The organism is Oceanobacillus sp. FSL W7-1309, assembly GCF_038002145.1.
Taxonomy (GTDB): domain Bacteria; phylum Bacillota; class Bacilli; order Bacillales; family Amphibacillaceae; genus Oceanobacillus; species Oceanobacillus profundus.
On record NZ_JBBOBX010000002.1, the window covers coordinates 1,095,755 to 1,211,097 of the forward strand.

The following is a 115,343-nucleotide window of genomic DNA, read 5'->3' on the forward strand; positions in this document are numbered from 1 at the left end:
AGCTTCCAGCTGCTCCAGCACGTCCGAAATTCTTTCCTGATATGTATAGATTTCTTTTTCTAAGGAAAGATGCTCGACTCGATAACCGTCTTCTTTCATTTCCTTAATCCCTGCAAGTAAATTATCGAATTGAGAAGGAAGATCGTGTTTACATTTTTTGTAGATTGCTGGAAATTCATTCAGAATCCCTTCTAATTCGGTTAGTTCAACTTTTACATGTTGAACAATTTGGCTCGCTTCCATATAGTCACCAGCCTCAACCAATTCATGATAAGAAGCTAATTTGTCTTCCAGCTCATCCAGCTTATTATCAAACTGAAGTTCTGCTTTTCCATAGAGATAGCGACTTTGTGAAAGTTTCTTCCGTAACGCCTTCAACACTGGTGTTAAATCAGCAACTTCCTGCCTGCTTAATTCCTCGGTTTTAAGCCATTCATCCAACTCACCTAAAATACTTTCAATGCTTTTTTCTATTCCTTGAAGTGTCCCTTCCAATTTACTCAAGACCGCATTTGCCTTCTTGATAAGGAATCGATCAGCCGCTTCTTCCGCATCAAATAAATGTTCTTCTATGTTTGGAAGTTCTTTTGTAATGATGTATTCCCAACGCTCTTTCCATGATTCGAATTTCTCTTGCGTTTCTCCGGATAAATTAAGCTTCTTAATTTTACTCAGCTGGGATGCGACATTTCTCTCCATAATATCCATCTTCCAGCTCTCTAATTGATCCACCCTGTCATAAATTCGTTTCCGGTAAATAAGTCCAATGATAATTAATACGATGATTGCTAAAATCGCTCCGATGATGTACCCCATACTATGCCTCCCAACCAGTTTCAATAAGAGGTTTCCCTGTCAAAAGTTCTATTTCTATAAAAAAATCACTTATAAATGGTCTTATTTTTTTATTGGAATATTCATTTCGTAAATATATTACATATGATACCATGGAATGAGCATTTTTGGCTAAAAAAATACAAATTAATTGCAGATTCGCCACGTTTTTTCATTTTATCACAATATGATAAAAAAACTGGAGCGGTTCAGTTCTGTTTTTTTCCACACATCATCGTGCTGTAATACCCTCATATCTAAAAGTGCGGGAACTAAAGCCATTGAATATGGAGGGTCCCAATGAATAAAGCTTCATTTTATAAATTGATTCCGTTTCGTGGAAGCTCCCTCAATTATAAAATCAAGCCAATTTTGCATTGTTTTAACATATTTCCTTACAAAAGCTTGATGTGAATACGCCCCGACAACTTGTTCCTTCCAATCGTTGTGTAAAATGTAAGGCGTTATTAAGAGTCCTTTCAATTGCATTAGCATATACTCACGTGTATCTCCTTTTACTCTACCATTTAACGCTTCAAAGAACGTTTGCTTAATATAAAAGTTTTCCTTTGCCAAATACGTAACAGCCATCTCTCGAACGAATACAGAATCTAAAGATAGCTCGCGTTGAATGAAACATGTCAATTGATGATTAGTTTGTTTATACTGTATAATAGTAAAAATTAGTCCATTCAGCTTTTCTAATGGAGATAGATTAGCAGCATTTTCCAATGATTCTTCAACTGTTTTCAGGTATTCTTCATAATAATTCGTAACGGCATATTCCAAAAGACCTTGCTTGCTTTTGAAATAATAGCTGATCAATGACACGTTAACACTTGCTTTATCTGCTATATCACGTACGGAAGTTCCATGAAAACCTTTTTGGAAAAACAGGGAAGACGCTGCCTCAATTACTTTTTGTTTGGTTGGGTTCTTTTTCATTAATTCTCATCTCCTTACATCAGTAATACGACAAAGAACCTTGTCTTTCCTGCAATTTTCGCTCGACAAAAATTGTATGCATGTCGAAATTGCACAAAAGCAGAAGCGCCTGGTTAGCGACGTACGGACTGCGCCCCGTACTTTGGGGTGGTTCGACTTGTCGAACATTCTTACGCAGGAGATAAAGGAAACACGGCGACCGTAGGAAGCCGATGTTGACTTTCACCACAAGGGTATAAGTGCGACTAAGCCTCTGGCACAGCCAGTCGGCAAGTCTTCTTTATCGTACGGAGGTGAGGGAAGTCTCGCTAGTCGCTGGGCGCTGGAGCTGGACGTAAGAACTTGTATTTTTTAAATTTAGAAAGGGGGAATTTATTTTGTTTCAGGCTACAACTTATTCAGACGACAGAGTAAAAAGTTACGAACTATTAATTAAACAATTAGATGCTTTAACAGATGGTGAGAAGGATGAGGTTGCTATTTTATCCAATGCATCAGCACTATTAAATCAATTCTTAAAAGAGGTAAACTGGGTTGGTTTTTACGTTTGGAAGGATAATGAACTTGTACTCGGCCCATTCCAAGGACTCCCAGCTTGTATTCGCATCGGCTTCGGTAAAGGTGTCTGTGGTACTGCTGTAAAAGAAAAACAAACACAACGCATTGCCGATGTCCATCAATTCCCAGGGCATATCGCATGTGACAGTGCGAGCCAATCGGAAATTGTAGTACCAATCATAATCAATGATAAAGTATACGGTGTACTTGATATTGACAGCCCTATTAAGAATCGATTTGATGAAATCGATCAAACTTACTTAGAAAAATTTGTTACTACTTTAGAAAAGCATTTACAATAACCTTAGTATAACAAAACTAGCAGCAAATCCAAGCTGCTAGTTTTGTTTTTACTAAAAGGATCGACTCAGTGCTGGGACAATTTATTGTACGGCTAATTGTGAACATCAGTGAACATCAGTCTTTATTACCTGAATATCAGCTTTTCTCTCTTGATTATCAGCCAATTTTGCTTGAATATCAGCTTTTTTACCAGAAACAGCATTCATAGCCTGATTTACTCCCTGCCTTCATTTATTTTGCAATTTCTCCTTGACTTTCATCTCTAATAATTATATACTATCCTTTGTGTAAAATAATTAAGTAGCCTAAGTGAACCGACGCTTGCACTCATTTTGTTCCTTCGCGGTGGCACTAGCCTCCCAAGGTGTATCGTGTAACTCTCTGCTGCTGGAGCGATGGTACATGAAAACAAAATGAACAACGACCCGGACACGCTCGTTTTATTTTATGCAAATAAAACATAAAGGAGATATGTCCTATGTCACGTTATACTGGATCTATCTGGAAAAAATCACGCCGTCTTGGCATTTCATTAACTGGTACTGGTAAGGAATTAGATAAACGCCCTTACGCACCTGGTCAACACGGACCAACTCAACGCAAAAAAATGTCTGAATATGGCTTGCAAATGCAAGAGAAGCAAAAACTTCGCTTCATGTACGGGTTAAACGAACGTCAATTCCGCAACCTATTCAACAAAGCTGGTAAAATGAAAGGTATCCATGGTGAAAACTTCATGATCTTACTTGAATCTCGCCTAGATAACTTAGTTTTCCGTCTTGGTCTTGCTCGCACACGCAGACAAGCACGTCAGCTAGTTAACCACGGTCACGTGTTAGTTGATGGCAAGCGCGTAGATATTCCGTCATACTCTGTAAAAACAGGTCAAACAATCAGCTTACGTGAAAAATCACAAAAGCTTGATATCGTTAAAGAAGCAATTGAAGTGAACAGCTTCGTACCTGAATACACTACATTTGACGCTGAGAAAATGGAAGGAACTTACTCTCGTTTACCTGAGCGTTCTGAACTTCCAGCTGAAATCAACGAACAACTTATCGTTGAGTTCTACTCTCGTTAAGCGGATTGTATTTTATAACGTAGTATTTAAAGCCTTAGAAACCTTGTTAAATCAAGGTTTTGGGGCTTTTTTTATTTTATTCAGCTTTGTAAAGAAATGTATATAAATGTATCTGTTTGGGGCTAGATTGGGGCTAAATATTAATATGAAATGTGGACAGGCGTTCGTCTCATAAGCCAAGATTAAAGCAGAGATACAACTCTCTGCTATTTCTTTTTCCTTTGTTCTTCTTTCCAAACATTTATCATTACATCAGCAACTGTTCTATAGACATTATCAATTTCCTCTTGAGTTGCTTCCCACTTTGGAACCATTAAATTTATCAAACCGTGCTTTCCTTTAAGTTCAACCAATTCATAATCATCTTTAGATCTTCCTTCTGGTAATGGCAAATATATCCCCCCTTTCTTATCTATTCTCCGCTTTTGGCGAATGTCCTACAATAAAACCTAATAATTGGTATAATTAAGTTAAAATTGATTTGGGGGAATATCTATGACCGAAGAAAGTATGATTCAACATCTATATGACCAGATTGACAGATTAATATCAATGCAAAGCACTATGCTTACAATAGTTGGTGTTTTGTTTACATTAATTATAGCCGTTTTTGCATTTTTCCAATGGAGAATAAACAACCGAGATCAAGAAGTAATAATTAAATCTGCAAAAGAAGAATTATTATCAAATTTAATTCAAAATTATAACTTATTAGGTATAAATGAAAACCAACATAAGCTTGAACAAAATATTGAAGAGAATGAAAAAGAATTTAAAAATATTAAAGATACACTACATAATTTGAACAATAAACAACGAGAGCTTGAGCTACGTATAAAAGTAAACGAACTATCAATTAAACAATATTTAGTTATTGAAAAAGACATAATGGATAATGCTGAGCATTTCAAGGAAGTAAACAACAAGAAAAGGGAGACTCTGCTATCAATTATTTTCGACTTTGGAGAAGATGAACTACTAGGTGAATTAAAGAAACCTTTGGCGGAAAAGTTATTTCATATAGTAATGGTTCATTCAAAAGAAAAGATGAGTTATAGAGATTTTATAAAAAAATATTCTAATGAACAAGAAAAAGAGAGATCGTTTTAACTTGATCTCTGGGTTTGTCAAATAAAGTGTGTAAGTTCTAAACTTACTCAAGATATTTTAAAGCCCTCTCTTTTAGATTTCCATGGAGAAGTAGTTGGTTCATAACCATTGCCCAGTTTTGGATATGGCCACCTTCCCATTTGGTTTCGAGTTCTTTGACTCGTAAAAATAATACTTTTAGTAGAGCGTTCTCGTTAGGGAATGCTCCTTTTTTGGTTACTTTTCTGAAGCTGGAATGGATGCTTTCAACTGCGTTGGTGGTGTACATAACTTTACGAATGGCACTTCCATAATCATAAAGCTGCTCGACATGGTGGAAGTTTCTTGTCCAAACATCAATTGCCCCTGGATAAGCAGCCCATTGCTGTTGAAAGGATTCAAAGGCACTTAGGCAAGCCTTGTGGCTTGGCGCACCATAAACTTTCTTTAAGGCTTTGGTGAATGTTTTATAATCCTTGCTGGGAACATATTTGACGGAGTTACGAATCAAATGAACCATGCATCGTTGAACGATTACGTCAGGGAAAATCGCACGTGCTCCTTCTTCCAAACCACTCACACCATCCATGGATATAAAGAAAATGTCTTCGACACCTCTCGCCTTGATTTCATCGAAAATCTGCATCCATTTGTGTTTGCTTTCCGTTTCATTTAACCATAAGCCAAGGATTTCTTTATTCCCTTCCATTGTGTAACCCAGAATCGTATAGACAGCATATTTCTTCGCCTCATATTGATTGCGGATGGTTGTATACATGCAATCTACGAAAACAAATGCATAACAGTCACTTAACGGTCTGGTTTGCCAATCCTCCAGTTCAGGAAGCACTTGATCCGTAATATCGGATATCATTTCATGAGATACTGAAAAACCATAAATATCTTCAATCGTTGATGAAATATCACGCTGCGACATCCCACGTGCATACATGGAGATCACTTTACCCTCAATGGCAGAAACATCCTTCTTACGCTTCGGTATCAGTTCAGAATTAAAGGAACCGTCACGGTCACGGGGCATATTAATATCTACTTCTCCTGAAGCTGTTTTGATCGTTTTCTTTCCATACCCATTGCGTCTGTTTTCGGTTTCTTTTTCTCCTTTATCATTCGAATCGTATCCTAAGTGGTTATTCATCTCGCCCTTTAACATTGTTTCAAACATAGGACCAAATATATCTTTGAGTGCATTTTGCATATCTTCAACTGACTCTGGTTGATAGTCTTCAATAATTTTATTTGCCAACTTAACTGATTTCGGGTCTCGCTTTGACTTCGTCATTACATAACCTCCTATCAATTTAATTCCATTCTATCAAAATTAAAAAAATGTGTAAGCAAGAACCGTACGCATTCTTACTTACACAGTTAATATTACACTCCCACATTACGTATGCATTTTCTAAATAGGATCTGACATTACGCTTCAAATCTAATCCCTTTTATTATATTAATCACCTCATTTATCAATATACTTCTTTCCAAACTTAATAAGATAATCTGACCTTTTTTCGTCACATAATTTAAGAAGTGAATATCCGTCTATCATTACTTGGTTTAATGAATTCTCGATTCTAGAACCAAGTTCCTTCCCGAGTTCTTCGCGATTTTTAACAGGCTCACCTATATTTTTAAAGTGTTTATCAAACGTTTCAATAAATAACACTGTTTTATTGTATACATCTTCATCAACATAAATTGCATAAAACACAGATTCGACCATGTAATCATATAATTTTTCATTAAAAAACAAACGGGCACTTTCTGCATCTTCAAATTTTTCTAATATTAAACTGAAACAATATTTCACTTGATTGCAAGCAGAGAGAATTAGTTAATTTCATCAATTTATTTAAATTACTTAGTCTTTCTTCAGCTTTTTTCTTCGCTTCAGATTTTTTAAAAATCCAAACAGTTATCCAGCTACCAATTAAAACACCTAAAATAGGGATTGCAAGATCTGTAATATACTCCATTCATATCTTCCCCTTTACTACAACTTTTACAGATATCATTGGGTAACGTCTTGTATTTCTTCATAAAATCTTACGCTCTCTTTAGTAATAACCAGAATATTAACTTGTCCACCACAGTTTGAATAAGAGTTACTGAATGATAAACTTTTTATCGTTGCTTCAATACTAAATTCAACGTACTCTATAGCCCTAGCTAATGACATCTTATTAAATTTAGGTCTAATTTTTTCCCATAAACCAAAAGCGATTTTTGTATTTCCTCCGAAATGTGTTTCATAAGATATTTTCCCATTTTCAATGTTTCTCCTACAATTTTCATCCTTATGAATATAAATAACATAAGGTTCATCTTCCTCATAACCAGCTAACCAAAATTGAGTCTCTAATGTGGGATAATACTTTCGCAAAAACCCATAAAACCTATATGCAACTAAATATACTTGATCATCTTCTTTAACGTTGCTTTCTATAAATTCATCAATAATCACATTTAAATCTTTTCCCATATAATCAAACGTATTATGTGCCGTTAGACCTACATTTTTATTTATCATCCAGATTTTTTGGTGTGTATCTGATAATATTTTTTGACTTAATCGACCATCGGGGTACGTTATATTCTCAGTTAGTCTACTGTCTATCCCCATAACTATTCCATCAGGAACACAGGTAATAACACAAATAGTCATTCTGTTCCACCTCCCATTTACCTAATAATTCGACAGAGAATTACAGTAATCCTTTTTTTCTGTAAAAAAGAACCCTATTCGGATTCTCTAAGAGTTTTAGCTTCTTCAACTAAGCCCGGCACTTGATAATATTCCCCTTCTACCAATGATTGTCTGACTTCATTCATCTTATCAAAATACTCCTGGTTATCAACGAAAAGACCACCTAATGACAAAGAAAGATAAGCAATTAATTAGATCCTACTTGGATGCTCTCTTTTTATCTCGTGAAGAAGAACTATAACACAATCTTAGGGAGCCTTTATAAATATTTAAGGAGGTGGTGTAAAAACATTGTATTCCCGATAACGCCTGTCCGCGTAAAGAAGGGTGATACAAATGAAATTAATTAAATCAAAGAAGGATCCTGAAGTATATTATTACTTCAATAAAGATAAAGAAAAATTATGGATGTATCGTCATAAATATTATGATGACTTAGGTAAGAGAAAAGAGAAAAAGAAAAGCAGCTTTAGAGCCGAAAAGGATGCACTAAAAGCATTAATTGAAGTGAAAGCGGCTATTTTAAATGGACAATCAAAACAAGTCGAGCATGATCAAATGACTGTCTCACAATGGTTGGATATATGGTATGAAACTTATAATCGAGGTTGGGGTGTCACATCTCAACTCCAAAGGAAAAATGCTATTCAGTATCAAATGAAACCTCTTCTAGGCAAATATAAATTATGTAAATTAGATAGGACAACTTATGTAAGAGAGTATATTAATGAGCTGTCGAAGAAATACAAACCTAATACTGTAGCTTTATTTCACCGTCTGTTTAAGATCGCAATCAATGCAGCTGTGGAAGATGAAATAATTCCACGTAATAGGTTTAATAAAATTGCTATTGAACAGGACGATGAACTTGAAAACTTCCTTACCCCTGAAGAGTTGAGTATTTTCTTGAATGTGGCCAAAAAGCATGAGAACATTACAAATTACACATTCATTTTGCTGCTAGCCTACACTGGGTTAAGGAAAGGAGAGGTTCTAGGGTTAAAGTGGAAAAACATTAATCTAAAAGAAAAAACTGTAACAGTTGATTGTACAAGGGATAGATACGGAGACCGCCCACCTAAGACAAAAAACAGTTACAGGACCATAGGTATAGATGATATTGTAGTTAACCAATTACAAGTTTATCAAAAATGGTGTATTGAAACAAAATTTTCTTATGGTATGAAACTCGATAAGAAAAACGAGTATGTGTTAATTTCACATCAGGGTGGGACACCAATGGGAGCTAATACTTCAAAATATTTATTTGGACGCATATATAAACAACTGGAAAAAGATGAAATAAATATCAAGGAGATTATTCCACACGGCTTACGTCATACACATGCTACCATGTTAATAAATATAGGTACACCTGCTAAAACTGTTGCTGACAGATTAGGGAACACACCTGAAATGATCTACAATGTGTACTCCCATTCCTTTAAAGAATTAGAGGATAAAGCAGTAGCTGCATTTAGTGAAGCTCTCTTAAATGGGGCTAAAAGTGGGGCTAATTAGGATAAAACACCTCACAAACGTTGATATATAAGGCTTTAAAATACAATAGAGTTCTACTCTCGTTAAGCCAAGTGCTAATATTCAATAGTATTTCAACCCCTAGAAACCTTGTTTTATCAAGTGTTCTAGGGGTTTTCTTTTTTTTATAGTGTAGATTAATGTATTTAAAGTTGGTGATTTTTGGGCGTTTTTTCCCTATATTTTGTAGAAAGGCGCCAATCAATAACATGAGACGATACATGTGAGCAATTTTAAAACGTTCACCTCTTTTTAAGGTGTCTTAAGTTATCCTATTTGAAAGATTCCTAATACTTCTGTGCTTTGATGTTGTAATACTGTATTTATCCAATCACCTAGTAAATATAATTCTGGAATATCTGAAACAAAAACAAATTCATATTCATACTTTCCCACTTTGTTGTATAGGATGTTTTCACCTTTAAAATGTTTAGCAATAACTTTACTTATGAATTCCATTGTTTCTTCACTATTCTCTACTCGAATTTTAAATTGGTATTTATATTTGCGGTTACTCTCACCTAATGTACTAAATTCCAGAAACTTGTTGTATAATTTTATCTTCTCCTCTTCCTCTTTTGATGTTTTTGTTTTTTCTCCTTGCACTACGTTTTCTTGTTTATCTTGTTCGTGTTGTTTTTCCTTACCACCACCATCGTTCATTTTTTTATCCAGAATTTGGACCAAATCTGTTATATCGGTCATCGATATTTTATCTACTTTTATACCTACATCTTTTATATGATTTATTACTTCATTTCTCATATCAGCTACAGATGTTAAGGTACGCTGGTTATCTTTACTTTGTTGCATGGACATTGATATAGCAACTATAGCTAAAGCTATAGACACGGAACTGGAAATTATATTAAAATTAATACTGTAATCACTTAGCCAAAAAGAAATAGATAGTATTATAACTGCAACGAGAATACTTGTTAGCCATTTCCAATCTTTATTTGTCCACCCGGAATTCATATACACTTCCTCCTCAACTATTAAATTTCGACAAACAATCTTAGAATTACCAGTTTGCTTTTATTTCAACTATTCTTTGGTAACAATGTTTCTCTTTTCCTGCTGAATCCTTTAAAATTGAAGGTTATTCAGATGCTTATGCTATTTTTCTGCTATTATCCCTCATATCTTCAAGCAATGTTACCTAATGTAGTTAAGACAGTGCCTATTGAAATATTAATTATTAATGTTGCTAATCCTGGTATCCAGATTGAGATTAAATCATCTTTCACTATTACAAAATGAACTAAAATTTTAATGACAAACGAAAGTGTTCTTTGTAACCATTTTTCATTTACAAATAAAAATGTCCTTGAGCTACAACCAGAAAACAGGATCGTTCACCATCAGTAGAACGACCCTGTTTTAACAACCATCTATAGCTTAAACTGCCCTACCAACCCATTCAATTCCTCTGCTAACTTAGCTAATTCATCTGCACTTCCTGCAACTTCCTCCATTGAACTGCTTGTTTGTTGTGAAGATGCTGATGTTTGCTCAATACCTGCTGCTGATTCTTCAGATACAGCAGCGATTTCTTGAATGGCATGATTCATTTTCTGACTGTTTGATGCTATTTCAGAAACATTTGCAGTAATGTTATTTATATTGTCTATCATTTCACTTACCGATTTTTGAATTCCTGTAAATTTTTCTCCTGTTAATCGTATTTGCTGTGTTCCATGTTTAACTTCTTCGTATCCACTATTTAGTGAAGTCGTAACGATACTAAATTCATTTTGGATATTATCCACGATACCGGAAATATCTGTTACGGAATGCGCGACTTGTTCTGCAAGTTTTCGGACTTCATCTGCAACAACAGCAAAGCCCCTCCCATGTTCACCAGCTCTCGCCGCTTCAATAGCTGCATTCAAAGCTAATAAATTTGTTTGATCGGCAATATCCCGAATCACAACTACTAGCTTCGAAATTTCTTGAGATTGAACGTCTAAACCTTGTACTTTTTGTACTGCATCTTGCACAATGGTATCAATACTTTCCATTTGATTCATGGATGAGTCCATTAAAGTAGAACCTTCACTAGTCATCTGTATTACTTGGCTAGACTCCCCTTGTACTTGGTCTGCATTTTCATTTACTTCCTCTAGTTGCTTTGTATAGATTGCCATCATGCTAGATATTTCGCCTGACTGATTTGCTTGCGTTTCTGAACCGGATGCCAATTCCTCCATCGTAGTGGATATTTGCTCTGTTCCTGAACGTACTTCATTCGCTGATTGTGTAAGCTCCTCACTGTGGGCAGTTACAGTGGTAGATACATCATTGATCTTAACCATAATGTTTCGCATGCTTTCACTCATATCATTGGTAGCTGTTACAAGCTGACCAATCTCATCAGTAGTTTTTGCCTGAAGCGGCTCTTGATTCAGGTTACCATTAGCAACTAATTGCATGCGATTCATTACCATCCGTAAAGGTCTAGTAATGGATGCAGCTGTAGCGATGGCAACGATAATGCCTAAAACGATAACTAACGCGGAAATAACAATCCCAAGGATCATGATGAAATCTCCGTTTGCTTTTACCGTATCTCCTAATTCTTGTATAATGACTTCTCTTTCGCTCGCCAATTCATTAAAACCAGCAATTAATTCATTACCGAGTGGCTGTACGGAATTTTCCATGATTTCTGTTGCGCTTTCCTCATTCCCATTTTCGAATTCAGCAAAAACCTCATCTGTTAACGTTCCCCACTCTATTTTTTTATCGATTAATACTTGCAGCTCATCTGAATCACTTAACTCCAATGCACGATTCTCTAAAGCAATGCTTGCTTCAATTCCATTTTGAAAATCATCCTTATATTGTTGGCTATCAAATAATAAATACCCACGAATCAAACTCTCACGCTCGACCATATCATATGCTAGCCCTTCGTCTACAATTAACAGCTCAAGCTCCGTATCGATTATCCCCTCTAAATCACTGTTTATTTCATTAATCGAATAAATGGTAAAGCCACTTAAAAGGATAGTTAAAACAATAACAACAGAAAAGCAAAATAATATTTTAGCTCGTAAGGTTTTAAAACTAAATAGGTTTGAAAACTTCTTCATGCTGTGATACCCCATTCTATATAATAGTAGTCTACTATATTTCTTCTATTGACTCCTTTTCCGAAATCAACTTGATAAATATATAGCTCTTTCTATTCTATATCGTATTACTTCAAAAATAGTTTAAGTGGTTATCCTAATTTTACAGAGAATTAACCATTCTAATTATTATGATAACTGTTTATTTCCTTATAATAATAGACCTCAAATCCTTGTCTCTCAAGAATTTGAGGTCTATTTATAACGAGGTTCATGTTTTTTCCATACATTGACTCACATTAATCATTTAACCCATTTTCTATATATTGTTTCAACGCATCCAAATCTTTCGCACAAGCTTTTTTAAACGTACCACCCATCATTTTACCGAAGAATTTCGCCATGCCAGTTAGTTCATTAATTTCTCCAGATAACGTAACATCCGTATCCATATCGTTTTCCGAAAAGAGATTATACGTGTAAATAAACTCTCCCTTCCCTGTTGTTCCTTTTGTGCCATCACAGCGAAGAACGATTTTCTCTGGATGTACTAGCTGAACAACTTCAAAGTGCTCTGTCGCTTTTTGTCCGAATATTTTTCTTGTTTCCAGCCACTGACTCCCCTCTTGAACTGGGCCCTCATCTAATCGCTCAATTCCTCCAAAGCCCTGCATCCACTCTTTTGCATCATCTAGATCGATCAGGCTTTCATAAACTTTTTCTTGTGATGCATGAATGGTCCGATGCACTTGAAATCGAATACTCAAATGAACTTCCTCCCTCGAATCGTTTCATAAACTAATTCATTTCTATTAATTCAAATTCTTCCTTCAAAATCGAATACAGCTTTAAGTCTTCATGTTCTCCCTTTACTAGCATCCCTTTACGGATAATCCCTTCAAACGTCATTCCGAGCTTTTCCATTACGTGCTCGGAACCGATATTTGCGACAAAGCACCTTGCTTGAATTCGGATTAAATCCATATTGGAAAATCCAAATGCTATGACTGACTTAGCCGCTTCTGTCGTTAAACCACATCCCCAGTAGTCTTGGTGGATACAATATGCAATTTCTGCACTTTGATGAGTTGGGTTCCAAGATGCAAGGTCAACCGTTCCTATAATCTTTCCTGTCTTTTTATATTCCATCCCCCATGGTGCTAAACTTTTCTTTTTATAATTGTTTAAGATGAATTCGACGAACGCTTCTGTATCTGCTAGCGATTGATGCGGGTTCCACGTAACAAATCTTGTTACCTCTGGATCTGAACAGTATGCATACATATCTGGTACATCTAGTTTCGTTATTTTTCTAAGTATGAGACGTTCTGTTTCAATTTTTGGCAAATCACTATAAGTGTCTTCTTTAATCATCGAAACCCTCCATTCGTTCTACTCATTATAAAGGATTTTTTCGAATATTAAAGCAGCTAAATTAAATAAGGCACGAATGTCATTACATCCGTGCCAAGTATTCGTTCTCTTTAAAATTGCACAAGAAAATATTTCTTCTTTCCACGGCGAATGATTGTAAACTGGTCTTCAATACGATCAGCCGCTGTTACCACATAATTAACATCTTGTTGTCGTTCGCCATTAATAGATACAGCTCCATTGCCAATATCTTCTCTTGCTTGGCGTTTCGATGAAGAAATGGAAGCTTGCACTAATAGGTCCACCAAGTTAATATCCTCTTTTTCCGCTTCGTATGTTGGTACATCCTTAAAGCCTTGCTCAATATCACTTGCGGATAACTCCTTCAAGTCACCGCTAAATAATGCTGCTGATATCTTAATGGCCTGATTCAGCGCTGCTTCGCCATGAATCGATCTTGTCATTTCTTCTGCAAGACGTTTTTGAGCAACACGATTTTCCGGATGCTGTTCTACTTCTTGCTCAAGGACTGCAATTTCTTCCTCAGGTAAAAATGTGAAATAACGTAAGAATTTAGCAACATCACGATCATCTGTATTAATCCAGAACTGGTAAAATTCATATGGTGTCGTTTTTTCTGGGTCTAACCATACCGCGTTTCCAGCTGTTTTGCCGAATTTTGTACCATCTGCTTTTGTAATGAGTGGTACTGTTAGTCCGAATACTTTTATTTGTTCGTCTTCATCTTCTCTGGAACGGCGGATAAGTTCCATCCCTGCAGTGATATTTCCCCATTGGTCACTACCGCCAATTTGTAAAGTACAATTTTCCTGTTCGTACAATTTAAGGTAGTCAAGCGACTGCAAAATCATATAGCTGAATTCGGTAAATGTAATTCCTTGTTCAATTCGGGCAGAAACAGATTCCTTTGCAAGCATGTAGTTGATTCCAAAATGTTTTCCTGCATCCCGCAGAAAATCAATAATTGTCATATTGCCAAGCCAGTCATGGTTATTTCTTGACTGTACCGGATTATCACCTTGATCAGTATCAACCAGTTTGCTAATTTGCTCTCTGATTTTCTCTGTAAACCCGTGGACAACCTCGCTCGTGTTCAAGGAACGTTCACTGGATCTTCCGCTTGGATCGCCAATCATTCCTGTTCCTCCACCTACAAGCGCAATCGGCTTATGTCCAGCTTGTTGGAATCTTTTTAACATGGTTAATGGCACTAAATGGCCAATATGCAGACTATCGGCTGTTGGGTCAAAGCCACAGTATAATGTAATTTGGTTTTCTTTCAAATGCTTTTCTAGCCCTTCTCGGTCCGTTACTTGATGGACCAGCCCTCGGTTTTCAAGATCTTGTAAAATGTCCATTCTCCACACTCCATTACTTTTTTATTAAAAAACCTGGCATTTGCAATCCTTTTAGCAAATACCTTAGTTCACTTATGCAGATAAGGCAGTTTCACACTTTCTTATCTGCAAACCAAAAAACTCGCCCCTAAAAAAAGGGACGAGCTGAACACGCGGTACCACCCTTGTTGCTAAAAAAATAGCCACTTGGGATTGTTAACGATGTCTCCACCGTTCTTTCCGTATAGAAGTACAAAGTCAGGTAAAATGACACTTCGAATTTCTTCGTTGGGCCTTTTTATCCTTCTTTAAAAGATGCACTGCTCCTACCGAAAGAAATGCTCCAGATTGTAATTCACTTGCAAATGTATACTGGCTTGCACCTTCCGCCAGCTCTCTTTAATAGGGATTTGCTAAGCTACTGCGATCTTTCATCACATCATATCAAAAGATGCTCAACAAGCAGCTAAATAGAATTGAGAAATTCATATTTATCCTTGTTCTTGAACATGCAATATGTATTATATACATTCATAACACATCTGTAATGCAATTGCAATATTTAATTTCTAAATACGATACAACAAAAAACACTCATATGCTATAATAAATATGAAATTTAGGGGGTTCACAAATGGAATTTAAAGAAAAAATGCTCGAATATAAGAAGAAGCTGTCGACCCTATGGAAAACAGGGAAAATCCAGCGTTCATCACGCGTTACCTACGATGTGGTGTGGAATGTTATTTTATTCGTTCTTGTTATAGGTTTTATTGGATTTATTTTTGCAGGAGCTGTTGGAGCGGGCTATTTCGCATCGCTTGTAAAGGATGAACCAATTCGTAGCTATGAGACGATGGCTCAGGATATTTATGATTACTCAGAAACATCGAAACTATACTTTGCTGATGATGTTTACTTTGGTGATATAAACTCCGATATACATCGTGAAGAAACAACATTAGAGAATATTTCACCAATTTTAACGCAGGCCGTTATTGCTACAGAAGATGAATATTTTAATGAGCATAAAGGAATTGTACCAAAGGCAATTCTTCGTGCAATGGTTCAGGAAGTTACCAATTCTTCTATCCAAACTGGTGGGAGTACATTAACACAGCAATTGATTAAAAACCAAATTCTTACTGATGAGGTTTCTTTTGAAAGAAAAGCAGTTGAAATGTTGCTCGCGCTGCGCTTAGAAAGATTTTTTGAAAAAGAGGAGATTCTGGAAGCCTACTTAAACATTGTGCCGTATGGCAGGGATGCTTCAGGCAGAAATATTGCTGGTGTTCAAACAGCTTCAAAGGGGATTTTTGGTATTGATGCTGATGAAGTTAATCTTCCTCAGGCCGCATATCTCGCTGGACTACCCCAAAGCCCTTCATCCTACACACCGTTTGTCAATAGTGGTGGTCTAAAGGATGAAGCAGGTATCCAACCAGGAATAAACCGAATGAAAACAGTACTTAATCGCATGTATGATATGGAGTACATTACAAAGGAAGAATACGAAGAAGCATTAGAATATGATATTGTCGCAGATTTCTCTGAAAAAAGTCCATCTCCAAGGGAAACATATCCAGTATTAACCTTTGAAATTGAGGAAAGAGCGACCAAGCTCATTAAAAAAATTCTCGCTGAAGAAGATGGGTATACATCAGGGGATCTTAATAAAAATGAAGCTTTAAACAAGGAATATGAAGAGCTTGCATCACGTGCGCTAAGAAATAACGGTTATGAAATTCATTCCACAATTGACAAAGAAATTTACGATGCTTTCCAGGAAATCGGTAAAAATTATGAGCACTATGGGCGCGATCATACGTTTACAGTAACGGATGATGAAACGGGTGAAACAACGAGCTGGACAGAGGAAGTACAGGCTGCCGGAATGATGATTGAAAACAATTCAGGCAGAATTATTAGCTTCTTTGGTAATCGTGCTCCAAGCTTAGATAATCATTATAACTATGCTACTCGTGCAGTCCGTTCGAACGGAAGTACGATCAAGCCTATACTGGATTATGCACCAGCACTTGAAAAAGGTGCCGTCCAACCTGGAACTCCGATAGCGGATTACCCAAGAACATTCCCAAACCCTGGAGGCGCACCGTATGAAGTAAGCAACTATGGTAACGCCAGCTATGGAATGGTTTCTGCACGGAGAGCATTAGCTGGTTCTTACAACATCCCAGCAGTGGATACGTATATGAAAATAATTCAGGACAATCCTGCTAAAGAATATTTAGAGAAAATGGGGATCACTACATTAACATCCGGTGATTACGTCCAACCTTCCCTTTCCTTAGGAGGAATGGATCGAGGTGTAACCGTAGAAGAAAATATCAATGCATTTAGTACACTTGGTAATAACGGTAATTTTTCGGACGGTTATATGATCGAAAAAATCGTATCAAAAGATGGAGATATCCTATATGAACATAAATCCGATCCGGTAGAAGTGTTTACGCCTCAAACAAGTTATTTAACACTTGATATGATGCGCGATGTCATTACATCAGGTACCGGGGCATACCTGAACTCACAATTAAAACATGGTGGAGTTGATTGGGCAGGTAAAACCGGAACATCGAACGATTATAAGGATGCCTGGTTTGTTGCCATCAACCCTAACGTTACCTTTGGTACTTGGATTGGGTATAAGACTCCAGCATCCGTTTATGATCCAAGCTATCCACTTAACTATAGCCAGCGTAATATGAAGCTTTGGTCCGAATTTATTAATGCAGCATCAGATATCAAACCAGAGCTTGTTGCACCGAAGGATAAATTCGAACGTCCTGGTGGAATCGTCGAGCGTAGCTACTGTTCTATTTCCGGAATGCTTCCATCGGAATTATGTGAAAAAGCTGGATTAGTAAAAACTGATTTATTTAATGAAAAATTCGTACCTACCGAAAAGGATGATAGTCTTATTTCTGGAAACCAAGTGCTTGTCGATGGAAAATCAGTAAAAGCTGGTTCCAATACACCTAGTGAATTTACGAATGGCAATGGAGTTACCTTTAATCCTGAATGGTTAAAACGAAATGGATTTGATAAACTCAGTGATCTTTCTGTCCTGTACCCTAGAGGTGAGGATGGAGAGAAGTGGAGGAAAATTGGCATTCCTAGTGGGTCTGCGGGGAGCTCGATCGAAGATGATGGCAAAGCACCTGGGGCACCAACATCAGTTAAAAAGTCAGGTAATAAGCTAACTTGGAGTAAGCCTGATAATAACGATATTGTTGGTTACCGTATTTATCGCGCAAACTCATCCGGCGGAGATTTTAAACTGGTCGGCAACTCCAGTCAAACCGAATATAATATTGGCGATGAAAATGCTGTATATACGATAAAAGCAATCGACTACTCTGGAAATGAATCCAAAGCATCGTCTGAATTTACGGTTGGTGACAAACCAAAGGATGATAATACATCCAATAAGGATAAAGACGATGATAACAAGGATGAAAAAGCAACGGATAATAAAGATAAAAAAAATGACAGCAATAATAAAAACAAATCAGATGATGATTAATGGATGATATATTTTTGAGGGAGCTTTTTAGCTCTCTCTTTTTTTATCACTCCACCTCCCCTACTATGCCTCTAAATGCCAGCCTATTCTTTTCGATAAACTTTCACAAAATACTAAAAATAGTAATTGAAATGCTGTATAATAGATGTATGAAAGCGGATTAAATACAGGTGGTGAACAAATGGAGCATGTAAAGACTTTTCACAGTATTTCTTACGAGACCGCTCAAGGAACCATCATTATTGAAGGACCATTATCTGCAACCGAGTTAAGCCAGTACTATTTCCATGAACAACTGACCGCTTTCCGGCCTGCAGCAAAACAATTCGAAGCCCTCCTTGAGATAGCTGAATTTCCAGAGGGAAGAATTATAGTTGCCAGAACAACAGATACAATTGTCGGCTATGTCACATACTTACATCCCGATCCCCTTGAAAGATGGTCAACGTTTAATATGGAAGATTTGATAGAATTAGGTGCAATTGAAATGATTCCTGCGTATCGCGGGGAGAGGGTTGCCTCAAACCTTTTAAAGGTTTCCATGATGGACGAGTATATGGAAAACTATATCATTATCTCTACTGAATATTATTGGCACTGGGATTTAGAAGGAACGAAATTAAGCATTTGGAATTACCGCAAAATCATGGAGAAAATGATGGCTGCAGGCGGATTGCTTCCTGCACCGACAGACGATCCTGAAATAATTTCTCACCCAGCAAACTGTTTAATGGTTCGAATCGGGAAAAATGTTCACGAGGAGTCCATTCAACAATTCGATAAACTTCGCTTTTTAGCACGAAATAAATATCGGGACATGAGAGAAGGTTTATAATATGCATGTTGAAGAGGTTATGAAAAAGGAAGTCGTAACACTCAAGCCTGGAGCAACAATTTCAAACGCATTAGAGCTACTGGAAAAGCATCGCATCCGTCATATTACCATCGTGGATGATGCTAACCAGGTGATTGGAATTGTTTCCGACCGCGATGTACGTGATGCTAGTCCATCAACATTTATTAAAGATGCAGATAACAGTGAATTGCAAAATGAAATCCAAACAATTATGAGTCATCCCGTGATTACGATTCATCCAATGGATTTTGTCGAAGAAATTGCTTCGATTTTTTATGATAAAGAAATTGCTTGTCTTCCAGTTGTCCGTAATAATCGTTTAGTTGGGGTTGTTACAGAAAAAGACATGCTTTATACATTGATCCAATTAACAGGCACCCATGTTCAAAGTTCCTTAATTGAAGTAAAGGTTCCTGACAGACCTGGAATTCTGCCTGAAGTTACAGCTATTTTCGGAAAAAGAAAAACGAATATTGCCTCGGTCTTAGTTTATCCGTATAAAAGTGATTTAGATTATAAAGTTCTCGTATTCCGTATCCAGACAATGAATCCAATGCCTATTATCCAAGACTTGCGCAATGCTGGCTATGAATTGCTGTGGCCAAACGATGGGCTTGGGCTGACATAATGCGAAACAATTCGGCCTTTGTCTTTTCCAATGATTATCTTACCTATCATTTTCATAAAGATCACCCCTTTAACCACAAAAGGGTGCAATTAGCGAAGGAATTATTGGAATTGAGTGGTGCTTTAACAAATCAGGATATTATTCCTGCAAGGATGGCAACGGATGAAGAGCTTGCACTATTTCATGATTATGATTATATCGATGCGGTGAAACGAGCTGGGCGAGGCGGGTTAAACGAAAAAGCAGGACAGGAGTATGGTTTAGGAACGGAAGACACACCGATTTTTAAAAATATGCATGAGGCAAGTAGCTTTTTAGTTGGCGGTACATTAACCGCTGTTGATGAAGTGATTAGCGGCAACAAAGATCATGTGCTTAATCTTGGAGGTGGGTTACATCATGGTTTTGAGCGAAAGGCTTCTGGATTTTGCATTTACAACGATAGTGCAGTTGCAATCAAATATATTCGTGAAAAATACAAATTAAGAGTGTTATATATTGATACCGATGCCCACCATGGTGATGGCGTACAATGGGCGTTCTATGATGATCCAAATGTATGTACCTTCTCGATTCATGAAACAGGAAGATACCTTTTCCCTGGAACAGGAAATGTGAATGAGCGTGGTATTAAGGAAGGGCATGGGTATTCCTTTAACCTTCCAATTGATGCCTTTACACAGGATGAATCCTTTCTGCATGTCTATGAAACTGCAGTAAGAGAAATTGCAGCATTTTTCAAGCCGGATGTCATTGTGACCCAGAATGGGGCTGATGCGCATTGTTTTGATCCTTTAACACACCTTTGTGGCACAATGGCAATTTATGATCGAATACCGTTCGTGGCACATGAATTGGCACACGAGTACTGTAATGGAAAATGGATTGCAATTGGTGGTGGAGGGTATGATATGTGGCGTGTTGTTCCGCGTGCCTGGGCACAAATATGGAATGTGATGAAGCATGGCAAACCAGCAGCAGGAGCTATTCCAGTTCAATGGATAGAGAAGTGGCAAAACGAATCTCCTGTCAGGCTACCAGCCAACTGGCATGATAGTGAAGAAGCTATTCCAGAGATTCCTAGAAAGGCTGAGATCTCAGAGAAAAATGAACAATTATTAAAAAGTCTATTAAAGTATACGAAACCAATTCGGTAGACATCGAAAATTAGATTCCTATAAGTAAGGCAAGAAGCTGTCCATTATAGACAGCTTCTTGCCTCGTGAATCGATATCAGATTCTGTTTTTCAATTCTTTACGCTTCATTTATACGCTCTCCAACGAAGCTTTCGTTACGCCCAACATCTTTTCTTTCTTTTGCTTCATTTGAAAGAAAGGCACTAAGCTTCTCTTCTAAAATTCGCGGATTTTGTCCCGATTGAACACCAATAATACCTTCAATAATAATTTGCTTTGTAAAAACCTCTTCCTCTGTCTTTGCTTCAAGCTTGCTAGCCATAGGATGGAAAAACAGATTAGCCAGTACAGTTCCATAAAGGGTCGTAAGGAGCGCTACTGCCATACTCGGACCTAACGTTCCAGGATCCTCTAACGTATTCAGCATGAGAACAAGACCGATTAATGTTCCAATCATTCCCCATGCAGGTGCATAATCCCCTGCCTTTTCAAAAAGTACTCTCCCTTTGTAATGTCGGTCTTCCAAAGCTGTAATTTCAGCATTCATAATATCAGTAACAACCTCTGGATCAATACCATCTACCGCAAGCAGTATACCCTTTTTAATAAATGGGTCTTCAACTTCCTCGAGCTCATTTTCCAATGCGAGAATGCCTTCCCTTCTCGCCCGCTCTGAAAGACGCACGAATAGTTTAATTAGTTCAGGAAGCTGCATATCATTTTTATGAAATGCCTCCTTCATGATCTTACCTGTTAATTTAATTTGGTCCATTTTGAATGTGACCAGCATGGAAGCAACTAAGCCACCGAGTACAATAAATACGGAAGGTATGTCAGCAAACGATGCAACCCCCTCCGTACCACTATTCGTCATAATTGCTAACATAAGCATAATAAAACCTAGAGTAATACCAATTGGAGTTAGGAAATCGCGTTTTCTCATATTCATTTAGCTCCCTATGTTACTTTACTAAAACAAGAAGAGTTCAAAAGGTTACCTATTTCCGCAGCATAAGCTCTTCAAATTGGTTGGTAACATTTTGAACATCTATCTAATTTACTATTTATATCGGTATTATTTTTCTAATGTTGAGTTTCTTAATTCAAGTCGATGTGGTAATACAACATTATTATCTTCTACTTCTTCTTTATTCATATATTTTGTAAGCAGACGCATTGCTACTGCACCAATATCATAGGTTGGTTGTACAACTGTAGTCAATGTAGGTCGCACCATTGTTGCAAGTCTTGTGTTATCAAAGCCAAATACTTCGAGATCATTTGGTACATCTAATCCCCTGTCCTGTGCTCCATGAATAACACCTAGTGCAAGCTCATCATAAGTTACAAATATAGCAGTCGGTTTTTCATCCAAGTTTGCGAAATATTCTACTGCATCTAATCCCGTTTGATAAGCATAAACGCCTCTGTAAATGAATTCTTCATTAATTTCAATAGAAGCTTCCTTGAGCGCACGAACGTATCCATTATATTTTAATGTATTAACACCAAAATCTAAATTACTTGCAACTAATGCAGGGTGTTTGTGTCCTTTATCGATCAAATGTTTAGTCGCTTCATATGCCGCGAGTTCATAATCGATATTTACTGAAGGAATCTGATCTGCGGGATCATACGTAGCTGCAAGTACAACTGGTACAGAAGACGTTTTGAATTGTTGGATATGATCCTCGTCGATGCTGCCTCCCATAAATAAAATTCCGTCCACTTGTTTTTCTAGCATCGTATTGATGAGTTGCAGTTCTTTATCTTTGTTCTGATCCGAACTACTCAAAATAATATTATATTTATACATCGTTGCAATGTCTTCAATTCCTCGGGCAAGTTCGGAAAAGAAGATATTCGAGATATCTGGAATAATCGCTCCTACAGTAGTTGTTTTTTTACTTGCCAATCCTCTAGCCACTGCATTTGGACGATAGCCTAATCGTTCAATCGTTGCTAATACTTTTTTACGTGTTGTTGGTTTTACATTCGGGTTTCCGTTAACAACACGAGACACTGTAGCCATTGAAACATTCGCCTCACGAGCTACATCATATATCGTTATGTTCATCTAAAGTCTACCTCCTAATATTACAAATCGACTTCTATTCTTTATATAATACTCTAGGATGAAAAAAATTACAAAAAAAATCTTAAAAACCAAGAAATTGTCCTAAAATGTACACAAATGCGAGTTCATCCACTATTAGTTTTAACAAAAAACAATACTAGCATACTTTTATTACTTACTGAAGTGAAAGTTATGAAAATGAATTTCCCAAAATGCTATACGATCATACGGCTTCATAAGCATATCATTATATAAGCGTCAGTGATAGTCGACAATGTTAATGGCACTCATTATTATAACGAAAGGAGGATTTTCATTACCTCCTCCAAAAAAAAAGAAAGGCTGCATAATTGCAGCCTTTCTTCTACTATTATCTATTTCAATCGATTTTCGATACCTTTAAGCTCTTCAAAGAATATATCGAATGTTGGAATGTCCATTTGCTGTGCAGAGTCGGATAACGCCACCGCAGGATCTGGATGTACTTCAGCCATAACACCATCAGCTCCAATTGCAAGTGCTGCCTTCGCAGTCGGTAGTAGTAAGTCACGTCTTCCTGTCGAATGTGTAACATCAACCATTACCGGAAGATGTGTTTCTTGTTTCAAAATTGGAACTGCTGAAATATCTAATGTGTTACGTGTTGCTTTTTCGTATGTTCGGATACCACGTTCACATAAAATAATATTCCCATTACCACGGGAAATAATGTACTCTGCTGCATTGATGAATTCAGAAATCGTTGCCGATAAACCACGTTTTAATAGTACTGGTTTATTTGTATCCCCTGCGGCCTTCAATAATTCAAAGTTTTGCATGTTTCTTGCACCAATTTGAATCACATCAATGTAATCAACAGCTTCTTCAATATGTGCTGGGTTTACAATCTCACTAATTACCGCTAAATCATATTCATCAGCAACTCGTTTTAAAATTTGGAGTCCTTCTACGCCAAGTCCTTGGAAATCGTAAGGTGAAGTTCTAGGCTTAAACGCTCCCCCACGCAGTAATTTAAGTCCTTTACTTTTTACAGATTCCGCAACTGCAGCCACCTGCTCATAGCTTTCAACTGCACACGGTCCAAAAACATAGCTAGTGTTACCATTTCCTACTTTAGCACCTTTAATGTCAATCACTGTATTTTCAGGTTTCTTTTTTCGAGAAACGAGTAATGCTTTACTATGATCATCTTCCTGCAATTCCAAACTCGCTTTAAAAATTTCTTTAAAAATATGCTCCAGTGTTGAATTTTGAAAAGGACCATTATTGTTATCCTTAATTTTATCCAACATTTCTCTTTCACGTACTGGATCAAATCGTTTGATACTTTGCTTTGTTTTCAACTGACCGATTTGCTGAACAATCTCTGCACGACGGTTTATTAATTCCAAAATTTCTAAATTCACATCATCCATCTGAACTCTAAGCTGTTCCATTTCATTACTCATTTCCAGTCCCCCTGAAGTCATTTTTTAATAATTAGAGACAATTATAGCTAAAATTCTTTTATTTGTCACCAATAAGTTTATAATATAATAGATATCTTTTTACTATTCTCTTTTTTGAGACCCGTTTTGGAGAGACTGAGATCAGGCACTAAGAAGCACAACTGCCTGGCATGACACCGGACGGATAAGATTGTAAAAAACTATCATACTATTAAAAGGAAGGAGTTTAAGCGATGGGAGAACCTATTTTTGCCCTCGATATTGGCACTCGTTCCGTTACTGGCATTATATTGGAGAGTCTCGATAACAAATTCAAAGTTATTGATTATTATATGAAAGAACATACAGAACGCTCAATGCGTGATGGACAAATACATAATGTAGTAGCGGTTGCTCAAGTCATTCAAGAGGTCAAAGAAAAACTTGAAGAAAGAGCAGGTAGCCCGTTTACCAAAACCTGTGTTGCCGCAGCCGGAAGATCATTAAAAACAGTGGAAGCAAGTGCTTCCATTTCATTGCATCATCACCCAATTACAGATTTAGATGTTATCAAGCATTTAGAGCTCACTGCTGTTCAACACGCACAGCAAACACTAGCGAAAAAAGATAAAAATAATGATTACAATAACTATTACTGTGTTGGGTATTCTGTTCTAAATTATAAGTTAGATCAAGAACAAATCGGCTCGCTCATTGACCAGAGCGGTGAAGAAGCTACAGTTGAAATAATTGCTACGTTTCTTCCTAAAATAGTTGTCGAATCATTGCTAGCGGCCCTTCGACGTGCAGATCTGGATATGGAGGCTCTAACACTAGAGCCAATAGCAGCGATCCATGTGTTAATACCCGAGTCGATGCGCAGACTGAATGTAGCGCTTGTTGATATTGGTGCAGGAACGAGTGATATTGCAATCACGGATAGAGGTACTGTTGTAGCCTATGGAATGGTACCTATCGCTGGTGATGAAGTGACTGAAGCGATAAGTGATCATTACTTACTTGATTTTCCTAAGGCTGAGGAAACGAAACGAGCAATCGTGAATAACGGGGAATACACGGTTGCAGATATACTAGGTTTTGAATCTGTCATCACCTATGAGACACTTGCCAAAGATATTGCAGCATCTGTCGAGCGTCTGGCTGAAGCAATAGCTACTGAAATTCTTCAGTTAAATGCAAAAGCTCCGCGTGCAATCATGCTTGTTGGTGGAGGAAGCTTAACACCAAACTTAACAACAAATCTTGCAGATAAAATGGATCTTCCGCATAATCGGGTTGCTATTCGTGGAAGCGACGCAATCCAAAATTTACGTCATGAAGGTGTCCCAACGGGTCCTGACTTTGTTACGCCAATTGGTATTGCAATTGCCGCCAGACAAAATCCTGTGCACTATGTGAGTGTAACAGTGAACAAGCAAGTCATTCGACTATTTGAGATGAAGCAACTTACTATTGGCGATTGCTTGATTCAAGCTGGGATCAAATTGAATAAGCTTTATGGAAAACCAGGGTTAGCCTCTATTGTTACTGTAAATGGTAAAGAAATAACACTACCTGGCAGCTTTGGCAAAGCACCGCAAATCTATTTAAACAATAACGCCGCCCACGTTGATGACTTAATTATAGATGGAGATGATATTGAATTTGTTGCTGGTGCCGATGGAAAGCCAGTACAGACGACCTTAAAGGAACTTATAGGTGAAGCTCCATCTATGACTATCTTCTATAACAAAAAGCCTTATAAGCTGCAAACAGATTTTTATGTAAATGGCAGTATTAAAAACTCAAATTATAGTATAAAAGATGGCGACAAAGTCACCTGGAAACAAACAAGAACAATCCGTGCATTTTTACAAGAGCGAAATTTGGTTCCGAGTATCACTACAAAACCATTTACAATACGACTCAATAACCATTCTATCACGCTAACTACTGGGACAACTAGAATTTTGGTCAACAATGAAGAATCAGCGTTAGATGACACCTTAAAACAAAATGATCGAATAGAAGTCATACTAGCAAAGCAACCGACCGTCCATGATCTGTTACAGCAGCTTGATAAAAAAGCTTTAAATAAGGTCACTGTCACGTTTAATGATGAAAAGGTTATATTGACACAACCTCTTGTTAGAATCAAGCGAGATGAGGATTTATTAAGTATAGAGGACCCTATTCAGCCACACGATGTACTTACGCTGAAAGAAAGAAAAATAGAGCCATTCATTTTTCAGGATGTTTTTCGTTATGTACACATCGATTTAACCAAGGCAAACGGAAAGTTTAAATTGTTGAAGAATAATCTCCCCACCTCGTTTGATGAGAAAATTATCACTGGAGATAAGCTAGAGATTCGCTGGGAAGACTAAATAAAAAAGGTTTTAAAAAGGCTGTCACTTTTTTGTGACAGCCTTTTTATCTTATTTTGTTGCTGCTTTTGCAGTTTTTTTAACCTCTTCTTTTTTGCTCGATGCATCTGCCTTTACTTCTTCTGCCTTCTGCTCGGCATCTGCTTTTACTTCCTCAGCCTTTTCTGCAGCATCTTTTTTCACTTCATTCGCTTTTTGAGAAGCATTTTCTTTTAATTCTTGTGATTTTTGAGCAACATTCTCTCTTAATTCCTGAGACTTTTGTGCAACATTTTTAGTAAGTTGTGATGTCGTATCAACAGCTTTCTTAGTCAGGTCAGCACTTGTAGCGAATGCTTTATCTTTCAATTCCATTCCTTTTTCTTGGGCTGCATCCTTGAATCCGCTGGCACGATCCTTAACTTGTGTTGCACCTTGGTTAATATCACTTCTTAACTCTCTTCCTGATTTTGGGGCAAACAGCAATGCTGTTGATCCACCAATAATTGCCCCTACTAATGATCCGATAATAAAATCTTTCGTATTAATATTGTTTTCTGGCATCCTTATTCCTCCTAGAGTTAATTATTTTCTTTTTCTTTTATTCCAATATTCCAATATGGAAGCTCCCCATTTCACTGCTTGTGCAGCCTTTTCCTGATCTTCTTTAGAATATCGGGAAACTGTATTGGAAAGTTGTCGCAATGTTTGGTTGAAATCTTTGACTGTATCACCAATACCACTAGCACCTTCAAATAGACCATCTAACTTTGCAGATTTATGATTGATATCGTCAGCTAAACGATTAGTTTTATTCAAAAGCTGCGTTGTTTCCGTTGTAACACCTTGTATTTGTTTTTCTAGTCCTTGCATTGTATTTGATACGTTGTTTAGCGTTTCTTTTGTTGCTTTTAATGTGATAACTACATATACTACCAGCACGATAAATGCGATAACTGCAAGAAGTGCGGCAATATATAATATAACTTCCATTTCTAAAATCAGCTCCTTTTTCGTGTAGTATTGCTATTGTGTTGGTTCTAATAAGAGCATTTCTTTATTAATACAATCATACACTTTTTAAAATAATACCCCAAATTATGAAGGGTAAACCTATGTATGAGCGAAGAAACGCGCTGAATAAGTACAATAAAGCACAAAACCTTCTATTCCATAGCGGCTTGCCACTTCATTCCTTTGCCCTTATAGTATAACCCTTTCCTTTAACAATTTCGACAAATATGATAGAATTCCTGCCTACTCATATGAAAAATATATCTTACTTGTATAGCTTATTTTCCCATATAATTTATTCCGTAAACATAAACAGCAAATTTCTATCATTTTATCTCAACCGTATAAACGTGGTCTAATTAAAATACTTTGATTTTATTACAAGTAAAAAATAAACCACCAATTACTAGAATTGATGGTTTACGGCATTAGTTTTTTATTGAGTTTTTTAGCGTCTCTTCATACGCCTTTTGGAATTTTTGAATATCTCCAGCACCCATGAAAATTAGAACACTGTCTTTAAACTGCTGTAACACTTCTGTTTGATTTAATTCGAGGATTTCACTTCCTGAAATTAATTGCTGTAAGTCATTAATTGACAGCTGACCCGATTCTTCTCGAGCAGAGCCGAAGATATCACATAAATAAACGTGATCTGCTTCATTTAGGCTATCAGCAAACTCTTGCAGGAATGTTTTTGTTCTTGTAAATGTATGTGGTTGAAAAACAGCTGCAATTTGCTTATTCGGGTATTTCTTTCTCGCAGACTCAATTGTAGCCGTAATTTCCCTTGGATGATGTGCGTAATCATCAATAATTACTTGACCAGCAATTTCTTTTTCACTAAAACGGCGCTTAACCCCTTTAAATGTAGATAGATTTTTAATATCTGCTGCTTGAATACCTTCATAATGGCAAATCGCAATGACAGATAGCGCATTTAGAATATGATGATTTCCATACATCGGAATCGTAAACGTTTCATAGTACGTATTTCTTACAAACACGTCAAACTGCGTTCCATTTTCTGTTTCCTGCACATTCTGAGCTTGGAAGTCATTTGTTGCAGCAAACCCATAATAAATTACCGGAACCTTCGTATGAATCTTTTGCAGTTCTTCATCATCACCACATGCAATAATACATTTTTTTACTCGGTCTGCCATGGATTGAAACGCATCGACTACGTCATCAAGACTCGTAAAGTAATCTGGATGGTCAAAATCAATATTTGTCATGATCGCATAATCAGGCTCATAGCTTAAGAAATGACGACGGTACTCACAAGCTTCAAAAACAAAATACTGGCTGTCAACATGACCATTGCCTGTACCATCACCTATTAAATAAGAAATAGGGAATGTTTCATCTAACACATGGGCTAATAACCCAGTTGTTGATGTTTTCCCATGTGCACCTGTGACGGCAATGCTTGTATACTGCTTCAACCATTCGCCAAGGAATTCATGATATCTGTAAAATGTACAGCCTAATCTTTTCGCTTCCTGAATTTCTATATGCTCATCTGAAAATGCATTTCCGGCAATAACGGTAAACTCTTTTTTAATATTACTTTCAGAAAAAGCAAGAATTGGAATCTGCTTTTCTTCAAGTGCTTCCTGCGTAAAAAAATTTTTCTCATAATCAGACCCTTGCACCTTTTCACCCGAATCATGAAGGATCTGCGCAAGAGCACTCATTCCTGTCCCTTTAATACCAATAAAATGGTAAGTTGTCATAAACGAACCTCCAACTTGTTCATACAAACGTTACATCTGCAAATAATTGTATGAAAGGATATTCACACCGATTCATTATAGCAAAAATTGATATAGATTCAAATACTTTTCTCTTATTTTCAAAAGCACGGCTGTATCATGCGTTTGGAGCGTTATAGTCAACCTTTTCCAATCGTGGATTTGGTCTATATCTGCGTCCTTCTTTCGCTTCCGGACTTCCATTAAGCAGTACTAAATCTCCTGTAAACCCAACATTTAAGCGTAGTAAACTTCTTCCAACACCATACATATCTACAGGTACTCCAGCTTTTTCAAATTCGGTAATCCGTTCTTCTGTGAATCCGCCAGTAACCATTATTTTAACATGCTGGAAGCCGTCATCATCCAATGCTTCTCTTAATGCAAAAAGTAATTCGGGATTCACACCTCTTGGATCAAAAGTTCCCATTAAATGATGGTTTCTTAAAAAGTACTTATCCACTAATGTACGGGATGTATCGAGACGAACGGATTTAAGAGCATCTCCAAATTCTCTGGCAACCTTTAATGAATCTGTTATCACATCGTTATTGTAATCAACAAGCGCAGCCAAATCATCTTCAGGAAATAGTTCATGATAGGCTTTAGCAGCTGCTACGGTATCTCCACGGAACATTTGAATCAATGCATGCGGCATTGTTCCCATTCCTTCTTTACCCCACCATTCATTCATGGCGTGCGTAGCTTGTGCAGTGGACCCACCGATAAATGCAGCATATCCGTCCCCTGCCTGAGTCGTGTAGTGGTCATCACGATCTCCCATAAAAACAACTGGTTTTTGCTCCCCGGAGGTTCGTGCAGCTTTTACCACATTGTATACATTTGTCGCGACAGATGTTCTTCTTGCAAGGATTCCATCAATAATTCCTTCTAAAAAGCCAAATTGCTGATAAGACCCAGAAATTGTGAGAACTGTTTCGTACGGACTGATTCTATCTCCATCTTTTAGCGAGTGGATTTTCAGCGTTTCTGGACGGTCTGCAAATGTATGTAACAATGCAATTACCTCATCAGTTCCACATAATACAGCATGCTCCTTTTGAAAAAATTGCATCGTTACATAATTATTTGCTAATTTTTCCTCTGCAATTTTTTTCGTTTTAAGAAAATAAACGGCTGAAAACCATCCCTCACGGATTCTTTCGTCAAATTTAAAGGTTCTGTTCGTTAATCGTTTAATTTTACCTTCTAGCTTTTGTTCAATTTCTTTCATAATAGGCTCTCCTTATCAGTAACAATTCGTTCTTTTATCATATAGAAAATTCCCCAACTAGACAAATAAAGTGAAATTTCATTTTGTGGGGGTCCTTTCTCCACTAAATGGTAGCACCACAAGGGAGACCCGCAGGCCTTTGAATAGAATCAGGAATTTACGGGATGTTAACCCCACTTTCACGTTTTTGCTTTTCTCACACTTAAGGTGGAGGTGTTAAGCTCGCAAATGCATGGTAAATTACATTTCATCTAGTTGGGATGGACTAATTAATACTTCTCTCGGTTTACTTCCATTTTGTCCAGAAATAATACCTCGTTCCTCTAGTGCATCAATCAAGCGCGCTGCCCGGTTGTAGCCAATTTTAAAATGACGCTGCAAGAGCGATGTGCTTGCACTTTGGTGATTCATAACAAATTGAATTGCTTCATCCATTAATTCATCCGCATCCTCATCTACGGTAATTTGCTCCAGCAATTGTTCCTGTTCAAATAGATAGTTCGGCTCAGCTAAGCTTCTAGCATAACTTGTTACCCGTTCGATTTCCTCGTCGGATACATACGGACCTTGTAGACGGACACTTTGACCAGCACCATTCTCTACAAATAACATGTCGCCCCTTCCAAGAAGCTTTTCCGCCCCGCTAGAATCAATAATAGTCCGCGAGTCAATTTGGGACGATACACTAAATGCAATCCGTGTTGGGATATTTGCTTTAATTAGTCCTGTAATAACATCAACAGATGGACGCTGTGTGGCCAATAATAAATGTATCCCGCATGCTCTCGCTTTTTGGGCGATTCGGCTAATTGAATCCTCCACATCCTGCGGCGACATCATCATTAAGTCAGCAAGCTCATCAATAACAATTACGATGAACGGCATTTTTACACTGCTACGACCTTTTTTGATTACCTTCTGGTTGTAGCGTTCAATGTCTCGCACACCTTCCTTAACGAATTTCTCGTAACGGTCTTCCATTTCATTCACTGCCCACTTCAAACTTTGTGTTGCAGCTTTCACATCTGTTATAACTGGTGCAACTAGATGTGGAATGCCATTGTAAGGTGCTAGCTCGACCATTTTCGGGTCAATGAGCAAAAATTTAACATCCTCATGATTTGCTTTGTAGATGAGACTAATTAAAATCGTGTTAATACAAACACTCTTCCCGGAACCTGTTGCACCTGCAATCAAACCATGTGGCATCTTTTGGATATTTGTGATCTTTGGATTTCCTTCAATCGTTAAGCCGAGTGCAATGCTAAGCGGTGATTTACTTTCTTTAAATTCTTCCGTTTCAAAAATACCTTGCAAGCCTACCATCTCTGCTTTCAGATTCGGCACCTCAATTCCAACTGTATTTTTCCCCGGAATCGGGGCTTCGATACGGATATCTCTTGCAGACATGTTCAACTTCAAATCATCGGAAAGATTTTTAATCTTGCTTACCTTAACGCCTAACTCTGGATGAACTTCAAATCTTGTAACAGATGGTCCTTGTGTCGCTTTTACGACACGTGCACGTACATTAAAATATTTTAGCGTTTGTTCTAGCAACTGTTGTTGTTCTGTTACCCAAAGCTTGTCGTCATTGTTTTTTTCTACCGGATCATTGAGTAAGTGAACAGGGACTTCCCGTACAAGCTCTTGTTGCTGTACGATATCAATAACTTCCTGCTCCACTGCTCCTTGTTGAGTTACAGGTTCTTCTTCCTGCTGCGTTTCCTTTGTTTCCATCTTTTCTATTGTCGCTGCCTGTTGCTTCCATACTTCATTACGTTTTCGGTCATAAAGTCGTTTTTTATCACGAGGTGTCATGATAACATTAAATGGTTCCGACTTTCTTTCACTTCTTCTTTCCGATACTCGCTGATTCTGTTGTGTGCTAATCGGATTAATTTTTTCTTTTCGATTTCTTTCCTGCACTTCGGAACTCGTATCTTCTGTTTTTATTACATTTTCTAGAGGAGCTTCTGTAGCTGCAGCCTCTTTCTCTGCCTCGATTACAGGGCTTGTCTCCTCTTTATTAAGAGAAGATTCCTTTGTAATACTTTCAACTGCCTTGTTTTGCACTTCTATTGGCGACGCAGATTTTTGTTTGCGTTCCTCTATCTTTGAGAAGATAGGAATCTGTTCTTCATTACGTTTTTCTTCCTGTATTTGATCCTTCCGTTTATATGCAGGAACATTTTCTATTTCCTTCTCTTTCTGCCTCTTTTGATAGCCATAAATTGGCGATGGTACGTCTGTCGGCTCGAATGGAATGTCAGGATTCTTTTTGTATACTTTCCTGTCATGTCTTATCGGTTCTTCAAACTTTCTTTCTTCCCGCTTCTTCTCCTTTTTAAATGTGGGCGCAGACGTTTCATAATCAACTTTACTTTCAGCTGGCCGGTTTACCGTTTTTTTTGTTGGCACATCAGGTATAACAGGAAAACGAAATGAATTTTTCTCAGGATACTGATACATCATTCTCGCTTCAACTTGTTTATTTTCTTTATTATGAAGGCTAGGGTTTGCCTTAATCTCCACAATTTCTTCAACTTCCACTTCTACTTCTTCTGTAAATATATTTTTTAATTTTTTCTTCCATTGTTCAAACATATCTATCACTCTTTCTTTTCTTTAGCGGACAGGAAAATAGAAACCTTTCCTGCCTATCCCCATACAATAATGGTATAACATTATAGTTAATCATTTTCTATTCTAGCAGTTTTTAGGTTTTTTTGAAACGTATGTAAGAAAACATAAGTTGAATTACCTGGTTTACCATCATCTTCTCTGGGTCTCAAGCAATGTCGATTATCTATGTAACTTGATGAAGATGAAAAAACTTAATTAAAAGCAGGCAGGTAAACGAAAAAAACAACCTCGCACTCATGTGAAAGGTTGTCCTTTTGCCTTATTTAAACGATAAAGTGAAACTTCATTCAGTAAAGGAGGTTCTTTTCCTCCCTTACTGAATGTTAGTTGAACAGAATCTGGAGTTACGGGATATTTATCTCCCTCCCACCTTCACATTTTTGTATTTCTTACGCAAAGAGGGTGGGTATCACAACGCACAGGACGTCGCGATCTAAGTCGACCAGCCCGTTAATGCGTGATAAATTCTTCTCCTACTGAATAAGAATCATCCAATACATAAATTCCTTTTTCCGCTGGCGCATTCGGGAGCCCTAATTCTTTTTGTGAACAAATCATACCATTTGATGGTACTCCTCGTAATTCAGAAGGTTTGATTTTCAAACCACTTGGCATTGTTGCGCCAACTTTAGCCACGACTACTTTTTGACCTGCATCCACATTTGGTGCTCCACATACAATTTGTAATGTTTCGGTACCCACGTCAACTTGGCAAACACTCAATTTATCGGCATTTTCATGGCTATCCTTACTTGTTACATAGCCAACTACAAATTTTGGACTCAAGTCAAAATCAAGCTGATCACTAAGTTGATTTACCGCGAATAATTGCTTAATCTCTTGTAAGAAGGATTCCGTCAACTTTATCTTTCCCTTTTCTGCTAAATCAAAATGCTTCGAAGCTTCAAATATATTGTAGCCAAGCACCTCACCTTTTTTTGAAGTGATTTTTGTAATTGGACCGAATCTTTCGTGTTCGATTTCATAGCGGTCTCCATCCTTGATTGGAATTAGTAACACGTCACCAATACCATCTGGATTGTAAAAAACATCCATTACATTCATCCTTTCTAGCTTTTTTCAGGTCTATTTTTTGCAAGTATAAAGATTGGTTCTAACTTCTTATTTTCATAAATAAATGGAAGAGAGGTAATTGGTATACGTCCTTCCGCGAAGAACTTCATTGTCATCTGCGCTAAAATATCATACCCCATTTTATTTTGAATGTCAGCTATGATTAACACATCTTGGTGGGGAACGGCTACAGTTAAATCACCTTTGGCATTCGCCTTCATCTCTTCTAAGAAAGCTTCATTTAATATTCTGCTTGCATCATAGCCATCCTGTGTTGCAACAAAATAAAAATCATTATCTGCTACTTGGTCGTGCTTATAATCAAGACTCAAGGAACGTACATTAAATGTTGCTATTTCATCAATGCGTGAAGCAGTCCAACCTTCTTGTTCAAGAAGCTTTTCATCTATCAGCCGATAGGATTTACCTAAATCTAGCGCATAGAAAACACGCGTTTCTGCTGTATGATCCTTATAGACAAGCTTTGTACCGGCTTTGGTTTCCGTTGGAAAGGACGGTGAACGCATAACAGGGTATATATGTTTCTCCATTCCCGCAAGCTGATGCTCCTCATTCATAATTCGGAGCGCCTCTCTCACATGCTCCTCCAGCTCATCAATAGCCACTTCTCCACGCTGATTGTATTTTACGATTACATTTGGTAATGTAATTGTAATTCCTTGGTTCGATTCCTTCCATTCTACTCTGAATGTATCTTTATCACGATTAAACGAAGTCTTAAAATATTTATTCGCAAAACGTTCTTCCAATACTTTTTTCATTTTAAAGCTCGTCATTTTCATGCAATCGTCACCTCCTGTACCACTTGAGCTTATACTGATAGTCCTTTAATAAATTGCTCAATCTCTTCTTTTGTTTTCCGGTCCTTACTAACAAAGCGACCAGCTTCCTTGCCGTTTATGAAAGCTAAGAAGCTTGGAATGCCGTATATATCGTAGTCCTGACAAAGTTCAATAAAATTATCTCGATTTACTTCGACAAATTGATACTGTGAATAGGCTTGTTCAATTTCAGGTAATATCGGCTCAATAACACGACAATCTGGGCACCAGCCAGCGGAAAATATAAAAATAACACGTTCATTATCTTTTAAATCATTAAATTGCTCAACTGTTTCTAACTGTTTCATTTCGTCTCAACTCCCTTTCCTTTACTATCATAGCTTTGTTTCAAGTATGATTCAATTATCAAGGATTGAACATGTGTTTACTCTATGCTCTCCTGCTCGATAGCAATTGATTTTGCAATGTTCATTAACTCACTTGCATCATTCTTGATTCTAGACTTTTGGGTATATGTGGTGATTTTAGCGCCTCCAATGCCAATTTGTAATTCGTAGCCCTCTCCATCGTCAGGCAGAATTCGTATATACCCAAATTTATCACCATCACTGTACGAATCCAGCACCAGTGCTTGATCTGACTGAGCAGCCTCGTAATTCAACTCACTTGAAGCGGGTTCAAATTCGTTATAAAAAACGATGTATGTTTGCTTCCCATCAACAAGAATCAAATTACTTTCATCTTTGCTCTCTACTTCTAAACGATCAGGTATATAAATAGAATTACTTTCCATTTCATAATTTGTTTCAACCGGTGTATCACTATAAAATACCGCTTCAGCCGCTTCTTTTGCATCAGCTACTGCTTCTTCCTCTGATTTAAATCCACACCCAGCAAGCAATATAATAGCTAAAGCTGTTACAGATAGCGTAACGATTAAATTTATCACGACGCTTCCTCCTAGTACGTACTTTTTAGCCATTGTTCATGATACTATGAAATGATTTATTTTTAAAGAACAAAAGCGGCTGTGCCCAGTTAGCAACGTACGAACTTCATCCATATTTTTTGGGGTTCGATAAATCGAACATTTTTGAAAGGTGATAAAACTGGAGGCAGTCGATGAAAACAGCTAAAGAACCAATAACACTTTAGAGTCTATTTGGTTATACTCAGTTCACCCAAAATAAACGTGAGCAGTAGAGGACCACCGCTCACGTTTTATAATTTATAAAAACAATTTGTATGCTATTATAGGTTATCCTTTTCCAAAGCTTTTGACTTCTACATAACATCGTTACATAAGTGGTGAAAACTTATCTGATCCGGATATTTACAAAAGTTATATTCACTTGCACCATGTGCACATACAGCAAGATTGTAGTCTTTTGCAATTGTAAATTGCTTTAGCATGAAGCCCTTAATCTCTTCATTTCTATCCATATCTATAATAACAGCCTGGTCCATCTTTGTTTTTTTCACCCGAAAAGAATCAAGAGGAATAGCCAACCCTTTTCCTAATGCCTTCACATAGCTTTCTTTCATTGTCCAAATATCAAAGCATGCAAGGCTTTTATTCTCTGCTGCAAGTATTTCCCAATATTCAAACTCGGTAAAAAGCTGCTTAGCCATACATAAATCAAATACCCTTACCTCTTCTACATCAATGCCCACCTGCTGATCGTGCACCGCACAGACAACAAAATCACCAGAATGTGAAATATTGAATTGTATAGAAGGATAATCTGGAAAATATGGCTTACCATATGCATTTTTTTCTATTGTAATATCCTTCGCTCGCTTCCCTGACTGTTTATAAAGCACATGCTTAATCAACAGTTCACCGACCAGTGTACGGTAAGCATCTGCGAGGTGGAAGAATTGCATTATTCGTTTTTGCCTTTCGCCAGATACATATGCCAGCATGGATGTTAGCTCTGATTGGCTTTTTTCTTCGGGTAATTGACAAATATAAACTTCAACCACTCTGTTTGCCCCTCTCGACTTCATCCAAATGTATCCGCGGATTTAGCTTATCTGCTGTTTCTTTAAACCTGATTGCAATAACCCATGCGATAATTAGAAATAGAGCAGCTCCGAACAATGCATACTGGTAGTTCAATAATCCAATATGTTCAGCCCCTGCTGCATCCGATGCACCGAGTACACTGGACAATATAGCTACACCAAGTACAGAGCCTAGTCTGTTCTGCATATTAAATAATGTTGTTGCTCTGCTCATAGAAGCAGAATCGATATGTTTAAATGCAGAAATTTGTGCAGCTCCTACGGTCTGGCCCAGGAAAAAGCCAATACCAAACATCAATACTCTGAGCAACCATGGATTAGATGATGCCGATAGTGCAATGAGTATAAATACAATAATGGTTCCTAATAGTGAAAAGACTAGCAGACGCTGCAATCCAAGTCTTTTCAGGGTCCAAGGCATGATTTGAGAAGCTGCCATTAATCCAAGCGCTTCTAGAAATGTTGTTAGTCCTGTGTGTAAAGCACTTACATTTAATGCGTTTTGGTACATGAGCGGAAATACGTAAAGCATCCCCAATAAACCAGCCGCTGAACAGAGACTGATTAGACTCATTATGCGAAACATCGGATCTTTCAAGAGGCTTAAATTGATCATCGGTTTGTCGATACGAAGTTCTACAAGAACGAGCGCAATCATGAAAGAAATACCGACAAGACCAGTAATTAGAATTTCCGGAGTAGTCCAACCTTTGATTGCACCTTGTGTGAGTGCATAAATTGACATCGAAAAACCTGATAGCGACAGTAAAAAACCTTTATAATCAAATTTCCCTACCGCTTCCTCCAGATGTTCCTGCAAGTATACCTTCCCAATTACTAAGGCTAGTATGCCAACTGGAATATTTATATAAAATATCCATCGCCAGGAAAGAACATCTACAAGCAATCCGCCAATTACCGGGCCAAGTGCAGGTGCAAGTGCGATTGGTATAATTAGTATACGTGAAAGCTTTGGCCGTTCTTCATGGGTAAATGTCCTGAATAAAATCGCCATACCAACAGGGGTAAGAAAACCTGCCCCTATGCCCTGCAAAATTCGAAACAGGTTCAATGTAAACATATTGTGAGCTATTCCGCATAATGCTGATGCAATCGTAAATAGTGCAAGCGCGGCTAGAAATACACGTTTCGTTCCAAAACGGTCACCAAACCAACCAGCTGCTGGAAGAAACATTGCTAAGCTAACGAGATAGCCGATGTTGATTGTTCCAGTAGCAGAAGGGGGAACGTCGAACGCTTCCCCAATTGCCGGTAATGCTCCATTAACGATGGTACTATCAAGAGCAGACATAAACATAGCAAGTACATAAACAATGACAACTGCTACTCTAGCATTAAAATATTGCTTCATTCCTAAGCCCTGGAACCAATGCTTTCAGATACTCTCAAACTATTTGGCATCTGATTATGCCAATGTGATTTAATATAATCCAGGCACTTTTCGTGATTGTCTGCTCCGTAAACATGTTCCCATCCTGATGGTATATCCAGAAAGTCGGGCCAGAGTGAATACTGGCCTTCCTCATTGATTAAGACTACATAAATTCCATCCGGGTTTTCGAAAGGATTGCTCATCATCTATCTCTCCTCTATGAATCTATTAAGATACGTCGATACATACTGTTTAGCTTTTCAGAAATAATTTCTCCGATTTCCGCCAACGGTTCCGGCTGACACATATCCTTATGACGGCAATGAATATCATACGCTTCAAGGGTCCCATGAACATAAGATTCCCATGCGTTGACATGTATCGGCTCAAACCACTCTGGAATAATAGTCGATCGGAAAAAGAGAATATCACCAACAAATAGTTCCGGTTCTGATTGGCTCAAAATATGTACAGACTGTACATATGTTTTCTTCAAGTTCATAATCACAGCATCATCAAGGCTTGCTAATGCACTACCGTCTTTCTTAAGCAACTCAATTACATGCTCCAATTCCAATGGCTTCTCCCCAAAACTTTCAGGATCATATCCTCCCAAGGCAAGTAAAGCAATCTGTGCTTCTGATTCGTCAGGCATATTGTTTATCGGCAGAAAATGATTTGGATATGCATCCAGCATAGCGACAAGTGCAACCTCCTCCCCTTGTTGTTGAAGTTTTGTGGCCATTGCTTGAACAACATTTCCACCTAATGACCATCCAATCAAATGATAAGGACCCTCAGGCTGAACACGTTGTATCTGCTCAATATAATCTGCAGCCATTTCATCCAATGACTTCGGATAGTTGCCTGGCTCCGAAATTCCTCGTGCCTGTAAGCCGTATATCGGAAAATCCTTCTTTAATGCTTTGATCAGCCCCGCATAGCACCAACTAAGCCCTCCTGCAGGATGTACGCAGAATATCGGTGGAAGACTTCCGCTTCTACGCAGTGGCAGCAACACGTTAAGTGCATTATGATCATCACCAATTTCCAATCGTTCAGCAAGCCCTGCAACAGTCGGAGATTCAAAGAGATTACCGATACTAAGCTCTATGCCGAACGTTTCTTTAATTCGCGTCATCAACTGTACAGCAAGCAGAGAATGACCACCAAGATGGAAAAACTCATCATCGATCCCTACATATGGCACTTCAAGTACTTCCATAAATAGGTTACAAAGGACTTCTTCTTGCGGTGTTCTTGGCCCACGTCCGTTCATTTCTGCTGTATAGTCAGGTTGAGGCAATGCCTTGTAATCGAGTTTGCCATTAGGTGTTAATGGAAATTCGCCGATCACTGCAAACGCTGATGGAACCATATAATCAGGCAAATGTTTCGCAACCCAATGCCGTAAATCAACATGCTCTCCATTTTCGTTTCTCTTTAAGACAACATAAGCTATAAGCCGTTGATCACCCGGTTGATCTTCCCTGCTTATCACGGTTGCTTGCTCTACTTGAGGATGTTCAGAAAGCACATGTTCAATCTCTCCTAATTCAATTCTGAATCCTCTTATTTTAACCTGCTGGTCGGCTCTGCCTAAATAATCCAGGACCCCGTAGTCTTTCCAACAAGCTAAATCCCCGGTGCGATACATTCTTGCACCTCTTTCCCCATAGGGATTAGCGACAAAGCGACCTGCAGTTAATTCAGGACGCCCAAAATAACCTCTAGCTAATCCAGGACCGGATACATATAATTCCCCTACGACACCTAATGGAACCGGCTGGAGAAAATTATCCAATACAAATACATCAAGATCCGGTATACCTTGGCCAATGATACTAGCTGCTCGTGCTGAAAGTGTTCTCTTGCTAAGCTCCATGTACGTAACATGAACAGTCGTTTCTGTAATACCATACATATTGATTAGTTTCGGTGCATCATCAGCATGTCTTTCATACCAATCGTCCAATCGACTTAGTTCGAGTGCTTCCCCTCCAAAAATGACATACCTTAATACTAGATTCTGCCCGATTACTTCCTGTTCACGATCTGCCTGCATTAACTGATAAAATGCGGAAGGTGTCTGATTTAATACGGTAACTCCTTCTTGAACAAGCAACCGCAGAAAGTCAGCAGGTGAACGGCTAATCGTATGCGGTACAATGACAAGACGACCGCCATACAATAGAGCACCCCACATTTCCCAAACAGAAAAGTCGAATGCATAAGAGTGAAACAGCGTCCATACATCATCTGCTCTAAATTGGAACCATTGATCAGTTGCTTTAAGCAAACGATGAACATTTTGGTGAGGAATAACAACCCCTTTTGGAAGACCCGTTGAACCGGAAGTATAAATAATGTAAGCTGGATGAAGCGGCTTCAACGGCTGGACTCGTTGTTGATCTGTCGGATTTGTAACCTTATTTTCATTTAACTTTTCTACAATTTCTTTTTTGTCCAAGACAATACTTGGAGTCACATCCGTTTCCGGAAGTTTGGCAGCATATGCTTCATTTGTAATAATAAACTTCGGCTTTACATCTTCCAGCATAAATGCGATACGTTCACTTGGATAATTCGGATCGAGTGGTACATATCCTGCTCCAGCCTTCAATATCCCTAATAAACCGATTATCATTTCAAATGACCTTGGTAGAGCAAGTGCGACAAACTGCTCCGGGCCAACACCTTCAGCTATTAATAAATGTGCAAGCTGATTCGCTTTCTGATTCAATGTTTGGTAACTCATTTTTTCGTTTTCAATTACGAGTGCAATGTTTTCTGGATGAAGCATCGCTTGCTTTTCAAATAGTGATGGCAAGGACAGCTCTTGCATATCTTCCTTCACACTTCCAAGTGTAAGCAACTTTTGCTTTTCTTCCTGTTCTAATATTTCAAGACGCCCAATCGGTTGCCCCTGATCCTTCACAGCTGATTCCAATAACAGGATAAGCCGTCTTACCATCAATACGATCCTTTCTTCCGTAAAAAGATCCGTACTAAATTCCAGGAAACCATCTAAACCATCTGCATTTCCAATGTCATTAAAACGTTCACGAAACTCTAACGTAAAATCAAACTTAGCTGCCCCTACACTATAAATCGATAGATCACTCTCTAGATCAGGTAAATTCAGGTCTGGAGCAGTTGTATTTTGTAGTGCGAGCATAATTTGAAATAATGGATGCTTTGATCTCGAACGAACTGGATTTAGTACCTCTACTAATCTTTCAAACGGTAGATCTTGGTTTTCATAAGCATTGATATTGACCGTTCTCACTCTGTCGAGCAATTCCCGGAAACTTGGATTACCGGATGTGTCTGTACGCAATACCAATGTGTTTATAAATAAACCAACAAGGTCGGTTAGCGTATCATCATTTCTTCCCGCTACAGGGCTCCCTAAAGGTATATCCGTTCCTGCTCCCAGTCTTGTCAGCAATGCTGTCAGCCCTGCTTGTAATGTCATAAATAAACTGACCCCGTTTTGTGCAGCGATATCCAGCAACTGCTGATGCAGTTCCGGACGAATCGTAAATTGGTATGTCTCTCCCTGATAGCTAGACTCCAATGGGCGGGAATAGTCTGTCGGTAATTCTAGGTAGTCAGGCAAGTCTGCTAATGTTTCTTGCCAGTAAGCGAGCTGTTCATCAGCTAAAGTTTTGGTATCCTGTTTGTTATCTAGCAGTTTTTCTTGCCAAAGCGCATAGTCTGTATACTGCACGGGTAATGCTGTCCATTTTGGGGCTTCTTCTTGACAACGACTGACATATGCCCGCTTTAGATCCTCTGTTAATGGTGTGAGCGACCATCCGTCACCCACAATGTGATGCAGTAATAGGAGAAGCACATACTTATCCGCTTCTACTTCAAAAAGTTCAACCCGAAATGCTGGCTCCTCTGCCAAGTTAAAGCAATACCTTACAGCTTTGTTCAATTGATCATTTAATTTCACTTCTTCAATTTGATGCACATGCAGTACAGGTTTGGCCGCCTCTGTATCCAATATCAGTTGCTGGGAGGCCCCTGCTTGTTCCGGAAAAATTGTTCTTAAGGATTGATGTCGCTCAACCACATCCACCAGCGCATCCCGTAATGCATCGTAATTTAATGTTCCTTTTAAATGAACGACAACTGGGATATTATAAGTTGGACTAGGACCTTCCAGCTGGTATAGGAACCATAAACGTCGTTGCGCGAATGATAATGGAATCATTTCTTGAGCTTCTGCCTTCTCAATAGGTGGTCTTACTTGCTTACCCTTGTCCAGCTGCTTAACAAGAGTTGCAACAGTCGGAGTCTCAAAAATTTTTCCAATGCCGATCTCAACCTCAAACACTTCACGAATTCGATTAACTAACTGGGCAGCGAGCAGCGAATGTCCACCAAGATCAAAGAAACTATCATCAATGCCTATTTGCGAAACACCTAGAACTTGTTTATAAAGATCACATAATATTTCTTCTTGTGGGGTTCTTGGTTCTCGGCTTTGATCGCCTTTCATGATATCCGGTTCCGGTAAAGCTTTTCGATCAATTTTCTTATTAGGCGTTAATGGCAAGGCATCTAATATAACAAATGCGGAAGGAACCATATGGGCAGGCAGCTTATTTCGTGCAGATTGGCGAAGTTCAGTTAGATCAATTTCTTCCCCTGTTTCTGGTACAAGATAAGCAATTAAGCGTTTATCCCCTAACTGATCCTCCCGAACGACAGCTACTACCTGATTAACAGTGCAGTCTTTTGCAAGAAAAGCCTCAATTTCCCCAAGCTCTATTCTAAAACCTCTGATTTTAATCTGATGATCTGATCTACCTATATATTCAAGCCTGCCATCTGCTCCCCAACGGACAACATCGCCAGTCCGATACATTCGATCTCCTGGTGACCCATATGGGTTGGCAATGAAGCTTATCGAAGTTAAATCAGGTCTGTTAAAATATCCTCGTGCCAGTCCTTTTCCAGCTATATATAAATCTCCGCTCATTCCAGGGGGCACAGGCTGCAAGCTGGAATCCAGCACAAATACCTGAGTATTTCCAATCGGGCACCCGATGGAAGGAATACCTGTTTGCTTCTGATTAAGGGTCATCGCTGTAGACCATATTGTTGTTTCTGTCGGTCCATAAAGGTTTGTTACTTCACAATCAAGTTCATAGAGTGCTTCTGCTAGATTAGCTGTAAGCGCCTCTCCACCGACAAGCACCCGTAGTCCCCGTAATTTTTGCGGGAATGACGAGACGAGGGCATGCCAATGAGTTGGTGTTGCCTGCATGACAGAAATACTGTTTTCTTCAATCAGATGCGCTAATAAAACGGGATCTTTAACTACGTCCTTTTCTGCAATAACACAACTTGATCCGCTAATAAGCGGGAGAAACATTTCCAGTGCCGATATATCAAAAGCGATTGTTGTAACAGCTAAAAGTCGATCCTCCTCCCCTAATTTAAATCTGTTTTGCATCGAATGAAGGAAATTCATCAAGGCTTCCGCGGTCACAACAACCCCTTTCGGACGACCAGTCGAACCAGATGTATAGATCATATATGCTGGCCGATGAGGTGCTATTGGTACGCAAGGAAAATCGATATTAGCATAGGCAGCTAACCTTTCCTGAACAACTAAATCATCTAACACGAGATTCGGAACTTCGCTTTCTGGCAAACCATACTGTATTGACTGATGTGTCAGTATACACATAGGCTTGGCATCATCCAGCATATAAGCAATACGATCAGATGGGTAATCCGGATCAATCGGTAAATAGGCTGCTCCCGTTTTTAGAACAGCTAAGATGGCAATAACCATATCTTCTGATCGCGGCAGTGCTAATACAGCAAATTTCTCAGGTCCCAGCCCATGTTCTTTTAGTAAGTGGGCAAGACAATTAACTTTCTCATTCAATGCAGAATACGTAAGCGTCTTTTCATTAAATATCAACGCTTGAGACTTCGGTGTAGATATCGCCTGTCTTACGAACATTTCCTGTACAGTTACTTGCTCTTGCTCTAACGAAGTACGATTCCATCTGTATAAGACATTATCTTTTTCCTCTGGTAAAAGGACATTCATTTTCGAAACGTTCACATCTGCTTCTGTCATTGCAATATTTTCTATTACATGTAAAAGACGCCTGAGATGAAGTTCTATTTCCTGTTCACTATAAATATCTGCATTCGCGTTAAGATCGACTCTTAGCCCTTTGCCATCACGCTGATCATAAATATTTAGAGAAAGATCATCGACTGGTCCTGTATGAAGCTTATGCGTTTTCCCTATACTTCCAGCAAAATTTAATTCATAATCAAACGGCATCATATTAATTTGCGGACCGAATAATCGCTGATTTCCACCCACCAATTTCAGGTCTCGCCGTAATGTTTCATGTCGGTAATTCTGATGCAAACGAACTTCATGCATTTCTCGCTGCACGTGCTGCATTAATTCTGAAAAAGTCATACCTGGACGCACCGCAAGACGTAATGGCAGCAAATTCATTACCATTGCAGGTACCTTTACCGATGATGTGCCCATACGGCACATCATCGGTAAACAGAGAACAACATCTTCAGCACTCGTTAAACGCTGCATATAAACAGCTACAGCCGCAACAATTACTTCATACAAACTTCCTCTATTGGCCATTTGTTTCAATTGATCCACTGTATCAGTTGGTACATAGCCTGTCTGATAGATGATCTGGTTTGATAATCGCGACGAAGTATCTGCGAAACTTACTACGTCGGGTTGATCGCTAAAACGGTTCATCCAGAAAGTGCGATCATGCATGTATTTCTCTGAAGTTAGATATGCCTCATTTTCCTCTAACACATCTTGATATGACCCCAGCTTGTCTACAGCAGGATGGCGATATACAAGTGATGTATAAATATCTGCCACTCGCTGTGCGATGAGCGCAAACCCATATGCATCCGCAGCAATATGGTGAATACGCTGATACCAGAAATACTGATCCGAACTCACCTTAAATAAGGCTTGCTTAAACAGCAAATCTTGCGTCAGATCAATTGCTTCAGCAAGGTCGACCTTCATCCAACTTTCAGCAGCTTGTCGCGGATTTTTCTCCCCACTTACATCTATAAAATGAAAGGAAAAATCTCTCTGTTCACGAACTTCCTGCCATGGACCGTCTTCACTCTCTCCAAACCTGGTATGTAGCGAATCTGCCTCTTCGATTGCCTGCCGTAGTGCTTTTTCAAAGTGTTCGAGCTGTAGACTACCGTTAATCTCAACATATTCAGCCGTATTATAAATAGGATTCTCTGGTTCCAGTTGTTGTGCATACCAAATACCGGCCTGAGCACCAGTCAATGAATGGTGCGCCACTATCGATCTAGGCATATCTTTGAACCTCCTTTTTCATTTATACCTTGTCACTTACCCTATCGATTAAATTCCACCATGCTGATAAGTTACCTTTTTCTGCCAACCTGATAAAATTAACTTCTAATCCGTTTTGTCTCCACGATTCAACCAAACTCATCAGCCGAATGGAATCAAGCCCTAAATCGAACAGATCATCAGTATCTGAAAGTTCTTCAGCCTCCAAATCCAGAAGTTCGGCAACTTGTTGGCGCATTGCTTCAAAAGTAAATGATCCTGTCATGTCTGTTTCTTCCTTTGTATTGCTCCCCTCAATCACTTGCAATTCTCGCAGTATGTCAGCAGTAGAAGTTGTAGCTGCACATCGTTTTGTTGCATATTCGATCGCCATTTTATGCTCATCCAATGAAAAGTCTGCAACTGCATCAGCAACAAAGAAAGGCTGTATATCATACATAAATGCTTCAGCTGCAGTTAGAAGACACCCGATATGTGCATAAACACCACAAATAATTAACTGGTCACGCCCTTGTTTCTGTATAATATCCAGAAAGTCTGATCTTTTAAATGCACTATACCGCCATTTCGTAAGCATTAAATCATTTTCCTCGGGTGTGAGTGCATCAATGATGCTAGTCTGCGCTGGATCATCCGAAAGCCCTTCACCCCAGAAATCTGTTAGCAGTGCCCTATCCTCAGGATTCTGATCACCTGGCTGTGCTGTATAAACTACTGGAATAGATTGTTTTTTACATTGTGCTTTCAGTAATTCAATATGGTCTACCAGCTCCGTCACCGGTGATTGACCTCTGTCATAAAAATTTAAAAAGTAATCTTGCATATCATGAATAAGCAGAACAGCCCTGTCCGGGTCCACCTGCCATGAAACTTTATTTTCTGGAAAATCCGATACATTCGGCATTGAATAAGATGGAATCTTAGGAATACCCATTAAAACACTTCCTTTCATATTTTTGATTTTATACATTTGCTAATTTTTCTGTAATCATCTTACGTAAAGCTTTTTTACTGACTTTCCCGAAAGGTGTTTGCGGAAAGGAATTAACGATCTCGATTCGATCAGGAATTTTATAAGTTGCAATCCCTCTCTTTTGCAGAAACGCCTTTATTTCAGCGGCAGACGGTGTTTGCTCAAATGGGATAATAAATGCACAAGACCGCTCACCGAGAAATTTATCAGGCATGGAGACAATCGCGACATCTAATACATGACGATGTGCAATCAGATGATCTTCCACTTCTTCTGCTGCTATTTTTTCACCACCACGGTTAATTTGATCTTTGACTCGGCCTTCCATAACGATATATCCTGCTTCATTTAAACTCACTAAATCCCCTGTACGGTAAAATCCATCTGAAGTAAATGCTTTTGCATTATGGTGATCTGCTTTATAATATCCCCGGATTGTATATGGGCCACGAGTTAACAATTCTCCGGCTTCTCCTTGTGCTACTTCACGATCTTCCTCGTCAACAATCCGGATTTCATCGTAAGGGGACATCGGACGCCCTTGGGTATGGATGACAATTTCATCGGGATCATCTAATCTGGTATAATTCACTAAACCTTCAGCCATCCCATAAACCTGCTGCAATTTGCAATCAAATGCTGGCTGAATTCTTTTAGCAGTTTCTGAACTGAAATGTGCACCACCGACTTGAATAACCTGAAGACTGGAGAAATCGCAAGAACGTGTTTTGACAGCTTCCAGCCAAATAATTGCTAGTGGCGGAACAAGTGCTGTAATACTTACTTTCTCTTTTTCAATCAGTGGAAAGGCTTCATCTGGACTCGGACCAGGGGAAAGAACAATCCTGGCACCAGCATAAAGTGCGCCAAGCACCCCCGGTGAACTTAACGGATAATTATGCGCAATCGGCAAAACGGCCAAATAGACGCTCTGCTCGTTTAGGTCGCATATTTCATTGCTCCTGCGCAAGCTATAAATATATTCATCATGTGTTCTCGGTATCAGTTTAGAAAGCCCTGTGCTTCCTCCTGAAAGCTGTAGAAAAGCAATGTCACTAGGTGATACTTCAGGCTGTATATATTGATCATCGATATATAAATCGGCTAATTTCATAAAATCCTCTGATTCACCAAGTGTAATAACATGCTGCAAGGAAGGTGTATTTTCACGTACTTCCCGAGCCATGTCGAAATAATTATAGCCATTGAAATGATCTGGCATAATATACGCCTTCGCTTCCGAAAATGCGCAGAAATATTGGATCTCACTATATCGATGCGTCGGAAGTGAAAACACTGGCAATACACCCAGCCTAAACAATGCAAAACAAACCTCAAAAAATGCAATTGTATTTGGTAATTGAACGACAACACGGTCTTCTTTTTTTAATCCTATTCGCTGAAATCCTGCAGCTAATTGGTCTACTCTCTCATCCAATGTTTTATAGCTCACATGCTCTTCACCATACGTTAAAGCAATATTCTCACTATACATAGCGGCTCTATCACGCAATATTTGCCCAAATGTTTCACCCCGCCAGCAATCTGTATCACGGTAAAATGCGGCAATTTCATGGGGCCAAGGTTGACATCCATCTAACAAAATAGTTTCCTCCCTGCTCGTTCGTTTATAGTTTCCTGCAAAACTTCTATCAGTCTTTTATACCCATTGCCTGGAGCATCGTTCGAAACTTGGCTGAAGTCTCGTTCAATTCTTCTTCTGCTTTTGAACCAGCTACCACTCCCGCACCTGCAAACAGCCGTATAGAACGTTCCTTTACTTCGGCACAGCGTATTGTTACAATCCATTCTCCATCCCCGTTTTCATCACACCAACCGACCATTCCGGTAAAGAGACCTCGGTCAAATGGCTCTATCTCATAGATAGCTTCACGAGCTAATGCTGTTGGATAACCACAAACAGCTGGTGTCGGATGCAGTGCAATAGCGAGTTCCAGCGAAGATGTTTCGAGCTGTTTTAAAGTTCCACGTATCTCTGTCGAGAGATGCCACATTGCTTCTGTCTTCACTAAGGACGGTGACTCTGGCACTTCCATTGTTTCACAGAAAGGAGCAAGTGCTTCCTTCACCATGTCAACTACGACAGCATGCTCATATAAGTCTTTTTCCGAATCTAGCAGCTCGTTGGCCCGCCTTTGATCTTCGACTGAATCATCACTGCGAGGACGGGAACCTGCAAGGGGATTTGCAAATACAGTATGTCCGCATTTGGATACAAGCAGTTCTGGGCTTGCGCCAACTAGCGTACGTTTTCCTTTAGATTCCTTTTGTTTTCTGGTCGGTTTTTCATCCGTTAAATCGACTGCAAATGTATACCCTTGCTTATTATGTAGCGCCAGATTTCTTAAAAGCTGGTTAACATCAACCTGCTCCACTGTGCTAAAATGCAAAGCCCTGGAAACAACAATCTTGTCGATATGTCCTGTTGCAATCTTCTTCAACCCCTGGTTAACACCATTCATATATTCCTCTGGTTCTGGTATAGGCTGCATTTCATATGGATACATGTCGAATAAAGATTCCTGCTGTTCTTCGTCTATATCTAAAGGCTCGGAAACATCCACTTTCTCAGGAATAATTATTTCCGAATCTTCCGAGTAATCAAAAGGTACTGCTCCCACAGCAACAGGATAAGGGTGTCCAGCCTGCTTCGCTTGATTGAGAGCAGCCTCTACACGTGATGGTAGGCTAAATAATTGATTTTCAGTTTCCATTGCCTTCTCAATAACTGAAAATATACCTTTTCCTACCATCGTTTGATTTGGCGATGCTAGGAAGAAATCTCCTGCTGCATACTCATCTAGCATCGATTTATGTTTTGCAACACTTGTTTTACTCACTTTCTAATTACCTCCTCCATGTTATATGCCTAAAGTAGCTCCTCCATCGATAACCATATCGTGCATGGTTATATGGGATGCATGATCGGAAACTAAAAATAGTACCGTTTCAGCAATATCCTTTGGTTTGCCTAGCTTACCCAGAGGAATTCCAACTCGGTATGCCTCAGATTGGCCTTCTATCGTTTTTTGGGCACCGTGTTCATCTTTCCAAAGTTTTTTCAGCATACTTGTTTCCGTGGAACCGGGAGAAATAACATTACAGCGAATGTTATACTGGGCGAGCTCTAGTCCCATACATTTTGTAAACATTGTTGCGGCCGCTTTAGAAGCTCCATATGCAGCCATTGCCATTCTTGGCATATGAGCCGCATTAGAGCTTACCGTAATGATGGCTCCACTTTTACGAGGGATCATGCGCCTAGAAACAGTACTTGATACATGAAACACGCCGGTAGCATTGACAGCAAAGCTTGCATTCCAATCTTCTTTATCGAGCACATCGATCTCTCCTAATCGCAGCATACCAGCCGCATTTACTAGGATCTCGATAGGTCCGACATCGGATTCAATAAAAGCAACAACTTCCTCAACAGCATCTAAATTGCTGATATCTATTGAAAAACCTGTAGCCTGATAGCCTTTATCCTGCAATTCTTTTACGCACTTTTTCAGTACTTGACTATTTGTATCGATTGCCGCAATTACTGCACCATTCTCAGCAAGCTTCTCGGAAATAATTTGTCCCATCCCTCCTGCCGCCCCAGTAACGACAGCAATTTTCCCATTGATTTCACTCACATTCATAGCACCATTCCTTTCGAATAATTGGTTCTGGGTGAAAAAAATAATTGAGAATGATTTTCATTATCAATCATTGACACCCATCATAGACGCTATTAACGTGAAAATCAACTATTTTTCTTAATTTTTTATCATTTGGTAATTTTGTACTACACCTGTATTTCTTAAGTATAAATACATAGTTTTTTCTTTGTTTATCACTTTTTAAAAACGTAAAATATTGTACTTTTACAATAAAACACAATTGAAAATGATTATCAATATCAACTAAAGATATATGATAGGCTTGAAAATTTTAAAAATCAAGTGTTTTTCCATCGTTTATGTTATTTGCTCTTCTGTTCCTATTGCTAAGGTAATGCTTTATTTTTTCGAGTACTATAAAGGTCATTTATTAATGGATAAGTAAAATTGATTATGTGTAATAAAACAAAATCAGCCTTAAGACATGAATGAATTTTTTTTTAGTAATTTAGGGCTTATTTTCAAAGACTACCTGAAATTTGTGAGACTCCATATTTTGTTGTTAACTATTTTCGTGAAGAATTTATTTCATAAAAAAAGGGTATATATACACTTTAAGAAAGATGCTGTTAATGACATTGCACTAGGCATAACAGCATGGAATATATTTTCTTTCCCAGAAGCAGAGTTCTTGATTTCGGATTCCCTGAAATTATCATTGCTGGCACTGCTATTCAAGGTTTGCATTGCGAGAAACGCGTAATAGTTTATCCGATAGGAGAATTACTTCTGGAAAATAAAATTTCAACAGCGATTCCTTTGCAATCAGTTTAAAATTCGTTACTATTAATAGTAGAATCAATCTTGGGAGGGATAAAAATGGAACTAACTGTATATTTAGCGGGGCAAATTCATACAGATTGGCGTGATGAGGTACAACAAAAAGCAAAGGAACGAGATCTTCCATTAAAATTTGTTGCACCACAAACCAATCATGACCGTTCGGATGATATTGGAGAGGATATTTTAGGTGAACAGCCTGGCAAGTTGTATAAAGACGACGCCGCTTCCAGTGTAAATAACTTCCGTACACAAGTATTAATGCAGAAATCGGATGTTGTGATTGCGCTATTTGGAGAGCAGTATAAGCAATGGAACACTGCAATGGACGCAAGTGCTGCCATTGCAATGAATAAACCAACTATTATTATTCGTCCAGAATCTTTAATTCATCCGTTGAAAGAGCTTTCCAATAAAGCGAATGTTACAGTAGAAACAGTCGATCAGGCATTAGAGGTATTAGCATATATTTATGAATAAGAAGAACAAAAGCGCAAGTGCCTGATTAGCGATGTACCGACTGCGCTCCGAACGAAAGAACCGAAAGTAAGGGGTCTCCCTTACTTTCGGTTCTTTTTTTCACTCCAGTATTCCCATTGACCGCGTAACAGCTTCACAACATGCACGAACATTTCCTGTCGCGATACCAGATCATTCGTGAAAATTCCAATCGCTCCTTCTCGAGTCCGTACTGCTTGCTTTTCTGCATAGCGATCCATTAGATCGCCTAGCTCTGCACCATCACGCAATCCAGCTTCTAGTTCTTTTGGTAAAGCAACTCGAGCACCACTAGCCGTAAATATCTGGCCCTCTGGTGTAACAAGTGCGCCCCAATTACATAAATATAACCTGCTGTCGACGTACATGACACCGCCCTCTAGTCCGATGCCAATTGCTATGTCTTCAACTTCCGCACATTGCGTTGCTCGATTTACTGCTCCAAGCATTGTTTCTTCGTCTGAAAATGGCTGTTTCGATACGCCAGAACTTGCATTGAAAGCAGTTATCGAAGCATCTGGAAAAACTTCGGAAACTGCATTAATTTTCGTTGGGTTTTTTGAACCAATTTTAATCTTCATCCTCATTCACCTCGTGCTTGTATAAACAATAAACTCGAAACTCCTTTACGCCTTTCTTATTACTTCAAGCATGTTTTGGTCTGTCGTTTTAACTAGCTTCACTAACAATTCTTTCGCTGCTGCATAATCGTCTACATGAATGATGGATGCAGACGTATGAATGTAACGTGAACAGATTCCAATAACTGCTGACGGCACACCATCACCAGACAGGTGTACACGCCCGGCATCTGTTCCACCTTGCGAAATAAAATATTGATATGGAATGTTGTTCGACTCTGCCGTATCCAAAACAAATTCACGCATACCGCGATGTGTAATCATCGTCCGGTCAAAAATACGAAGCAATGCGCCTTTGCCTAATTGACCAAACGCTTTTTTATCGCCTGATGCATCATTTGCTGGTGAAGCATCCAGTGCATAATAGATATCTGGTCCAATCATATTCGCTGCTACTTGTGCTCCGCGTAACCCAACTTCTTCTTGTACAGTTGCACCAGAATACAATTGGTTTGGCAATGTGTCATGTTGTAATTCCTTCATTAATTCGATAGCAAGCCCACAGCCGTAGCGGTTGTCCCAAGCTTTAGCAAGAATTTTTTTATTGTTTGCCATCGGCTCAAAAGGTGTGATTGGGACGATGGAATCTCCTGGACGTACGCCAATCTTCTCTACATCCTCCCGATCATCTGCACCGATATCAATGAGCATATTCTTAATTTCCATCGGCTTCTTACGTTGTGCCTCTGTTAAAAGATGTGGCGGGATTGAACCAATCACACCAATTACAGGACCGTTTTTCGTCATTACTTGGACACGCTGCGCAAGCATTACTTGATTCCACCAGCCACCAAGTGGTTGAAAGCGAAGCATACCATTGTCTGTTATTTGCGTCACCATAAAGCCGACTTCATCCATATGGCCTGCCACCATAACGCGCGGTCCTTCTCCATGCTTTACACCAAAAACGCCACCAAGGTTATCCTGAATGATCTCATCTGCATACTTTTCTAATTCTTTTTTCATAAAAGAACGGACAAGATGCTCATTCCCCGGCGCACCTTGCAGCTCTGTCAGATTTTTAAATAGCTCAAGTGTAACTTGTTTCATCTTATTTCCCTCCAAATAGGTATAAACGATTTAGAACATCCAATTTTAGTATAACTGAAACCGTCGAAAACTTTCCACTTATCACGCACTATCGTTTTCATTTTATGCGATAATCCTGTATACTTGCACATAATAGAGGTGTTCAACACGCACTTCATATACAGTCTACTAATCTTTTTCAAGAGGTGAACGTATTGAGCAGAAGAAAAGTGATTCTTGCCGCTGCATTCGGTTTTGCAATCGGATACTTGGCAAGGGAACAAGTCAACCACTATCAAAAAGTAACTCCAGAGAAAGCTTTAAATCATGCAAAAGAAATGTTTAAACGCAAAGGGCCAATTAGTGGATCATGGATTTATATGAAACCAGAGGAAGTCGAACGTAATGGCCTTCTTTATAATGCCTATCGCGGCGGCATTACCCGTAATATCGATGGTGAAAATAAGCAATATGAATTTTATGTAGATGTAGAAACTGGTGGGATTATCGACACGAAACAAACTGTATAAGAAGACAACAAAAGCTACTTTAGAAGATAATTACTTTTAAGGTAGCTTTTATTGTCTTCAAGTTATCTTTACCGCTTAAAGCCATTGCATCAATTCCCCTCCCCGGACTAGTCACAGTCTAACCAGCAAACGTTCATATTAATTCCATACTAAGTTTTTGTAAAATTGCAGGCAATTACCTATACAAACAGGTAAACTTATCGTATAATAAATGTAATTGATATAATATTTAGTCAATTCGACATTAATTTCATTTTTTTGACAGGAGGACACAAAATGATTCAAATTAATCTTACCATCGACTATGACGGTAAGCTCTACAACACGAATGTAATCACAACAAACGATACAAGTGATGAAGAAATATTGCAAATAGCTATTTCACAAATTGAACAGCAATGGAAAGAATGATTTCATAAGTAGGCATCTGTTAACGATACCTGCTTTTTTTAATTTCCTCCATAGATCGTCTATTGTATAACTATTTCAAGATTCTCCCCCCCAACTCCAATATCCACTTAAATAAAACCTATTATAAATTCAAATAAAATATGGCAAAAATTAAATCTATTTGCTATGATAATTCTTATATATTTTAAATGTTGATATAGGAGGTTTGTCCAAAATTTATACTAAGTAGTCCTTTTAATGTGAATTTTTTCACATTAAATATCATATTCATGCTTTAATTAGACAACGACAATTTGTAAACGATTTACGGATGACCTTATCTTTCAGTGGCAAAATAGATTATTGATTACATGTTTCGGAGGTATTTGATGAAAACAAATGAGTTAACATGGGCATTACTTATCTTGGTTATTGTTTTACTAGCATTTATCCTTCCCTATACCGTGCTCGCGAATGTTACAAAATGGTATGGAAGCTTCTTGTTATGGATTGCTTTGGCACTTATTACAATTATCATGAATTATTTCTTGACAAAGAATTGGGGTAAAAAATAATGACAACTTCTCTTGTTTGGTGGGCTATTTCGATTTACGTCTTGCTGGCCCTCGTTATTGCATTTCTATCCAGAACGGGCAAACAGCATAATATGGAGAGCTATTTTCTCGGCGACCGAAAAATGGGTGGATTTGTCTCAGCACTTAGCTACAGCGCTACCACTTACAGTGCATTTATGCTCGTGGGGCTAGCTGGTCTAACCTATAGTGGTGGTGTAGGAGCACTCGGGTTTGAACTAATATACTTGATGGGTGTTTCATTAGTTGCCTTCTTTGGTCCTCGATTTTGGGTGGTGGGGAAAAAGTATGGGTATGTGACACCATCTGAAATGCTTGGTGATCGTTATGATAATAAATATGTTGCAATTGTTGTTGCGGTTACAAACTGTTTGTTTCTTATACCGTACAGTGCTGTTCAGCTTTCAGGTGTCGGTTACTTATTGCAAGGTGTTACGAATAATGCTATTCCTTATACGACAGGTGTCCTTATTGCTACACTACTTGCGATTGTTTTTACATACATTGCCGGTATTCGTTCTGTAGCATGGACAGACTCCCTTCAAGCATTGTTTATGATTGTTAGCTCTACAGTGGTTGTACTTATTCTTGTGAACGGATTAGGTGGGTTTACTACATTCTTTGAAACGATTGAAACGACGCAACCTGAATTATTAACGGTTCCAGGTAACGGATTTTTTAGTTTTCTTACATTTCTAGGATTAACGATTCCTTGGTTCTTCTTTAGTCTTTCCAATCCACAAGTCAGTCAACGTTTGTATATGCCAGCATCCTTAAAAAGCTTAAAAAATATGCTGATGGGCTTTCTTGTATTTGGTTTTATTTATACCTTTGTTGCTATTATCTGGGGCTACTCTGCTGCAATCATGTTTCCTAACTTAGAAAACGCTGATCTTGCAACACCATTGGTGCTTTCTTCAGATTTAGTACCTCCTGTCCTTGGAGTTATCGTCATGGTTGGGATCATGGCGGCGGCAATTTCAACAATCGATTCGATTTTATTAACGTTATCATCCCTTTTTGCTAAGGATGTTTATGGAAATATCAAAAAGAATACGAGTGACAGGTTACAGCTTCGAGTTGGAAAAATTGTTATTCCAATCATCGCTCTCCTTGCCTATCTTTTTGCTGAAATGCAACTGAATTTAATTGCAGTGCTTTCTGTAGCTTCCTCGGCTGGATTAATTGTAGTTGTGCCAGCAATCATTGGAACCTTCTTTTGGAAAAGAGGAAGTGCAGCAGGTGTTCTTTCCAGTGTTTTAGTTGCTGGGATTATTGTTATTCTTCTCGAGTTTTTCCAAGTGAAACCATTTGGACTTGCCTCGGGACTTTGGGGAATTGGAATTTCAACGATTCTTTTTATTGGAGTTAGTTTACTAACAAAAGCTCCCGAAGCAAAAGCAAATGAATTTCTTACCTATATCCGCCAAGCATTAAAAAAAGAAAGCTAGGAAGTTGAGTCCCTTCAATTTTGAAGGGGTCTTTTTTATTGTCATGAATAGTTAACTCACCATGTTTATTTTCCAATGAATGACTTCTCTTAGAATGGGATAACCTATAAAAAGTATGTTCACTATAGAGAGGATGCGGATTCTATGAAATATATCAAACCGTTAATCATTAAATTTATTTTAACAACTGTCATTGTAAGCATTGTCCTTGGACTCTTTTTCAATGTTTCTTTTGCAGGAGTAATAACAACAAGTGTGCTTCTTACTGGACTGGCTTTTCTTGGTGATGTGTTTGTTATACCATTGATTGAAAAAAGCATGGCATTAATCAGCGATTTTATCCTTGCATGGGTAGTTGTGCTTTTTATTGGAAATATGCTCTTTAACGCATCCGTTCCAATTGGTTCAGCAGCATTTATAACTGCCGCCGTCATCACCGTTGGGGAAGTATTTTTCCATCAATATATGAGGCGAGAAGTGTTACGAAATTTAAAAAATACGGAGAACAAAGTTGTTTACCTTCCAAAACGATATTTCCAAACAGAGTTTAGTTCGGAGTTAGATAAACCAAATGATCCAACAAATCAAGATGAAAAATAATATTTTGTATTTGTAGGAGTATTTTTTATAAAATGGTACACAATATGGATTGTAAAAGCCACTTTATGATGTAGTGAATTGTTTTTACAAACAAATCCTAGGAGGAATAACATGAATAACAGACAGAACAACCGCAATAGAAACAACAATAACAACAATCATAACAATAATAACCAGGAAGTTAATAACGTTGAGTTCGCGAACGAATTTCTAGATGATTTAGATAACAATAACAACAACAACAATAACAACAACGATAACAATAATAAACGTAACAGAAACAATAACAACAATCGTTAATACGGAAACCTGTCTCGCGGATCAGTGAGACAGGTTTTTTAAGTGATAACATCATATCCTGATTGGAATCGGTAAATAAAGAAACCCGAGTAGTTTATACTCAGGCTCATTAACGAAAAGATGATAACAATTGATTATGTGCTGCTTTCGCAGATTCTGCAGCTATTTTCAGATTCGATTTGATTTTAGGGTTTGCTGAAGTTTGTGCAAGCACTTCTAACTGATTGGCAATTTTCTGATGTTCACCTATCAAATAATGTAAGTTCTCTAATTCCGTATGTGTTAAATACTGGTTCATAACTCATTTCCCTCTCTTTGTGTATATTAAATTATTCTTTCCTTAAGAATGGTGAATCATACCGGTGAATCACGAAAAAAACTCCAATTATAGTGTATGAAAGTGCAAGGTTGTCTCATTACGAATTTTTTCTAGGTTGTGTTGAAAGGTGTATGATGTAGATGCAATGTTTTTTCTTTTAGTGAAGTTAAAGGAGATAACTAGGTAATAGGAAAAAAAATCAATCCACTTATAGGGTGAATTGATTCCTAAGGTAATAAATTATTTAACTATTTCTTGAAGCAATTTCTGCATAGGCTGCTTTTGTTACAGTTATCAAATCAAATGGTGCTAATTCGATTTGCATCCCTCTTTTTCCAGCTGAGACAACGATTCTTCCCATCGTTTTAGCTTCAGCAGCAAGATACGTTGAAAAACTATTTTTCATTCCAATCGGTGAGCAGCCACCACGTATATAGCCTGTTGTTTTTTCTAAATCCTTCATCGGTAGCATTTCCATCTTTTTGTTGTCACTTACTTTTGCTAATGCTTTTAAATCGAGTTCATTTTCAGCTGGGATACAGGCTATCGTCACACCAGTCTTATCACCGACTGTCACTAAGGTTTTATATATTTTATCAAGTTGCATACCTACTTTTTCCGCAGCAGTCCGAGCATCTAACTGCTCCTCGTTCCACGGATATTCATAAATGGTATAGTCAATTTTTTCTTTATCCAACAAGCGGATGGCATTCGTTTTTTGTATCTTTTTTTTCTTCATTGGGTAGTGACCTTCTTTAACGATTTTGTATACAATCATCTTATCATAAATCTGATAGTTCCCTATAGGAAACTGCCCATTCACGTACAGGTTCTATCTTTTAAGCTTTGGTTGAAGATTGATACTTCCCCACATACTCCTCTTGGTCGAGTACTTCTATAACAGTTGACCAATGCAATACAGTTCCAACGAAATCTCTTATATCCAATCCTTTCATTTCATAAGTAGCTTCGTCATTAACCGTCCCAGTTGCATCTTCAATAAACGTTACCCGATAGCCTCTGTCATAAGCAGCGATTGCAGTAAATTGACAGCAAAATTCTGTTTCGAATCCTGTTATAAAGAGATGATTTACTCCGAGTTGATCTAACTTTTCACTCAGATTTGTCTGAAAAAAGGAACTTGGCGTCTTCTTTTCAATTACAATATCTGCATATTTTTTTAAAGCATGATGCAATTCTGAGCTTGGGGATTCCCTATAAAATGGACTTTTTTCATCACCTTCTAAATGTCTTATAAAAATTATGGGCTCCTCATTTTCTTTAAAATCACGAATAATAGATTCTATATTGTTCAGTTCTTGCTGGAAATCTTTACATTCTACAATAGCATGTTGCACGTCGATTACGAGCAGAGCTCTCATTATTACACCACCTAATTTATATTCTAAATAGTTAACCTAATTGCTTACCGTACTTTGAACAAACTGAACAAACGACTCTTCCTCTTCTACAAATGGATTATGATTGCTTCTCTCAAAAGTTGTCATACTTGCATTTGGCATTAAATCTGCTGCTTCTTTTGAAAAAACATGCGGACATTGCGCATCATAAAGCCCGCAATAAATAGATGCAGGAATTTGAATACTAGGTAACAAGGGTCTGACGTCGTAGGTTTTCAATTCTTGGTATGAAAAATAGTTGAGACGTGGACTGACCGCTTTTCCACTGTTTGGACGATTTATAATTTCTTCGTACTGTTCGTAGTCGAAGATAGACATTAAAAACCACTCTTTATTTAATGCTCTTCTTTCTTCAATCGGGGTTGTTGGTGAATCAAGCAAGCGTAAAATTTCAATTATACGAGCGTTATTCGGATTCTCTTTACAATAGATACTTCCTGGGTGATCCATATATGCAGCTGATGCGCATAGCCCTCCGCCAATTATTTTTGTTAGGCTCTCCTGTGCTGTTGCTCCATACATTAATGCAAGCATTCCTCCTGTTGAATGCCCTGCAAATCCCCATTTCGCAATGTTTAATGCTTCCCGAATTGCCTCTAAATCCTTAACCGTTTCAGACATACGATACTCTGATTCATGCACTGCTTTCACCGAGTTACCGCATCCTTTCAAATTCACTAAATAAACCGTATAGTGATCCGTAAATGGTTGGGCAAATGTATTTCCATTTGTATTATATTCGCTATACAGGTGAGTTACACATAGTGGCTCTCCGTTTCCCTTTTGAAAATATTCAAATCTTCCTCGGCTTGTCTCAATAAAGCTCTGTTTCCACACCATACCTACCTCGTTTCTCGTCTGTGTTTTCAAACAATTACTCTCTGTTTTATTAATTAAAAGCGCACCTTCTCTAAATTTACTGATTATTGTAAAGATAATCAGAATGCACCCACCCGTGAAAAATTCAATCGTCCAGACTGGCGACCATTATTGTACTGACAAACCAAATTATTACTGCTGGAATATAATATATAATAGCAATACCTATACCACCAATTAGAGGGTAAAGATTATTAAAATATATAATGTTATAGGAGAAGAAAAGAAGAAAAAAGATAAGAGCTTTTAAAAAAGAGCTACCATAGAAGACAAATCCAATTCCAGGAATAATTATGTTTGCAATAGTGCTGACACGTCGCTTGAATGATTTTTGTTCGTTTTTCAAAACAATAATTTCTTTGTGCAGTTCCCTTTTTAACATTTTTACTTCTTCATTTTCCATTTTCAAACTCCCTCGTTTAAAACTTTTTAATTTTCTAATACCGCAGAACAAACCTGTACCTTCATCAAAGAAAAAGATGCTAGTAGTCAATCCCAATATTTGCTTATTCGTTATTGCTAGGTCTTTAACAGCATGGCTCGATTGTTGAACACAATCCAATTGGACTCTTTAGCTACTTTGCCGCTTAAGCAATATCTCCTTCTTAAATAATACCATAATATTCAATTAATACACCCTAAAAAAAGGACGACCAAATTAATGATCGCCTTACTTAACACTTTCACCAATGACTTCAAGAAGAGTCCTATCATCATGCAGTACGAACGATTTATTTGTCCTCGCCATCAACAAATCGCAGCATTCCTTTACCAACAGATATAACATCCTCCTGATTAAAAATAATATAAGCTGTTTTTCCAATATATTTCTCACATTCAAATTCACCAAGAACTGTCACGTACCCCTTTTCAAAAAAGTATATGAGTTGCCTACCATGTTCCTCAACAGCACTTAAATCGTTATGTAAATATGCTTTAATCGGCTTATCGTATAATCTCATGTAAAATCATATCCTTTCCAATTACCTCCCAAATAAACTGCCCTTTTTTACCATGGTAAAAACATCCGATCAACGTAAATTGAATAGTCGCTCGAGTTTCTTGATAAGGATTCCTGTTATTTTAATAACTTAATACGAATCCTTAAAAAACCAAAAAAAAAGGTTATTAACCCAAAATGTCTAATCAACTTTTAAATTATGCTCTTTTAATATTCAAATTCTTATCTGTGGGATTAATCAGTCATTAAGCATTTTTTGCTTGTTTTGATAAGACCTTGTTTGTACCACTTTGCCATTTTAAGAACAGATAAATCCCAATAATGATTAAAGAGCCGCCAAATATCTCTACAAATGTTAACATTTCATTCAAGAAAACAATAGCTAATAATGAAGCACCGATAGGTTCACCTAAAGTACTCATAGATACAGTGGTTGTATTTACATAATTCAACAATAAGTTATATATGATATGTGCCCCAGTTGGAAAAATGGCAAGTAATATAAATACCATCCAATCATTAGCTGAATAACCGTTAAGAGGAATTTCACCAATGATATTAAAAATAATCATGGTTGTACCCGCAAAAAAGAAAACTAGAAAGCTGTAAACCCAATGATTAAGTGATTTCACGTTTCTTTGACCAATTAACAGATAAAATACTACAGAAAAAACAGATAGTAGTGATAATATATTTCCAAATAATACATCTCTGCCTAATCCAAGGTTACCTCCTCCAACAATAGCAACTCCAAAAAAAGCAATGCCCAAAGTTAAAAGTGTACGTAAATGTATTTTTTCTTTAAAGAAAATAAGCCCTCCAATTAGTGCTATCGCTGGCTGTAGGGCTAATATCAAAGTAGAACTTGCAACAGATGTATGATTAAGTGATTCAAACCACAATCCAAAATGACCAGCTAAAAACATACCCGCGAAGATAATAGCAAGCCATTCTTTTCTTGTAATCTGTTTTAGTGTTTTTCTATACTTTAGAACAAACGGCAATAATAACAGACATCCTAAAAACATCCGATACATAACCATAATGGTAGAAGGTGCATTAGATAATTTAACGAAAATAGCTGATAAAGAAATACAAACAATTGTAATAACAAGTAAAACATTTATGTTTTTCGGCTTCATATAAATTCCCCTCCAGACTTGAATAAACTCATCATAATTGATATATTACATATTAGATATCAAAAAGTAAATACTTTTTTTGCAGGTGATAAAATGAATTTAAAAGGGAATAAAATTAATCGTGTATCGATGCGTAATAATGCTTATGAAATCATTAAAGATGCCATTATATCTGGTGAATTAAAACCTGAGATGAAGATTAAGGATAAGGAATTATCAGAGCAATTAGGTATAAGCCGGACACCAATAAGAGAGGCTATGTTAAGGTTAGAGGATGAGGGTTTTATTGTTAGCAAACCGAATAGTTTCACCATGGTTGCACCTATTAACATTACGGAGGTTAAAGAAACTTATAGCATAGTTATTGCTCTGGAATCACTTGCACTACAAGAAGCATTCATTCACACCACTCCTTCACAATTGAAGCAGCTGGCAGAAATAAATAACCTTTATAAGAGTGCTATTGAAGAAGGCAACGCCAAAAAATGTCTCCAATACGATATTGAGTTTCATGGGCATATTGTTAGAATGTCTAAGAATAAAGAGCTTGAAAAGCTATTAACTAAATTAAAAGAGAAAATAATAAGAATAGAATCATTCTACTTTCATAATGCCATCCCAAAACAAAAGTCTATTAATGAGCATGATATGATTATTGATGGGTTGGAAAATAAGAAATATAAAGAAGAAGCGGTAGACACGCTTAAAAATAATTGGTTGAATAGCCTTAAAAACATATTATCTGAAGATAAGTAGTTTAAGAGGTGAAACAAACTATGAATAAGTCGGAACACACCTCGCTTTAAAGGATATTGAGATAAACCTTTTATTATTATTTGTTAAGAATACTACATAAGATCCTTGACATCTAATAAAGAAAGCCATCTAAGTAGATGGCTTTCTTTTGTCATATTATCCTTTGTCTAGTAATTTCGTAAATGCTCCTCAAAACAACACCTTGAAGCCACAGACTTATAATTTAAATTTCTGTACAAGCCCATTCAATTCTTCTGCTAGGTTAGCAAGCTGGGATGATCCTGCAGCAATTTCATCCATCGAACTGCTTGATTGCTCCGAGGTTGCTGCGGCTTCTTCAACTCCTGCAGCTGCTTCTTCTGAAACAGAAGCAATCTCTTCGATTGAAGCATTCATCTCCTGACTGCTTGCGACTACTGCAGACAAGTTTTCTGCTGTTGCTTGAATATTTTCAGCCATATCCGTTACAGAAGCGCTGATTTTATGGAATGTTTCTCCTGTTGACTTAATTTGCGCTGTTCCAGCTTCAACCTCTTGATATCCCGTCATTAACGCATTTGCAACATCGCTGGATTCGCGTTGTATGTTCGTTGCAAAACCGGTGATATCAGAAACCGACTCTGATACTTGCTCAGCCAGCTTTCTCACCTCATCAGCTACAACGGCAAATCCTTTTCCTGATTCTCCTGCTCTTGCCGCTTCAATCGCAGCATTTAAAGCAAGTAAATTGGTCTGACTGGCAATATCTTGAATCACTTCGACAAGCTTTGTGATTTCCTGCGATTGTTTATCCAACGTTTCCATCTTTGTAACCGCTTCTTGGACAATGGTATCGATTTTCACCATTTGAGAATCCGAGGATGCCATCAATTGCATGCCCTCCTCTGTCATGTCTATTATATCGAGGGAAACAGTTCGAATTTGTTCTCCTTGTTGATTCGTTTCTTGGACACTGGAAGCAAAACTTCCCATCGCACTTGCAAGCTCACTTGCGCTATTTGCTTGTTTTTCAGTACCTTCAGCAATTTCCTGCATAGTAATTGCAATTTGCTCGGAGCCAGTTCTTACCTCCTGCGATGATTGTGTCATTTCTTCGCTCTTTGCCGAAACATTTTCTGATGCTTCAGCTACCTTTGATAAAGTAGCATGCAAATTGTCACGCATGGTTTGCATTGCACGTGTTAATTGTCCAACTTCATCTTCTTGCTGATTATCTTTAATGGCTATTCGTAAATTGCCTTTCGATAACTCTAGCATAAGCTCTGAGATTCTCCGTATCGGATTCGCTATCGTTCTGCTGAAGCGAATTGATACAAATAGAGCGATAATAATAAAGCCGACAACCATGATTACACTAATCCAGGAAAGCTGACTGTTTGTCGCACCAATTGTAGATATATCTTGTGAGATGCCAATGACACCAATTATTTCATTTCCTGTTGGACTAAGCATTGGTAAATAGGAATCCAATGTTTCCTCATTATGGTGTGAAACCTTTTGACCATTCATCACATTAGCTAGAATAGAAGCATCGCTCATCGTTCTTTCAATATTTTCTTCTTCAGAGGATTCCACAATTGTACCTTCCGTATTATACAAATTAATGTTAACGCCCTTTAGTTTTTCTTGTAATGCTTCTAGAAAATGATCATCGACACCCATCTGCAACGTTCCGATAATTTCCTGCTGATAAGAGATCGGAACAAAGGCTCTTACCGAAAGTCCAGATGTCCCAAATTCAAAACCAGAAATAGACTCGCCATCCAACGCATATTGAATTGCTTCCAAATTACTTTTGTCATCCCCATACTGAGTCGGTTCATGACCCCTTAGAAATACAATTCCATCTGTATCGCCATACTCAATTTTGTCAATCCCATGCTCTGAAAACAGTCGTGAATAAATGTCATTTACAAGATCTACTAATGTTTCACGGTCTCGTTGATGGTAAGCTTGTACGAACTCCAAATCTTGTGAATAGATTTCCGTTATTTTTTGGAGCTCTTCTGCAATGTTATCAAATTCTGATTGAATAATATGCTCCATCGTTTGCTGCTGGTCATCAATCAAATCATTGAACCCACTGTTCGTTGTTATCCAGATGACCGTTATGGTTATCCACATCGGTACAATCGTTAATACCAAAAATATCGTTAATAGTTTCTTTTTTAAACTGTCCATCCTTAAAAACTTTCTCATTCAATGCTCCCTCTCAACCTCTTTTAGAATATTGCACCCATTATAGTATCGGTAAACAAACAAAAAATTGAAGCGGAATGGTTGTTTTAATTCATTTCATAAAAACATATAATTAGAAACAGTAAAAACCAAAAAGGCTATGACCATTTTATTTTGGTCACAGCCTTTTTTCACATCCCATTTCGATTCATATAAAAAAATTGAATCAAAGCCCTAGCTATTATTTCGTCTTTGTTGATTAATTCGAACCAGACGCTCTAATTTATCAAGCTCATAAAATAACTCAATAATACTATTCGCAATTGGAAAAACGTACGTCCACTTTTCAAAGTCAGATCCTTGCAGGGCATCAATGATATTGTTAATGGTAACCTGCATTGCTACTTTCGTTTCTTTTTGCAAATCCTTATCCAAAATAACCTTATCTTCATACATTAATAAAACATTTTCGCTGTAAGCATTAATTTCAATAACCAACTTTTTGATTAAGTGAAATTTAGCACTCGATATATTTTCGATATTTTTAAAATTATTCTCCAGGTGCTGAATCAATGTATGTTTTTTTCGTAAAACTTTAATCATATGCTTATAAAGAATAATTGTTCGTAAGAAATCCGGACGCTTCTTAATGAACAAGCTATTTCGTTCATCGGAAATAATTTCATAATAATCTCGTGTACGCTGGATCATCTTCTCTAATTCTTTATCTTCATCCTTCATTTGCGGAACGCTCATTGTTTGATTCGGAATAACCCGGAGAAGGAAATTCGTTTTCTCACTTGCATTTTTTATCATCGAAAACAAGATTTTCTGATGGTCTGGTGGATATACAAGCACATTAACGATAAATGCGGATAGTACACCAATTGCAACAAGTGATAAACGTTCAATAATGTAAATGAAGTTAATTCCAGCGTCACTGACTAGCATAATTGTTACAATAGTCAGCACTGTTAAACTAACCGTCTTATTCAAACCGAGCCGTATGTTAATCGCAATTGAAATAATAACAACTGCGGCAACAGAGATTGGATGATTACCAAGCAATACCAATCCAGCTAAAGCAAACGCCACTCCCACGCTGTTTGAAATAACTACTTCTTTAATATACTTGAACGAACGCATGATAGATGGCTGCATCGCTAGTACAGCCGCAATTGCTGCTACAAGCTCCAACTCTAATCCAATTAAACCGGTAACGAGTAATGTCAAAGCCACCGCAAGGCCGGTTTTTACCATACGGGGCCCAATATTAAATTCCATTCTTTGCACCTCTCTAGCAGTAGTATACCCTTTTCATCTATAACTGTCACTATTAGGTTTTCGGCAATTTTTTTACAACTTTATTACGAAAGATTGTTATGAAAATTAATTGCTTACAAGCCTTTTATCATTAGTAGCGAATATTCGCGACTTCAGTTGTGTAGATGAATCAACTTCTCGTAACATCAGTTATGAGAGGTTCGAGCAAACGGTATAATCTTACTTATGCAAACAGGAATGACTTTATACGAAGTACTTAATTTAACCAGCTTCCTTCGTTTGTTCCGATTTATTCGATTGTTCGATGCTTCGCTTTCCCCACCATGTTGCTAAAATAGGACCAGAAATATTGTGCCATACACTAAAAATTGCACTTGGTACTGCAGCGATTGGTGCAAAATGCGTCAGTGCCAATGCGGCGCCAAGTCCTGAATTTTGCATTCCAACTTCGATTGAAACAGCTTTCTGATCTTTAAAATTCAACTTAAACAACTTCGCAATAACATAGCCCACAAGGAGACCCAAACAATTATGCAAGACTACAACAGCAAATATTAACAGTCCTGTCTCAGCAATCGAGCCTTTGTTTACCGCGACAACAGCAGCAGCCACTGCAACAATACCAATAACTGAAACTAATGGCAAAACTGAGACACTTTTATCTACTTGTTTACTAAATAAAAGACGAACGATTACTCCTAGCACAATCGGCAATAATACGACCTGTACAATCGACATAAACATATCACCAAACGATACTGGAAGCCATTGACTTGCTAGTAAAAATGTAAGTGAGGGTGTCATAATCGGTGCAAGCAAAGTTGAAACAGAAGTAACTGTAACCGATAATGCCGTATTACCTTTCGCCATAAATGTCATAACATTCGATGCTGTTCCCCCAGGACAACATCCAACAAGAATGACACCAACTGCAACCTCTGGCGGCAATTGGAAAAGATGTGCTAAACCAAATGCTAATAACGGCATAATGGTATATTGTGCCACCACTCCAATAAGTACACTTTTCGGTTGTTTAAAAATGCCTTTAAAATCATTTACGGATAATGTTAATCCCATCCCGAACATGATAATTCCTAAGAGGAGTGGGATACGTGGAGCAATCCACGCAAAGCCAGCAGGATATAAATAACTAAATATTGCGAAAATAATGACCCAAAGTGCGAATGTACTTGTTGCAAAATTACTGATTTTTCCTAATGTCTTCATCTAGCTGTTCCTCCTGCGTTCCTAATTATGTATTGAACGTTTTTCGTGTAAATGATTCGTTAAATGAAGATTCTATCATAATTCTATATAGAAAGATAGCTATTTTCTGTTAATTTAAAATAAAGCGTATTCATTTTAATTTAACAATGGACGGCTTGCCAACTATACATTGCATTCAATTTTAATAAGGAAAAACCTGCAAGAGAACGCTGCTCCTACAGGTCTGGTTTTTTTAATTAGATACCAATTGAAAAATACTTCACTTCTAAATATTCTTCCATACCATGGTGACCACCTTCGCGACCGAGTCCGCTTTCCTTGAATCCCCCAAACGGAGCTTGTACAGTAGAAGGCATGCCATCGTTAATTCCAACAATTCCATATTCCAGCTTTTCTCCTATACGGACTGCTTTTGATATACTTTCTGTGAATAGGTAAGCAGCTAGCCCATATGGCGTGTTGTTAGCGCGATCAATCACTTCCGATTCTGTCGTAAATGTTGATATCGGTGCCAACGGTCCGAATGTTTCCTCATTCATACACAGCATCTCTTCGGTTACCCCTTTCAGTACAGTTGGTTCAACAAAATATCCATCTGATTCCTGATAGGATTCCCCTCCGTGAATAAGTTCAGCACCTTGATCAAGCGCATCCTTTAAATGTTGATTAACTTTTTCATATGCATCTTTGTCAATTAATGGGCCAATATCTACCCCTTCATCCATGCCATTGCCAACCTTTAGCTGGCTAACTTTTTGCTTAAATTTATCCGTAAATGCATCTACAACGTCCTCATGCACATAAATTCGGTTACTGCAAACACAGGTTTGCCCTGCATTTCGGAATTTCGAACGTACTGCCCCTTCTGCCGCTTTATCAAGATCCGCATCATTCATGACAATTAGTGGTGCATGTCCACCTAATTCCAAGGATATCTTTTTCACCGTGTCAGCCGATTTACGCATCAGAACCTTTCCAACCTCGGTAGATCCCGTAAACGAAACCTTGCGTACACGTGTATCCTCCATCCAAGCGTCACTAATTTCACCTGAATCTCCAGGTAGAATTTCTAGAACCCCCTCTGGTATCCCAGCTTTTTGCGCTAAATTCCCAAGTTTTATTGCTGTTAGCGGGGTTGCACTCGCAGGCTTCACAACCGCTGTGCAGCCTGCAGCCAGAGCGGGGGCTACTTTTCTAGTAATCATTGCCGCAGGGAAATTCCATGGTGTAATGGCAGCAATTACTCCTACTGGCTGCTTATGTACCATGATCCGTTTATTACGGGCCGAAGCTGGGATTGTTTCCCCATAAACGCGTTTTCCTTCCTCAGCATACCAAGAAATGAAGTTATTGGCATACGTAACTTCACCCTTTGCTTCTTCAAGTGGTTTTCCTTGCTCCAGCGTCATTGTCTTCGCAATATCTTCCACTTCTTCCTGAATCAAGTGATGCCATTTCATTAACAGCTCACTACGCTCTTCTGCCGTTCTCTCCGACCACTCCTGGAATGCTTTATAAGCACGGTCTACTGCTGCAGTTGCTTCTTCCTTACCAGCACGTGGGATGGATTCAATCTTTTCACCGTTCGCAGGATTAACAACATCAATCATTGCTTTTGTTTCTGACATCTTGCATTCCTCCTACATATTATTGTCCTCTATTCCATACTATTACCTACTTTTAAATCTATGAAACATTTTAGTAGAAATCAAGTATCCTTTTGATGGACATATGTAAAACGAGCCCTGCCAATAGCAAGACTCGTTCGTTCATAATCATTCCTATTTTTCTCTTTTAATAATTTCAAGTGTTTCATTGAATTCATGCTCTACCGCTTCATTTCGCTTATATGTCAGTAGACTGACAACGACCGCAACTAGTAAACATAATAAAAAGCCTGGTACAATTTCATATAGGTATTTGGAAAGTTTGGAAGTTCCCCAAACAAATACGGTAACCGCACCAACAATCATACCCCACATCGCACCGATTCCTGTAATTTTTCTCCAATATAGTGTTAGAAGAATAATTGGTCCAAAGGAAGCCCCAAAGCCTGCCCAGGCAAAGGATACAAGATCAAGAATCGTATCGTTTTGCTGCCAAGCAAAAATCATGGCAATGGCCGAAACAAATAATACAGCCAACCTTCCAAGATTCACAAGCTGCTTATCACTTGCATCTGATTTAAATACAGCCTTATAAATATCTTCAACCAATGCCGAGGAGGTTACGATTAATTGCGAGGACACCGTACTCATAATCGCTGCCAATACAGCTGCAAGCATGATTCCGGCAATAAATGGATGGAAAATAATTTGACCTAATTGGATAAAAACTGCTTCATGGTTTGTTAATGTAATATCAGGATTTTGCTGAAAATATGCAACACCCACTAGAGCAGTAGCTGCTGCACCAACTAAAGAAAGAAACATCCAGCCAATTCCGATTCTCCTTGCTTTTTTCGTTTCCTTTACCGATTGAATCGCCATAAATCTTACAATAATATGCGGCTGTCCAAAATAACCTAATCCCCACGCTAAGGAGGAGATGACTCCAGTAGCTGTTGCTGTTGCAAAGAAGCTAAGCAGTGTTGGATCAAATTCTTGAATTGTACTTATCGTATCGCCAATCCCACCAGTTAGAAAAACACCGAAAATCGGGACAAGGACAAGTGCAAGAAACATCATCGTCCCTTGTACCACATCCGTAAAGCTAACCGCAAGGAAGCCACCAATAAATGTATAGACAATGGTTACACCTGCAACAACAAGTAGACCCGTATGATAGTTATAACCAAATGAGCTTTCAAAGAAAACTCCACCTGCTACCATCCCTGACGAAACGTAAAATGTAAAATAAACTAAAATTATAATACCAGATACGATTCGTAATACTTTTGAGTTATCTTTCAACCGATTATCAAAAAAGCTCGGAATGGTAATCGAATTATTTGATACTTGTGTATAAACGCGAAGTCGTGGTGCAACAAAAATCCAGTTTAACCAAGCACCAAGAAGCAGCCCAATTGCTATCCAACCTTCTACAAGCCCTGAAAGATAAATAGCACCAGGAAGTCCCATCAATAGCCATTGTGACATATCTGAAGCTCCAGCACTAAGTGCCGACACCGTCGCATTTAGATTTCTTCCTCCAAGCATGTAATCATCTAAGTTCGTTGTTCGCTTGTATGCATACAAGCCAATGGCTATCATTGCAATTAAATAAAGGATAATTGCAAGTAGCTGATATGTATAATCTGACATGTAATTCCCCCTTTGATTGAGCATTTTTCAATTTTAAAATTTTTATAACGCGGTTTAACTGAATTAGTTTTTTAGAATTATCGCATAAAAACGTGGATAAAACCAATTTTTAATAAAAAAACATAGAGTTAAATTGGTATGCAAGTAAAAAGTTTTGCTCGTACTTGCATCAAATCTTTCTGCTATACTAGCTTTTTATTTCGCTTCTTTCTCCATAATACAAACAACGAGAAAGCTGCTGCCCCAGTAATAATTGGTGATTTTTTCAGTTTATTTTCTTTCGTATAAAAGACATCCTTCATTACGAGATTCAGATTTTGCGGTCGCTCTGCTAAGCGGCGCATGAAATAGCCGAACCAATCCGTCCCAAAAGGAATATATGTGCAAAATTTATAGCCTTCTTGCCTCAGCTCACTATGCATTTCTGTACGAAATCCATAAAGCATTTGAAACTCAAACTTATCCTTACGTATATTATTCTCCTTTACAAACGCTTTCATTTCATTGATGATTCGATGGTCATGCGTAGCAATTGAAGTAAAAGCATCACCTAGTAAGCGCCCCTTCGCAAGCTTAATAAAATTGGCATCAATATCTTCCTTTGATTGAAAAGCTACCGCTTCGCTTTCTTTGTATGCACCTTTCACCATACGAATGCGAACATCCTGAAGCTGTTTTAGATCGTCCTCTGCTCGATATAAATACGTCTGTATTACGGTTCCGATATTATCAAATTTTTGTCGTAATACTTCTAGAATCTCGAGTGTCTTTTCATAATGTATATATTTTTCCATATCGATATTGATAAAGATATTATAGGATCCAGCTTTCTCCAAAATCTCAACCATGTTCTTTATGCAGTATTCCCGATCAATATCAAGACCGATCTGGGTTAATTTCAAGGAAACATGACAATCTAAATTTTCTTCGTGAATTTTATCTAACACACTTAAAATTTCAGCTTTAGCAAAAGCCGCTTCTTCTATCTCATACACGAATTCCCCTAAATTATCTAATGTACAGGATATTCCATGAGCATTTATTTCTTTTACTGTCTCTACTACACTATCAATATCGATTCCTGCAACAAACTTTTCTGCCCCAAGCCGAAATCCCCATTTTTTTGCATTTGCATTTAAAATTTTATTGTTTGATAAACTAATAAAAAAATCTCTTGTTAGATTTCCCATAGCTGCCGCTCCTTTAAAAGTTACTTGTTCTAAGTTAAGCCCTAGCCTGAACGTTAATTTTGCGGCAAGCCTTTCACCTGCCGCAAAACCATCCATTAAAATGTTTCTGATACAATTTTAGCTTCTAGAAAATGCTGCAAGTAATCTGGTCCACCTGCTTTGGAATCAGTGCCTGACATCTTAAAACCGCCAAATGGCTGGTATCCAACAATGGCAGCTGTACAGCCACGATTGAAATAAAGATTTCCAACATGGAAATCATAACGTGCTCGGTTTAAATGCTCACGGTTATTTGAAATAACTGCACCAGTTAAGCCATATTCTGTGTTGTTCGCGATTTCCAGCATTTCATCAAAATCTTGAGCTTTGGCAAAGGCTACAACCGGTCCGAAAATTTCCTCCTGCATGATTCTAGCGCTTGGATCTACATCTTTGAAAATCGTTGGATGAATAAAGAAACCAGTGGAGTCATCGGTTTTGCCACCATACGCAAGCTCGCCCTCTGCTTTTCCAATTTCAATGTAATCTTTAATTTTATCAAACTGCTTTTGATTCACGACGGCACCCATATAGACATTTTCTTCAGTTGGGTTTCCAACCGACAGCTTCTTCGTAAGAGCAATCGATTTTTCAAGTACTTCATCATACACATCTTGGTGAATTACAGCTCTCGAGCAAGCAGAACATTTCTGTCCAGAGAAACCAAATGCAGAGTTAACAATCGCATCCGCAGCCAAATCTAAATCCGCATCTTTATCCACAATAATTGTGTCTTTTCCACCCATCTCAGCAATGACACGCTTTAGAAATTGTTGTCCTTCCTGTACTTTGGCGGCACGTTCATAAATTCTTGTTCCAGTTGCACGAGATCCAGTAAAGTTAATAAAATGTGTTTCTTTATGGTCTACAAGGTAGTCACCAATTTCTGCTGGATCTCCTGGTACAAAGTTCAATACTCCTCTTGGCAAACCAGCTTCCTCTAACACTTCGACTAGTTTATAAGCAATAACTGGCGTGTTTTCCGATGGCTTTAACAGCACTGGATTTCCAGCTACAATCGGTGCTGCCACGGTCCCGCATACAATCGCAAAAGCAAAGTTCCATGGTGGGATAACAACACCAGGTCCCATTGGTTGGTAAAAATACGCGTTATGCTCATTTGGACGATCTGCTAACGGCTTTCCTTTTCCTAGCTCAATCATTTGACGACCATAATATTCTAAGAAGTCGATTCCTTCAGCAGTATCTCCATCAGCCTGATCCCAGGGCTTTCCAGCATCGAGTACTAGCCATGCGGAGAATTCATGCTTGCGTCTGCGTACAATTGCTGCTGCTCGGAATAATAGATCGGCTCGCTCCTGTACTGACCAGGTTTTCCAAGTTTTAAAGGCACGCTGTGCACTCTCCATAGCCTGCTCAACATGATTCTTCGTTGCTTTTGACACTTTCCCGATAATTTGTTCTTTATTGCCAGGGTTTATTGAAACAAGCTTGTCTTCTGTAAATATTTTCTCTCCATCAATTACGAGTGGATATTCTTTTCCTAACTCACCCTTAACCTGCTCAAGTGCTTCTTGAAACTGTTGTCGATTTTGATCATCTTTAAAATCTGTAAATGGCTCGTGTTTAAATGGCAAAACCATTGAATATACCTCCTTAAAATTAATAAGAATTCAGCTAGAATAATAGTTTTATTTCCTGCCTCATCAATGAACAAGCAAATTTCATGCCAACTTTTTATTTTTTTTACCATTTCAACGAAAACGCTTACAGTGATAAGGTTTTTTTTATTGTTTATGTTGAAACATGTATAAAAATGGCCAGGCATCGTTGTACACTCTGTTTACATAAGTGTAAAAAATATATACAATATTCTTTACACTAGAAATTGTATGGAGTGATTTGATGGCTCATGAAAAGTTCTACCTTAATACAATTCTTTCTTTAGAAGATGATGCAATTACAATTATTGATACCGATCAACAAGTTCATTTTTGGAATGCTGCTGCTGTTCAAACGTATAATATTGAACAATCCGCTATCCTTCACCAACCAATTACCAACTTTTTTCACAGTGATGATTTAATTGTGTTACAGGTGCTTGCATCACAGGAACCAGTTAAAAACACGTATCATCAGCCGCGTAAAGATAAGCATGTCGTAATAAACGCTGCTCCAATATATAATGAAAAGCAGGAGTTAGTGGGCGCTGCGTCCATTGAAAGAGATATCACGCAAATTGTAAAGTTAAATAACAATTTGGAAACAACAGCTGCAGAGCTAAATGAACTTAGGCAGAGAGTGAATATGAACCATGAGGAAACACCATTTTCAAAATTAAAAGGAAGGAGCTTTTCCCTTCAACAGACGATTCAAATTGCTAGAAAAGCTGCAAAAACAAATGCCACAACACTCATTCTTGGCGAAAGTGGAACCGGAAAAGAAATATGCGCAAGAGCCATTCACGAAGCAAGCGATCGAAAGAGTGGACCCTTTGTTCCAGTGAACTGTGGAGCTATCCCAAGTGCATTATTTGAAAGTGAGCTATTAGGCTATGAAGGTGGATCATTTACAGGTGCAGAGAAGAATGGAAAAGCAGGAAAAATTGAAATGGCACATGGTGGGACTTTGTTTCTCGATGAGGTTGGAGAGCTCCCATTAGAAATGCAAGTTAAGCTGCTTCGGGTGCTTCAGGAAAACCGGATTTATCGAATTGGCGATTCTACTGGCAGGAAAGTAGATGTACGATTTGTCGCAGCAACAAATCAAAATCTAGGAGTGCTTATGGAAGAAAAGGAATTCAGATCAGATTTATTTTACCGATTAAACGTCATTCAACTGACCATGCCCCCGCTCCGAGAGCGGATTGATGATATCCCTGAGCTGACGCAATTATTTCTTAAACAATTCGCTATCCAGCATCAAGTTCCGACCCCAGAAATTGAACAGGACGCAATTCACATTTTACTCGAATACGACTGGCCAGGAAATGTTCGTGAACTTCGAAACTTTATGGAACGCATTATAATTCTTTCTGAAAAACCATTTATTACAAAACAGGATATATTAGATTACTTTCCTAATCCTACAATTCAACAAAACCGTAAAGAATTAGTGACGAGCCATTTACTGCCGCAAGAAAAAGCAGCGATGGAAAGGCAACGTATTGAAGAAATGCTGAGGCAAACGAATGGAAACAAAGCGCTTACCGCGAAGAAATTGGGTATATCCCGTATGACACTGTATAATAAAATAAAAAAATATGGGATTTAAAGGATTAGGGATCTATAAAACAGACTTCATTTTATCGTGTAAATTACAAAAATGCCACAGCGTGTTTATTCACTCATTGTGGCATTTTCTTTATTCCGGCGTATTATTTCTCAATATCGAATTTCTCTTCCGTTCACTGTTAACCAGTCTTCCCACTATTATCCAAATACGTTCAATAGCATCGCAATGCTCATTTTCCAATCTATTTGATAACTTTTATTAAATGTTCGATTCCCATAGGTTTCATTTTTTATTTTTTCCATTCGGTCATACGCAATACTTTTATAAATAGCAATGTCCATTTGCACGATTGCTTCCTCCCTTATTGTTGATTCTATTTCATCATACAACTGGGAAGACTTCTGGTCGTCGGCTCAGGGCCTGAAATTCGGTAACAATTATTTCCTACCGTAGCTTCAGAACCTCTACATCTTAGGTCTGAAAATATGTTCTATATAACCTAGCAGAGGAAGCTTCTTACGGTAGAGTAAAATCATTTGTTTAGGGTCTCAATTATACGAGAGCCACCTCATTTAATTTAGTTAACATCCCTGTTACCTCCTTTCTTAAAAATCAATTGCTACATACTTATTAACGCATGGATAGGGCTGTACAAACAAGTGAAAAAATAATTATAATCGTTTTATACAACTCTTCAACCGGCGCTAAATTATTTGAACCCGAAAAAGCGTGAAGCTCCATTTAGCAGCTTCACGCTTTTATAACATATATGATAAGCACTCAATCATGATTATTCCGTACTTTATAAATGATTTTTCGAATGCTGTCAATTGACAAATGAAACTTCCGTTCTAATTCTTCCAATGTTTTTCCATTATTGTATAATTGGAAAATTTCTTCATTCCGTTTTGCGATTAACGCTCGCGATCCACTCACTTCTCCCCAGCCTGCCCGCTCACTTTTTGCTTTTGGGATATAAATCAAGTCACCCTGAATATATTTCTGCATTTCTTTCAGCAAACTAGGGGGAAGGACCTCTTTTGCATTTTTGTATTGCACGATTTACGTCCTCCTTGTTAACCTGTACATCTATATCAAAATCGAATTGTATGATGCTCATCTCACACCTACTCCTTTCCTTGAATTTTATTTATAATGACATACTACTCTACTGAAAAGTATAAACGATCTTTCCGATTATGGAAAGATGCTAATTTTCTGAATGAAAACTCCAAATAAATGGGGCCGCAAGACACGGCCCCAGGTAGAGATTCCCGCTATGCGGAAATCACCTCTGCATTTGTAATCAATATAATCAGCCTCCTTTCACAAGAGTCTATCGGTCCGACATCTTAATTAACGCATACCTACCCTACTGCTCTCAAGAGAAAGAATAATTATAATTGTTTTATCCTTTCCCGCATTTGCAAACTAAGATTATTTCATCATTGTCAACTAATTACAATTTAGGTTGACAATGAAACTTCCTTCGACGTATAATCCAAATAGTAAGATAATTAACCAGCCAAATAAGCCTTCTAAAAATTTAATTTGAATAAGGAGCTTTGTATGATGAATGAAAAAAGCAAGAGACTTAGAATTCTACTCAATTGTTCGATTTTCGCAGCAATAACAGCAATTTTAGCGCAAATCGAAATCCCACTGCCATTAATTCCGATAAGTGGACAAACTCTAGCTGTCGGAATTGCCGCTACTGTTTTAGGCAGTCGTCAGGGTGCTCTAGCAATGTTATGCTATGCAGCCATTGGCGCAGTCGGAATTCCTGTTTTTGCAGGTTTTAGTGGCGGACCACAAGTATTAGTAGGTCCATCAGGAGGTTACATTTTCGGCTTCATTGCAGCCGCCTATATCACCGGGTTAATTTTAGAAAAAACTAGGTTTACGGTTCGTATGGCCTTGATTGCCAATATTGCGGGGATGTTTGTTACACTGGTATTTGGTACAATCCAACTAAAAATTGTTTTAGATTTAGGCTGGAATGCAGCTTTAACAGCTGGAGTGTATCCATTTCTTATCGTCGGTTTCATCAAAGCATATCTAGCAAGCTTGATTGGTATCATTGTACGACAACGATTAATTCAAGCGAAGCTGATTAATGGTACGCAAAGAGAGATTGCTTCTTAAATGGATGTCGAGGGACGCCAATGTTCGTCCCTCCTTCGCTTTACAGATCTCCAATTAGACTTTTAGCGAGATAAACATTTATTAATAGACAATTATTTTCATTCCTCACAAGCTCAGTAGTCCAATTTCCTGAAATCATTTCTTCAAGCTGCTTCGCCTGCTCCTCACTTATTCTCAACTGACAAAAACCATCATCTTTTAACTCATAATCACGATCTTCGAGTTTATCAAATTTCAGTTGCAATAAATTTTTCAGACCATTGAATGTAACAAATTTTATGGAATACCCTTCAATTAAAATCTTTTGAAACTCCGCTGTCCCTAGCCTTTCTTCAAGCTGAATCAATTCATTAAAATCAAAGCTTGCATGATAAGTACGAAAGCCTTCCATATCTTTTCTTTCTACCTGTTGCATAATTTCCTGATTAGACACACCGTTTTTTCGGAGTGTTTCAATTATGTAAGCATCCATTAACGAAATCTTGTTCACCATTTCCATTACCTCCTGTATGTATTTCTGCTTTTCCTTTATTGATTACAAAGTAAGACTCCCAACTCATTATACCTTTTCACCCATTTTATCAAAAATTTATTGACAGTATAAATTCCACCTGTTATGGTTATACACATAAGTATATAACCATAATAGAAGATAACCAAAAAGGAGGGTAGCCAATGAAACGTAATTTTGATGAAGATAAACCAATTTATATACAAGTACGAGAACAAATTGAAGATCAGATTATCAATCAGCAGTTGAAAGCGAATGACCAGGCACCTTCTACAAATCAGCTCGTTCATTACTATAAAATCAACCATGCGACAGTTTCTAAAGGAATAAACCAGCTTGTAGACGAAGAAATACTATTTAAGAAAAGAGGTATCGGTATGTTTGTAGCTGAAGGAGCAAGAGACAAACTGCTTGAAAAACGACGTAAATCATTTATGGAGGACTATATCGTCACACTTGTTCAAGAAGCCAATAAATTAGAAATTACGACAGAGGACATCCTCACCTATATTAAAAAAGTGAAAGGAAGTGGAAAGTAATGCATATTAAAGCTACCAATCTGCAGCTTGCATATGGACGTGACCCGGTACTCCATGACATGAATTTTGAGATACACGAACCAAAAATCTATGGACTGCTTGGAAGAAATGGTGCAGGTAAAACATCGCTCCTATCCATTATTGGATCATTCCGCGAAGCTACTTCTGGCGATTTACGAATTAATGGTGTCGCCCCATTTGAAAATGCTCAGATTATGCAAGATGTAACATTTATGTACAATAAGGATTTTACTGGTGAAACAGATTCCCCATCAACTATCGTCAAATATCTTGGGCGCTACCGTCCACATTTTGATTTAGAATACGCGATGAAACTAATAAGAAAATTCAAATTAGAAGGTAATAAATCAGTAGCCAAACTATCAAAAGGTAAGCAATCTGCATTTAATGTCGTTGTTGGATTAGCGAACAGGTCACCAATTACGATATTTGATGAAGTATATCTTGGAATGGATGCACCAGCTCGCGATTTATTTTATAAAGAACTATTAAAGGATCAAGAATTGCATCCACGAATTATCATTCTGTCTACCCATCTTGTCTCAGAAATGGATTATTTATTTGATGAGGTAATGATTATTCATGAAGGAAGAATACTTCTCCAAGAACCCTACGATGCAATCGTTTCTCGTGGTGTAACTGTAGTCGGAGGCAAGGATGCTGTGGCCAGATTTGCTGCAAACAAAGAAATACTTAACGAGGAGCAATTAGGAGACACAAAATCTGTAACGATTTACGGTGAAATGAATGAAGCCGATCGATTAGCTGCTTCAGAATTAGGGCTTACAATTGGTCCCGTATCACTCCAAGATCTATTTATCCAGCTTACAAAGGAGGATGATGAACATGAATAGACCTAGTCTTTTCCCTAAAGTTTCCTTGGATTTATTTTGGGTACAGCTTACTTGGACGTTTTGGGCACTCGGTATTCACCTCATCATTAATATCGGTAAAATTTTCTTAAGCGAACACCTAGATACATTCTACAGTGCCAGCTATGTAGCAGGTAATATTTATATGTTCGTCATCGGTATTATTGCCATAAATTTTCTGCCCTATTATGTAGAACATGGTATAACACGTAAAGATTATTTCCTTGGAAATGTGATTGCAAGTTTTGGCTTATCTATCGTTATTCCGATTCTCACCTATCTGATTAGCTTGGTAGAAAAATTAATTGTTACTAATTTTTCTCAGATTGCATTAGCAGACCGTACGTTAGAGGATATTGTTATCGATATTGACGGTAATATTATTGGTGAGGTTCTTTTATCGTTCCTACTAACACCATTTATTAGTCCGGAATCTAATATTTTTCTATCACTTGGCTTATTCAGCCTACATCTATTCGTATTTTATCTTGTTGGCTGGCTGATTAGTGCTGCATTTTATCGCATAAACGTTCTTTTCGGTATATTATTTATTGCTGTGGCAATTGCAATCATCGCAGTTAAGGACTCCATGATACGATTAGTGCTAGATATACCGCTATTCGAAAACTTCTCAGCATTAGATATTGTTCCAAATGGCTTGGCATGGCCGATCGTATTCGTTACAATACTTATAACAATTATACTTATTCGTCTGTTAACGAAACGTGCTGCATTGAAAATATAGAGTGAAACTTCATTCAGTGGGGATTCTCTTCCTCCCTACTGAATGTTAGGACTGTATAGAAAATCCACAGGTCCTTGAACATAATATTAACAGGACTATCCCCCAACCTATCATGTTTTGGTTCTCTTCTGCTTAGAGGTGGGGAATTACAGCCCGTTAATACGTGATAAATATAAAAAAGGCCGATGCTTTCAACAGCAGCGGCCTTTTTACTTCAAAATACTTAGGCAGGATCTTTCCTCACTTTCTTCCTTAGCCAAGGCTGTGATTTCCAACGTCTAAAGGCAAATATTCCACGTACCCATTCATCTACACCTTGAGCTAGCCAGACTCCCAAAAGTCCTAGTCCAAGAGAAATCCCAAACACATAACTTAGCACTACCGCAAGTCCCCACATAGAAATGATCCCTATAATTACAGGGAACCGGACATCCCCTACTGATTTTAATGAACCCATCAAGACCATATTCACCGCACGACCTGGTTCTATAAATACGATTGCCCATAATACTGGAAGTGCAACAGCAATAATCATTGGATCCTCTGTAAATAACCCAAGAAGGCTTTCCCCAGTAAATGCAATAATAAAGGAAATAACTACTGAAACGAAAAAGGCAATCCGAAGTGTTTTTAACCCTCGCTTTAATGTTCTTTTATACTGTTTTGCCCCTATATAACGAGCAACTAATATTTGTGTCCCTTGTGAAATTGCCATGGTAAACATGAAACAGAACATTGAAATATTTAAAATATACACCCTAGCTGCTAAAGCTGCATCCCCAACTATTGCTACAAAGCTCGTTATCACGACTTGCGACAGTTGATAAGATAACTGTTCTCCCGCAGACGGAATTCCAATACCCATTAAATTTTTTGTGTTCGTCTTGTCGATCTTTAAAATATCATTGATTCTGTATCGAATCGCAAGGCGTTTATAAACGAAAAATAATAGCGCAAATACTAAAAATAACCTTGCAACAATTATTGAAATGGAGACTCCAACAACTCCTGTCACCGGAATTCCAAACAAACCATTAATCGCTATGAGGAAACCGATGATGCTAATCACATTCATCACGATCGTTACAAACATTGTCTCTCTCGTATGTCCATAACTGCGTAAAACTGCACTTAAAGCCAAAGCGACTGCTTCAAGACAAAGAGATAAGCCAGTAACAACTAAATAAGTATGCGCGTAACCATAGACTTCCCCACTTAGCCCATAAAAGTTTAGAAAGATCCCTCCAAATATAGCAACAATAATCGTCATACCAATACCAATCCAAAAGTTAAGTCCGAAAGCGGATCTTGCAATGGTACGAGCCTCTTTAATCTGGTTAGCACCTAAATTCTGACCGATTAGAATGGTTGCTCCAATCGCTGTTACGTTAAATACCAAAATAAATATGTTCATTATCTGGTTTGCAACACCAACACCCGCAACAGCATTATCAGAGTATCCACTCAAGATTAATGTAGCAATAATACCCACGCTCATATGAAGAGATATTTCAATAAACAGTGGCCATGTAAGGTTAAACAGCGACTGGTCCTGGTACTTATTTTTTTCAACACTCAATTTTGCTCATTTCTCCTTCACGCTAAATTTCAGTCATTAGAAAACTTGGCATTTGTTAAAGGAATTCTTAAGAAAGTGTTCTTTGCTTTCTTAGAAGCCTCTATACATTGGAGTGCAAGCCTTTAAGCCAATGCCTTAATTGCACTTATGCAGATTGAAAATTTTATATTTTTCTATCTGCCAACATAATTTTCAACCAATTTAATAATGATAGTGCATATTAACTAGAAATCTCCCTCTGTAATGTGAAACGCTTTGCTGCGGGGTATTAGCACATTAATGCTAAATGTATTCCAAAACCCATAAAAGAATGCAGTATTTGCATTAAAAAAGACCGTCTGAGAAATCGCAAAATCGCGACCTTCCAAGACAGCCTCATCTGCTATAAATTTGTTTCACTAGTATATTTCCCTAGGAAGAAGTGAATATTATCTCAAAATGTACTATTAGAATATTCTAACATAAAATTAAGCTAATTTCAATTTTTTATGATAACGTGTTTGTATATAATCTAGATGTTTCTAGTATACTGAATTCCTACTTCCTTACATACAAACGCTTATTATCTTCTACTCCACTTAGGCAAATTGCAGCAGTATCCTTTGTAATATCAAGCTCTAATGTCGAACCATCAACTGGTAGGGTCTCCTCAAATAGTTTTTCATATTCGGGAACAGTTACTTCCATTCTTGAATCAAATAAATGTTTATGATCATTGATGTGAAGATGCTCACGATAATCGGACTGTAGAATCCCAGTAAAAAATTCTCCAACAGCGCCTGAACCATAGCTGTATAAACCAACCCTTGATCCGGCTTCTAATCCCTCGTTAAGTTCAAGAAGCGATAACAAGCTTAAGTATAAAGATCCCGTGTAGATGTTTCCAACGTTTCGATTATATTGCGTACTTACTTGATAATTCGCAACCAATCTTTCGTTGTCTTCCTCTGTACCTTCATCTAAAATCGTACGTAACGCCTTTAATCCCATCTTTGTATATGGCAAGTGGTAACAAATTGCCTCAAAATCTTTCAATTCAAGACCTGACTTTTCTTTATACTGCTCCCAAACCTTCGAAAAGAAGTATATGTATTGCTCATTGGAAAACTTTCCATCAACAAACGCTTTGTCAGAGTAAATCGGTCTCCAGAAATCCATAATGTCATTTGTGAAATAAGCACTATGCTCTTCAAGGACCATGATTCTTGGATTTGCACTAATCACCATCGCAACTGCACCTGCACCTTGTGTGGATTCACCGGGGGTATTTAGACCGTACCTCGCGATATCAGAACCTATTACCAATACCTTGCTTTCCGGATTTAATGCAATATGCCCTTTTGCCAATTGAATTCCAGCAGTTGCACCGTAGCATGCCTGCTTCATTTCAACAGTACGTGCATGGGGATTTAACCCAAGTAAATTATGTACATAGACCCCTGCAGACTTCGAGTTATCAATACCTGATTCGGTACCAAAAATAACAAAATCAATTTTCTCTTTATCTGCCTCGTTTAAAATCCCAAGTGCAGCGTTCGCAGCCAATGTAACCGGGTCTTGTGTAATTGGCGGAATCGCCATTTTTTCCTGTCCAATTCCAACGGTGAACTTTTCCGGCTCTATGTCTCTTGCAACAGCTAATTTGTTCATATCTACATATAAATGCGGTGTATAAAAACCTATCTTATCAATCCCTATATTCAATGCCCTGCTCCTTTACAACTACCAAAATTTTATACTGTACTGTTTCGTGTAATAGTGCACAACTATTATTTTTTAAATTAAACAACAGTTAAATGATAATATAATGTATTACGAAAAACAACTCATTTGAAGTTAGATGGAAAGGTTTTCTAAACTACCGGATTAGCTAATTTGTCTGTATGATTGATTATCTATCAGCGCTCACGATGACTCATAATTTCAATCTCTTGTAGGGCCTGTGTTGCTAATTGATCAGCCTCACGGTTCATTTTCCGGGACACATCTTTATAAGTTGGGGCAATTCCAAGCTGTTCTAACTTTTGTTCAATCCGATTAATCCATGCTGCTAGCTCCTTTTCATAGCATGGCCATTCCCCATCCAACTGATGAATGACAACCTTTGAATCTCCAACAAATGTTACTGGTAAGTGGTGCACACCTAATAGCTCTAATTCAGTTAATCCTAAATGAAGCGCCGCATATTCTGCTTCATTATTATTTATAAGGTCTTCCACTAAAGCATTTTTTCTTATCCGATAGGCCTTTTCATTTTGCTCATAGTAAATGACACAGCCAAGACCTGCTTTATCTGTCTTCAAGTCAAATCCACCATCAAAATAGACAGTTATATCATGCGGTTCCGTTTTAATTTCTTCCATGTATTTCTTTAATTGCTTATAGGTCCAGCTTCTATCATTGCTATCAATAAATGTTAATTGCTTGATTCTTCCAGTTTTCTCCATGTCTTCAGCAATGATGACGGCTTGTCCAGCTTGCATCATATCTGAGCTAAGCATCGTCTCTAATCCCTTTTTTGTACGATATGTTAATTCCATTCTCATTTGCATAGATAACCCCCCCTTTTTACTTGGATATAAAACAAAATAAATGTCATAAAATCTGAATAAAACACATTTAATGAATGAACCTCTCATTCATATTATTTTATATTGTATCCTAAAATGCACATATCTTAGCAACACCACAAATTTGTTTTAATAATAACAAAAATGTATTTAATAAAACAATTCAATTGACAAAACTATAAAATTTATGCAAAATGGACTTAACAACTGAATATTCGTTATTTTCTTATCCAGAGAGGTGGAGGGATTTGGCCCTACGATACCTCGGCAACAGGCTTTTTTAAGTACTGTGCTAATTCCAACAAGCATTAATGCTTGGTAGATAAGAAGAGTAAAGTGAATAATACATACATGACCTCTTCTTTTCGGAAGGGGTCTTTTTATGTTTTCCCACCTTTTCTTATCACCACGAATACAATTTCCCACTAATGACAGCTTCAAAGGAGTGAATTAAAAGGTAGTGAAGAAAATGAAATGAGGTAATTGCTACTTTTAACGATAAAGGAGGACAGAAAAATGAGTTTATTAAGTGCTCTTGAAGAAAGGATCCTTATTGGTGACGGTGCAATGGGAACGTTGCTGTATTCATACGGCGTTGACCGTTGCTTTGAAGAATTGAATTTAACACATGAGGAACAAATTACCCGTATTCATCGATCATATATTGAGGCGGGATCCGATTTAATCCAAACCAATACGTACGGAGCAAATTACATTAAGCTTGCTCGTTATGGCTTAGAAGATCAAGTTAAAAAAATCAATACCAAAGCAGTGGAACTTGCTAGAAAGGCTGCTAAAAAAGACACTTTTGTTCTCGGAACTATCGGAGGGATACATGGCGCACAAGCATTAAATGATACAAAAGAAGAAATCAAACGAAGCTTTCGAGAACAGCTATATTGCTTACTGTTAGAAGGTGTAGATGGCCTTATTTTAGAAACCTATTACAATCTTGATGAGCTATTAACCGTATTAGAAATTGCCCGAGAAGAAACAACAATACCGATTATCACAAATGTCTCCATGCACGTACCAGGTATTCTTGAAAATGGTATCCAGCTAAAGGATGCTTTACAACGGCTAGAAGATACGGGTAGTAGTATTGTTGGCGTCAACTGTCACTTAGGTCCATTTCATATGCTGCAATCATTAAAAGATGTTCCATTGTCAGATAAGACATTCTTAGCGGCTTACCCAAACGCTAGTCTGCCAGCTTATCACGAGGGCAAGCTCGTTTACGAAAATAAACCTGACTATTTCACTCGATGCGCCGAAGATTTTCGCAATGAAGGTGTTCGCTTGCTTGGCGGTTGCTGCGGAACAACCCCTGAGCATATCAAAGGATTAGCGCAAGGAGTTCGTAATTTAAAGCCATTAACGGAAAAGAAGATTATTAGAAAGCCTTCCCCTATTGAAGTAACACGTAATCAGACGACTAAAGAGACCCCTTTAGTCGATATCGTAAAGAAAAGACATTCCATCATCGTTGAGCTAGATGCTCCGAAGCATCTGCAAACAGACGCATATATGGAAGGAGTGAAGGCATTAAAGAAGGCTGGTGTCGATGCAATTACATTAGCTGACAACTCGTTAGCATCACCAAGAATTAGCAATATTGCGATCGCCGAAAAAATAAAACAAGAGGTTGGGCTAAGACCTCTCGTTCACTTAACTTGCCGCGATCGTAATTTAATCGGGCTGCAATCCCATTTAATGGGACTCGACACGTTAGGGATTCATGAAATTTTGGCAATTACGGGAGACCCAACGAAAATCGGCGACTTCCCAGGTGCCACTTCTGTTTTTGATGTAACATCGTTCGATCTAATTAAACTAATCAAGCAATTTAATAAAGGGCTTTCCTTTTCTGGTAATTCCTTACGACGGAAAACTTCTTTCAAAGTTGGTGCAGCTTTTAATCCAAATGTGGCTCATCTTGATAAGGCAGTCAAACGAATGGAAAAAAAGATTAGCTATGGTGCCGATTATTTTCTAACACAACCGATCTTCAATAAGGAGCAAATCATACAGCTGCATGAAGCAACAGCGCACATCCAAACACCTATTTATATAGGAATTATGCCGCTGACATCAACAAGAAATGCTGAATTTCTCCACAATGAAGTACCAGGAATTAAATTAAATCACAATGTTAGAGATAGAATGCGCTTTGTCTCGAACGATCGAGACAAATCGATTGAACAAGGGATTTCAATAGCAAAGGAACTTATTGATGTATCCTTACGATATTTCCATGGTATCTATTTAATTACACCTTTCGCACGTTATGACATGATTATTCGTCTTATTGAATATATCCAGGAAAAAGTCCCCAAAAGTAACTTCGAGGAGGTGTTGTCAGCAACCCCGCACAGCCTATAGTAAGAATTAAGATGAAAACAAATGAGGAGGAAATGAAATGACAAATGTGATTAGCTCAAACTTAGGTTACCCAAGAATCGGGAAGAAAAGAGAATGGAAGCGCGCCTTGGAAGGATACTGGAATAAGCAATTATCCGAAAAGGAACTTTTAGAGAAAACTGATGCCATTAGATTCGCAAACTTAAAAAAGCAAAAAGAAATTGGTATCGATCTTGTACCGGTTGGCGATTTTACACTATACGATCACGTCCTAGATACTTCCGCTATGTTCGGTGTTGTACCAGATCGTTTTAACTATGATGGCGGAAAGGTTAACCTCGAAACATATTTTGCTATTGCTCGCGGTACAGAAAATGCGGTTGCCTCTGAGCTTACGAAATGGTTTAATACAAACTATCATTATATCGTTCCAGAGCTTGAAAATGTGACACCAACGTTAACAGAAAATCTCCCGCTAAAATTCTATAAAGAAGCAAAAGAAAAGTTAGGAATCGATGGGAAGCCTGTCATTTTAGGTCCAATTACATACCTAAAATTATCAAAAGGATACGAAGAAAATGATTTCTCTAACGTCTTGCAACGCTTTATACCTTTATATGTCCAACTATTAAAAGAGTTAGAGGAAGCCGGTGTCTCTTGGGTACAAATCGATGAACCGATTTTAGGAACTAATCTATCAAAAGAAGTTATCCAAAAAGCAAAACAAGTTTATGAGCAATTTCATAATGCAGCACCTAAATTAAAGCTAATTTTACAAACCTATTTCGAGCATATTATTCACTACGAAGAAATTATCGAGTTTCCTGTTCAAGCAATCGGACTTGACTTTGTCCATGGAGAGTCGCTAGAGCTTATCAAACAATTCGGATTCCCAGAAGATAAAGTACTCGCAGCCGGGATTATTAATGGGCGCAACGTTTGGAAGGCTGACTTGGAAGCTAAAACCGACCTGCTCGAAACAATCTATCAAACTGTTAAAAATAAGCAAATCATTATCCAGCCTTCCTCATCATTATTACATGTTCCAGTCACGAAAGAATCTGAAGCACAACTTGATTCCAATGTGAAGAATGGTCTGTCCTTCGCGAATGAAAAGCTTGATGAAATTGTAACACTTACAAAGGGATTACAAACTGGGAAACAGACAATCGTCCAAGAACTAGCTAGAAATAATAAGGAACTTGAACAGTTTAACCATTCTACACACAGAAATAATGAAATTGTTCGAAAGGAAGTCGAAGCACTAGGAATTACGGATGCACAACGTTCCTTACCATTCGCTGAACGAATTCAGAAACAGCATGAGGTCTTGCAATTACCATTACTTCCGACGACAACTATTGGCAGCTTGCCACAAACCCAGGAAGTTAGAAAAAAAAGAACAAAATGGCGTCAGGGAACAATTACAGAAGCTGAATATGAACAATTTATTAGAGATAACATAACAAAATGGATTCATATCCAAGAGAAAATTGGGTTAGATGTACTTGTACATGGCGAATTCGAACGCACAGATATGGTCGAATACTTTGGAGAAAAGTTAAACGGCTTTGGTGTGACAGAATTCGGATGGGTCCAATCCTACGGTTCACGATGCGTAAAACCGCCATTGATTTTTGGTGATGTTTCGTTTGACACAGCGATGACTGTAAAGGAAAGTATTTTCGCGCAATCCTTAACAGACAAACCTGTAAAAGGAATGCTCACTGGTCCAGTAACTATTCTAAACTGGTCTTTTGTCCATGACGACGTTCCAAGAGAAACGGTGCAAAACCAAATCGCTCTCGCTCTACGAAAAGAAATTAAAGCACTTGAGACAAGTGGAATTAAAATTATTCAAGTTGATGAACCAGCATTACGTGAAGGACTTCCACTAGATGAAAAAAAACAAAAAGCGTATTTAGATGCTGCAGTATATGCATTTCGCTTGGCAACATCTTCTGTTCAAGTTCAGACACAAATTCATACCCATATGTGCTACTCTGAATTCCAAAAAATCTATGATGCAATTGACGGTCTTGATGCAGATGTTATCTCAATTGAAACCTCACGTAGTCATGGTGAAATTATATCTGCCTTTGAGAAAAATACGTATGAGAAGGAAATCGGACTTGGTGTCTATGATATCCACAGCCCACGTGTTCCAGATAAAAATGAAATCAAACAAAATATTAGCCGAGCATTAAAAACGATTCCTACAGAGCAATTCTGGATCAATCCGGATTGTGGATTGAAAACAAGAAGCGAGGATGAAACAGTTGGAGCATTAAAAGCGATGATCCATGCTGCAAGGGAAATTCGCGAGGAACAATTGACTTTTCAAAAATAGCATCCAGCCGATTCATTACATTCAAATCCAAAAGCCCCTAAACGCAAATTAGCGTTTAGGGGCTTTATCAACTATTTCTCATTCGTTTTTAGACATATTTTGAATAAAACGCAATCCACCATTACTGCATCACAAATCTTGTCCTGCTATAGCCTTCTTTCATCTTTTTAACCTCCAGCATTGCAGGGAACATGCTTTTCAGCTCCTGCACATGGGATATAACACCAATCATTCTACCTGATTGCTGTAGGGCAACCAAAGTGTCAATTGCCTTTGTTAACGACTCTTCATCTAATGAACCAAAGCCTTCATCGATAAACATTGTATCAATCGAAATATTGCCTTGAAAGCTTTGAATAACATCAGACATGCCAAGCGCAAGTGCAAGGGATGCATTAAATTTCTCTCCCCCTGATAATGTTTTAACATCGCGGGTTTGCCCGGTGTACGCATCATAAACATCCAGTGCTAGTCCACTTTGCTTACCATGTGATTCTTGGCGATCACTTCTCGTTAGATAATATTGACCATTTGATAGCTCTCTCAATCTCATATTGGCTGCATCAATGATTTGTTCTAAATATTCGATTTGTAAATAGCGTTCAAAGGAAATCTTCCGATCATTTTGCCCTCTGAGCACATCATATAATTCAGATACTGCAGCTAACCGTTTCTCATGCTCTTTCACTTGGCTCTCCGCTTCCATAATTTGAACCTTCAAATCAATTGCTCCTTGATAGCTATCTTTTGAACGATTCCAAGTACTTAAAGCAAGCTCGTATGCTTGTTTTAATTCATCTAGTTGCTGCTTGAGGGCCGTTAAATCGATTCTTGATTTTTCTTTTAACACCTCTTTCAAATCAGCGACCTGTTCAGTTAACGTAGATAGACTTTGTTTAAATTGATCAATCTCATTTTTCAATATCTGTTGATCTGGCGGAGACATTTTCGCCTCTCGATATACTTCAATAGACTCGAACCCAGCATTTAGCATTGCTTCATGAAACTGATTCTCTGCTAGCTGCCTTTTCTTGTTCGTTTCGTTTAGCTGTGCTTTTGCATGCGTTCGATTTGCAGTAACGCTTGTCTGCTCTTCTTTCGCCTTTTGCAATCCAGATTGAGCTTGTTCCCACTCTTTCTCTAGCACTACTTTCATTTCTCTTGTTTCTTTTAATTGTTTCTCTAGCTCTGTTAGTACCTTCACTTCATCTGGAATATTACGTAAGCGTTCTTCATAAACTGCTTTTTTCGATTCATAAGAAGTTACCAAATCTTGATATACTTTTTCAAACTGATCTCTTTTTGGTTCTAATTGTTTAATTTCAATAGCTATATTTTCTTGAATCTCTTTTTGTTCCTCTAACTTCTTGCGTTTTTTATCCAATTCCGTTACGTCAGCCGCTAGCTTTTTCCCTTCTTCTACTAATTGTTCAAAAATGGACGAAACAGATTCAAGAGGTATCGTGCATTTCTTTATTTCTGTTTCCTTTTCCTGTAACTGGGATAGTTTTGCCTTTAGATCAGCTAAAGTATTCCGGTATGAATCATCCTTTATGTCTAAATCTTTTTTCAATGTTTCCAGTTGCTCTTTCGTAAAGGCGTCCTTCTCCATCGTCGCTTTATTCGGATGTTCGATACTCCCGCAAACCGGGCAAGCTTCTCCATCATGCAAATGATTTGCCAACACAATTGCTTGATTAGCAATCCACGCTTCTTCTTGGCGCTGATACTGTTCCTTCGCTTTTGAAAAATGCTCTTTTTTTAGTGTAACAGCTTTTTCCAGCTCATCTTTTTGCTTTGATAGATCAATATAACCTTGCAGCAGCTTTGCACGTTCCCTCATCTCGAGCAGTTGCTGCTTCTTATCATGATATTGGTTTACAGCCTCCTCAAGCTGCTTGATTTGAATTTGACATTTTTCTGCCGCTTCTCTTTTGGTTTTAATCTCTTTTCTGATTTTTTCCAAATCAGCTCTAGTCAGCTTTCCCTCTCGAACAAGCTGATCTAATTCACCCTTTTGCATGTCGATATCTTTTACAATAGGTAGATAATCCGTTAATCGATCTAGTTTTTTTCCAGTTTCTTCTCTTACATCTTTTTTATTTTCCGCTTCCTTATAATAGGATGTCGCTTGCTCAAGTTTTGTATCAGCATGCTTCTTAGCTGCTTCTGCATTTTCTAATACACGTTTTTTTTCAGCTGCTTCTTTTTGCCAATCCGAGACCTGCTTTTCATAAATTTCAATCGTACTAGCTCGTCCTGCTGCTTCCAACTGTTTTTCTTTTGCAGCGAATACTGGGACTTGCTCTTTTTGTTGCTTCAGACGCTTTTCTTTTACATCCAATTCATCAAACCGCTCATTTAGTGCATGTGCTTCATGGAAAGCATTTTGCTTCTCATCGTGTTTGCGATACGCTGCATCATAGGCTTTTTCATCAATCTCGATTTGCCTAAGATAATAATCAGCTTCCACTTCCAGCCCTGCAACTATTTGTTGTGTATGGTAATGTTCTGCTGATAAAACATTAGTTAAAAGAGAATCCTCACGTTCTGGCAATACCGAATAAATCGTAGTTATATAGTGATCAAGCGTCTGCCTTACTTGGTTATATTGCTGCTCCACTGTGTTTTTCTTATTTTTCAGCAACTCACTAAGATGTTTATAGTGCTCTGTTTTAAAGAGCCTTCGTAATATAGCTTCTTTATTTTCTGTATCCGATGTTAGCAGTTTACGGAATTCACCTTGTGGCAGCATAACAATTTGTTTAAACTGGTCTTGTGTTAATCCTATAATCGCTTCTACCTTTTTATTTATTTCAGAAACGATTTGTCTATCAACACATGGAATCTCTTTGTCGTCTATTTTTTCAAAGAACTCATAACGTTCACCTGTTTTTGATTTGTTTCCTTTTTTCACATGACCTAACTGCCGGAGTATGCGATACACACGTCCGTTTAAAGAAAACTCCAATTCTACAGCTGTATGGGTATTATCATCGGCAAAATCACTGCGCAATGCCTTTATATCTTCGCGATCCGAACCACTTGCACTGCCATATAATGCAAAAGCAATGCCATCAAAGATTGTTGTTTTCCCCGCACCAGTATTACCAGATATAACAAATAAATTCGTCTTATCCAGCTCTCTAAAATCTACGGTTTCTGTATTTTTATACGGACCAAATGCCGTCATTGTTAACTTTAGTGGCTTCAACTGGTTTTTACTCCTTTCTGCTGTATCGCCTTAATTCGTTAGAGATGCTTTCTGTTTCGGTATTACTTTTGTTTCACTTGCATCTTTTAGAAGTTGATCTAATGTTTCTTTAAAAATAGCTTCCATTTCTTCTGTTGCACGATTACCTTTTACTTCATTATAAAATGCCTGAAAAAGATCCATGTCACTCATCTTGCTTCGATTAATCGAACGATCTTCTGCCTGCGCAAGAGGTGTGACAGAATAGTTTTTACGTTCCACATGCATCGCGTTCGGATAGACAGATCGCACCTTTTCCATCGGCGACAATACCGGAGTCTCATCCAATAACCGAACAAAAACATAATCTTGATTTATTGGGTGATTTAATAAATCATCTATGTATGCTTCAACGGTACGAATATCTCTCCTCGGTTTCAAGAGACGTTTTTCAACTGTGGCATTTCCTAAAGAATCCATCTCGACAATATGAAATCCTTTTTTATGATGCTCCTCGGATAAAGAGTATTTTAAAATCGATCCAGCATAACGAATTTTCTCATCCATTACATAATGAGCCTGATGCAAATGCCCTAATGCCGTATAATGAAATGGCATATAGTGTTCACTAGCAACATATTCTGCACCACCAATTGAAAGCGGCCGCTCCGAATCACTTGTATTTTCTTCTTCTTTCGCATAGGGAGTCACAAACGCATGACCAATAGCAACATGTCGGGCATTGGCATCCATCTGCATGGTAATTTGTTCGATAATCTTTTTTGTTGCGTCATCATGTGTTCGGATATCCTCATCTTCCAAAACATTCCTTACCACACTTGGGTCGCAGTACGGAATGAGGTGAAAATGCACCTCTCCAAATTCGTCTTCTAAAACAACTGGCTCTATATGGTTTGTCAGATTACCGACAATATGAAAACCATGATGTTTCATTAAACTGCTCCCAAAATTCAACCTGCTCGGACTATCATGGTTACCTGCTATCGCGATTACAGGTGTTTTTAATCGATGCACAATTGTCTCTAAAACTTCGTCCAATAAGTGAACTGCTTCAATTGGCGGAACCGCTCGATCATATAAATCACCTGCGATAATGACTGCATCTGGTTTTTCTTCCTCCACTGCTTGAATAAGTTGTTCTAATACATAACGTTGATCTTCGGTCATATAAATTCCCTGGACAAGTTTTCCTAAGTGCCAATCCGCAGTATGAAAAAACTTCATTGTATCTCCCCTCTCCAGTACACTAGATAAATAATCTGCTTGCACTTAATCAAAAACTACTAAATTCTTCTGTTTTAATAGTATTGATTACTACTATAATAAGAGAAAAGGAACTTAGCCCCTTTCACAAAATATCGAATCTAAATCTATAATGAGTATACTGCTCTTCTTCCATTGAATCAATGTTAGGAAGCCTGGTCATAATTCATATTTCTACCAGCTATATTTAGTAGATTTGCGAATTTCGAAACTATTATCCGATTAAATTCTTTGTTTTGATGTGGAATTTAGCTATTAAAATAAATTCTATTAAAGTTAAAACTTTTTGAAAAAGTAGAGTTTAGACTCGCATGCAGCCATTGTGTTAATGAGTAAACCCATTCGATTCGGTTGCTCAATTTACTTCCTGCCTTTCCCGGATGCACTAGTCATGCTCTGACACAGCCAGAACGAACACAAATAAATAACCCCGATACACGAATCGTATCAGGGTTATAAACTATTTACTCATTTTTATATCCCCTTGCTTGGCTCGTTTTAAAAAGCTGGCAAGGATTATAGCTACTGCGATAATAAAGGTCGAAATAAAGAATGCATCATTAATTCCACCTAGCATTGCTTCTAAAGCTATTTGTTGCTGCACCTCCGAAGTCGGACCGCCTACTACTGCCTCAGTTAAACGGTTTGCATACACATTTTCTCGAATTGACATGATCGTTATTAACAATGCAGTTCCAATCGCTCCAGAAACCTGATTCAGCGTATTATTCATCGCTGTTCCATGCGGGTAATATTCAGCAGGCAACTGATTTAAGCCGTTCGTTGATACCGGCATCATAACCATGGATAGACCTAACATACGCATTCCATGCAGTGCCATTAACGTAATGTAACCTGTCTCAAACGTTAAGTTACTAAAGCAATACGTTGTAATTGTCATAATCGATAAACCAACAAGCGCCAGTACTCGCCCGCCATATCTATCAAACAGTCTACCTGTGATTGGTGACATAAATGCATTCAGAAGAGCTCCCGGTAATAGCATTAACCCCGTATCCATTGGCGAAATCCCACGAATCGTTTGTGCATAGATCGGTAACAAAAGAAAACCAGAAAACATTGCAATATTAACGACCATCGATATGATGGATGCCAACGTAAACATGGGATATTTAAACACATTGAAATTTAACATGGGCTTCTCAAGCTTTGATTGACGAAGGATAAACCAGATAAGCGCAATAACCCCAAGGATAATTGTTCCATATACCTGTAAGCTATCCCAGCCCTTTGATCCAGCAGAGCTAAAACCGTATAATAATCCTCCGAATCCAATACTGGACAAAATTAAAGAAAGAATATCTAACGTAATAATCACTTTTTCTTTCTTATCCTTTAATAGAAAAAAGCCGAGCAAAAATACAACAGCAGCAATTGGAGTTATAAAATGAAATAGCATTCTCCAATCATAGTGTTCAATAATCCAACCAGAAAGCGTTGGTCCAATTGCTGGAGCAAACATTAAAATCAAACCGAAGACTCCCATTGCAGTTCCTCGTTTAGCGATTGGAAAGCTTATTAACATAACATTCATTAATAATGGCATCATAATTGCGGATCCAGATGCCTGAACCATTCGCGCAGCCAGCAAGATCGGGAATGTATGCGCAATACCTGCAATTAAAGTTCCACAAAAAAACAGACCCATTGCAACTAAGAACAATCGGCGAACAGAATATTTTTGAATTAAAAAAGCTGTCGTTGGAATCAATATACCATTAATTAACATATACCCCGTCGTTAACCACTGGACGACAGATGTACTTACATCAAGGTCTAACATGATAGATGGCAGTGCAACATTTAGCAGTGTATTATTTAAAAATGAAATAAATGCACCGACCATAAGTATTGCTAAAATACCATACTTTGGCCGGTCATTATGATTGATTGATGGTTCCATAAATTCTTCTCCCTTACATTAAACTATACATTGATCACCCGAATTTTTCTAATGACATAAATCATATCATATACCTTTAGTCCACATAATACAAATAAATTTTTTATTGTCTTTATCAAGTTTATGAACCGATTCATAATTCATTCAATTTTTAATAGACTATGAGTCTAGTATGAAAATACAGCTAAATTAGAAAAAAACTTTCCTTCATTAATAGTGGGAAAGTTTTTCATTAGCTAACCGCAAAAATATGGAGCACATTTTTGCAATTAAAGCAACTATTTTTAATACCTACGCGTCCAAAATTTGCCTATCTCCACCAAATCTACAAATCTTCATGAACATTTTGTGAAGCATTTCTCATACTCTTGTATTTTTATCGTTTGCGTACTATTATATAGGACGATAATTGTGTTTACCTTTATATTGGCGCAAAAAAACAGATAATTTAACAGAAAGGGGTATATACATGAAACTTAAATGGACCCTACTAACATTCATTTTCACTATAGCTACAGTGTTAACAGGTTGTGAGCCATTACTTGTCTTAGATCCAAAAGGACCACAAGCTGCAACGACTGCTGATGTTATATGGTTATCCATCATTACTATGGCATTCATTGTTATTACCGTACTTGTATTACTTATCATTATCCTAGTAAAATACCGCGCATCTAAACAGGATGATGATTATGAACCACCACATATTGAGGGGAATCCTATTGTCGAAGGAATTATTGTTGGTATTCCAATTTTAATTGTTATCTTCTTATCTATCGTTTCTGTTGTCTCAACATACCAAGTTGAAACAGTACCAGAAGGATATGAGGATCAGGAACCGTTGGTGATATATGCTTCTTCATCTAACTGGAAATGGCATTTCAGCTATCCAGAACAAGATATTGAAACAGTCAATTATGTATTTATCCCAACAGATCGTTCCGTCCAGTTCAAGCTTTACTCACATGGTCCAATTACAAGTTTTTGGGTACCGCAGTTAGCCGGACAAAAATATGCGATGGCAGACATGGTAACGACAATTAATTTAGCGGCTGAATCAGCTGGAGAGTTTATGGGTAGAAATGCAAACTTTAGTGGTGAAGGTTTTGCTGAAAACACATTTAACGTTATCGCAATGCCGCAAGATGAATTCGATACTTGGGTAGATGATATTCATGCTACGGCTGATCCATTAACAGAAGATATATTCAATGAATTATTAGAACCTGGTCATCTAGGTCAACTTGCTTTCACTGGAACACATTTAGAATTTTCACCACCACCTGAGGGTGAGCATGGTGGGCATAATCACGGTTCATCTGATGATACGGAACAATCCGAGGATGAACATGATGATTCAGAACACGATCATCATTAATTGAAAGACTACGAACAAAACAGCTAGATTACTAATCTAAATGTACTTGAACTTCTCGAAAGGAGTAACAAACATGGAATTTTTTGAAAGATTCGCTATACCCCATCCAGATCCAATGATCTATGCATCTATGGTTGCAATTGTTCTTGTTTCCATCGCAATCGTTGCAGGATTAACTTACTTTAAAAAATGGGGCTATTTATGGAACGAATGGTTAACAACAACTGACCATAAACGAATCGGGATTATGTATTTGATTTCCGCTTTAGTCATGTTATTCCGTGGTGGTGCGGACGCTGTCATGATGCGTCTTCAGCTTTCTAGCCCGGAAATGGAATTTTTAAACGCTCAACATTATAATGAGGTTTTTACAACGCACGGAGTTGTAATGATCTTCTTTATGGCAATGCCGTTCGTTATTGGTTTAATGAACTACGTTGTGCCACTGCAAATTGGTGCTCGTGACGTTGCTTTTCCGCGACTAAACGCACTTAGCTTTTGGTTATTCTTTGCCGGAGCAATGCTATTTAACATATCGTTTGTTATCGGTGGATCACCTGACGCTGGTTGGACCAATTACTTCCCACTAGCAAGTAATGAGTTTAGCCAATCTGTTGGTGTTAACTATTACATGTGGGCTCTTCAAATTTCTGGAATTGGTACACTAATGACAGGAATTAACTTTGTTGTAACGATTTTCAAAATGAGAGCTCCTGGTATGAAATTAATGAAAATGCCAATGTTTACATGGTCAGCTCTTATCACAAATGTTATTATTGTATTTGCTTTCCCAGTGTTAACTGTAGCGCTCTTAATGGGAACGTTCGACCGTCAATTCGGTACATCATTCTTTGCAACAGGTAATGGTGGTATGGATATGTACTGGGCCAACCTTTTCTGGGTTTGGGGCCATCCAGAAGTTTACATTTTAATTCTGCCAGCATTCGGTATTTACAGTGAGATTATTTCGACCTTCTCACAACGTAACTTATATGGGTATAAATCAATGGTAGCTTCCATGGTACTAATTTCCCTACTCTCATTCTTTGTATGGGTACACCATTTCTTTACAATGGGACAGGGAGCATTAACTAATAGTATCTTCTCGATTACAACAATGGCAATCGCCATACCAACCGGGATTAAGATATTTAACTGGCTCCTAACGATGTGGAAAGGTAAGATTAGGTTCACCGTTCCAATGCTTTATTCAGTAGCCTTCATCCCACTTTTCACAGTTGGTGGAGTAACTGGAGTAATGCTTGCAATGGCAAGTGCTGACTATCAGTATCATAATACGATGTTCTTAGTAGCTCACTTCCACAATACAATTATTCCTGGTGTTGTTTATGCGATGCTAGCTGGTCTTACGTATTGGTGGCCAAAAATGTTTGGCTTTATTCTGAACGAGCGAATTGGAAAATGGGCTTTCTGGTTTAATGTTGTCGGCTTTGTTTTAGCTTTCTTCCCGATGTACATCACTGGATTAGACGGGCAAGCTCGCCGTATGTACACATACTCAGAGTCAACTGGATTCACTCCATTGAATATGCTTTCGTTTGTAGGAGCAGGTTTAATGGCAATTGCATTTATCCTGATCGCCTATAATATTTTCTATAGTATTAAAAACTCACCTAGAAACGTTGGTGACGATCCATGGAACGCACGTTCATTAGAATGGGCAACGCATAACCCGGTTCCTGAATACAACTTTGCAATTGAACCTGAAGTAAATTCCAGTGAAGCATTCTGGGATCATAAGAAAAAGAAACATACTTTATTCAAAGGTAAAATCGATAAAATCCATATGCCAAATAATAGTGGTATTCCAATTATAATGGCAGGTATTTTATTTGTATTTGGATTCTCGTTCGTCTTCAGTATTTGGCCGGCTGTTATCATTGCTGCCATTGCCTTCTTCGCATGTATGATGTACAGTTCATTCGAAAATGATCAGGGACGCTATATTTCTGCTGACGAAGTGAAGGAAACGGAAGAGAAATTTGGAGGTGCTTCGAAATGAAGATAGATCACTCGCAACCTCTTGAATATAGCACACACAAAAATGAAATGAATATATTAGGCTTCTGGATTTTCCTGGGTGCTGAAATTATGCTTTTTGCAACACTATTTACATCCTATTTCATATATGAAAACAGATTTGGAAATGGGCCAAGCGGTGCTGAAATCTTTGAAATAACACCTGTTTTAATCGAGACAGTTGTACTTTTAACTAGTAGTTTTACAATCGGTCTTGCAATTAACGCTATGCGTTTAAACCGACCAAAAGCAATGTTGTGGTTCTTAGGTATCACACTCCTCCTTGGAGCGACGTTCCTTTCGGTTGAGATTTATGAATTTGTTCACTATTATCATGTAGGAGCAACATTACAAACAAGTGCATTTACTGGTATTTTATTAACAACACTTGGAACACACGGTGCTCACGTAACATTTGGATTGTTCTGGGGAATAGCTATCTTCTTGCAAGTTAAAAAGCACGGGCTAAATCCAGAAACAGCCAATAAATCATTTAATTACTCACTGTACTGGCATTTTCTAGATGTTATGTGGATTTTCATTTTCAGCTTCATCTACTTGAAAGGAATGATGTAACATGAAGGAATTATTTCCAATAAAGCAAGTCAATGGCTTTATCTTCTCATTGCTACTTACCGTAGTTGCGCTGAGCGTATACTTCATGGATATGTCATTTACCGCAGGCATGACTATCTTGCTTGTAACAGCTTTTGTTCAAGCAATTGTACAGTTCGTCCTGTTTATGCATGCTGGTGAGAGTGATGATAAGAGAACAATTTACACAACCTTATACTACAGTGCCTTAATTGCTTTAGTGACCATTTTTGGTTCATTACTTGCAATGGTATGGGATATGTAAAGCACAAAAGCAGAAGCGCCCGATTAGCGACGTACGGACTGCGCCCCGTATTTTGGGGTGGTTCGGCTTGCCGAACATTGTTACGTAGAAGATAAAGGAAATACGGCGACCGTAGGGAGTCGATGTTGACTTTCACCACAAGGGTATAAGTGCGACTAACCCTCTGGCGCAGCCAATCGGCAAGTCTTCTTTTCGTTCGGAGGTGAAGGAAGTCTCACTAACGCTTTAGCGCTGGAGCTGGACGTGGCTGTTTCGGTAACTAAGTTATCTACAGCATTTAAACTTTATAGTTTCCCAAAGAAGCAATAGCAAAGCGAGCGTCTGATTATAGACGCTCGCTTTTTCATTTACAATTTAATGCATTACAAAACGCTTCTCTTCCCCTCGCCAGGTTTGTGAATCATTTCTTCGGTCACAACGAGAAACGTACCCATTATCCATATAAACGCAGCACTCATGACTGTACCTACACCAATACCAACCAGCCCTTGGTAATCGCTTACATATACCCCGTAAGAAAATATGGAAATTCCAAGGAAAACTAACGTACCACAAATATATTTTACTGCATTCAACATTGCCGCATGTGTTTTCATTTGAAATGACCTCCCTTTGTATTTATTATTTACCACGTTCACATTTTTGTCAAACATTTATTTCTAATTTATGAACTTTTGTATTTGATATTGACAAAAATCCATGGATGCCTATTTTTATAAAAATCTTCACATACAAAAATAAACCGGGAGTATTACCTCCTGGTTATTATGACTGTTACACCACTGCCTTAATTAACAGCAGCGGTAGTGCTGGTTGTTTGGATTTGTTTCATTTGCTCAAATAGACTTTTAATCGTGCCAATTCCCACATTGTCATACTTAGCTAAAATAACCAATTCTTTGGGCAATTGCCCAACTGTGACCATTTGATCCTTACGCAGTTGTTTTAATAAACTTGGGAAACCTGAAAATATATCCTCATTTAATGCTAGCTTAGCCAGTTCCTCTGTTACAACGAGGTACTCTTCTTTGAAAAAGAAAAATAATTCGCCAGGACGATCTAACATAATTTCTCTTCTTTGTTTCTCTTCCTCGATAAAAACTTCTAATTCTTCAAATAGTATTTCTTCATTTTTAGCTTTGTAGCGTTTTACATGTGTTGAAAGCCCTTCTAGATTATTTGGAAGTTCACTCATGATTCGCGCTTGCTGCTCTGCACCAAGTCGAATCAAGAACATCTCTGAACGCTCAAAACGCTGCGGTAACAGAAATGCATCCCTAAGGAAATACGGGATTTCCAACTCCATCTTTTTATATACAAGCTTTCGAATTGTAGTAAAGCCTGGTGGTAGTGGATCAGAAGTTTCTTCTGCAACTGATTTCTTCTTTTCATCAGATTCAAGATTTTTATCATGCTTCCCTACCGAAGCATTTAACAACTGCTCCAATGCACCTAAACGAATTTCTATCTCTGAAATATCGTAGAATTCTTGTCCCTTCGCTGCTGGATCCTGGTATTCCGGAAATATAAATTCAATCGGTCCATATGTCTCCACATACCATCTTACAATTACATAAACAGCTTCCCATGATTGCAGCGCCTCTGAGTAACGGAATTTCCGTGTATCATGTGCAGCTTGATTGCCTAGCATTCGTACAGAATGTAAAGCATCCCGAACCTCTATTGTTATGTATCCATTATCATTTAACGTGTCAATTCTCTCGATTAGTGTCAGGCTTATTTTAGAAGGAAGTTCTTCCTCTTTCATTACAAGCTGCAAAATTGTTTCTACAAAAACCCTTGCATGTGTCAGCATTGTCCGCGGGCTGGCAAATATACTATTTTCAAGTTCTCTAGCAACAAATGCCAGCTCTTTATTCATCTGTTCCAAAAAATGATAATAATAATTGTCCATCTTCATTTTATGTTATCTCCTAGCTGTAAATATTCAAGTCAAACTATTATTTTACCACAGAACGAAAGCTATCTGCTTTATTTTTCTGCATCCATAGAAAAAACTACTTATCCAATTCGCATAAGTAGTTTTCCGATCTGCCCATTATTCAAAACTAAAGTGATGTCGCAGTTTAAAATAGATCGCTTGACATTCTCCATGATGACGAATATTTTCCAGCAAACCACTTATTAATGCCCTGCTTAAGCTTGGATTCCAAAGCTCTTCCTTCAATAAAGTCAGTGATTCTCTTTCAATTTCCCCTTCAACTTCGTCTAATGCATGGTCCATCAGCATCATCATTTCTTCTCTTGTTATTTCTTCATTTAATGGTTTTTTCATTAATTGAACGAAATCTTTAGTCAAAAATGGAATTGTTGTATATGCAGCTAATAAATTCGTTTTTTCAACGAGCGATTTGCAAAGTGTATCTAAATTAACTTGTAAATTAAGGAAGAAAAAAAGTTCTGAATATGTTTTCATGAAACCTTGAATACAATATACGAGATCGTATTTCATTTGTTCTACTTCATAACCGTATATTTTCTCCACCATATATAAAATGGACTCCTCGATTAACTGACTATAATAACGCATTTTTATTATCAATTCATCATTTAATGAATGTGCCTGTTCTTGAATAAAAATTTTCGCGAATTCAGAGTGCTCATAGTACGAGTCAAAACATAAGTGGTAAAATTCATATAAGAGTTTTTCCTTATCATCTTCACTTCTGACCAAGTAGTCAATGCTTGATACATATTTCATCATAAAGTGGTCAATTATAGCTAGAATCAGTGCATCCTTTGACTTAAACGATAAGTAAAAAGCTCCTTTTGAAATCCCGCAATGATCGGTTATTTGCTGAATCGAGGTTGCGCTAAAACCTTGCTTTGCAAAAAGCTCCAGTGCCTTATCCATAATTAGTTGTTTTTTTGCCACATTTTCCACTTCCTTTCCCGCTTCTAACATTGACAATTGACCAAGTAGTCATTATTATAAATAACGTAGTATCATAAGTCAAATAAGGGCAGGTGTAAAGGTGAAAGGTATTGTAAATTTTGTCCTGAAAAATAAACTGGCAGTATGGCTGCTGACTATTATTATTACTGCTTCAGGTATTTATTCAGGGACGCGAATGAAAACGGAGATGATTCCGGATATTAATATTCCTTACCTCATGGTGATGGATGTATATCCAGGTGCAACTCCAGAACAGGTTATGGATGAAGTTTCCATACCAATTGAAAAAGCAATTAACGGGCTGGAAGACATTAAGGCCGTTTATTCCAATTCATCATCTAATATCGCAAATATTCAAGTTGAATATGATTACGGAATTGATATGGATGAGAAAAAACGTGAACTGCAATCAGCACTGGATAATGTCACATTGCCAGATGATGCACAGGAACCAATCATCTCATCGATTAGCATGAACATGATGCCAGTCGTAGCATTAAGTGTCAGTAGTTCAACAGAAGATATTGTGGAGTTAACATCAACCGTTAACGACAACCTCCTACCAAAAATCGAAAAACTCGATGGTGTTGCATCTGCTACTATCACAGGGCAACACATTGAAGAGGTAGAGCTGACATATGATCAGGAATTGATGGCAGAGCTTGATATCACAGAAGATACGGTTGAGGAAATGATACAAGCTAGTGATATGGCTGTTTCTCTAGGGCTGTATGAATTTGAAGAAGGTGAACAGGCGGTAGCAGTAGATGGAAAGTTCATGACAGAAGATGAGCTTAAAGGAATGCTTATACCAGTAACACCATCAGAATCAAACCCTGCTCCATTTGTAGAACTAGGAGATATTGCAACTATCGAGACTGTTGGTAAAGTAGAGTCTGTCTCCCGTACAAATGGCGAGGACGCAATAGCAATCCAAATTGTCAAAGGTCAACAGGATAATACGGTCGACGTTGTAAATGAAGTAAAAGACCTAGTTGAAGAAGAAGTAGAAGCGAATGAAGGATTAATTATTGATGTATCCCTTGACCAAGGTCAGCCAATTCAGGATTCCGTCAATACTATGATTGAAAAAGCATTGTTCGGCGGCTTAATTGCTGTTTTGATTATATTACTTTTCTTGCGTGACTTTAAATCAACGATTATTTCCATTATCTCGATTCCAGTATCCGTATTTATGGCATTACTTCTGCTAAACTGGATGGATATTACATTAAATATTATGACGCTGGGTGCAGTCACCGTTGCAATTGGCCGGGTAATTGACGACTCCATCGTTGTAGTAGAAAATATTTATCGCAGGATTCATTTGAAAGAAGAAAAACTTTCTGGAAGAGCGCTTGTCCGCGAGGCAACCATAGAAATGTACAAACCAATTCTATCTTCAACCATCGTTACTGTTGCGGTTTTCGCACCACTTATTTTTGTCGGTGGGATGGTTGGCGAATTGTTTATGCCATTTGCATTAACCATGACATTTGCACTTCTTGCTTCACTAATCGTTGCGATTACAATCGTACCTGCACTTTCACATTTCTTATTTAAGAAAAAATTATATAGTGAAAAAACAGAAAGCCAGCATAAGGAACAAGGAAAACTTGCGAGAAGCTATAAAAAGGTTCTCGACTGGACACTAAATCATAAAGTGATTATGTCCATCGTATCAATACTATTGTTAGTAGGCAGCTTGATGCTGACACCACTAATCGGCTTCAGCTTCTTAGGCAGTGAAGAAGAGAAGGTTATGTACCTAACGTATACACCTGAAGCTGGCGAATTAATGGATGATACACTTGAAAACATTACAGAGGTTGAAGACGAATTATTAACACATGAAGATATCGATATTGTTCAGCTTTCTGTAAATGATTCAGAAACAGCAGATCCAAATGCAGCTATGATGGGCGGCGGAGCTGGCGGTGCATTAATGTACTTGATCTTCGACCCAGACATGGAAGATTTCCCGCAGGCACGTGACGAAATCTTAGAGTATGTCACAAACATCGATCAATCAGGTGAGTGGAAAAGCCAAGACTTCTCTTCTATGGGAATGGCAACGAATGAAGTAAGCTATACATTCTATAGCGAGGATTTAGATAATCTAACCGAAGCTGTCCACATGGTTGAAGAAGAAGTAGGTAAAATCGATGGAATTGATGATGTTTCGTCAAGTGCAGAGGATGCATATGTTGAACATGTATTAAAAGTAGATCAGCAAGACCTACTGCAATACGGTTTAACAACTGGTCAAATTGTTATGATGCTAAATACCTCGTCAACAAAGGATATCATCACAACAGTTGAAAAAGATGGCGAAACACTTGATGTTATCGTACAACAGGAGCAGACTTTCGATCCGCAGTCAATTGAGGAAATGCTGGATATTCCAGTTCCATTACAAATGGAGCCCGGAACAACAATTCCACTTTCGGAACTTGTAACGGTTGAAGAAGGAACAACGATGAATACACTATCACGTAGTAACAATGAGTACTACGCTACTGTTACCGGAACGATTACAGAAGATGATATTTCAAAAGCAACTGCTGACGTTGATGCAGCAATTGAAGAGCTCGACTTACCAAAAGGTGTAACAATGGGGGTCGCTGGTGTTGCAGCAGATATGGAAGAAACATTTACCCAGCTCGGTATTGCAATGCTTGCTGCAATCGCGATCGTTTACTTTATTTTAGTTGTCACGTTTGGTGAAGGACTTGCACCATTTGCAATTCTATTCTCCCTACCATTCGCGATTATCGGTTCATTTGTCGGATTACTTATCGCCGGGGAAACCATTTCAGTTTCCGTTATGATGGGTCTCCTCATGTTAATCGGTATTGTTGTAACAAATGCAATCGTCCTTGTCGATCGAATCATCCACATGGAGCGAGATGGAATGGGATTACGAGAAGCTATTCTCGAAGCTGGAGCAACACGTCTTCGCCCAATCTTAATGACAGCTCTAGCAACAATGGGCGCATTACTTCCATTAGCATTTGGTAATGGCGGTGGCGGTTTAATCTCAAAAGGCCTTGGTATTACAGTAATCGGAGGTCTAGCAAGCTCAACCTTATTAACATTGCTTGTTGTACCGCTTGTTTATGAATTACTATCCAAGCTATTTAAGAAAAACCGCAAAGAAATCGAAGAAAACTAAGTTAAACCCTACAGGAATTTTGTCCTGTAGGGTTTTATTATTTTTCAATTGCACACATGCTGATATGTTACAATCCTTTTGAATTTATAAACGCTATACTCTTTTACCCTAACTCCCTCTGTTGCTCATCTTCCATTTCTAGATGGCTTTCCTTTTCAATTTTTTTCATTCTAAATGGCGTAATGATTAGTACTGCAATAAGAACAAGCCCGAGATACCCAATCAGCGGATAAAAATAACTGACTAAGTGTGTAAATCCTGCAAAGCTTGCAACATATGCAACAATCATCGTTCCTATTAGGAATGGCTTATAACGTTTTGTTCCAACCTCTGCAAATCGTACGACAAATGAGAAGAACATACTGACCGCTGTATTATAAATCATTCCAAATATAACAATTGACATCACCACACCAAGTAGTGGCGATAAATTATTTACGATGCCCAGCATTGGCATATCTAAGCTGCCAACCTCTTCTATCTTAGCAAAAATAGCAAAGTGGCTAAGTAAAATTAAAACTCCTAGACCAAGCCCCCCAACTAGCCCACCGATTGCAGCTGTTTTTCTATTTGCTTCAGTCCCACCCATAACAATTGCCATTGATGCTCCCACTGCCGTATTAAAGGAAACATAATTAATTCCCGAGATAAACCAGTTCGGTAATGAAGTTGGCTGTTCCCTCGCGAGACTATCGAGAGCTGCGAACGATCCATCCAATGTTAGAAAACTATATACTGAAATGATTAAGACAAACAGTACTAGAAAAGGAGTAATACTCCCAATGATGGAAACAATCCGATCAACTTTTAACATCCCTGTTAAGATTACAAGCAACAACATCAAGGTTGTCCCAAAAACATACGGCATGCCAAATTGCTGATTTAAATTTGATCCTGCTCCAGCAATCATTACTACCCCTACTCCAAACAAAGTAAAAATAAGAATATAGTCAATAACCTTTCCAAGATATCGACCGCTTATATTATAGATTACCCCTTTATGAGATGTTGTTTGTGCACGGCTGCCCAACCAAACAAGCACCATCCCAACATACGCAAATAAAGCGCTTGCAATAATTGCACCAACAATACCCATAACTCCAAAGCTAGTAAAGTACTGTAATACTTCTTGTCCAGAAGCAAATCCTGCTCCAACAATCACTCCTATAAAAGCGCTTCCAATTTTAAGTGTATTTTTCATCGTGTCTCCCCCTTCAGATGTTTCCTTTTAAATTATAACAGCTAAAAGATGAAATCTATTTGTGTATATACTAAAATGTGAATTAGAAAGTTCGTTTATCTACTCAAATCCTATTTGTGTTACGTTTATTTTACTAACATAACAGGCTACAACAGCTACTGAAGAGGAAGGTATATTTCATGCGCGATAAAACTAATCACCTAGAGCTTTTAAAAAGCAGAATGAATGAAGAATTTGATTCAGCCGATCAGTTAGCTGATTGGATTGGTGAAATATTCGAGTGTCCTATTACAATAGAAGATTCTAACCATCATGTTGTATCCTACAGTAAGCATAAAGAAAATATTGACGAAGCACGAATCGGCACCATTATGAATCGAAAAGTCCCGGATAATGTAATTAATGGGCTCTGGAAAAAAGGTGTTATGTCTAAACTTATCGATCAAGATGAAGCTGTTGTCATCCCACAAATTAATGAAATCGGGCTCGGAAATCGTGTAGCTATATCCATTCGTGAAAAAAATGAAATTCTGGGGTTTATATGGGCACATACTGGTAATAAAAAACTGGGTAAAGATGAACTCGAACTACTGCAGGAAGTCGCTAAGCAAGTTCGTAAATTATTCTTCAAGCACCCGAAACGGAATAGAAAATCAGAAGAAAGTTATAATGACCTCTTTTGGCAATTACTTACTGGACAAATTAAGGACACCGATAAATTAAACCAGCAAGCAAAACAACTTAACGTTCAATTAGAGGGTGAGCTTGCAGTCGTTGTCATACGATTTGAAGATCAAATAACGGAGCAAATTGAAAAGTATGCATACTATTTAGCAGAAACACAGTTACAAGTTAAATCCCTTTTTCGCCTATTTGATAGTCATGAATTTATTGTCCTTGTTCGTCATCATCGTAAAAAGGAAGATCCGGCCTATTTATTAGGGGAATTTATCAAACAAATTATAGAAAAAATCAGTAACCAACTTGCATTAAAAAATGTCAACGGTTCAGCTGGAATCTTTTATGGTGAAGCGAAGCAAATAAATGAGAGCTATAAACAAGCACTAAGCGTATTAAATCTAAAAGAAAAATATGCAAAAGATCTAAAAGGTATCTATTTATATGAAGACCTCGGAGTCTATCAATTTATAGAAGAGCTGTTTGCGATTCAAAAAGCAAGTAAAAGTCGGAAGAATAAATACATTGAAAGATTACGATCATATGATAAGAAACACCACACTTCCCTTACCGATTCTTTACAAGCTTATTTAAACTGTGATTGCAATGTTTATCAAACAGCAAAGGAATTATTTATTCATCCGAATACGATGAACTATCGTCTAAAACGAATTCGGGAAGTCGCTATGCTGGACTTAAAGGACCCAAAACAGAAGACTCTCGTTTATTTAGATTTTATTATGGAACGCATGCATGAAGGGTGATTTGTGCAAATACACAAACCACCCTTCTTTTTTTCATCTTTTTTAATGAAGAAAATACCAAAAGAAAGCGTTATCATAAGATTATAAATAGCTTTTGAGGAGATGGTAAACATGATTATAGGGGTACTCAAAGAGATTAAAAATAATGAAAACCGTGTTGCAATGACACCTGCAGGGGTAGTGAATTTAGTAAAAGCAGGGCAAACAGTCATTATTGAAAAGGACGCGGGCTTAGGAAGCAGCTTTACAAACGAAGAGTATATCGAAGCTGGTGCTTCCATCATTGATAGCGCTTCAGAGATTTGGTCAAAATCCGAAATGATTATGAAAGTAAAAGAGCCGCTCCCATCTGAATATAAGTATTTTCGTGAAGGGTTAATACTATTCACATATCTCCACTTAGCAGCAGAGCCAGAATTAGCCCAAGCGTTAGTGGAAAATAAAGTAACTGCAATTGCTTATGAGACGATTACGGTTAACCGTACATTGCCATTGCTTACTCCAATGAGTGAAGTTGCTGGTCGAATGGCAACTCAAATCGGAGCACAATACCTTGAGAAATCAAAAGGCGGTAAAGGAGTTCTGCTAAGTGGAATTCCAGGTGTTAACCGTGGAAAAGTTACTATCATTGGCGGTGGTGTTGTAGGTACGAACGCTGCTCGCATTGCGCTCGGTCTTGGAGCTGAAGTTACCATTATTGATTTGAACCCAACTCGTTTACGTGAACTAGATGATATCTTTGGTTCAAGCATTCAAACGTTAATGTCTAACCCTTACAATATTGCAGAAGCAGTGAAAACTTCTGATTTAGTTATTGGTTCGGTTTTAATTCCAGGTGCAAAGGCACCGAAGCTTGTTAGTGAAGACATGGTTAGGTCTATGCAGCCGGGATCCGTGATTGTCGATGTCGCAATTGACCAAGGTGGAAATTTTGAAACTGTTGACCACCCTACTACTCATGATGATCCAATCTATGTAAAACATGATGTACTTCATTATGCAGTTGCGAATATCCCTGGCGCTGTACCACGTACTGCAACAGTTGGCTTAACGAATGTTACCGTGCCATACGCAGCACAAATAGGCGCAAAAGGGGTTGCTAAAGCGATCCAGGATAACCCTGCAATTGGCACTGGTGTGAATGTCATCAATGGAAAAGTAACCTATGAAGCCGTTGCCCACGATCTTGGATATAATTACATTTCATTGGAAGAAGTAATAAATGAACCTGCAATAATATAATTCCCATGGAAAATACCCTTCTTGCATCCTTAGAAGGGTATTTTTTTATTTGCACCAGGAAACTATAAAATTTGAATGCTGTGGATAACTTAGTTACCTAAACGGCTACGTCCAGCTCCAGCGCCCAGCGACTAGCGAGACTTCCCTCACCTCCGTACGATAAGTCAACATCAGCTCCCTGCGGTCGCCGTGTTTCCTTTATCTCCTACGGATCAGTCCAGTCCGTACGTCGCTAACCGGGCGCTTGCGCTTTTGTTCTTGTATACATATATGATAGGCAACACAATACTTATCATGATTAGCAAGTAGAAATATGAAAGAATTCGTTGATTAATTAATGCCTTAATTGCAAGAAGATCGACTTCCATATTTTCACTTGAAAGCTATCTTCTCTCAGCTTAATATACTACTAACCAGGAACTACTTCTTTCTCTTCTCAATCATCCCTCTTACGACATCAGGGTTTGTCCCACCAGTTATGCTTCTTCGTGCTACAAATTGTTTTGGATCAATAATTGCTTGCCAATCTTCATTTTTAAGTTGAACATCGCTAAGCCATTCATTTACTTTCGATAGTGAAATTTCATATAGTTCTTTTCCTGCTTCTTCTACGTTTTTGGCAATTACACTTGCTTTTTTATGTGCTGCCCGAAATGAAATATGGTAATCCCTTGCCAATACATCCGCAAGCTCTGTAATCGTTATCAAATTTTCTCTCGCTTGTTGATAAGCACGTCCCTTATTAAACTCCAACGTAAGCATAACAGCACGCATTAATCGCAACACTCGTGTAGCTTTTTGATAACCTGCATATAAATGTGGTTGCAGATCGTCTTCCGTATCATTTATATCTCCAAAAGGGGTGTTATGAATCATATGAACTACCGCCAGCCCTTCTGCAGCCGCACTGCTTGCAATTGCACGAGAATGCTCAATCGAAACTGGATTTCTTTTTTGAGGCATAATACTGCTAATTTGAACGTATGCATTAGAAACCTTTATTAAGCCTACCTCTTTTGATGCCATACGTAACAACTCTTGAAGCCATCTCCCCATATTCGTCATTAAACTAACTAAAGCCTGCGCTGCTTCAATTAGATAATCACCTGTTCCAATTGCATCATATGAATTCTCTATTAGTCCATCAAATTCAAGCAATTCTACCATACGCTCTCTATTTATAGGAAACCCTGTAGTAGTAATTGCAGCTGCACCCATTGGTGATTTATTCACTGTTGCATAAGCCTGTTTCAATCTTTGAATGTCTCGATCTAAATTATCATAAATGGCTACAAGGTAGTGCCCGAATGTTGTTGGCTGAGCAGGTTGTGTATGCGTATGAGCTGGCATAATTGATTCAGTATGTTTTTCTGCCTGATAAAGAATTGCTTTATTTAATTGTTCCGCTTCTATAATCACTTGTTCAATATAATCTCTAATAACAATGCGATACATCGCTTCTCCCATATCATTTCTGCTTTTTGCAATATGCATTTTTCCTGCTAGATCAGTCCCGATAAGATCCCCTAAACGAGACTCAACAAGAAAAAAAAGATCCTCATGTTGAGAAGAATACATTAATTCAGTTCGGTCAATACATTCTACCTGCTTCACAGCTTCTAAAATTTCAGTACACTCATCACCTGTTAAAATCCCCTGCTCCATCAACATAATAGTATGTGCTTTATGGATTTTAAACATTGCTTCAAATAAATACTTTTTTTGATCATCAAATACCGGCTTTAGCAGTTCATCCATATAGGTCTTACCAGGAAATTCAACTCCTTCAGCCGCTTCAAACTGCTCCTTCATTCTATTCATATCCTACACCTCAATATTGTGTATTATATTTCTTTACAGTTAGTTAACCTTACTTACCAATCATTGTAGCGGATTGTATTCTCTTTTGTAAAGTGTTAATTTTAAAAATAGTAACTCAAATTAAAATTAACTTTATTTTTAGTTATGTAAACGTTGACATTCAGAGAGATTAATAGTATTATAATTTTCAATTAATAAGTTAACTTTACTAACCTATCGAAACATTATTGATTTTGAAAGGAGTGAAAAACTATCGCTATCCGTAATGTCCCCACAGATTCCAACTTACTAAAACATTTAAACAAACGGAAAGTTTTACATTATATTCAACGAAAAGATGGACATTCTCGATCAGATATTGCAAAAGCACTAAAACTAAGTAAACCTACAGTCTCTAATATAGTTGATGAACTTTTAGAGGAAGGATGGATTCGAGAGAAAGAAAGTGAAAGAGCAAGTTCAGCAGGTGGTCGGAAACCATTTCAAATATTCTTTAATGAAAACGCAGCCTATATTGTTGGAATTGATATTGGCGGGACATTAGTTGAAATGGCCATTATGAATTTAGCAGGAAAAATTATAAGTAAGACCGCTTTTTCTACACAAAAACATGTAGGTAGTAACTTTATTCAATCAATTGCCGACTACGTAAACACCCTTATAGAGCAAGAAGGATTAGAAAGCAGCATGTTATTTGGAGTTGGCGTTGGCGTTCCAGGTATTACGGATGTTGATAGCGGAATTGTCATTGATGCGCCAAGTCTAAGCTGGAAAAATATACCGCTGCAATCTCAACTTGAATCCCATCTCTCATGTCCTGTTTATATCGATAATGATGTAAATGTTGCGGCGCTCGGTGAATATTGGAAAGGCGCCGGCAAAAAAAACAATAATATGATTATGATTACACTAGGAACTGGTATCGGGTGCGGAATTATAATTAACGGACAGCTTTATCGCGGAGCATCATACGCTGCAGGAGAAATTGGTTATATGGTAACAGATAAAGATGCTGCTGATAAAAAATACGAGCAAACTTTTAGGGGCTACGGATTCTTAGATAGTCACGTAGGAGGACCGTCTATTGCCAAAAGAATGCTTCAACACAGTCAGAAAAGTGAAGAAAAATGGACTGCAAAAAAGGTTTTCCAAATGGCAATTGATGGCGACCAAATAGCATTGAAAACAGTAAATGATTCCCTATCCCATCTTTCTTTTGCATTAATTAATGTTATTTCAATTATCAACCCTGAGAAAGTTGTATTAGGGGGCGGGATTTCTAAATCAATGAACCACTTTTTGCCATATTTAACTTCCAACTTAGAAAAACACTTACCTGTACAAACGGACATCACTATCACAACAGTTGAAGATGTCTCTTTGCTAGGTGCCGGGTACCTCATACTTAAGGAACATGAATCAATTTTAAAAGTATAGATTTTAAATTTAATTTAAAGAGACTCCGGTCCTTTAAAATATTATATTAGGGGGTTTTATTATGTTTAAAAAGTGGCAATTGACTCTGCTTGCAATATTGTTATCGGTTGTGTTTGCAGCATGTTCTAGTGATGATGAAAGTTCTGCTAATCAAGAAGATGGCGACATCACACTTGAATACTGGCAATACTCATTTGATTCTAAGGTTAACTTAATGGATGAATTAATTGCGGAATTCGAAGAAGCAAATCCTGGAATTAAAGTAAAGCAAACCAATTTTCCATATGATCAATACAATGAACAGGTTGCTGCGCAAGTTCCAGCTGGTAAAGGACCCGATGTTATTAACTTATTCTACGGATGGGTGCCTACCTACGTAGATGCAGGTTACTTACAGCCACTACCACAGGACGCTTTCCCACATGAAGAAATAGAGAGTGAATTCTTTCCATTAGTGGAAGCCACGAAAATGGATGGCGAATATTGGACAATACCAACTTCAGTAAGAACACTCGCACTGTTTTATAATAAGGATTTATTTGAAGAAGCAGGCCTTGATCCTAACTCTCCTCCACAAACATGGGAAGAGCTTGAAGACTATGCCGTTCAATTAACCAAAGCTGATGGTAATGGCCGTCTAGAACAATCTGGAATGGCATGGGAACCAGCACAACAAGGTCACCATTGGCTTAGAGATGGTCTTACACTACAAGCAGGCGGACAAGTATTAAGTGAAGATAGAAAGGAAGTTGTCTGGGCAGATAACCCAGCTGGTTTAGAAGCATTTAAATATTGGTTAAGCTTCCCTACTGAGCTAGGAACATCTGAACAAGGTTTTTATACAGATGATGTGACAGCATTTGTAACGGAAAAAGCTGCAATGAATATTGACGGTTCTTTTAGGGTAGGTACATTGCAAAGTGATGCACCTGATTTAAATTATGCAATAGCACCACTTCCTGGCAAAGACGTACAATCAACAAATGCTTCTTTCTGGACAAATGGGATTACTGCCCGTGTTGAAGGAGAAAAACTAGAAGCAGCCACTAAATTTTTAGAATTCCTAACAAGTGATGATGTTATGGAAAGATGGTTAGATGCAACTGGTGAATTACCTGCAAAAGAATCGGTTGCCATGCAGGATAAATATGTAAACGATGAAATTTATGGTCCTTTTATCGAATCCTTGCCTTTTGCTAATGCGCATTTCTTTGTAGATGAAACTCGGGAACGGGATCTTGTAATAGATGCTGCTAATCGGGTGTTAATGGAAGGTCAAGATCCGGAAGAAGCGTTTAATCAATTAGTAGAAGCTACTCAAAAACTTTATGATGAATACTGGGAAAAATAAGCAATCTTTAACGAAAGGATCAAGGTGACACACCTTGGTCCTTACCACTTAAAGGAGGTGCAGCATGGAGCAATTCAAATCACCGCAGAATCAGAACAATAAAACAACACAAGTTAAAAAGGAAAAAACCTCCCTTCTTCATAAATTTAGAGGGAATCTTAGATATCAAAAATATTTATTTGTATACACTTGTTTATTGCTTCCAATTATATTTTATCTCGGGATCCGAATTTTACCTACTTTATTTACGTTTAACGTGGGATTTAGAGATTGGAACCTTCTTTCAACAGATATACAACCTTTCGTTGGTTTAGAAAATTATGTAACACTATTCCAGGATGAAATCTTTATTAAATCCATTTTTAATACTTTCATCTATATTCTTTTAGGGGTTTCTGGTCAATTATTATTTGGGATAATTGTAGCATTATTACTTCATAAAATTAATCGATTTGTTGGTTTTTTCAGAGTTATCTATTTCATTCCCTATGTAACTAGTATTGTTGCAATCAGTTGGGTATTTCAGTGGATTCTAATGGGTAACGGGATTATTAATGATATATTAGTTAATTTAGGTTTCTCTGCTCAACCATTCTTAAACTCACCAGATCAAGCAATTTATGTCATCATCGCTGCAATGATTTGGCAATCCATTGGTTTTCAAATGGTTCTCTTCTTAGCTGGGTTAGAGAATATACCAGAAATGCTTTATGAAGCTGCTGAAATTGATGGAGCGACCGGTTGGCAAAAATTTTGGTATGTAACGGTTCCTTTACTGAATCCAACGATTGTATTTTCTGCAGTAATTGGAACGAT

Annotated in this window: 97 protein-coding genes, 1 riboswitch and 1 other annotated feature (2 of these 99 running past the window's edge); of the genes, 35 read left to right on the forward strand and 62 right to left on the reverse strand. The window is 37.9% G+C overall.

The annotated features are described in order from the left end of the window. Both ezrA and refZ read right to left on the reverse strand, forming a co-directional pair. Positions 1-816, reverse strand: partial view of a septation ring formation regulator EzrA gene (ezrA, locus tag NST46_RS18140; RefSeq protein ID WP_341137550.1) — the start only. 879 nt of this gene lie to the left of the window's left edge; 816 of the gene's 1,695 nt are visible here — the first part of the coding sequence; the start codon lies at positions 814-816; its stop codon lies beyond the left edge, outside the window. 330 nt (positions 817-1,146) lie between these two features. Further along, the gene (refZ, locus tag NST46_RS18145) at positions 1,147-1,779 is read right to left on the reverse strand and encodes a forespore capture DNA-binding protein RefZ (protein WP_118889043.1); all 633 of its coding nucleotides are present in this window, start codon (positions 1,777-1,779) and stop codon (positions 1,147-1,149) included. Between the two features lie 377 nt (positions 1,780-2,156). Here refZ and NST46_RS18150 point away from each other — a divergent pair, with 377 nt between their 5' ends. Then, positions 2,157-2,639 carry a GAF domain-containing protein gene (locus NST46_RS18150; protein ID WP_095307361.1) on the forward strand — a complete coding sequence of 161 codons (483 nt, stop codon included), beginning with the start codon at positions 2,157-2,159 and terminating at the stop codon, positions 2,637-2,639. 479 nt (positions 2,640-3,118) lie between these two features. Continuing rightward, positions 3,119-3,721 (forward strand): 30S ribosomal protein S4, encoded by a 603-nt coding sequence (gene rpsD / locus NST46_RS18155; RefSeq protein ID WP_095307362.1) that lies wholly within the window; start codon positions 3,119-3,121, stop codon positions 3,719-3,721. 206 nt (positions 3,722-3,927) lie between these two features. On the opposite strand, the gene NST46_RS18160 is transcribed toward rpsD, so the two are convergent. Continuing rightward, a complete protein-coding gene (locus NST46_RS18160) occupies positions 3,928-4,113 on the reverse strand; it encodes a hypothetical protein (RefSeq protein WP_341137551.1) in 186 nt (61 codons plus the stop codon). Positions 4,114-4,216: 103 nt separating this feature from the next. On the opposite strand from NST46_RS18160, the gene NST46_RS18165 reads away from it, so the two are divergent. Next, positions 4,217-4,831: a hypothetical protein gene (locus tag NST46_RS18165; RefSeq protein WP_341137552.1), complete on the forward strand. Its 615-nt coding sequence runs from the start codon at positions 4,217-4,219 to the stop codon at positions 4,829-4,831. Positions 4,832-4,874: 43 nt separating this feature from the next. Here NST46_RS18165 and NST46_RS18170 read toward each other — a convergent pair whose 3' ends face one another. The 4 genes from NST46_RS18170 to NST46_RS18185 form a co-directional block, all read right to left on the reverse strand. Next, complete coding sequence (locus NST46_RS18170; protein WP_251661683.1) at positions 4,875-6,113, reverse strand: IS256 family transposase; 1,239 nt, start codon at positions 6,111-6,113, stop codon at positions 4,875-4,877. Between the two features lie 177 nt (positions 6,114-6,290). Further along, the gene (locus tag NST46_RS18175; protein ID WP_341137553.1) at positions 6,291-6,554 is read right to left on the reverse strand and encodes a hypothetical protein; all 264 of its coding nucleotides are present in this window, start codon (positions 6,552-6,554) and stop codon (positions 6,291-6,293) included. Between the two features lie 49 nt (positions 6,555-6,603). Continuing rightward, positions 6,604-6,807 carry a hypothetical protein gene (locus NST46_RS18180; RefSeq protein ID WP_341137554.1) on the reverse strand — a complete coding sequence of 68 codons (204 nt, stop codon included), beginning with the start codon at positions 6,805-6,807 and terminating at the stop codon, positions 6,604-6,606. A gap of 35 nt (positions 6,808-6,842) precedes the next feature. Then, positions 6,843-7,496 carry a hypothetical protein gene (locus NST46_RS18185; RefSeq protein ID WP_341137555.1) on the reverse strand — a complete coding sequence of 218 codons (654 nt, stop codon included), beginning with the start codon at positions 7,494-7,496 and terminating at the stop codon, positions 6,843-6,845. A gap of 378 nt (positions 7,497-7,874) precedes the next feature. Here NST46_RS18185 and NST46_RS18190 point away from each other — a divergent pair, with 378 nt between their 5' ends. Next, positions 7,875-9,059, forward strand: coding sequence for a site-specific integrase (locus NST46_RS18190; RefSeq protein ID WP_341137556.1), 1,185 nt, complete (start codon positions 7,875-7,877; stop codon positions 9,057-9,059). Positions 9,060-9,344: 285 nt separating this feature from the next. Here NST46_RS18190 and NST46_RS18195 read toward each other — a convergent pair whose 3' ends face one another. The 5 genes from NST46_RS18195 to tyrS form a co-directional block, all read right to left on the reverse strand. Continuing rightward, a complete protein-coding gene (locus NST46_RS18195; RefSeq protein ID WP_095307364.1) occupies positions 9,345-10,055 on the reverse strand; it encodes a hypothetical protein in 711 nt (236 codons plus the stop codon). A 416-nt stretch (positions 10,056-10,471) separates the two neighbouring features. Beyond that, on the reverse strand, positions 10,472-12,175 hold the full coding sequence (locus NST46_RS18200; protein WP_340001830.1) for a methyl-accepting chemotaxis protein: 1,704 nt from the start codon (positions 12,173-12,175) through the stop codon (positions 10,472-10,474). A gap of 278 nt (positions 12,176-12,453) precedes the next feature. Next, the gene (locus NST46_RS18205; protein WP_118889040.1) at positions 12,454-12,921 is read right to left on the reverse strand and encodes an SRPBCC family protein; all 468 of its coding nucleotides are present in this window, start codon (positions 12,919-12,921) and stop codon (positions 12,454-12,456) included. Between the two features lie 31 nt (positions 12,922-12,952). Further along, positions 12,953-13,528, reverse strand: coding sequence for a GNAT family N-acetyltransferase (locus tag NST46_RS18210; protein ID WP_340001828.1), 576 nt, complete (start codon positions 13,526-13,528; stop codon positions 12,953-12,955). Positions 13,529-13,638: 110 nt separating this feature from the next. Further along, positions 13,639-14,907 carry a tyrosine--tRNA ligase gene (gene tyrS, locus NST46_RS18215; protein WP_340001827.1) on the reverse strand — a complete coding sequence of 423 codons (1,269 nt, stop codon included), beginning with the start codon at positions 14,905-14,907 and terminating at the stop codon, positions 13,639-13,641. A gap of 132 nt (positions 14,908-15,039) precedes the next feature. Continuing rightward, positions 15,040-15,330 (reverse strand) — a binding site (T-box leader). 190 nt (positions 15,331-15,520) lie between these two features. Here tyrS and NST46_RS18220 point away from each other — a divergent pair. From NST46_RS18220 to NST46_RS18235, 4 genes are all read left to right on the forward strand, one after another. Further along, a complete protein-coding gene (locus tag NST46_RS18220; protein WP_340001826.1) occupies positions 15,521-18,430 on the forward strand; it encodes a transglycosylase domain-containing protein in 2,910 nt (969 codons plus the stop codon). 181 nt (positions 18,431-18,611) lie between these two features. Beyond that, on the forward strand, positions 18,612-19,265 hold the full coding sequence (locus tag NST46_RS18225; RefSeq protein WP_095307371.1) for a GNAT family N-acetyltransferase: 654 nt from the start codon (positions 18,612-18,614) through the stop codon (positions 19,263-19,265). Between the two features lies 1 nt (position 19,266). Next, the gene (locus NST46_RS18230) at positions 19,267-19,914 is read left to right on the forward strand and encodes an acetoin utilization AcuB family protein (protein WP_095307372.1); all 648 of its coding nucleotides are present in this window, start codon (positions 19,267-19,269) and stop codon (positions 19,912-19,914) included. Then, complete coding sequence (locus NST46_RS18235; RefSeq protein WP_303447436.1) at positions 19,914-21,071, forward strand: acetoin utilization protein AcuC; 1,158 nt, start codon at positions 19,914-19,916, stop codon at positions 21,069-21,071. Before NST46_RS18230 ends, NST46_RS18235 begins: the two co-directional genes overlap by 1 nt. A 98-nt stretch (positions 21,072-21,169) precedes the next feature. Here the strand turns inward: NST46_RS18235 and motP are convergent, their stop codons facing one another. The 3 genes from motP to NST46_RS18250 all read right to left on the reverse strand — a co-directional run bounded on the left by motP (position 21,170) and on the right by NST46_RS18250 (position 24,576). Next, entirely contained in the window at positions 21,170-21,994 is an 825-nt protein-coding gene (gene motP, locus NST46_RS18240; RefSeq protein ID WP_341137557.1) for a flagellar motor protein MotP, read from the reverse strand. 132 nt (positions 21,995-22,126) lie between these two features. Beyond that, positions 22,127-23,128: a catabolite control protein A gene (gene ccpA / locus NST46_RS18245; RefSeq protein ID WP_095307375.1), complete on the reverse strand. Its 1,002-nt coding sequence runs from the start codon at positions 23,126-23,128 to the stop codon at positions 22,127-22,129. A gap of 374 nt (positions 23,129-23,502) precedes the next feature. Further along, the gene (locus tag NST46_RS18250) at positions 23,503-24,576 is read right to left on the reverse strand and encodes a bifunctional 3-deoxy-7-phosphoheptulonate synthase/chorismate mutase (RefSeq protein WP_095307376.1); all 1,074 of its coding nucleotides are present in this window, start codon (positions 24,574-24,576) and stop codon (positions 23,503-23,505) included. Between the two features lie 233 nt (positions 24,577-24,809). Here NST46_RS18250 and NST46_RS18255 point away from each other — a divergent pair, with 233 nt between their 5' ends. After that, positions 24,810-26,942: a cell division protein FtsA gene (locus NST46_RS18255; RefSeq protein WP_340001823.1), complete on the forward strand. Its 2,133-nt coding sequence runs from the start codon at positions 24,810-24,812 to the stop codon at positions 26,940-26,942. Positions 26,943-26,993: 51 nt separating this feature from the next. Here NST46_RS18255 and NST46_RS18260 read toward each other — a convergent pair whose 3' ends face one another. The 17 genes from NST46_RS18260 to NST46_RS18340 all read right to left on the reverse strand — a co-directional run bounded on the left by NST46_RS18260 (position 26,994) and on the right by NST46_RS18340 (position 50,883). Then, positions 26,994-27,485: a YtxH domain-containing protein gene (locus tag NST46_RS18260; RefSeq protein ID WP_118889032.1), complete on the reverse strand. Its 492-nt coding sequence runs from the start codon at positions 27,483-27,485 to the stop codon at positions 26,994-26,996. A gap of 21 nt (positions 27,486-27,506) precedes the next feature. Next, positions 27,507-27,914 carry a DUF948 domain-containing protein gene (locus NST46_RS18265; protein WP_118889031.1) on the reverse strand — a complete coding sequence of 136 codons (408 nt, stop codon included), beginning with the start codon at positions 27,912-27,914 and terminating at the stop codon, positions 27,507-27,509. Positions 27,915-28,363: 449 nt separating this feature from the next. After that, on the reverse strand, positions 28,364-29,674 hold the full coding sequence (gene murC, locus NST46_RS18270; protein ID WP_341137558.1) for a UDP-N-acetylmuramate--L-alanine ligase: 1,311 nt from the start codon (positions 29,672-29,674) through the stop codon (positions 28,364-28,366). Positions 29,675-29,810: 136 nt separating this feature from the next. Next, entirely contained in the window at positions 29,811-30,926 is a 1,116-nt protein-coding gene (locus tag NST46_RS18275) for a nicotinate phosphoribosyltransferase (protein ID WP_095307382.1), read from the reverse strand. Positions 30,927-31,166: 240 nt separating this feature from the next. Continuing rightward, positions 31,167-33,533, reverse strand: a complete 2,367-nt coding sequence (locus NST46_RS18280; protein WP_341137559.1) for a DNA translocase FtsK — start codon at positions 33,531-33,533, stop codon at positions 31,167-31,169. Positions 33,534-34,022: 489 nt separating this feature from the next. Next, entirely contained in the window at positions 34,023-34,628 is a 606-nt protein-coding gene (gene ytpR, locus NST46_RS18285; RefSeq protein ID WP_095307385.1) for a YtpR family tRNA-binding protein, read from the reverse strand. A gap of 14 nt (positions 34,629-34,642) precedes the next feature. Continuing rightward, positions 34,643-35,449, reverse strand: a complete 807-nt coding sequence (locus NST46_RS18290) for a DUF1444 domain-containing protein (RefSeq protein WP_341137560.1) — start codon at positions 35,447-35,449, stop codon at positions 34,643-34,645. A gap of 29 nt (positions 35,450-35,478) precedes the next feature. Next, positions 35,479-35,796, reverse strand: coding sequence for a thioredoxin family protein (locus NST46_RS18295; RefSeq protein ID WP_341137561.1), 318 nt, complete (start codon positions 35,794-35,796; stop codon positions 35,479-35,481). A 77-nt stretch (positions 35,797-35,873) separates the two neighbouring features. After that, the gene (locus NST46_RS18300; RefSeq protein ID WP_341137562.1) at positions 35,874-36,398 is read right to left on the reverse strand and encodes a hypothetical protein; all 525 of its coding nucleotides are present in this window, start codon (positions 36,396-36,398) and stop codon (positions 35,874-35,876) included. 335 nt (positions 36,399-36,733) lie between these two features. Next, complete coding sequence (locus NST46_RS18305; RefSeq protein WP_341137563.1) at positions 36,734-37,435, reverse strand: 4'-phosphopantetheinyl transferase family protein; 702 nt, start codon at positions 37,433-37,435, stop codon at positions 36,734-36,736. Further along, complete coding sequence (locus NST46_RS18310; RefSeq protein WP_341137564.1) at positions 37,428-38,849, reverse strand: DHA2 family efflux MFS transporter permease subunit; 1,422 nt, start codon at positions 38,847-38,849, stop codon at positions 37,428-37,430. The genes NST46_RS18305 and NST46_RS18310 overlap by 8 nt, the downstream gene beginning before the upstream one ends. Positions 38,850-38,851: 2 nt before the next feature. Next, positions 38,852-39,073: an MbtH family protein gene (locus NST46_RS18315; RefSeq protein WP_095307392.1), complete on the reverse strand. Its 222-nt coding sequence runs from the start codon at positions 39,071-39,073 to the stop codon at positions 38,852-38,854. 14 nt (positions 39,074-39,087) lie between these two features. Further along, positions 39,088-46,242 carry an amino acid adenylation domain-containing protein gene (locus NST46_RS18320; RefSeq protein WP_341137565.1) on the reverse strand — a complete coding sequence of 2,385 codons (7,155 nt, stop codon included), beginning with the start codon at positions 46,240-46,242 and terminating at the stop codon, positions 39,088-39,090. Positions 46,243-46,264: 22 nt separating this feature from the next. Then, positions 46,265-47,176 (reverse strand): isochorismatase, encoded by a 912-nt coding sequence (locus NST46_RS18325; protein ID WP_095307394.1) that lies wholly within the window; start codon positions 47,174-47,176, stop codon positions 46,265-46,267. Between the two features lie 28 nt (positions 47,177-47,204). Then, positions 47,205-48,818, reverse strand: a complete 1,614-nt coding sequence (locus NST46_RS18330) for a (2,3-dihydroxybenzoyl)adenylate synthase (protein WP_303450113.1) — start codon at positions 48,816-48,818, stop codon at positions 47,205-47,207. A 49-nt stretch (positions 48,819-48,867) separates the two neighbouring features. Then, positions 48,868-50,043: an isochorismate synthase DhbC gene (gene dhbC, locus NST46_RS18335; protein ID WP_303450239.1), complete on the reverse strand. Its 1,176-nt coding sequence runs from the start codon at positions 50,041-50,043 to the stop codon at positions 48,868-48,870. 54 nt (positions 50,044-50,097) lie between these two features. Beyond that, positions 50,098-50,883 carry a 2,3-dihydro-2,3-dihydroxybenzoate dehydrogenase gene (locus NST46_RS18340; RefSeq protein ID WP_303450116.1) on the reverse strand — a complete coding sequence of 262 codons (786 nt, stop codon included), beginning with the start codon at positions 50,881-50,883 and terminating at the stop codon, positions 50,098-50,100. Positions 50,884-51,501: 618 nt separating this feature from the next. Between NST46_RS18340 and NST46_RS18345 the strand changes: the two genes are divergently transcribed. Next, the gene (locus tag NST46_RS18345; protein ID WP_303450119.1) at positions 51,502-51,678 is read left to right on the forward strand and encodes a hypothetical protein; all 177 of its coding nucleotides are present in this window, start codon (positions 51,502-51,504) and stop codon (positions 51,676-51,678) included. Between the two features lie 45 nt (positions 51,679-51,723). After that, positions 51,724-52,164, forward strand: coding sequence for a YtoQ family protein (locus NST46_RS18350; protein WP_095307397.1), 441 nt, complete (start codon positions 51,724-51,726; stop codon positions 52,162-52,164). A gap of 80 nt (positions 52,165-52,244) precedes the next feature. Here NST46_RS18350 and NST46_RS18355 read toward each other — a convergent pair whose 3' ends face one another. Next, on the reverse strand, positions 52,245-52,763 hold the full coding sequence (locus tag NST46_RS18355) for a DUF84 family protein (protein ID WP_251660005.1): 519 nt from the start codon (positions 52,761-52,763) through the stop codon (positions 52,245-52,247). A 45-nt stretch (positions 52,764-52,808) separates the two neighbouring features. Further along, positions 52,809-53,873, reverse strand: a complete 1,065-nt coding sequence (locus NST46_RS18360) for a M42 family metallopeptidase (protein WP_118889025.1) — start codon at positions 53,871-53,873, stop codon at positions 52,809-52,811. A 194-nt stretch (positions 53,874-54,067) separates the two neighbouring features. On the opposite strand from NST46_RS18360, the gene NST46_RS18365 reads away from it, so the two are divergent. The 6 genes from NST46_RS18365 (at position 54,068) to NST46_RS18390 (ending at position 57,716) form a co-directional block, all read left to right on the forward strand. Continuing rightward, positions 54,068-54,382, forward strand: a complete 315-nt coding sequence (locus NST46_RS18365) for a PepSY domain-containing protein (RefSeq protein ID WP_095307401.1) — start codon at positions 54,068-54,070, stop codon at positions 54,380-54,382. A gap of 276 nt (positions 54,383-54,658) precedes the next feature. Beyond that, entirely contained in the window at positions 54,659-54,793 is a 135-nt protein-coding gene (locus NST46_RS18370; protein ID WP_095307402.1) for a BA3454 family stress response protein, read from the forward strand. 368 nt (positions 54,794-55,161) lie between these two features. Further along, positions 55,162-55,347 (forward strand): hypothetical protein, encoded by a 186-nt coding sequence (locus NST46_RS18375; RefSeq protein ID WP_095307403.1) that lies wholly within the window; start codon positions 55,162-55,164, stop codon positions 55,345-55,347. Further along, positions 55,347-56,816, forward strand: a complete 1,470-nt coding sequence (locus tag NST46_RS18380) for a sodium:solute symporter family protein (RefSeq protein ID WP_095307404.1) — start codon at positions 55,347-55,349, stop codon at positions 56,814-56,816. The genes NST46_RS18375 and NST46_RS18380 overlap by 1 nt, the downstream gene beginning before the upstream one ends. Before the next feature lie 144 nt (positions 56,817-56,960). Continuing rightward, positions 56,961-57,416 carry a YndM family protein gene (locus NST46_RS18385; RefSeq protein WP_095307406.1) on the forward strand — a complete coding sequence of 152 codons (456 nt, stop codon included), beginning with the start codon at positions 56,961-56,963 and terminating at the stop codon, positions 57,414-57,416. A 111-nt stretch (positions 57,417-57,527) separates the two neighbouring features. After that, positions 57,528-57,716: a hypothetical protein gene (locus tag NST46_RS18390; RefSeq protein ID WP_303450133.1), complete on the forward strand. Its 189-nt coding sequence runs from the start codon at positions 57,528-57,530 to the stop codon at positions 57,714-57,716. Between the two features lie 109 nt (positions 57,717-57,825). Here NST46_RS18390 and NST46_RS18395 read toward each other — a convergent pair whose 3' ends face one another. The 7 genes from NST46_RS18395 to NST46_RS18425 form a co-directional block, all read right to left on the reverse strand. Next, positions 57,826-58,014: a hypothetical protein gene (locus NST46_RS18395; protein ID WP_095307408.1), complete on the reverse strand. Its 189-nt coding sequence runs from the start codon at positions 58,012-58,014 to the stop codon at positions 57,826-57,828. A gap of 265 nt (positions 58,015-58,279) precedes the next feature. Beyond that, positions 58,280-58,774: a Cys-tRNA(Pro) deacylase gene (gene ybaK, locus NST46_RS18400; protein WP_341137566.1), complete on the reverse strand. Its 495-nt coding sequence runs from the start codon at positions 58,772-58,774 to the stop codon at positions 58,280-58,282. Positions 58,775-58,874: 100 nt separating this feature from the next. Continuing rightward, positions 58,875-59,417: a cysteine hydrolase family protein gene (locus NST46_RS18405; protein WP_118889021.1), complete on the reverse strand. Its 543-nt coding sequence runs from the start codon at positions 59,415-59,417 to the stop codon at positions 58,875-58,877. 36 nt (positions 59,418-59,453) lie between these two features. Beyond that, positions 59,454-60,293: an alpha/beta fold hydrolase gene (locus NST46_RS18410; RefSeq protein WP_095307630.1), complete on the reverse strand. Its 840-nt coding sequence runs from the start codon at positions 60,291-60,293 to the stop codon at positions 59,454-59,456. A gap of 127 nt (positions 60,294-60,420) precedes the next feature. Further along, on the reverse strand, positions 60,421-60,738 hold the full coding sequence (locus NST46_RS18415) for a hypothetical protein (RefSeq protein WP_118889019.1): 318 nt from the start codon (positions 60,736-60,738) through the stop codon (positions 60,421-60,423). Between the two features lie 328 nt (positions 60,739-61,066). Further along, positions 61,067-61,297 (reverse strand): hypothetical protein, encoded by a 231-nt coding sequence (locus tag NST46_RS18420; protein WP_095307411.1) that lies wholly within the window; start codon positions 61,295-61,297, stop codon positions 61,067-61,069. 244 nt (positions 61,298-61,541) lie between these two features. Continuing rightward, positions 61,542-62,438, reverse strand: a complete 897-nt coding sequence (locus NST46_RS18425) for a DMT family transporter (protein WP_095307412.1) — start codon at positions 62,436-62,438, stop codon at positions 61,542-61,544. Positions 62,439-62,456: 18 nt separating this feature from the next. On the opposite strand from NST46_RS18425, the gene NST46_RS18430 reads away from it, so the two are divergent. Beyond that, positions 62,457-63,194, forward strand: a complete 738-nt coding sequence (locus NST46_RS18430) for a GntR family transcriptional regulator (protein WP_251659995.1) — start codon at positions 62,457-62,459, stop codon at positions 63,192-63,194. Positions 63,195-63,410: 216 nt separating this feature from the next. On the opposite strand, the gene NST46_RS18435 is transcribed toward NST46_RS18430, so the two are convergent. The 7 genes from NST46_RS18435 to pruA form a co-directional block, all read right to left on the reverse strand. Then, complete coding sequence (locus NST46_RS18435) at positions 63,411-65,393, reverse strand: methyl-accepting chemotaxis protein (protein WP_303450152.1); 1,983 nt, start codon at positions 65,391-65,393, stop codon at positions 63,411-63,413. Between the two features lie 213 nt (positions 65,394-65,606). Then, a complete protein-coding gene (locus NST46_RS18440) occupies positions 65,607-66,656 on the reverse strand; it encodes an FUSC family protein (RefSeq protein WP_095307415.1) in 1,050 nt (349 codons plus the stop codon). A 261-nt stretch (positions 66,657-66,917) separates the two neighbouring features. Further along, on the reverse strand, positions 66,918-67,883 hold the full coding sequence (locus NST46_RS18445; protein WP_095307416.1) for a bile acid:sodium symporter family protein: 966 nt from the start codon (positions 67,881-67,883) through the stop codon (positions 66,918-66,920). Positions 67,884-68,119: 236 nt separating this feature from the next. Further along, positions 68,120-69,511 carry an NAD-dependent succinate-semialdehyde dehydrogenase gene (locus tag NST46_RS18450; RefSeq protein ID WP_118890292.1) on the reverse strand — a complete coding sequence of 464 codons (1,392 nt, stop codon included), beginning with the start codon at positions 69,509-69,511 and terminating at the stop codon, positions 68,120-68,122. Between the two features lie 153 nt (positions 69,512-69,664). Then, a complete protein-coding gene (gene putP / locus NST46_RS18455) occupies positions 69,665-71,146 on the reverse strand; it encodes a sodium/proline symporter PutP (protein WP_095307418.1) in 1,482 nt (493 codons plus the stop codon). Between the two features lie 182 nt (positions 71,147-71,328). After that, on the reverse strand, positions 71,329-72,336 hold the full coding sequence (locus NST46_RS18460; protein ID WP_118890293.1) for a proline dehydrogenase family protein: 1,008 nt from the start codon (positions 72,334-72,336) through the stop codon (positions 71,329-71,331). Between the two features lie 95 nt (positions 72,337-72,431). Beyond that, positions 72,432-73,979 carry an L-glutamate gamma-semialdehyde dehydrogenase gene (gene pruA / locus NST46_RS18465; RefSeq protein WP_095307419.1) on the reverse strand — a complete coding sequence of 516 codons (1,548 nt, stop codon included), beginning with the start codon at positions 73,977-73,979 and terminating at the stop codon, positions 72,432-72,434. A 262-nt stretch (positions 73,980-74,241) separates the two neighbouring features. Here pruA and NST46_RS18470 point away from each other — a divergent pair, with 262 nt between their 5' ends. Beyond that, positions 74,242-75,609, forward strand: a complete 1,368-nt coding sequence (locus tag NST46_RS18470) for a sigma-54 interaction domain-containing protein (RefSeq protein ID WP_095307421.1) — start codon at positions 74,242-74,244, stop codon at positions 75,607-75,609. Between the two features lie 158 nt (positions 75,610-75,767). Here the strand turns inward: NST46_RS18470 and NST46_RS18475 are convergent, their stop codons facing one another. Both NST46_RS18475 and NST46_RS18480 read right to left on the reverse strand, forming a co-directional pair. Continuing rightward, a complete protein-coding gene (locus tag NST46_RS18475; RefSeq protein ID WP_158586301.1) occupies positions 75,768-75,917 on the reverse strand; it encodes a hypothetical protein in 150 nt (49 codons plus the stop codon). A gap of 433 nt (positions 75,918-76,350) precedes the next feature. Beyond that, positions 76,351-76,629 carry a CD3324 family protein gene (locus NST46_RS18480; RefSeq protein WP_095307422.1) on the reverse strand — a complete coding sequence of 93 codons (279 nt, stop codon included), beginning with the start codon at positions 76,627-76,629 and terminating at the stop codon, positions 76,351-76,353. Positions 76,630-77,142: 513 nt separating this feature from the next. Between NST46_RS18480 and NST46_RS18485 the strand changes: the two genes are divergently transcribed. After that, positions 77,143-77,715 (forward strand): biotin transporter BioY, encoded by a 573-nt coding sequence (locus NST46_RS18485; RefSeq protein ID WP_095307424.1) that lies wholly within the window; start codon positions 77,143-77,145, stop codon positions 77,713-77,715. Positions 77,716-77,755: 40 nt separating this feature from the next. On the opposite strand, the gene NST46_RS18490 is transcribed toward NST46_RS18485, so the two are convergent. Beyond that, positions 77,756-78,208 (reverse strand): hypothetical protein, encoded by a 453-nt coding sequence (locus NST46_RS18490; RefSeq protein ID WP_095307426.1) that lies wholly within the window; start codon positions 78,206-78,208, stop codon positions 77,756-77,758. Positions 78,209-78,390: 182 nt separating this feature from the next. On the opposite strand from NST46_RS18490, the gene NST46_RS18495 reads away from it, so the two are divergent. The 3 genes from NST46_RS18495 to NST46_RS18505 are packed head-to-tail and all read left to right on the forward strand — an operon-like array spanning position 78,391 to position 80,403. Next, positions 78,391-78,765, forward strand: coding sequence for a GntR family transcriptional regulator (locus tag NST46_RS18495; RefSeq protein WP_095307428.1), 375 nt, complete (start codon positions 78,391-78,393; stop codon positions 78,763-78,765). Further along, positions 78,765-79,640: an ATP-binding cassette domain-containing protein gene (locus NST46_RS18500; RefSeq protein ID WP_095307431.1), complete on the forward strand. Its 876-nt coding sequence runs from the start codon at positions 78,765-78,767 to the stop codon at positions 79,638-79,640. Before NST46_RS18495 ends, NST46_RS18500 begins: the two co-directional genes overlap by 1 nt. Further along, complete coding sequence (locus NST46_RS18505) at positions 79,633-80,403, forward strand: hypothetical protein (RefSeq protein WP_095307432.1); 771 nt, start codon at positions 79,633-79,635, stop codon at positions 80,401-80,403. The genes NST46_RS18500 and NST46_RS18505 overlap by 8 nt, the downstream gene beginning before the upstream one ends. Positions 80,404-80,626: 223 nt before the next feature. On the opposite strand, the gene NST46_RS18510 is transcribed toward NST46_RS18505, so the two are convergent. From NST46_RS18510 to NST46_RS18520, 3 genes are all read right to left on the reverse strand, one after another. Further along, positions 80,627-81,982, reverse strand: a complete 1,356-nt coding sequence (locus NST46_RS18510; protein ID WP_095307434.1) for an MATE family efflux transporter — start codon at positions 81,980-81,982, stop codon at positions 80,627-80,629. 537 nt (positions 81,983-82,519) lie between these two features. Beyond that, positions 82,520-83,686, reverse strand: coding sequence for a hydroxymethylglutaryl-CoA synthase (locus NST46_RS18515; protein ID WP_095307435.1), 1,167 nt, complete (start codon positions 83,684-83,686; stop codon positions 82,520-82,522). Between the two features lie 194 nt (positions 83,687-83,880). Continuing rightward, positions 83,881-84,534 carry a reverse transcriptase-like protein gene (locus NST46_RS18520; RefSeq protein WP_341137567.1) on the reverse strand — a complete coding sequence of 218 codons (654 nt, stop codon included), beginning with the start codon at positions 84,532-84,534 and terminating at the stop codon, positions 83,881-83,883. A gap of 241 nt (positions 84,535-84,775) precedes the next feature. Next, positions 84,776-84,881: riboswitch (SAM riboswitch) on the forward strand. 187 nt (positions 84,882-85,068) lie between these two features. On the opposite strand from NST46_RS18520, the gene NST46_RS18525 reads away from it, so the two are divergent. Further along, positions 85,069-86,934, forward strand: coding sequence for a bifunctional homocysteine S-methyltransferase/methylenetetrahydrofolate reductase (locus NST46_RS18525; protein WP_341137568.1), 1,866 nt, complete (start codon positions 85,069-85,071; stop codon positions 86,932-86,934). Positions 86,935-86,971: 37 nt separating this feature from the next. After that, positions 86,972-89,263: a 5-methyltetrahydropteroyltriglutamate--homocysteine S-methyltransferase gene (metE, locus tag NST46_RS18530; RefSeq protein ID WP_251659977.1), complete on the forward strand. Its 2,292-nt coding sequence runs from the start codon at positions 86,972-86,974 to the stop codon at positions 89,261-89,263. Between the two features lie 121 nt (positions 89,264-89,384). Here metE and NST46_RS18535 read toward each other — a convergent pair whose 3' ends face one another. The 3 genes from NST46_RS18535 to NST46_RS18545 all read right to left on the reverse strand — a co-directional run bounded on the left by NST46_RS18535 (position 89,385) and on the right by NST46_RS18545 (position 95,664). Then, a complete protein-coding gene (locus NST46_RS18535; protein ID WP_341137569.1) occupies positions 89,385-92,477 on the reverse strand; it encodes an SMC family ATPase in 3,093 nt (1,030 codons plus the stop codon). 30 nt (positions 92,478-92,507) lie between these two features. Next, complete coding sequence (locus NST46_RS18540; protein WP_340001805.1) at positions 92,508-93,701, reverse strand: exonuclease SbcCD subunit D; 1,194 nt, start codon at positions 93,699-93,701, stop codon at positions 92,508-92,510. 499 nt (positions 93,702-94,200) lie between these two features. Then, complete coding sequence (locus tag NST46_RS18545; RefSeq protein WP_340001804.1) at positions 94,201-95,664, reverse strand: DHA2 family efflux MFS transporter permease subunit; 1,464 nt, start codon at positions 95,662-95,664, stop codon at positions 94,201-94,203. Between the two features lie 469 nt (positions 95,665-96,133). Here NST46_RS18545 and qoxA point away from each other — a divergent pair, with 469 nt between their 5' ends. The 4 genes from qoxA (at position 96,134) to qoxD (ending at position 99,941) form a co-directional block, all read left to right on the forward strand. Continuing rightward, on the forward strand, positions 96,134-97,042 hold the full coding sequence (gene qoxA, locus NST46_RS18550; RefSeq protein ID WP_118890290.1) for a cytochrome aa3 quinol oxidase subunit II: 909 nt from the start codon (positions 96,134-96,136) through the stop codon (positions 97,040-97,042). A 73-nt stretch (positions 97,043-97,115) separates the two neighbouring features. Further along, the gene (gene qoxB, locus NST46_RS18555) at positions 97,116-99,065 is read left to right on the forward strand and encodes a cytochrome aa3 quinol oxidase subunit I (RefSeq protein WP_095307449.1); all 1,950 of its coding nucleotides are present in this window, start codon (positions 97,116-97,118) and stop codon (positions 99,063-99,065) included. Next, complete coding sequence (locus NST46_RS18560) at positions 99,062-99,658, forward strand: cytochrome (ubi)quinol oxidase subunit III (RefSeq protein WP_095307450.1); 597 nt, start codon at positions 99,062-99,064, stop codon at positions 99,656-99,658. Before qoxB ends, NST46_RS18560 begins: the two co-directional genes overlap by 4 nt. A gap of 1 nt (position 99,659) precedes the next feature. Continuing rightward, on the forward strand, positions 99,660-99,941 hold the full coding sequence (qoxD, locus tag NST46_RS18565; protein ID WP_095307453.1) for a cytochrome aa3 quinol oxidase subunit IV: 282 nt from the start codon (positions 99,660-99,662) through the stop codon (positions 99,939-99,941). Between the two features lie 362 nt (positions 99,942-100,303). Here qoxD and NST46_RS18570 read toward each other — a convergent pair whose 3' ends face one another. The 3 genes from NST46_RS18570 to NST46_RS18580 form a co-directional block, all read right to left on the reverse strand. After that, positions 100,304-100,537: a hypothetical protein gene (locus NST46_RS18570; protein ID WP_341137570.1), complete on the reverse strand. Its 234-nt coding sequence runs from the start codon at positions 100,535-100,537 to the stop codon at positions 100,304-100,306. 191 nt (positions 100,538-100,728) lie between these two features. Then, positions 100,729-101,862: a DUF4145 domain-containing protein gene (locus NST46_RS18575; protein ID WP_341137571.1), complete on the reverse strand. Its 1,134-nt coding sequence runs from the start codon at positions 101,860-101,862 to the stop codon at positions 100,729-100,731. 138 nt (positions 101,863-102,000) lie between these two features. Further along, on the reverse strand, positions 102,001-102,837 hold the full coding sequence (locus tag NST46_RS18580) for a TetR/AcrR family transcriptional regulator (protein WP_095307458.1): 837 nt from the start codon (positions 102,835-102,837) through the stop codon (positions 102,001-102,003). A 100-nt stretch (positions 102,838-102,937) separates the two neighbouring features. On the opposite strand from NST46_RS18580, the gene NST46_RS18585 reads away from it, so the two are divergent. After that, on the forward strand, positions 102,938-106,033 hold the full coding sequence (locus NST46_RS18585) for an efflux RND transporter permease subunit (protein ID WP_341137572.1): 3,096 nt from the start codon (positions 102,938-102,940) through the stop codon (positions 106,031-106,033). A gap of 103 nt (positions 106,034-106,136) precedes the next feature. Here NST46_RS18585 and NST46_RS18590 read toward each other — a convergent pair whose 3' ends face one another. After that, positions 106,137-107,234: a YkvI family membrane protein gene (locus tag NST46_RS18590; protein WP_095307462.1), complete on the reverse strand. Its 1,098-nt coding sequence runs from the start codon at positions 107,232-107,234 to the stop codon at positions 106,137-106,139. A 179-nt stretch (positions 107,235-107,413) separates the two neighbouring features. Here NST46_RS18590 and NST46_RS18595 point away from each other — a divergent pair, with 179 nt between their 5' ends. Both NST46_RS18595 and ald read left to right on the forward strand, forming a co-directional pair. After that, positions 107,414-108,676 (forward strand): PucR family transcriptional regulator, encoded by a 1,263-nt coding sequence (locus NST46_RS18595; protein ID WP_118890288.1) that lies wholly within the window; start codon positions 107,414-107,416, stop codon positions 108,674-108,676. Positions 108,677-108,787: 111 nt separating this feature from the next. Continuing rightward, a complete protein-coding gene (gene ald / locus NST46_RS18600; RefSeq protein ID WP_095307467.1) occupies positions 108,788-109,918 on the forward strand; it encodes an alanine dehydrogenase in 1,131 nt (376 codons plus the stop codon). A gap of 420 nt (positions 109,919-110,338) precedes the next feature. On the opposite strand, the gene argH is transcribed toward ald, so the two are convergent. After that, the gene (gene argH, locus NST46_RS18605) at positions 110,339-111,739 is read right to left on the reverse strand and encodes an argininosuccinate lyase (protein ID WP_251659970.1); all 1,401 of its coding nucleotides are present in this window, start codon (positions 111,737-111,739) and stop codon (positions 110,339-110,341) included. 258 nt (positions 111,740-111,997) lie between these two features. On the opposite strand from argH, the gene NST46_RS18610 reads away from it, so the two are divergent. The 3 genes from NST46_RS18610 to NST46_RS18620 all read left to right on the forward strand — a co-directional run. Further along, entirely contained in the window at positions 111,998-113,176 is a 1,179-nt protein-coding gene (locus NST46_RS18610; protein ID WP_419776333.1) for an ROK family transcriptional regulator, read from the forward strand. A gap of 61 nt (positions 113,177-113,237) precedes the next feature. Continuing rightward, positions 113,238-114,527 carry an extracellular solute-binding protein gene (locus tag NST46_RS18615; protein WP_303450216.1) on the forward strand — a complete coding sequence of 430 codons (1,290 nt, stop codon included), beginning with the start codon at positions 113,238-113,240 and terminating at the stop codon, positions 114,525-114,527. 64 nt (positions 114,528-114,591) lie between these two features. Beyond that, positions 114,592-115,343: the 5' portion of a carbohydrate ABC transporter permease gene (locus NST46_RS18620; RefSeq protein WP_118890284.1), read on the forward strand. Its footprint extends 223 nt past the window's final position; the window shows 752 of its 975 coding nt (coding positions 1-752); it begins with the start codon at positions 114,592-114,594; the stop codon falls past the right edge of the window.

Excerpts from the sequence above, each read along its gene's own strand:
- ccpA (WP_095307375.1), bottom strand. The coding sequence starts at position 23,128 with ATGAACATAACGATATATGATGTAGCTCGTGAGGCGAATGTTTCAATG.
- NST46_RS18275 (WP_095307382.1), bottom strand. The coding sequence starts at position 30,926 with ATGAAAGAAATTGAACAAAAGCTAGAAGGTAAAATTAAACGATTAACG.
- NST46_RS18325 (WP_095307394.1), bottom strand. The coding sequence starts at position 47,176 with ATGGGTATTCCTAAGATTCCATCTTATTCAATGCCGAATGTATCGGAT.
- qoxD (WP_095307453.1), top strand. The coding sequence starts at position 99,660 with ATGAAGGAATTATTTCCAATAAAGCAAGTCAATGGCTTTATCTTCTCA.
- NST46_RS18220 (WP_340001826.1), top strand. The coding sequence starts at position 15,521 with ATGGAATTTAAAGAAAAAATGCTCGAATATAAGAAGAAGCTGTCGACC.
- NST46_RS18200 (WP_340001830.1), bottom strand. The coding sequence starts at position 12,175 with ATGAAGAAGTTTTCAAACCTATTTAGTTTTAAAACCTTACGAGCTAAA.
- murC (WP_341137558.1), bottom strand. The coding sequence starts at position 29,674 with ATGACAACTTACCATTTTATTGGTATTAAAGGGACAGGAATGAGTGCT.
- NST46_RS18615 (WP_303450216.1), top strand. The coding sequence starts at position 113,238 with ATGTTTAAAAAGTGGCAATTGACTCTGCTTGCAATATTGTTATCGGTT.
- argH (WP_251659970.1), bottom strand. The coding sequence starts at position 111,739 with ATGAATAGAATGAAGGAGCAGTTTGAAGCGGCTGAAGGAGTTGAATTT.
- NST46_RS18385 (WP_095307406.1), top strand. The coding sequence starts at position 56,961 with ATGAAATATATCAAACCGTTAATCATTAAATTTATTTTAACAACTGTC.
- NST46_RS18470 (WP_095307421.1), top strand. The coding sequence starts at position 74,242 with ATGGCTCATGAAAAGTTCTACCTTAATACAATTCTTTCTTTAGAAGAT.
- NST46_RS18345 (WP_303450119.1), top strand. The coding sequence starts at position 51,502 with ATGGAATATATTTTCTTTCCCAGAAGCAGAGTTCTTGATTTCGGATTC.
- NST46_RS18175 (WP_341137553.1), bottom strand. The coding sequence starts at position 6,554 with ATGGTCGAATCTGTGTTTTATGCAATTTATGTTGATGAAGATGTATAC.
- NST46_RS18265 (WP_118889031.1), bottom strand. The coding sequence starts at position 27,914 with ATGGAAGTTATATTATATATTGCCGCACTTCTTGCAGTTATCGCATTT.
- ytpR (WP_095307385.1), bottom strand. The coding sequence starts at position 34,628 with ATGGATGTTTTTTACAATCCAGATGGTATTGGTGACGTGTTACTAATT.
- NST46_RS18255 (WP_340001823.1), top strand. The coding sequence starts at position 24,810 with ATGGGAGAACCTATTTTTGCCCTCGATATTGGCACTCGTTCCGTTACT.
- NST46_RS18490 (WP_095307426.1), bottom strand. The coding sequence starts at position 78,208 with ATGGTGAACAAGATTTCGTTAATGGATGCTTACATAATTGAAACACTC.
- NST46_RS18575 (WP_341137571.1), bottom strand. The coding sequence starts at position 101,862 with ATGAAGATGGACAATTATTATTATCATTTTTTGGAACAGATGAATAAA.
- NST46_RS18500 (WP_095307431.1), top strand. The coding sequence starts at position 78,765 with ATGCATATTAAAGCTACCAATCTGCAGCTTGCATATGGACGTGACCCG.
- NST46_RS18225 (WP_095307371.1), top strand. The coding sequence starts at position 18,612 with ATGGAGCATGTAAAGACTTTTCACAGTATTTCTTACGAGACCGCTCAA.
- NST46_RS18280 (WP_341137559.1), bottom strand. The coding sequence starts at position 33,533 with ATGTTTGAACAATGGAAGAAAAAATTAAAAAATATATTTACAGAAGAA.
- NST46_RS18375 (WP_095307403.1), top strand. The coding sequence starts at position 55,162 with ATGAAAACAAATGAGTTAACATGGGCATTACTTATCTTGGTTATTGTT.
- NST46_RS18315 (WP_095307392.1), bottom strand. The coding sequence starts at position 39,073 with ATGAGCAATCCTTTCGAAAACCCGGATGGAATTTATGTAGTCTTAATC.
- NST46_RS18295 (WP_341137561.1), bottom strand. The coding sequence starts at position 35,796 with ATGAAACAGTTAGAAACAGTTGAGCAATTTAATGATTTAAAAGATAAT.
- NST46_RS18310 (WP_341137564.1), bottom strand. The coding sequence starts at position 38,849 with ATGAAGCAATATTTTAATGCTAGAGTAGCAGTTGTCATTGTTTATGTA.
- NST46_RS18540 (WP_340001805.1), bottom strand. The coding sequence starts at position 93,701 with ATGAAGTTTTTTCATACTGCGGATTGGCACTTAGGAAAACTTGTCCAG.
- rpsD (WP_095307362.1), top strand. The coding sequence starts at position 3,119 with ATGTCACGTTATACTGGATCTATCTGGAAAAAATCACGCCGTCTTGGC.
- putP (WP_095307418.1), bottom strand. The coding sequence starts at position 71,146 with ATGTCAGATTATACATATCAGCTACTTGCAATTATCCTTTATTTAATT.
- NST46_RS18545 (WP_340001804.1), bottom strand. The coding sequence starts at position 95,664 with ATGGAACCATCAATCAATCATAATGACCGGCCAAAGTATGGTATTTTA.
- NST46_RS18520 (WP_341137567.1), bottom strand. The coding sequence starts at position 84,534 with ATGCAAATGAGAATGGAATTAACATATCGTACAAAAAAGGGATTAGAG.
- NST46_RS18425 (WP_095307412.1), bottom strand. The coding sequence starts at position 62,438 with ATGAAGCCGAAAAACATAAATGTTTTACTTGTTATTACAATTGTTTGT.
- NST46_RS18360 (WP_118889025.1), bottom strand. The coding sequence starts at position 53,873 with ATGAAACAAGTTACACTTGAGCTATTTAAAAATCTGACAGAGCTGCAA.
- NST46_RS18380 (WP_095307404.1), top strand. The coding sequence starts at position 55,347 with ATGACAACTTCTCTTGTTTGGTGGGCTATTTCGATTTACGTCTTGCTG.
- motP (WP_341137557.1), bottom strand. The coding sequence starts at position 21,994 with ATGAGAAAACGCGATTTCCTAACTCCAATTGGTATTACTCTAGGTTTT.
- NST46_RS18210 (WP_340001828.1), bottom strand. The coding sequence starts at position 13,528 with ATGATTAAAGAAGACACTTATAGTGATTTGCCAAAAATTGAAACAGAA.
- NST46_RS18595 (WP_118890288.1), top strand. The coding sequence starts at position 107,414 with ATGCGCGATAAAACTAATCACCTAGAGCTTTTAAAAAGCAGAATGAAT.
- NST46_RS18250 (WP_095307376.1), bottom strand. The coding sequence starts at position 24,576 with ATGAGTAATGAAATGGAACAGCTTAGAGTTCAGATGGATGATGTGAAT.
- NST46_RS18195 (WP_095307364.1), bottom strand. The coding sequence starts at position 10,055 with ATGAATTCCGGGTGGACAAATAAAGATTGGAAATGGCTAACAAGTATT.
- NST46_RS18355 (WP_251660005.1), bottom strand. The coding sequence starts at position 52,763 with ATGAAGATTAAAATTGGTTCAAAAAACCCAACGAAAATTAATGCAGTT.
- NST46_RS18350 (WP_095307397.1), top strand. The coding sequence starts at position 51,724 with ATGGAACTAACTGTATATTTAGCGGGGCAAATTCATACAGATTGGCGT.
- metE (WP_251659977.1), top strand. The coding sequence starts at position 86,972 with ATGACAAATGTGATTAGCTCAAACTTAGGTTACCCAAGAATCGGGAAG.
- NST46_RS18445 (WP_095307416.1), bottom strand. The coding sequence starts at position 67,883 with ATGAAGACATTAGGAAAAATCAGTAATTTTGCAACAAGTACATTCGCA.
- NST46_RS18590 (WP_095307462.1), bottom strand. The coding sequence starts at position 107,234 with ATGAAAAATACACTTAAAATTGGAAGCGCTTTTATAGGAGTGATTGTT.
- qoxA (WP_118890290.1), top strand. The coding sequence starts at position 96,134 with ATGAAACTTAAATGGACCCTACTAACATTCATTTTCACTATAGCTACA.
- NST46_RS18560 (WP_095307450.1), top strand. The coding sequence starts at position 99,062 with ATGAAGATAGATCACTCGCAACCTCTTGAATATAGCACACACAAAAAT.
- ybaK (WP_341137566.1), bottom strand. The coding sequence starts at position 58,774 with ATGAAGAAAAAAAAGATACAAAAAACGAATGCCATCCGCTTGTTGGAT.
- NST46_RS18505 (WP_095307432.1), top strand. The coding sequence starts at position 79,633 with ATGAATAGACCTAGTCTTTTCCCTAAAGTTTCCTTGGATTTATTTTGG.
- qoxB (WP_095307449.1), top strand. The coding sequence starts at position 97,116 with ATGGAATTTTTTGAAAGATTCGCTATACCCCATCCAGATCCAATGATC.
- NST46_RS18320 (WP_341137565.1), bottom strand. The coding sequence starts at position 46,242 with ATGCCTAGATCGATAGTGGCGCACCATTCATTGACTGGTGCTCAGGCC.
- NST46_RS18290 (WP_341137560.1), bottom strand. The coding sequence starts at position 35,449 with ATGAAAATGACGAGCTTTAAAATGAAAAAAGTATTGGAAGAACGTTTT.
- NST46_RS18450 (WP_118890292.1), bottom strand. The coding sequence starts at position 69,511 with ATGTCAGAAACAAAAGCAATGATTGATGTTGTTAATCCTGCGAACGGT.
- NST46_RS18230 (WP_095307372.1), top strand. The coding sequence starts at position 19,267 with ATGCATGTTGAAGAGGTTATGAAAAAGGAAGTCGTAACACTCAAGCCT.
- NST46_RS18420 (WP_095307411.1), bottom strand. The coding sequence starts at position 61,297 with ATGAGATTATACGATAAGCCGATTAAAGCATATTTACATAACGATTTA.
- pruA (WP_095307419.1), bottom strand. The coding sequence starts at position 73,979 with ATGGTTTTGCCATTTAAACACGAGCCATTTACAGATTTTAAAGATGAT.
- NST46_RS18340 (WP_303450116.1), bottom strand. The coding sequence starts at position 50,883 with ATGAATGTGAGTGAAATCAATGGGAAAATTGCTGTCGTTACTGGGGCG.
- refZ (WP_118889043.1), bottom strand. The coding sequence starts at position 1,779 with ATGAAAAAGAACCCAACCAAACAAAAAGTAATTGAGGCAGCGTCTTCC.
- NST46_RS18180 (WP_341137554.1), bottom strand. The coding sequence starts at position 6,807 with ATGGAGTATATTACAGATCTTGCAATCCCTATTTTAGGTGTTTTAATT.
- NST46_RS18570 (WP_341137570.1), bottom strand. The coding sequence starts at position 100,537 with ATGAAAACACATGCGGCAATGTTGAATGCAGTAAAATATATTTGTGGT.
- NST46_RS18370 (WP_095307402.1), top strand. The coding sequence starts at position 54,659 with ATGATTCAAATTAATCTTACCATCGACTATGACGGTAAGCTCTACAAC.
- NST46_RS18170 (WP_251661683.1), bottom strand. The coding sequence starts at position 6,113 with ATGACGAAGTCAAAGCGAGACCCGAAATCAGTTAAGTTGGCAAATAAA.
- NST46_RS18415 (WP_118889019.1), bottom strand. The coding sequence starts at position 60,738 with ATGGAAAATGAAGAAGTAAAAATGTTAAAAAGGGAACTGCACAAAGAA.
- NST46_RS18525 (WP_341137568.1), top strand. The coding sequence starts at position 85,069 with ATGAGTTTATTAAGTGCTCTTGAAGAAAGGATCCTTATTGGTGACGGT.
- NST46_RS18405 (WP_118889021.1), bottom strand. The coding sequence starts at position 59,417 with ATGAGAGCTCTGCTCGTAATCGACGTGCAACATGCTATTGTAGAATGT.
- NST46_RS18260 (WP_118889032.1), bottom strand. The coding sequence starts at position 27,485 with ATGCCAGAAAACAATATTAATACGAAAGATTTTATTATCGGATCATTA.
- NST46_RS18440 (WP_095307415.1), bottom strand. The coding sequence starts at position 66,656 with ATGGAATTTAATATTGGGCCCCGTATGGTAAAAACCGGCCTTGCGGTG.
- ald (WP_095307467.1), top strand. The coding sequence starts at position 108,788 with ATGATTATAGGGGTACTCAAAGAGATTAAAAATAATGAAAACCGTGTT.
- NST46_RS18390 (WP_303450133.1), top strand. The coding sequence starts at position 57,528 with ATGAATAACAGACAGAACAACCGCAATAGAAACAACAATAACAACAAT.
- NST46_RS18485 (WP_095307424.1), top strand. The coding sequence starts at position 77,143 with ATGAATGAAAAAAGCAAGAGACTTAGAATTCTACTCAATTGTTCGATT.
- NST46_RS18395 (WP_095307408.1), bottom strand. The coding sequence starts at position 58,014 with ATGAACCAGTATTTAACACATACGGAATTAGAGAACTTACATTATTTG.
- NST46_RS18165 (WP_341137552.1), top strand. The coding sequence starts at position 4,217 with ATGACCGAAGAAAGTATGATTCAACATCTATATGACCAGATTGACAGA.
- NST46_RS18190 (WP_341137556.1), top strand. The coding sequence starts at position 7,875 with ATGAAATTAATTAAATCAAAGAAGGATCCTGAAGTATATTATTACTTC.
- dhbC (WP_303450239.1), bottom strand. The coding sequence starts at position 50,043 with ATGCTAGATGAGTATGCAGCAGGAGATTTCTTCCTAGCATCGCCAAAT.
- NST46_RS18460 (WP_118890293.1), bottom strand. The coding sequence starts at position 72,336 with ATGGGAAATCTAACAAGAGATTTTTTTATTAGTTTATCAAACAATAAA.
- NST46_RS18435 (WP_303450152.1), bottom strand. The coding sequence starts at position 65,393 with ATGAGAAAGTTTTTAAGGATGGACAGTTTAAAAAAGAAACTATTAACG.
- NST46_RS18495 (WP_095307428.1), top strand. The coding sequence starts at position 78,391 with ATGAAACGTAATTTTGATGAAGATAAACCAATTTATATACAAGTACGA.
- NST46_RS18185 (WP_341137555.1), bottom strand. The coding sequence starts at position 7,496 with ATGACTATTTGTGTTATTACCTGTGTTCCTGATGGAATAGTTATGGGG.
- NST46_RS18235 (WP_303447436.1), top strand. The coding sequence starts at position 19,914 with ATGCGAAACAATTCGGCCTTTGTCTTTTCCAATGATTATCTTACCTAT.
- tyrS (WP_340001827.1), bottom strand. The coding sequence starts at position 14,907 with ATGGACATTTTACAAGATCTTGAAAACCGAGGGCTGGTCCATCAAGTA.